At 65.6% G+C, this 90,863-nt stretch carries 75 protein-coding genes and 2 pseudogenes (1 of these 77 running past the window's edge); 28 read left to right on the forward strand and 49 right to left on the reverse strand.

The annotated features are described in order from the left end of the window. From ACWKV7_RS09575 to ACWKV7_RS09650, 16 genes are all read right to left on the reverse strand, one after another. On the reverse strand, positions 1–2,479 hold the 5' portion of the coding sequence (locus ACWKV7_RS09575) for a hybrid sensor histidine kinase/response regulator (protein ID WP_483857430.1). Its footprint begins 305 nt before the window's first position; 2,479 of the gene's 2,784 nt are visible here — the first part of the coding sequence; the start codon lies at positions 2,477–2,479; its stop codon lies beyond the left edge, outside the window. A gap of 106 nt (positions 2,480–2,585) precedes the next feature. Next, a complete protein-coding gene (gene purD / locus ACWKV7_RS09580) occupies positions 2,586–3,875 on the reverse strand; it encodes a phosphoribosylamine--glycine ligase (RefSeq protein WP_483857431.1) in 1,290 nt (429 codons plus the stop codon). 199 nt (positions 3,876–4,074) lie between these two features. Beyond that, entirely contained in the window at positions 4,075–5,682 is a 1,608-nt protein-coding gene (gene purH, locus ACWKV7_RS09585; protein ID WP_483857432.1) for a bifunctional phosphoribosylaminoimidazolecarboxamide formyltransferase/IMP cyclohydrolase, read from the reverse strand. 92 nt (positions 5,683–5,774) lie between these two features. Further along, positions 5,775–6,095, reverse strand: coding sequence for a DNA-binding transcriptional regulator Fis (gene fis, locus ACWKV7_RS09590; RefSeq protein ID WP_483857433.1), 321 nt, complete (start codon positions 6,093–6,095; stop codon positions 5,775–5,777). After that, the gene (gene dusB, locus ACWKV7_RS09595; protein ID WP_483857502.1) at positions 6,092–7,087 is read right to left on the reverse strand and encodes a tRNA dihydrouridine synthase DusB; all 996 of its coding nucleotides are present in this window, start codon (positions 7,085–7,087) and stop codon (positions 6,092–6,094) included. The genes fis and dusB overlap by 4 nt, the downstream gene beginning before the upstream one ends. 233 nt (positions 7,088–7,320) lie before the next feature. Beyond that, on the reverse strand, positions 7,321–8,613 hold the full coding sequence (locus ACWKV7_RS09600; protein WP_483857434.1) for a DUF3426 domain-containing protein: 1,293 nt from the start codon (positions 8,611–8,613) through the stop codon (positions 7,321–7,323). A gap of 126 nt (positions 8,614–8,739) precedes the next feature. Further along, positions 8,740–9,621: a 50S ribosomal protein L11 methyltransferase gene (gene prmA, locus ACWKV7_RS09605; protein ID WP_483857435.1), complete on the reverse strand. Its 882-nt coding sequence runs from the start codon at positions 9,619–9,621 to the stop codon at positions 8,740–8,742. Between the two features lie 82 nt (positions 9,622–9,703). Then, the gene (accC, locus tag ACWKV7_RS09610; protein ID WP_483857436.1) at positions 9,704–11,047 is read right to left on the reverse strand and encodes an acetyl-CoA carboxylase biotin carboxylase subunit; all 1,344 of its coding nucleotides are present in this window, start codon (positions 11,045–11,047) and stop codon (positions 9,704–9,706) included. A 17-nt stretch (positions 11,048–11,064) separates the two neighbouring features. Then, positions 11,065–11,523: an acetyl-CoA carboxylase biotin carboxyl carrier protein gene (gene accB / locus ACWKV7_RS09615; RefSeq protein ID WP_483857437.1), complete on the reverse strand. Its 459-nt coding sequence runs from the start codon at positions 11,521–11,523 to the stop codon at positions 11,065–11,067. Positions 11,524–11,550: 27 nt separating this feature from the next. Then, positions 11,551–11,994: a type II 3-dehydroquinate dehydratase gene (gene aroQ / locus ACWKV7_RS09620; RefSeq protein ID WP_483857438.1), complete on the reverse strand. Its 444-nt coding sequence runs from the start codon at positions 11,992–11,994 to the stop codon at positions 11,551–11,553. Between the two features lie 143 nt (positions 11,995–12,137). After that, positions 12,138–13,904: a protein-disulfide reductase DsbD gene (locus ACWKV7_RS09625; RefSeq protein WP_483857439.1), complete on the reverse strand. Its 1,767-nt coding sequence runs from the start codon at positions 13,902–13,904 to the stop codon at positions 12,138–12,140. Between the two features lie 116 nt (positions 13,905–14,020). Further along, positions 14,021–14,812 (reverse strand): substrate-binding periplasmic protein, encoded by a 792-nt coding sequence (locus ACWKV7_RS09630; RefSeq protein ID WP_483857440.1) that lies wholly within the window; start codon positions 14,810–14,812, stop codon positions 14,021–14,023. Between the two features lie 44 nt (positions 14,813–14,856). Further along, entirely contained in the window at positions 14,857–15,438 is a 582-nt protein-coding gene (locus tag ACWKV7_RS09635; protein ID WP_483857441.1) for a DUF4136 domain-containing protein, read from the reverse strand. A gap of 28 nt (positions 15,439–15,466) precedes the next feature. Beyond that, positions 15,467–16,219, reverse strand: coding sequence for a methyltransferase (locus ACWKV7_RS09640; RefSeq protein ID WP_483857442.1), 753 nt, complete (start codon positions 16,217–16,219; stop codon positions 15,467–15,469). Beyond that, positions 16,216–16,521 (reverse strand): nucleotide pyrophosphohydrolase, encoded by a 306-nt coding sequence (locus ACWKV7_RS09645; protein WP_483857443.1) that lies wholly within the window; start codon positions 16,519–16,521, stop codon positions 16,216–16,218. Before ACWKV7_RS09645 ends, ACWKV7_RS09640 begins: the two co-directional genes overlap by 4 nt. 132 nt (positions 16,522–16,653) lie before the next feature. Further along, a complete protein-coding gene (locus tag ACWKV7_RS09650) occupies positions 16,654–17,505 on the reverse strand; it encodes a MaoC family dehydratase (RefSeq protein WP_483857444.1) in 852 nt (283 codons plus the stop codon). A gap of 164 nt (positions 17,506–17,669) precedes the next feature. On the opposite strand from ACWKV7_RS09650, the gene ACWKV7_RS09655 reads away from it, so the two are divergent. Next, positions 17,670–18,680, forward strand: coding sequence for an AraC family transcriptional regulator (locus ACWKV7_RS09655; RefSeq protein ID WP_483857503.1), 1,011 nt, complete (start codon positions 17,670–17,672; stop codon positions 18,678–18,680). Between the two features lie 40 nt (positions 18,681–18,720). Here the strand turns inward: ACWKV7_RS09655 and ACWKV7_RS09660 are convergent, their stop codons facing one another. Beyond that, complete coding sequence (locus ACWKV7_RS09660) at positions 18,721–20,073, reverse strand: 3-oxoacyl-ACP reductase (protein ID WP_483857445.1); 1,353 nt, start codon at positions 20,071–20,073, stop codon at positions 18,721–18,723. A 159-nt stretch (positions 20,074–20,232) separates the two neighbouring features. Between ACWKV7_RS09660 and ACWKV7_RS09665 the strand changes: the two genes are divergently transcribed. Further along, the gene (locus tag ACWKV7_RS09665) at positions 20,233–21,510 is read left to right on the forward strand and encodes an acetyl-CoA C-acetyltransferase (RefSeq protein WP_483857446.1); all 1,278 of its coding nucleotides are present in this window, start codon (positions 20,233–20,235) and stop codon (positions 21,508–21,510) included. Between the two features lie 114 nt (positions 21,511–21,624). Here ACWKV7_RS09665 and ACWKV7_RS09670 read toward each other — a convergent pair whose 3' ends face one another. Together ACWKV7_RS09670 and ada are read right to left on the reverse strand one after the other, a co-directional pair. Beyond that, the gene (locus ACWKV7_RS09670) at positions 21,625–21,870 is read right to left on the reverse strand and encodes a hypothetical protein (RefSeq protein WP_483857447.1); all 246 of its coding nucleotides are present in this window, start codon (positions 21,868–21,870) and stop codon (positions 21,625–21,627) included. Between the two features lie 64 nt (positions 21,871–21,934). Continuing rightward, on the reverse strand, positions 21,935–22,957 hold the full coding sequence (gene ada, locus ACWKV7_RS09675; RefSeq protein WP_483857448.1) for a bifunctional DNA-binding transcriptional regulator/O6-methylguanine-DNA methyltransferase Ada: 1,023 nt from the start codon (positions 22,955–22,957) through the stop codon (positions 21,935–21,937). 134 nt (positions 22,958–23,091) lie between these two features. Between ada and ACWKV7_RS09680 the strand changes: the two genes are divergently transcribed. Both ACWKV7_RS09680 and ACWKV7_RS09685 read left to right on the forward strand, forming a co-directional pair. Beyond that, positions 23,092–26,607 (forward strand): response regulator, encoded by a 3,516-nt coding sequence (locus tag ACWKV7_RS09680; RefSeq protein WP_483857449.1) that lies wholly within the window; start codon positions 23,092–23,094, stop codon positions 26,605–26,607. Positions 26,608–26,738: 131 nt separating this feature from the next. Beyond that, positions 26,739–27,626 carry a PA4780 family RIO1-like protein kinase gene (locus ACWKV7_RS09685; RefSeq protein ID WP_483857450.1) on the forward strand — a complete coding sequence of 296 codons (888 nt, stop codon included), beginning with the start codon at positions 26,739–26,741 and terminating at the stop codon, positions 27,624–27,626. On the opposite strand, the gene ACWKV7_RS09690 is transcribed toward ACWKV7_RS09685, so the two are convergent. Continuing rightward, a complete protein-coding gene (locus ACWKV7_RS09690; RefSeq protein WP_483857451.1) occupies positions 27,623–28,522 on the reverse strand; it encodes a LysR family transcriptional regulator in 900 nt (299 codons plus the stop codon). The genes ACWKV7_RS09685 and ACWKV7_RS09690 overlap by 4 nt on opposite strands. Before the next feature lie 119 nt (positions 28,523–28,641). Here ACWKV7_RS09690 and ACWKV7_RS09695 point away from each other — a divergent pair, with 119 nt between their 5' ends. The 4 genes from ACWKV7_RS09695 (at position 28,642) to ACWKV7_RS09710 (ending at position 32,239) form a co-directional block, all read left to right on the forward strand. Then, positions 28,642–29,400 (forward strand): SDR family NAD(P)-dependent oxidoreductase, encoded by a 759-nt coding sequence (locus tag ACWKV7_RS09695; protein WP_483857452.1) that lies wholly within the window; start codon positions 28,642–28,644, stop codon positions 29,398–29,400. Between the two features lie 91 nt (positions 29,401–29,491). After that, on the forward strand, positions 29,492–29,956 hold the full coding sequence (gene bfr / locus ACWKV7_RS09700) for a bacterioferritin (protein ID WP_483857453.1): 465 nt from the start codon (positions 29,492–29,494) through the stop codon (positions 29,954–29,956). Between the two features lie 53 nt (positions 29,957–30,009). Further along, the gene (locus ACWKV7_RS09705; protein WP_483857504.1) at positions 30,010–30,273 is read left to right on the forward strand and encodes a GIY-YIG nuclease family protein; all 264 of its coding nucleotides are present in this window, start codon (positions 30,010–30,012) and stop codon (positions 30,271–30,273) included. Positions 30,274–31,336: 1,063 nt separating this feature from the next. Then, positions 31,337–32,239 carry an EamA family transporter gene (locus tag ACWKV7_RS09710; RefSeq protein WP_483857454.1) on the forward strand — a complete coding sequence of 301 codons (903 nt, stop codon included), beginning with the start codon at positions 31,337–31,339 and terminating at the stop codon, positions 32,237–32,239. Here the strand turns inward: ACWKV7_RS09710 and cueR are convergent. Together cueR and ACWKV7_RS09720 are read right to left on the reverse strand one after the other, a co-directional pair. Further along, positions 32,205–32,606 carry a Cu(I)-responsive transcriptional regulator gene (gene cueR, locus ACWKV7_RS09715; protein WP_483857455.1) on the reverse strand — a complete coding sequence of 134 codons (402 nt, stop codon included), beginning with the start codon at positions 32,604–32,606 and terminating at the stop codon, positions 32,205–32,207. The two genes, ACWKV7_RS09710 and cueR, sit on opposite strands and share 35 nt — an antisense overlap. 106 nt (positions 32,607–32,712) lie before the next feature. Next, entirely contained in the window at positions 32,713–35,088 is a 2,376-nt protein-coding gene (locus tag ACWKV7_RS09720; protein ID WP_483857456.1) for a heavy metal translocating P-type ATPase, read from the reverse strand. A gap of 147 nt (positions 35,089–35,235) precedes the next feature. Here ACWKV7_RS09720 and ACWKV7_RS09725 point away from each other — a divergent pair, with 147 nt between their 5' ends. Beyond that, complete coding sequence (locus ACWKV7_RS09725; RefSeq protein WP_483857457.1) at positions 35,236–35,433, forward strand: heavy-metal-associated domain-containing protein; 198 nt, start codon at positions 35,236–35,238, stop codon at positions 35,431–35,433. A 316-nt stretch (positions 35,434–35,749) separates the two neighbouring features. Continuing rightward, positions 35,750–36,940, forward strand: coding sequence for a Bcr/CflA family multidrug efflux MFS transporter (locus tag ACWKV7_RS09730; protein ID WP_483857458.1), 1,191 nt, complete (start codon positions 35,750–35,752; stop codon positions 36,938–36,940). A gap of 34 nt (positions 36,941–36,974) precedes the next feature. On the opposite strand, the gene ACWKV7_RS09735 is transcribed toward ACWKV7_RS09730, so the two are convergent. Genes ACWKV7_RS09735 through ACWKV7_RS09750 form a run of 4 tightly spaced genes read right to left on the reverse strand, consistent with a single transcriptional unit; the run spans position 36,975 to position 39,890 of the window. Further along, positions 36,975–38,225, reverse strand: coding sequence for an RNA polymerase sigma factor (locus ACWKV7_RS09735; protein WP_483857505.1), 1,251 nt, complete (start codon positions 38,223–38,225; stop codon positions 36,975–36,977). Positions 38,226–38,256: 31 nt separating this feature from the next. Then, complete coding sequence (locus tag ACWKV7_RS09740) at positions 38,257–38,709, reverse strand: YybH family protein (protein ID WP_483857459.1); 453 nt, start codon at positions 38,707–38,709, stop codon at positions 38,257–38,259. A 25-nt stretch (positions 38,710–38,734) separates the two neighbouring features. Continuing rightward, positions 38,735–39,478, reverse strand: coding sequence for a DUF899 domain-containing protein (locus ACWKV7_RS09745; protein ID WP_483857460.1), 744 nt, complete (start codon positions 39,476–39,478; stop codon positions 38,735–38,737). Between the two features lie 52 nt (positions 39,479–39,530). Then, positions 39,531–39,890 (reverse strand): YciI family protein, encoded by a 360-nt coding sequence (locus ACWKV7_RS09750; protein ID WP_483857461.1) that lies wholly within the window; start codon positions 39,888–39,890, stop codon positions 39,531–39,533. A 238-nt stretch (positions 39,891–40,128) separates the two neighbouring features. On the opposite strand from ACWKV7_RS09750, the gene ACWKV7_RS09755 reads away from it, so the two are divergent. Next, on the forward strand, positions 40,129–40,890 hold the full coding sequence (locus ACWKV7_RS09755; RefSeq protein WP_483857462.1) for a substrate-binding periplasmic protein: 762 nt from the start codon (positions 40,129–40,131) through the stop codon (positions 40,888–40,890). A 94-nt stretch (positions 40,891–40,984) separates the two neighbouring features. On the opposite strand, the gene ACWKV7_RS09760 is transcribed toward ACWKV7_RS09755, so the two are convergent. The 4 genes from ACWKV7_RS09760 to ACWKV7_RS09775 form a co-directional block, all read right to left on the reverse strand. Next, on the reverse strand, positions 40,985–41,164 hold the full coding sequence (locus ACWKV7_RS09760) for a hypothetical protein (RefSeq protein WP_483857463.1): 180 nt from the start codon (positions 41,162–41,164) through the stop codon (positions 40,985–40,987). Positions 41,165–41,230: 66 nt separating this feature from the next. Beyond that, positions 41,231–45,097 carry a PAS domain S-box protein gene (locus ACWKV7_RS09765; protein WP_483857464.1) on the reverse strand — a complete coding sequence of 1,289 codons (3,867 nt, stop codon included), beginning with the start codon at positions 45,095–45,097 and terminating at the stop codon, positions 41,231–41,233. A 92-nt stretch (positions 45,098–45,189) separates the two neighbouring features. Continuing rightward, entirely contained in the window at positions 45,190–45,534 is a 345-nt protein-coding gene (locus ACWKV7_RS09770) for an antibiotic biosynthesis monooxygenase family protein (RefSeq protein ID WP_483857465.1), read from the reverse strand. Next, entirely contained in the window at positions 45,531–46,670 is a 1,140-nt protein-coding gene (locus tag ACWKV7_RS09775) for a cytochrome P450 (protein WP_483857466.1), read from the reverse strand. The genes ACWKV7_RS09770 and ACWKV7_RS09775 overlap by 4 nt, the downstream gene beginning before the upstream one ends. Before the next feature lie 76 nt (positions 46,671–46,746). Here ACWKV7_RS09775 and ACWKV7_RS09780 point away from each other — a divergent pair, with 76 nt between their 5' ends. Continuing rightward, the gene (locus tag ACWKV7_RS09780) at positions 46,747–47,439 is read left to right on the forward strand and encodes an ArsR/SmtB family transcription factor (protein ID WP_483857467.1); all 693 of its coding nucleotides are present in this window, start codon (positions 46,747–46,749) and stop codon (positions 47,437–47,439) included. 15 nt (positions 47,440–47,454) lie between these two features. On the opposite strand, the gene ACWKV7_RS09785 is transcribed toward ACWKV7_RS09780, so the two are convergent. From ACWKV7_RS09785 to ACWKV7_RS09795, 3 genes are all read right to left on the reverse strand, one after another. Next, complete coding sequence (locus ACWKV7_RS09785) at positions 47,455–48,402, reverse strand: adenosine deaminase (RefSeq protein ID WP_483857468.1); 948 nt, start codon at positions 48,400–48,402, stop codon at positions 47,455–47,457. A gap of 398 nt (positions 48,403–48,800) precedes the next feature. After that, complete coding sequence (locus ACWKV7_RS09790) at positions 48,801–49,463, reverse strand: YciC family protein (protein ID WP_483857469.1); 663 nt, start codon at positions 49,461–49,463, stop codon at positions 48,801–48,803. Between the two features lie 794 nt (positions 49,464–50,257). Next, positions 50,258–50,821: a cysteine hydrolase family protein gene (locus ACWKV7_RS09795; RefSeq protein ID WP_483857470.1), complete on the reverse strand. Its 564-nt coding sequence runs from the start codon at positions 50,819–50,821 to the stop codon at positions 50,258–50,260. Positions 50,822–50,939: 118 nt separating this feature from the next. Between ACWKV7_RS09795 and ACWKV7_RS09800 the strand changes: the two genes are divergently transcribed. Continuing rightward, the gene (locus ACWKV7_RS09800) at positions 50,940–51,419 is read left to right on the forward strand and encodes an NYN domain-containing protein (RefSeq protein WP_483857471.1); all 480 of its coding nucleotides are present in this window, start codon (positions 50,940–50,942) and stop codon (positions 51,417–51,419) included. Positions 51,420–51,553: 134 nt separating this feature from the next. On the opposite strand, the gene ACWKV7_RS09805 is transcribed toward ACWKV7_RS09800, so the two are convergent. Beyond that, on the reverse strand, positions 51,554–52,027 hold the full coding sequence (locus tag ACWKV7_RS09805) for an Lrp/AsnC family transcriptional regulator (protein ID WP_483857472.1): 474 nt from the start codon (positions 52,025–52,027) through the stop codon (positions 51,554–51,556). A 163-nt stretch (positions 52,028–52,190) separates the two neighbouring features. On the opposite strand from ACWKV7_RS09805, the gene yedA reads away from it, so the two are divergent. Both yedA and rhlE1 read left to right on the forward strand, forming a co-directional pair. Continuing rightward, on the forward strand, positions 52,191–53,096 hold the full coding sequence (gene yedA / locus ACWKV7_RS09810) for a drug/metabolite exporter YedA (RefSeq protein WP_483857473.1): 906 nt from the start codon (positions 52,191–52,193) through the stop codon (positions 53,094–53,096). 236 nt (positions 53,097–53,332) lie between these two features. Next, positions 53,333–54,670 carry an RNA helicase RhlE1 gene (gene rhlE1, locus ACWKV7_RS09815; RefSeq protein ID WP_483857474.1) on the forward strand — a complete coding sequence of 446 codons (1,338 nt, stop codon included), beginning with the start codon at positions 53,333–53,335 and terminating at the stop codon, positions 54,668–54,670. Positions 54,671–54,703: 33 nt separating this feature from the next. Here rhlE1 and ACWKV7_RS09820 read toward each other — a convergent pair whose 3' ends face one another. From ACWKV7_RS09820 to ACWKV7_RS09870, 11 genes are all read right to left on the reverse strand, one after another. Next, the gene (locus ACWKV7_RS09820) at positions 54,704–56,056 is read right to left on the reverse strand and encodes a choice-of-anchor Q domain-containing protein (protein ID WP_483857475.1); all 1,353 of its coding nucleotides are present in this window, start codon (positions 56,054–56,056) and stop codon (positions 54,704–54,706) included. A gap of 46 nt (positions 56,057–56,102) precedes the next feature. Further along, on the reverse strand, positions 56,103–57,512 hold the full coding sequence (locus tag ACWKV7_RS09825; RefSeq protein ID WP_483857476.1) for a choice-of-anchor Q domain-containing protein: 1,410 nt from the start codon (positions 57,510–57,512) through the stop codon (positions 56,103–56,105). Between the two features lie 63 nt (positions 57,513–57,575). Then, a complete protein-coding gene (locus ACWKV7_RS09830; protein WP_483857477.1) occupies positions 57,576–58,970 on the reverse strand; it encodes a choice-of-anchor Q domain-containing protein in 1,395 nt (464 codons plus the stop codon). A 670-nt stretch (positions 58,971–59,640) separates the two neighbouring features. Continuing rightward, positions 59,641–61,014, reverse strand: coding sequence for a choice-of-anchor Q domain-containing protein (locus tag ACWKV7_RS09835; RefSeq protein WP_483857478.1), 1,374 nt, complete (start codon positions 61,012–61,014; stop codon positions 59,641–59,643). A gap of 93 nt (positions 61,015–61,107) precedes the next feature. After that, positions 61,108–62,397 carry a choice-of-anchor Q domain-containing protein gene (locus ACWKV7_RS09840; protein ID WP_483857479.1) on the reverse strand — a complete coding sequence of 430 codons (1,290 nt, stop codon included), beginning with the start codon at positions 62,395–62,397 and terminating at the stop codon, positions 61,108–61,110. 69 nt (positions 62,398–62,466) lie between these two features. Beyond that, positions 62,467–63,849 (reverse strand): choice-of-anchor Q domain-containing protein, encoded by a 1,383-nt coding sequence (locus tag ACWKV7_RS09845; protein ID WP_483857480.1) that lies wholly within the window; start codon positions 63,847–63,849, stop codon positions 62,467–62,469. A 168-nt stretch (positions 63,850–64,017) separates the two neighbouring features. After that, the gene (locus ACWKV7_RS09850) at positions 64,018–65,388 is read right to left on the reverse strand and encodes a choice-of-anchor Q domain-containing protein (protein ID WP_483857481.1); all 1,371 of its coding nucleotides are present in this window, start codon (positions 65,386–65,388) and stop codon (positions 64,018–64,020) included. Positions 65,389–65,556: 168 nt separating this feature from the next. Then, on the reverse strand, positions 65,557–66,018 hold the full coding sequence (locus tag ACWKV7_RS09855) for a PAS domain-containing protein (RefSeq protein WP_483857482.1): 462 nt from the start codon (positions 66,016–66,018) through the stop codon (positions 65,557–65,559). Between the two features lie 6 nt (positions 66,019–66,024). Next, a complete protein-coding gene (locus ACWKV7_RS09860) occupies positions 66,025–67,020 on the reverse strand; it encodes a response regulator (RefSeq protein ID WP_483857483.1) in 996 nt (331 codons plus the stop codon). A 113-nt stretch (positions 67,021–67,133) separates the two neighbouring features. Then, on the reverse strand, positions 67,134–68,075 hold the full coding sequence (locus tag ACWKV7_RS09865; protein WP_483857484.1) for a GGDEF domain-containing response regulator: 942 nt from the start codon (positions 68,073–68,075) through the stop codon (positions 67,134–67,136). After that, positions 68,053–72,585, reverse strand: coding sequence for a response regulator (locus ACWKV7_RS09870; protein ID WP_483857485.1), 4,533 nt, complete (start codon positions 72,583–72,585; stop codon positions 68,053–68,055). Before ACWKV7_RS09870 ends, ACWKV7_RS09865 begins: the two co-directional genes overlap by 23 nt. A 199-nt stretch (positions 72,586–72,784) precedes the next feature. On the opposite strand from ACWKV7_RS09870, the gene ACWKV7_RS09875 reads away from it, so the two are divergent. The 11 genes and pseudogenes from ACWKV7_RS09875 to ACWKV7_RS09925 all read left to right on the forward strand — a co-directional run bounded on the left by ACWKV7_RS09875 (position 72,785) and on the right by ACWKV7_RS09925 (position 84,186). Further along, complete coding sequence (locus ACWKV7_RS09875; protein ID WP_483857486.1) at positions 72,785–74,848, forward strand: type VI secretion system Vgr family protein; 2,064 nt, start codon at positions 72,785–72,787, stop codon at positions 74,846–74,848. Further along, positions 74,845–75,417, forward strand: a complete 573-nt coding sequence (locus ACWKV7_RS09880) for a DUF4123 domain-containing protein (RefSeq protein ID WP_483857487.1) — start codon at positions 74,845–74,847, stop codon at positions 75,415–75,417. The genes ACWKV7_RS09875 and ACWKV7_RS09880 overlap by 4 nt, the downstream gene beginning before the upstream one ends. Beyond that, positions 75,414–78,335, forward strand: coding sequence for a toxin VasX (locus ACWKV7_RS09885; RefSeq protein ID WP_483857488.1), 2,922 nt, complete (start codon positions 75,414–75,416; stop codon positions 78,333–78,335). Before ACWKV7_RS09880 ends, ACWKV7_RS09885 begins: the two co-directional genes overlap by 4 nt. 5 nt (positions 78,336–78,340) lie before the next feature. Beyond that, complete coding sequence (locus tag ACWKV7_RS09890) at positions 78,341–79,303, forward strand: hypothetical protein (protein WP_483857489.1); 963 nt, start codon at positions 78,341–78,343, stop codon at positions 79,301–79,303. 104 nt (positions 79,304–79,407) lie between these two features. Further along, a pseudogene (locus tag ACWKV7_RS09895) lies at positions 79,408–81,108 on the forward strand (RHS repeat domain-containing protein); the annotation flags it as partial. After that, positions 81,105–81,578, forward strand: coding sequence for a hypothetical protein (locus ACWKV7_RS09900; RefSeq protein ID WP_483857490.1), 474 nt, complete (start codon positions 81,105–81,107; stop codon positions 81,576–81,578). The pseudogene ACWKV7_RS09895 and the gene ACWKV7_RS09900, both read left to right, overlap by 4 nt. A gap of 83 nt (positions 81,579–81,661) precedes the next feature. Continuing rightward, positions 81,662–81,895, forward strand: a pseudogene (locus tag ACWKV7_RS09905) (RHS repeat-associated core domain-containing protein); the annotation flags it as partial. 359 nt (positions 81,896–82,254) lie between these two features. Next, a complete protein-coding gene (locus ACWKV7_RS09910; RefSeq protein WP_483857491.1) occupies positions 82,255–82,608 on the forward strand; it encodes a hypothetical protein in 354 nt (117 codons plus the stop codon). Positions 82,609–82,935: 327 nt separating this feature from the next. Continuing rightward, the gene (locus tag ACWKV7_RS09915; protein ID WP_483857492.1) at positions 82,936–83,322 is read left to right on the forward strand and encodes a hypothetical protein; all 387 of its coding nucleotides are present in this window, start codon (positions 82,936–82,938) and stop codon (positions 83,320–83,322) included. Between the two features lie 68 nt (positions 83,323–83,390). Beyond that, positions 83,391–83,720, forward strand: coding sequence for a hypothetical protein (locus ACWKV7_RS09920; protein ID WP_483857493.1), 330 nt, complete (start codon positions 83,391–83,393; stop codon positions 83,718–83,720). 112 nt (positions 83,721–83,832) lie between these two features. Next, positions 83,833–84,186, forward strand: a complete 354-nt coding sequence (locus ACWKV7_RS09925; RefSeq protein ID WP_483857494.1) for a hypothetical protein — start codon at positions 83,833–83,835, stop codon at positions 84,184–84,186. A gap of 121 nt (positions 84,187–84,307) precedes the next feature. On the opposite strand, the gene ACWKV7_RS09930 is transcribed toward ACWKV7_RS09925, so the two are convergent. From ACWKV7_RS09930 to ACWKV7_RS09940, 3 genes are all read right to left on the reverse strand, one after another. After that, entirely contained in the window at positions 84,308–85,552 is a 1,245-nt protein-coding gene (locus ACWKV7_RS09930; RefSeq protein WP_483857495.1) for a TIGR03862 family flavoprotein, read from the reverse strand. Positions 85,553–85,667: 115 nt separating this feature from the next. Further along, positions 85,668–85,817: a PSPA7_2676 family Cys-rich small protein gene (locus ACWKV7_RS09935; protein WP_483857496.1), complete on the reverse strand. Its 150-nt coding sequence runs from the start codon at positions 85,815–85,817 to the stop codon at positions 85,668–85,670. A gap of 114 nt (positions 85,818–85,931) precedes the next feature. Beyond that, positions 85,932–86,870 carry a histone deacetylase family protein gene (locus ACWKV7_RS09940; protein ID WP_483857497.1) on the reverse strand — a complete coding sequence of 313 codons (939 nt, stop codon included), beginning with the start codon at positions 86,868–86,870 and terminating at the stop codon, positions 85,932–85,934. 155 nt (positions 86,871–87,025) lie between these two features. Between ACWKV7_RS09940 and can the strand changes: the two genes are divergently transcribed. Both can and ACWKV7_RS09950 read left to right on the forward strand, forming a co-directional pair. After that, a complete protein-coding gene (gene can / locus ACWKV7_RS09945) occupies positions 87,026–87,658 on the forward strand; it encodes a carbonate dehydratase (protein WP_483857506.1) in 633 nt (210 codons plus the stop codon). A 610-nt stretch (positions 87,659–88,268) separates the two neighbouring features. Beyond that, the gene (locus tag ACWKV7_RS09950; RefSeq protein WP_483857498.1) at positions 88,269–89,855 is read left to right on the forward strand and encodes an alpha/beta hydrolase; all 1,587 of its coding nucleotides are present in this window, start codon (positions 88,269–88,271) and stop codon (positions 89,853–89,855) included. Between the two features lie 499 nt (positions 89,856–90,354). Here ACWKV7_RS09950 and ACWKV7_RS09955 read toward each other — a convergent pair whose 3' ends face one another. After that, positions 90,355–90,717 (reverse strand): hypothetical protein, encoded by a 363-nt coding sequence (locus tag ACWKV7_RS09955; RefSeq protein WP_483857499.1) that lies wholly within the window; start codon positions 90,715–90,717, stop codon positions 90,355–90,357. Positions 90,718–90,863: the final 146 nt, after the last annotated feature.

Genomic DNA, 90,863 nt, shown 5'->3' on the forward strand with positions numbered 1-90,863 from the left:
TGAGCGCTTCCTCGCCGTTGCTGGCGGTGTCCGGCTTGAGGTTGAGCTTGCTCAGCATGCCGCGGATGACCTTGGTGGAAATGCTGTTGTCTTCGGCCACCAGAATGCGGAAGTCGTTGGGCACGTTGAGCGGCATGCTGATCGGGCCTTGCTCCTGGCGCACGGTGCCGGTCTTGCGCTGGGCCAGTTCGTCGGCGAGCGTGGTCTTCAGCGTGTAACCGGCCACCGGCTTGGCCAGGATGCGCTTGATCCCGGCGTTGCGGGCGATGATCTTGCTCGGAGCATTGCTGATGCCGGTGAGCATGATCACCAGGATGTCGTGGCTGAGGCTGGGGTCTTCCTTGATCTTCGCGGCCAGTTGCATGCCGGTCATGCCGGGCATGTCCTGGTCGAGCAGTACCGCATCGAAGTACTCGCCCAGATGCGCCTTGGTGCGCAGCAGGGCCAGGGCCTCCTTGCCGGAGGGCACCGCGCTGACCTGCAGGCCCCATGCGGTGCACTGCTGCATCAGCACCTTGCGGCAGGTGTCATTGTCGTCCACCACCAGCAGGCGTGCGCCCTGCAGGGTGTTGTCCAGGTCGGCGGTGGGAGTTTCCAGGCGCTCGCTTTCCAGCGGCAGGGTCAGCCACAGGGTGCTTCCCTGGTTGCCGCCGCTCTGGATGCCGAATTCGCCGTGCATCAGGCGCACCAGCTGGCGGGCGATGATCAGGCCGAGACGGCCGCCGAGCTTGGTGGCGGCGAGGAAGTCCTTGCTGTGCAGTTCGGCGTTGAGCAGGGCGTCGCGCTCGCCGGCTTCCAGTGGGCGGCCACTATCCTGCACGGCGATGCGCAGGCGCGGCTTGTCGGCGCTGGTGTCGAGCGCCACCACCAGCAGGATCTCGCCTTCGTCGGTCTGCTTGAAGGCGTTGTCCAGCAGGCTCAGCAGGGTCTGGCGCAGGCGCGTCGGGTCGCCGCTGATGACCCGCGGGACCTGCGGCTGCATGAAACTGATCAGTTCGACCTTCTGCTGCTCGGCCTTGGCGCGGAAGATGTCCAGGCAGTCTTCGATCAGCGCATTGAGGTCGAACTGCACGTCGTCCAGCTCGATCTGCCCGGACTCCAGCTTGGAAATGTCGAGGATTTCGTTGATCAGTGTGAGCAACTCGTTGCCGGCGCTGTGGATGGTCTGCACGTAGTCGCGCTGTTTGGCCGACAGCGGGGTGCCCAGCAGCAGCTCGGTCATGCCCAGCACGCCGTTCATGGGGGTGCGGATCTCATGGCTGATCTTGGCGAGGAACTCGGCCTTGGCCTTGAGTTCCGCCGAGCTGGCGGCCAGCGCGCGGCTGGCGCTGAAGTCTTCATGCATGATGCGGCGCTGGCGCTCGCTCAAGGCCATGCTGAGCATCACCCCGCTGATGCCGGCGGCGGTCAGCAGGCCGTAGGTCAGCCATTCCGAACGCACCGGCCAGTAGCCGAACAGTGCCGGCAGGCCGGTGAGCACGGCCACGCAGAAGAGCACCAGGGCCAGGGTGAACAGGCGTGCCGGGTGATAGCCGTGCAGCCAGTGGTAGGCGGCGACGACGAACATGGTCAGGCCGGTGATCGCCGCCAGCAGATAGACCGTCTGGTTGAACTGGATGTCGGTGATCAGCAGCACCAGTGCGCAGGCCAGGCCGACCAGGACGATCTCGCCGATCAGGATCTTGGTCAGCGGTGTCGCCGGGCAGACCCGGTAGAAGAAGTGCGCGGTGAAGGACAGGCCGCAGAGCATCGCCACCAGCATCGACAGGTTGGTGACCTGTGCCTGGGTAATGTGCCAGCCACTCAGCCAGGGCGTGCTGATGCCGAGCAGGCTGACCGCGGTCACCAGCACCGCGCCCTGGGTGGCCGCCAGCCACAGGCTGCTGCGCGCCCGGGTGTAGGCGAAGCGCAGCAGGCTGTACAGCACGACCATCAGCAGGCCGCCGAGCAGCAGGCCGGAGAGCAGCGCCTGGGTGTCGTCGGCGGCCATCTCCGCCGAGGATTGCAGGGTGATGCTGGGGCGCAGCGACTGTTCCGAGGTCAGCCGCAGGTAAAGGTCCAGGGGGGCGTCGACTTGCGGCAGCGGCAGCAGGTAGTCGCGGCTGGGCAAGGGCCGGCTCGAATAGGGCAGGCGGTTGCCGGTGCGGGTGTGGGCGAGCAGTTCGTCGCCGCGCAGCACATAAAGATCGAGAAAGGACAGGTAGGGCGAGAACAGCCGCAGCAGTTGCTCATGGTCCTGGGGTGGCAGGCGATAGTGCAGCCAAAGCGCACTCTTGCCACCGGGGGTATACAGCTGGTTCAGCTGTACCGGGCTGAACTGGTTGAAATAGCGGGGCGAGGTGATGTCGGCCAGCTGCAGCGTGGCCTCATTGTCGATCAATGCCGTCCAGCGCGGCTCCGCCGCCTGTGCCGGAGACAGGCAGAGCAGGCTCAGCAGCAGGCTGAGGGTAAGACCGATGGCGATCCTGAGCCGATGCACTGGCGAAGTCCCTTCGAAAATGAGTGGCCGGATTATAGCCAAGCGCTTCGCTTGACGGTAATACGCGAGGGGCAGCCACCGGCTGCCCCTTGGTCGTATGGCGCGGTCAGCCCTGGTTGTGCTCGCGGGCAATGGCACGGTAGCCAATGTCCTTGCGGTAGAAGCAGCCATCCCAGTCGATCTTAGTGGCCAGTTCATACGCCTCCTGCTGGGCGGCGGAAACCGTCTCACCGAGGGCCGTGGCGCAGAGTACCCGGCCTCCTGCTGTGACCACCTCGCCGTGCTGAAGTGCAGTGCCGGCATGGAACACCTTGCCGGTGGCGCTTTGTGCCTGCTCCAGGCCCTTGATCGGGGCGCCCTTGGCATAGTCGCCGGGATAGCCGCCGGCGGCCAGCACCACGCCGAGGCTCGGTCGCGGGTCCCATTGCGCTTCGATCTTGTTCAGCGCCTCGGCCAGCGCGGCCTCGACCAACAGCACCAGGCTCGATTGCAGACGCAGCATGATCGGCTGGGTTTCCGGATCGCCGAAGCGGCAGTTGAACTCGATGACCTTGGGCGCGCCGCTCTTGTCGATCATCAGGCCGGCATAGAGAAAGCCGGTGTAGACGTTGCCTTCCTCGGCCATGCCCTTGACGGTCGGCCAGATCACCTCGTCCATCACCCGCTGGTGCACCTCGGCGGTGACCACCGGAGCCGGCGAGTAGGCGCCCATGCCGCCGGTGTTCGGCCCGCTGTCGCCATCGCCGACGCGCTTGTGGTCCTGGCTGGTGGCCATCGGCAGCACGTTGTGGCCGTCGACCATGACGATGAAGCTGGCTTCCTCGCCGTCGAGGAACTCCTCGATCACCACCCGCGATCCGGCGTCGCCGAAGGCATTGCCGGCGAGCATGTCGCGCACGGCCGCTTCGGCTTCTTCGAGCGTCATGGCGACGATCACGCCCTTGCCGGCGGCCAGGCCGTCGGCCTTGATCACGATGGGCGCACCTTTCTCGCGCAGATAGGCCAGGGCCGGCTCGACCTCGGTGAAGTTCTGGTAGGCGGCGGTGGGGATGCTGTGGCGGGCGAGGAAGTCCTTGGTGAAGGCCTTGGAGCCTTCAAGCTGGGCGGCGCCGGCGGTGGGGCCGAAGATCGCCAGGCCGCGGGCGCGGAACAGGTCGACCACACCCTTCACCAGCGGCGCTTCCGGACCGACGATGGTGAGCTGCACGTTCTTCTCGGCGAAGTCGGCCAGTTGCTCCAGGGCCAGCACGTCGATGGCGACGTTCTCGCACTTGGCTTCCAGCGCCGTGCCGGCATTGCCGGGGGCGACGAAGACTTTCGCCACGCGCGGGTCCTGGGCCACTTTCCAGGCCAGGGCATGTTCGCGACCGCCGCTGCCGATGATCAGTACGTTCATGACTCTCTCCCAATGGAGGCGGGTCTGTGACCCGCTCGGTGGATAAGCGAAGCGTTGTCCACCCAACAAATTTCGAGGTCGCGATGAAGCCGGTAGATGCTCGGCGCCACGGGTTTCGACAAGCGGAGTTGCCTATTGGCAATGAGCATTGGCGAAACCCGGGGCAACAACGCAGATGCCGGTTTCAGTGCGGCCGATTTTAGTGCCTGAAGTGGCGCATGCCGGTGAATACCATGGCGATGCCGGCCTCGTCGGCGGCGGCAATCACCTCGGCGTCGCGCATCGATCCACCCGGCTGGATCACCGCGGTGATGCCGGCCTTGGCCGCGTTGTCGATGCCGTCGCGGAACGGGAAGAAGGCGTCGCTGGCCATCACCGCGCCCTTGACCTCGAGGCCGGCGTGCTCGGCCTTGATCGCGGCGATGCGGGCGGAGTTGACGCGGCTCATCTGGCCGGCGCCGACGCCGACGGTCTGGCGGTTCTTGGCGTAGACGATGGCGTTGGACTTGACGAACTTGGCCACCTTCCAGGCGAACACCAGGTCGTGGATTTCCTGCTCGCTGGGTGCGCGCCGGGTCACCACCTTGAGGTCGCTGGCGGCGATCATGCCGATGTCGCGGCTCTGTACCAGCAGGCCGCCGTTGACGCGCTTGAAGTCCCAGCCCGGTGCACGCTCGGCCGGCCACTCGCCGCATTCGAGCAGGCGCACGTTGGCTTTGGCGGCGACCACGTCGCGGGCGGCCTGGGAGACTTTCGGCGCAATGATCACTTCGACGAACTGACGCTCGACGATGGCCTGGGCGGTCTCGCCATCCAGCTCGCGGTTGAAGGCGATGATGCCGCCGAAGGCCGACTCGGTGTCGGTGGCATAGGCCAGGTCGTAGGCCTTGCGGATGCCGCCTTCGTCTTCCGGCACTACGGCGACGCCGCAGGGGTTGGCGTGCTTGACGATGACGCAGGCCGGCTTGACGAAGCTCTTCACGCATTCCAGCGCGGCGTCGGTGTCGGCGACGTTGTTGAACGACAGCTCCTTGCCCTGCAGCTGCACGGCGGTGGAGACGCTGGCCTCGCCCTTGTCGGCCTCGACGTAGAAGGCCGCGCTCTGGTGCGGGTTCTCGCCGTAGCGCATTTCCTGGGCCTTGACGAACTGGCTGTTGAAGGTGCGCGGGAAGGCACTGCGCGCTTCGGTGGAGAGCGTCTCGGCGGTCTGGTCGATGGTGCCCAGGTAGTTGGCGATCATGCCGTCGTAGGCGGCAGTGTGCTCGAAGGCCTTGAGCGCCAGGTCGAACCGCTGGGCGTAGCTCAGGCCACCGGCCTTGAGGGCGTCGACGATACCGGCGTAGTCGCTGGCATTCACCACGATAGCGACGTCTTTATGGTTTTTCGCGGCGGAACGCACCATGGTCGGGCCGCCGATGTCGATGTTCTCGATGGCATCGGCCAGGTCGCAACCCGGCTTGGCCACGGTGGCGGCGAAGGGGTAGAGGTTGACCGCCACCAGGTCGATCGGCTTGATGCCGTGCGCTTCCATCACCGCGCCGTCGAGGGCTCGACGACCGAGAATGCCGCCATGAATCTTCGGGTGCAGGGTCTTGACGCGGCCATCCATCATCTCCGGGAAGCCGGTGTAGTCGGCCACTTCCACGGCAGCGATGCCGTTGTCCCTGAGCAGCTTGAACGTGCCGCCGGTGGACAGGATTTCCACGCCGAGGGCGACAAGCTCACGGGCGAACTCGAGGATTCCGGTTTTATCGGAGACGCTGATCAGCGCACGGCGGACGGGGAGGCGAGTGGTCTGGTCGGTCATAGCGATTCCATCAGGGTTTTAGCTGCAAGCTCCAAGCGGCAAGCTACAAGAGGAACGCCTCGACGCGAGGCTTGTAGCTTGCAACGTGAGGCTTAGAGAAGGTCGTACTGCTTGAGCTTCTTGCGCAGGGTGCCGCGGTTCAGGCCGAGCAACTCGGAGGCCTTGGTCTGGTTGCCCTTGACGTAGTTCATCACGGTTTCCAGCAGCGGGGCTTCGACTTCGGAGAGCACCAGGTTGTAGACATCCGTGACGGTGGCGCCTTCCAGGTGGGCAAAGTAATTGTGCAGCGCCTTTTCCACGCTGCCGCGCAAGGTCTGTCCTTCCTCGGTCGGCGTGTTCAGGTGCTGTTTCAGATTGGCGTTGTCGCTCACGGGTGCAATTCCACTCACTAAAGTCTCGGTCATCATCGTCATGCGGCCACCCCTTCTTCTTCGTTGTAACGTTCGGCGAAGAACTGCCGAACGTTGGCGCTCTGTGCGTCCGTGTTATCCAAACGATTGAAGTGGGCGCGAAACTCCCTGGCGCCCGGCAGAGTCGCGAGATACCAGCCGACATGCTTGCGGGCGATGCGAACGCCCATTTCGTCGCCATAGAAGGCATGCAGTGCGGACAGGTGCTCCAGCAGAATTCGTTCTACTTCGCCCAGGCTCGGCCCCGGCAGCAGTTCGCCGGTGGCCAGGTAATGCTCGATCTCGCGAAAGATCCACGGCCGGCCCTGGGCGGCGCGGCCGATCAGCAGGGCGTCGGCGCCGGTGGCGTCAAGCACGTGCTTGGCCTTTTGCGGCGAGTCGATGTCGCCATTGGCGAACACCGGGATCGACAGCGCCTGCTTGATCGCGGCGATGCTGTCGTACTCGGCCTCGCCGGTATAAAGGTCGGCACGGGTGCGGCCATGCACGGCGAGCGCGGCGATGCCGGCCTGTTCGGCGATCTTCGCCACCTGCAGGCCGTTCTTGTTCTGCCGGTCCCAGCCCGTGCGAATCTTCAGGGTCACCGGAACATCCACCGCCTCGACCACCGCGTGCAGGATCGCCTCGACCAGGGCTTCGTCTTTCATCAGGGCCGACCCGGCGGCCTTGTTGCAGACCTTCTTCGCCGGGCAGCCCATATTGATATCAATGATCTGCGCACCCAATTCGACATTCCGCCGAGCGGCTTCGGCCAGCATCTGCGGGTCGCCGCCGGCGATCTGCACCGAGCGCGGTTCGGCGTCTTCGGCGTGCAGCAGGCGCAGCTTCGACTTGCGGCTGTTCCACAGGCGCACATCGCTGGTCACCATCTCCGACACCACCATGCCGGCGCCCAGGCGGCGGCACAGCTGGCGAAACGGCCGGTCGGTGACACCCGCCATGGGCGCGAGTATCAGTCGGTTGGGCAGCGTATAGGGGCCGATGCGTACCGCCATAGGTCTTCCCTGCATGGGGGCCTGCTCTTAAGGTCGATCGGGGCTGAAAAGGGTGGGCATGATACCCGCTCTCGATGACCGGATAAAGGTTGTTTTGAACAAATTCTGAGCAGCCAGAATCTTATTGCCGAGAGTTAGCTTGACCCCGGGAAGCGGCGGATTTCCGGCGCTTGCAGGCCATCGTTAAAGAGTTTCTTGCTGCCCGGGCGGCGTCGAAACGGCGCCGCCGCCGATCACTCCGGAGAGTGGAAGCTAAGACTGTAGTTCACCGCCCTGGCGCCAGGGTCGAGAATTTCCAGTGAGACGCGGATCGGCGTCTGCGGGGGCATTTCCGCCTGTCCGGCCAGCTCGCCGGCGAGGTATTCGCCCGGTTTGAAGCGGCGACTGGCCAGCAGCTTGCCGTTGATGTCGGCAAAGCGCAGTTCGAGCAGGGGGAAGGGTTGGGCGAAAGGCGCGCGGTTGTAGAGGATCGCATCGACGATCAGCGCGCCGACGAAGTCCGGATGGCTGCGCACCACCAGGTTGCTGCTCTTGATCTGGTCGATGTCGACCTTGGACGGCAGGCTGCAGCCCAGCGCCGGGCAGACCGACTCGAACCAGGGACGGTACTGGTCCTGCCGTGCCAGTTCGTCGAAGTGGTACCACACGTACTGGCCGCCGAGGGCGGCGGCGGCCAGCAGGTTCAGCAGGCTCCAGCCGATCCAGCGGCCCCAGGGCTTCTGGCGCGGCTGCCAGTCGAGCTGCAGGGGTTCGTCGGCGAAGGCGTAGAGGTTGTCGTCGCTCAACGCCGGCTCCTGCCGTTCCGGTGGAGTCTCGACCTTGATCGGCTTCGGCTCGGCCTCCGGTTCGGGCCGCTTCTCCGTGGTCAGCGCCGGTTCGGCCCGGCGATCGCGTCGGTCGGCGGCGCTTGGCGGTCGTTCGCTTGGTTCCGGCTCGGGTTCAGCCGCAGGGGACGGGCGCGGCGGCTCGGGGTCGATGCGTGGAGGCTGCGCCGGCTTGGGCGGCGTCGAGCGCTCCTCGTGGAGCAGCGCTTCGGCCCAGCTTTCGTCGTGGGGGTCGTGACGCTCGGCAGGATGCTGCCGGAGCAGGCTTTCCGCCGGCCTGGGCGCGCGTTCCAGGGCCATGAACTCCTGCGACAGCAATTGCTGTTCCTGCTCCTCCAGCTTGGCCAGCTCTTCATCAAGATCGAGGCTGTCGAGGTCGAGATCGTCGTGGATCCACAGGGTGTCGTCGGACTTCTTTTCCACGGGCGGCGGGGTCGCCGGCTGCAGCGGTTTTGGCACCGCCGCGGGCGCCGGCTGGCTGGGCGCGGGTGGTGCGGTGCGCGGCGGCGCGCTGGGGGCCGGGGTCGCCTGCCCAGGACGGGGGGCGGCGGGCGGTTGTTCGCCAACCAGATGCTCGGCTGCGTTGAAGACATGCAGGCAGGCTCCGCATCGGACCGCGCCACGGGCGGCGCCGAGCTGGGCGCGACTGACGCGGAAGCTGGTGCGGCAATGGGGGCATTGGGTGACGAAGCTGTCGGTCATGCGGCGATCCGGCGGAACAAGGCGGCTAGTCTAACGCATGCCCCATCTGCCACGGCAAGGGCAGGTGGCTCGGCAAGGCACTGTCATGGGTTATGACCGGGCAGGCCGGTCAAGGTGCGCGCCGATTCAGGCGCGCCGTACCCCGCTGATGCGTACCCAGCCGTCCTTTTCCGCGGTGGGGTCGAGCTCGAAGGCTTCGGCATAGGCGGCGCGGACCTCTTGCGCCTGCTCGGCCAGGATGCCGGACAGCGCCAGGCGGCCGCCTGGCTTGATCAGCGAGGTCAGTTGCGGCGCGAGCGCTACCAGCGGGCCGGCGAGAATGTTGGCCACCAGCACATCGGCAGGTTCGGCCGGCAGGTCGGCAGGCAGGTACAGCGGGAAGTGCGCGGGGTCGATGCCATTGCGCCCGGCATTGTCCCGCGAGGCTTCCAGTGCCTGCGGATCGATATCGGTGCCGACCGCCCGTTGCGCGCCGAGCAGCAGCGCGGCGATGGCGAGGATGCCCGAGCCGCAGCCGAAATCCAGCACCTGCTGGCCGCTCAATTGCTGGCCATCGAGCCACTCCAGGCACAAGGCAGTGGTGGGGTGGGTGCCGGTGCCGAAGGCCAGGCCGGGGTCGAGCAGCAGGTTGACCGCATCCGGCTCGGGCGCGCTGTGCCAACTCGGCACGATCCACAGGCGGCGGCCGAAGCGCATTGGCTGGAAGTTGTCCATCCAGCTGCGCTCCCAGTCCTGGTCTTCGATGCGCTCGACCTGGTGTTCCGGCAGCGGTCCGCCGGTAAGCAGTTGCAGGTGGGCGAGCAGGTTGGCTTCGTCGGTGTCCGCGTCGAACAGCGCCAGCAGGTGGGTGTGCGACCACAGCGGCGTGGTGCCCAGGTCCGGCTCGAAGATCGGCTGGTCTTCGGCGTCCATGAAGGTCACCGACACGGCGCCGACGCCGAGCAGCGCGTCTTCGTAGGTTTCCGCCTGTTCCGGGGTGATGGCGAGACGGACTTGAAGCCAGGGCATGGCGAACCTCGTTGCAACGGAGAAAAGAAAACGGGCCGCGCATCTGGGATGGGCGGCCCGTCGAATCCACAGGTGCGCAAGCTTACTTGATGCCCAGCTTGTGCTCCAGATAGTGGATGTTCACGCCGCCCTTGCAGAAGCCCTTGTCCCGCACCAGGTCGCGGTGCAGCGGGATGTTGGTCTTGATGCCGTCGATGACGATCTCGTCCAGGGCATTGCGCATGCGTGCCATGGCCTCGTCGCGGGTGGCGCCGTAGGTGATCAGTTTGCCGATCAGCGAGTCGTAGTTCGGCGGTACCGCGTAGTCGCTGTACAGATGCGAGTCGACGCGCACACCGTTGCCGCCCGGGGCGTGGAAGTAGGTGACCTTGCCGGGGCTGGGCAGGAAGGTCGAGGGATCCTCTGCGTTGATCCGGCACTCCAGCGCATGACCGCGAATCACCACGTCGTCCTGCTTCACCGACAGCTTGTCGCCGCCGGCGATGCGCAGCATCTCCTTGACGATATCGACGCCGGTGACCATCTCGGTGACGGGGTGCTCCACCTGCACGCGGGTGTTCATCTCGATGAAGTAGAAACTGCCGTTCTCGTAGAGGAACTCGAAGGTGCCGGCGCCGCGATAGCCGATCTCGATGCAGGCGCGTACGCAGCGGTCGAGCACTTCGGCGCGGGCAGCTTCGTCGATGCCGGGCGCGGGGGCCTCTTCCAGCACCTTCTGATGGCGGCGCTGCAACGAGCAGTCGCGATCGCCCAGGTGGATGGCGTTGCCCTGGCCGTCGGAGAGCACCTGCACTTCCACGTGACGCGGGTTGGTGAGGAACTTCTCCAGGTAGACCATGCCGTTGCCGAAGGCGGCTTCCGCCTCGGTGCGGGTCAGGCGAGCCGACTTGATCAGGTCTGCCTCGTCATGCACCACGCGCATGCCGCGACCACCACCGCCACCGGCGGCCTTGATGATCACCGGGTAGCCGACTTCGCGGGCGATGGCCAGCGCAGTCTCTTCGTCTTCCGGCAGCGGGCCGTCGGAACCCGGCACGGTGGGTACCCCGGCGCGCTTCATGGCGTCCTTGGCGGAGACCTTGTCGCCCATCAGGCGGATCACGTCGGCGGTCGGGCCGATGAAAGTGAAGCCGGACTTTTCCACCTGTTCGGCGAAGTCGGCGTTTTCCGCGAGGAAGCCGTAGCCGGGGTGGATCGCCGTGGCGCCAGTGACTTCGGCAGCGGCGATGATGGCCGGGATGTGCAGGTAGGATTGCGCGGCGGAGGCCGGGCCGATGCACACCGATTCGTCGGCGAGGGCCAGGTGCATCAGCTCGCGGTCGGCGGTGGAGTGCACCGCCACGGTCTTGATGCCCAGTTCCTTGCAGGCGCGCAGGATGCGCAGGGCGATCTCGCCGCGGTTGGCGATCAGAACTTTTTCCAACATCGCAGGCTCCCCGCGCGTCAAACGATGGTGAACAGCGGCTGGTCGTATTCCACCGGCTGGCCGTTCTCGACCAGGATGGATTCGATCGTGCCGCTGGTTTCAGCCTCGATGTGGTTCATCATCTTCATGGCTTCGACGATGCAGAGGATGTCGCCCTTCTTCACGCTCTGGCCGATTTCGACGAAGGCCGGGGAGGTCGGGGCGGGGGTGCGGTAGAAGGTGCCGACCATCGGCGAGCGCACCACGTTGCCGTTCAGCTTGGGCGCGGCGGCCGGGGCTGCCTCGGCGGCCGGAGCGGCGGCGGGAGCCGGTTGCGGCGCGGCCATCTGCGCCGGTGCGGCGGTGTAGACCTGTTGGGGGGCGGCCTTGCCGTGGCGGCTGATGCGCACGGACTCTTCGCCTTCGCGGATTTCCAGTTCGTCGATACCGGATTCTTCCAGCAGTTCGATCAGTTTTTTGACTTTACGAATATCCATTAAGCATCCACTCCCAAAGTGTCGGAATCAGGGGCGTTCAAGTTGTTCGAGAGCGGCCTCCAGGGCTAGGCGATAGCCGCTGGCACCCAGGCCGCAGATCACTCCCACCGCAACGTCGGAAAAGTAGGAGTGATGCCGGAAAGGTTCGCGTTTGTGCACGTTGGACAGGTGCACTTCGATGAATGGGATGCTCACCGCCAGCAACGCGTCACGTAATGCGACGCTGGTATGGGTGAAAGCGGCGGGATTTATCAGGATAAAGTCGACACCTTCGCCTTTTGCGGCGTGGATTCGGTCGATCAGTTCGTATTCGGCGTTGCTCTGCAGATAGAGCAGGTGATGGCCGGCCTCTCGGGCGCGGCGCTCCAGATCCTGGTTGATCTGGTCGAGAGTGGCGGCGCCGTAGACACCCGGCTCGCGGGTGCCCAGCAGGTTGAGATTGGGTCCGTGCAGGACCAATAGCGTTGCCATGCGTTCTTATCCTTGGCCTGTGAATCGCCGTCGGCATGAGGGGAGCGGCTTGGTCGGGGACTATGCCGGAAACGCCGAATGACTGTCCAGTCGTGCCGGTTTCGCCGTAAATGACCGCATGATGGCCGGGGAATTCCTTCAGATCATCGCAAGCGCGTGGCCGCCTGATCGAGCCGTTCGCTGAACTCCGGCGCGGTAATCTCGCCGATGACCCGAAGATCGTCCCACTCCTCGCCATCGGCGGCGAAGAACAGCACCGCCGGCGGGCCGAACAGCCGGTAGCGATCGAGCAGTGCGCGCTGGGCCGGGGTGCTGTCGGTCATGTCGAAACGGATCAATCGATAGCCGGCCAGCCGCTCGGCCACCGCCGGTGCGGCGAAGACCTCGCGTTCGATGATCTTGCAGCTGATGCACCAGTCGGCATACCAGTCGAGCACGAGGGGCTGGTTGGCTGCGCGAGCCGAAGCCAGGGCTTCGGTCAGTTGCTCAGGGGTCTCGATGGTTTGCCATTGTCCCGCCGCGGCGCTGGTGTTTCCCGCCAGCAGCGCGCGGCCTAGGGGGCGTAGCGGGTCGGACTGGCCTTGCAGGGCTCCGACCCAACTTGCCAGGGCATAGACCAGCAGCGCCAGGCCGGCGAGCTGGGCGAGCTTCTGCCGGTGGGTCTTGGGCGTGAATTCCAAGGCGCCGAGCCACAGCGCCACGCCCCCCGCCAGCAGGCCCCACAATGCCAGCGCCAGCGGGCCGGGCAGCACGCGTTCGAGCATCCACACCGCGACCGCCAGCAGCAGCACGCCGAAGGCATTGCGCACGGCCAGCATCCAAGTACCGGATTTCGGCAGCAGCGCGCCGCCGCCGGTGGCGAACAGCACCAGGGGCGCACCCATGCCCAGGCCGAGGGCGAACAGCTTCAGGCCGCCGCCGAGGGCATCGCCGCTGGCGCTGATATAGAGCAGCGCGCCGGCCAGCGGCGCCGAGACGCAGGGGCTGACCAGCAGGCTGGAGAGCACGCCGAGCAGCGCCGCCCCCCACAGCGAGCCGCCGCGCGTATTGCCGGCCAGGCGGTCCAGCGGCGCGCTGATGAACTGCGGCAGGCGCAGTTCGTAGACGCCGAACATGGCCAGGGCGAAGAGGCTGAAGAACACCGCGAAGGGTACCAACACCCATGGCGATTGCAGGCGCGCCTGCAGGTTCAGCTCGGCGCCGAACAGGCCCATCAGCGCGCCGAGCAGGGCGAAGCAGGCCGCCATCGGCAGCACGTAGGCCAGCGACAGCGTCAGTCCGCGCAGCCCGCCGCTCTGGCCGCGCAGGACCACGCCGGAGAGGATCGGCAGCATCGGCAATACGCAGGGGGTGAAGGTCAGGCCGAGGCCGGCGAGGAAGAACAGGGCCAGCTCGTGCCAGCTCCAGCCCGCGTCTTCCTGCGGGGCCCCATTGGCGGGCGATGCCGGGGCGGCGACGGGCGCGCCATCGAGGCGGAGGGTTTCGGTCTCCGGCGGGTAGCACAGGCCCATGTCGGCGCAGCCCTGGTAGGTGACCTGCAGGCTGTCGGGGCGCGTATCCAGCGGTAGCTGGATATCGGTGACGCCGTAGTACACCTCGACCTCACCGAAGTAGTCGTCGGTCTTCGCCTTGCCCTGGGGAATCCGCGCTTCGCCGATGGCGCCCGATGGCAGGCTGTTGAACTTGAAGGCGTGGCGGTAGAGGTAGTAGCCCTCGGCGGCGACGAAACGCAGGGTCAGCGAGTCCTGGCCGCTGTCCACCAGGCTCAGGCGGAAGGCTTCGCGTACCGGCAGGAAGTCCGCACTGTTGTTCAGCGGAGCGCCGAGCACCGGGCTGGGGCGGTTGTCGAACAGGCCGGCGGCGGCCGGCAAGGCGATCAGCAGCAGGAGAAGAGGCAACAGGCGGCGCATGCAAATCTCGCAATCGGGTGACGCGGCATGATAACGGAAAGCCGTTCGAGCCGAGCGGCGGCGATCCGTTCAATGGAGACGCGTGGGCGACGATTTGTTACAGCGCTTGTGAGCCGTTAGCGGAATTCCTCCGGCTGCGGCACCAACTCGCCGATCTCGAAGCGCTCGGCCAGGGCGCGGTACTCGGGCTCCTGGCGAAATTGCCGGTAGGCCGCGGCGAAGGCCTCGGCCTGGCCGGGCGGCGCCTTTTGGGAAAAGGCCAGGTACATGCGCTTGCCGGGCAGCACGACGCCTTCCAGGCGCTGGACCTGCTGATCGAGCCCGGCGATTTCCGCCTGGGCGCGCGTGATGGCGCTGGTGGCACCGAAGATGGCGTCGAAGCGGTCGCTGATCAGCATGATGAACAGTTGCGACTGGGTGACCGTCGGCCGTTCGATGGGCACGCCGTTGGCGAGCATGGCCATCAGTTCGTCGCTCATGTAGTAGCCGCTGGGAATGGCCAGGCGCCAACGCTGCGCCATGCTCTCGATCGGTAGCTGGAAGTGGATGTCGTTGGCTCGCGAGCGTTTGATGTAGAGCGTAGTGCGCGAGACGTGCAGCAGGTTGTCCGGGTGGAAGGTGGCGAACGCCGCGCGCTCGTCCGAATAGGCGACGTAGCTGACCGCCTGCACCTCGCCCTTTTCCAGCGCGAGCATGGCGCGCTTCCAGGGATAGCGCTTGAAGCGCAGTGTCCAGCCGAGGCGCTGGGCTACGGCGCGGGTGATCTCGACATGGAAACCGGTGAGGCGGGTGTCCTCGTCGATGTATTCGAACGGGGCGTTGTTGGCTTCCTCCATGCCGACGACCAGGGTGGTCGCCGAGGCAGGCAGCGCCAACAGCAGGCACAACAGCAGCATGGCCGGGCGCATGGAAGGTCTCCCGCTGGGCTTTCCCTCAGTGTAGGCCAGCAGCTTCAGCCCGGCGGGTAGCCGGCCAGGGCACGACGAACGGCGCCGCGCAAGGCATCGCCGTAGTCGGGCTGCCGCTCGGGCAGCAGCGTTTCGCCGCGCCCGCTCCAGACCGGTTGGTCGCCATCGAACAGAACGATCTGCACCACCAGTACCGCTTCCTCGTAGGTGCGTACCAGCGGCACGCTGCCCCACAGGCCATGGGTGTGATGGCCGTAGTAGCTGCCGATCTCGTCCTGCACCTGGCGCAGGCGCCGCTCTTCATGCAGGTCCACGGCTGCCCGCAGGTCCGCCTGCCCGCCGGTACGGGCCGGACGCAGGCCCCGTTGATCGAGGGCGGTGCTGACGATTTCCTGCAGCAGTTCGGGGCTGGCCCAAGCGTTGCCCGCAGGCAGTCGATCGCCGCGCCAGGCCCAGTCGCGATAGCGGGTGTAGTCTCTCGGAGTGGCCGGGTAGGCGCTGAGATCCAGATGCCGCGCGGCCTCCGGCGGCGCCGGCGGCAGAGGCACGGAGCTGGCCTGGTACGGGTTGGGGGACTGGCAGGCAACGAGGGCGAGGCTGCCGGCGAGCATGAGCAGGCGGTTCATCGATCCTCCTCGGCAGGGTGGCGCCGGGCTAGCGGGCGGGTCGGCACAGCCAGTGCAGGTAGCGGCCAAGCCCGCCGAAGCCGGGGTGGCGCCGGTAGGCCAGTTCCATCTCCAGCAGGTCGAGCAGTTCGGCCTTGGCCTGGAATTCCGCCGGCATGTAGTCGTGGAACACGCGCACGCCGCTTTCCTGTTCGACCGTCCAGTGTCCGGCCAGTTGCTCGCGCAGCTCGCGTGGGTCCAGCGGCCGTTGCGGGGTAAGGCTCTGGCCCTCGCCGGCGAACTTCTCCCGGCGCAGCTTGCGGAAGTGGCCCTTGAGCAGGTTGCGGTAGATCAGCGCGTCCTTGTTGTAGAAGGCCAGCGAGAGCAGGCCGTCGGTGGCGGTGAGCTGGTGCAGCACCGGCAGGATGGCATGGGGCTCGGCCAGCCACTCCAGTACCGCATGGCAGAGCACCAGGTCGTAGGGCTGGTTGAGCTGACCGAGCAAATCCTGCCAGGGTGCCTGGATGAAGGTGGCGTGTTGCCCGGCGGCTGCGAAGCGCTCGCGGGCGCCGTTCAGCATGGGGTCGGCAGGTTCTGCGAGGGTCACGGCGTGGCCGCGTTCGGCCAGCCAGAGCGACATGTGGCCGAGCCCGGCGCCGATATCCAGGACACGCAGGGGCCGTTCCGGCAGCGCCTCGGCCAGGTCGGCCTGGAGTACCGCCAGGCGGATCGCTCCCTTGGCGCCGCCATAGATCTTTTCGGCGAAGCGCGTCGCCAGTTCGTCGAAGTGGCGGTCGCTCATCGGGCGAAGCGCCGTTCGCTGTCGGCCAGCTTGGCTCGCACCGCCTGCTCCATGTCGATGCCCAGCTCGGCGCAGAGCAGCAGCAGGTAGAGCACGATATCGCCGACTTCCTGGCCGGCGTGGTCGAGCTGCTCGGCGGAGAGCTGGCGCGACTGGTCTTCGCTCAGCCACTGGAAGATTTCCACCAGCTCGGCCATTTCCACGCTGGCGGCCATGGCCAGGTTCTTCGGGCTGTGGAAGCCGCGCCAGTCATTGGCGTCGCGAATGGCGTGCAGCCGTTGGGTGAGTTCGTCGAGGTTCATGCAAGGCTCCTGGGCAGGCGCAAAGCTTGCGGGGGAAGCCGGGGCGGCGCAAGCCTCGGGCGGCACGGTGCCCGTGCGACCGGGGACGCGTCGCTTTCCTGCGTCTTCGATGCCGGGCGAATGAATTCGCCCCTACAGCGCCTGCCAGCCGCCGCTCATGTGCGGGATGCCGTCGGCGCTGCGCAGCAGCAACCGACCGCTGGGTGCCGGGGCGCTGGCCAAGAGATGCAGCTCGGCTGGCAGCAGCACCGGTTTCTGGAAGCGCACGTCCACCGCATAGCCGGCCAGCGGCAGGCGATCGCCCAGGGCGGCCAGGCTGCGCGCCTTGTTCCACAGTCCATGGGCGATGGCGCGCGGAAAACCGAACAACCGGGCGCTGGCGGTGGACAGGTGGATCGGGTTGTAGTCGCCGGCGACCCGCGCGTAGCGCCGGCCGATATCCGCTGCCGCCCGCCAGTGGGCGATTTCGTCCAGCGGCAAGGCCGGCGGCTCCTGGCGCTCGGCTGGCGTACCGTCCACGCGCAGGGCGCGGCAGAGGAGGCGGCTGTCGCCCTCCCAGAGTAGCCCGAGCTGGTCTTCCAGGCGGGTGATCAGGCTGAACAGGGCGCCCTTGTCGTGCGGCTGCAGGTCCGCCACCTGCACGCTGACCCGATACGGGCCGAGGCCGCCCAACTGGCGCAGCACGCGGATGCGGTTTTCCAGATGCACCAGGCCGAGCAACGGAAAGGGGAAGCCCGGGTCGGTGAGCAGGCGCATCTGCAACGGGAAGGCGAGGATGTGCGGGTAGGTGGCCGGCAGTCGACCGTCGTCGACGAAGCCGCAGACAGCGCGGTAGCGGGCCAGGTGCTGCGGGTCGACGCTGACCGGGCAGCGCAGACCGAGGCTCGGCAAGCTGCGGCCACGCACGCCCCGGCGCAGTGCCGCGCGGGCGAACAGGCCGGGCAGCGCCGGCGGGGCGGGTAGATCGAGCCAGTCGGTGGTCATGGCGATTCCTTGGATGTTGTTGCCGGCAGCTTAGCCGGCCGGTTCGCGGGGGCATTGGCCGCCCGGCGGCGGTGCATGCCGAAACGGCCAATCTCCCGCCTTGAGCCATACGGGAAAAGCCGCCTAAGATGGCCGCGCCCCGGCTGACAAGAACTCGAACGATGCTGCGTGATCTGACCGACGATGCGGCGCTGATGCGCCCGGTAATCGACGCCCTGCGTGCCAGCGGCACCGATCCCGCCCGGGTACTGGCGCGGGTCGGCCTGCCGGCGGACCGGTTGCCCGCCGGGCGCTTTCCCCATTCGGCCCAGGCGTTGTTCTGGCGCGCCGCGGCCGAAGAATGCGGCGAGGAACACGTCGGCCTGCACCTGGCACGGCACCTGCCGGCTTTCCATGGCTTGCTGCTCGAATACCTGTTCCTCTCCAGCCCGACCTTTGGCGATGGCCTGCGCCATGCCCTGCGCTACGTGCGGTTGCTCTCCGACAGCCTGAGCGCGCGGCTGGAGATCGATGGCGACTGCGCGAGCCTGATCATCGGCATGGCGCCGGGCACGCCCCGGCATTTCCCGGAAATGCTTGCCGGAGCGGTGATCCGCCTATTCGATGCACTCACCGAGGGCGACTTCAGGCCTCGTGCCGTGGAGCTGAGCCACGCACAGGGGGCGCCGCTGGCCTACTACGAAGACGTTTACGGCTGTCCGGCCCGGCTCGATGCCGGGCGTAACGCCCTGCTGTTCGATGCCGCGGTGCTGGCCAAGGCCTCGCGCCATGCGGCGCCGGAGCTGCTGCGGGTGCATGAATCCCTGGCGCGCCGGCAACTGACCGAGGTGGAGCGGCTGGACCTGGTGCGCCAGGTGCGCGAGCTGATCGCCGAACTGCTGGTGGCCGACGGCGCGACCCTGGAGCAGGTCGCCGCGCGCCTGGAGATGCCGGCCCGGCGCCTGCGCGAGCGCCTGGCGGTCGCCGGAGTGCGCTTCAACGACCTGGTCACCGACTACCGCTGCCGGTTGGCCAAGGAACTGCTGCTGAAGACCGACGAGCGCATCGAGGTGATCGTCGAGCGCACCGGCTTTTCCGAGCCGAGTACCTTCTATCGCGCGTTCAAGCGCTGGGTCGGGGAGACGCCGGTGGAGTTCCGCAAACGCGGGCAACTGATCCGGGGGGAGGGCGGGTGAGCCCCGCCGTTCGCCAGTTGGCCCACGGCTGAAGCGGTCGTTATGCCCCCAGCAGGCTCTGTCCGCATACCCTGAGTACCTGGCCGCTGACCGCGCCCGAGCCGGGTTGGGCGAACCAGGCCACCGCCTCGGCGACATCCTGCGGCTGGCCGCCCTGGCTCATGGCGTTCATGCGCCGGCCGGCTTCGCGAATGGTGAAGGGAATGGTGGCGATCATTTGCGTTTCGATAAAACCCGGCGCCACTGCGTTGATGCTGATGCCGCGCTTGGCCAGCAGCGGTGCCCAGCCCTGGGCCAGGCCGATCAGCCCGGCCTTGCTCGCCGCGTAGTTGCTCTGCCCGAGGTTGCCGGCAATGCCGCTGATGGAAGCGAGCAGCACGATGCGCCCGTCGTCGTGCAGCTTGCCGGCGTCCAGCAGGGCCTGGGTCAGGCGCTGCGGGGCGTGCAGGTTGACGTCGATCACCGCGTCCCAGAACGCCTCGCTCATGTTCGCCAGGGTCTTGTCGCGGGTGATGCCGGCGTTGTGCACGAGGATATCCACCCCCTCCGGCACGGCGTCGAGCAACTGTTGCGGCGCCTCCTCGGCGCAGATGTCGAGGGCGACGGCACGACCGCCCAGGCGACCGGCGAGGGCCTCCAGCGCCTGGCCGGCCTGCGGCACGTCGAGCAGCACCACCTCGGCGCCGTCACGGGCCAGGGTTTCGGCGATGGCCGCGCCGATGCCGCGGGCCGCGCCGGTGACCAGCGCCTTGCGCCCCGCCAGCGGCCGGCTCCAGTCCTTCACCCGGGAGGCACACGGCGCCAGGCGCAGCACCTGGCCGGAGACGTAGGCGCTCTTCGGCGAGAGGAAGAAGCGCAGCGCGCCTTCGAGCTGGTCTTCCGCGCCCTCGCCAACATACAGCAACTGCGCGGTGCCGCCCCGGCGCAGCTCCTTGCCGAGGGAGCGGGTGAAACCCTCCAGGGCACGCTGGGCGCTGGCGGCGAACGGATCGTCGAGGGTTTCCGGCGGGCGCCCGAGCACCACCACATGGGGGCATTGCGCCAGACTGCGCATGGCCGGCTGGAAGAACTCGCGCAGCGAGCGCAACTGGTCTGCGCTGGCGATGCCGCTGGCATCGAAGACCAGCGCCTTGAGCTTCGGCCCGTGTTCGGCGGTCCAGCGTTCGAGGCCGCACATGCCCTCCTCGGCGGCGAAGGCTTGGTCGCACAGCCGCTGCAGGAAACTGCCGACCACCTCGGTCAAGGCGCCGCCGCCGAGCAGTAGCGCGCCGTCCACCGGGCGGCTGCGACCGCTGGCCCAGCGCTCCAACGGCACCGGCGAGGGCAGGCCGAGGGCTCCCACCAGGCGTTTGCCGAAGTAGGAGTTGGCGAGTTGCACATAGCGGTCGGACATGGGAACGGGCTCCTGGCCTTGAGTCTAAAGTGGGACCACTGTACCCGGCCGCCTGTTGCAAACATTGACCGGCCTGCTCTCGCGCACGGCGGAACGGCCAATGGCAAGTCCTGCGCAGCGACTAGGCTGGTAGCCATTCACGTCCCGCTAGGAGTTCCCATGAGCCAACTGCGTCGCGTCGCCATCGTCGGCGGTAACCGCATTCCCTTCGCCCGTTCCAACGGCGCCTACGCCTCGGCCAGCAACCAGGACATGCTCACCGCCGCACTCGAAGGCCTGGTGGAGCGCTTCAACCTGCACGGCCTGCGCCTGGGCGAGGTGGCGGCCGGCGCGGTGCTCAAGCACTCCCGCGACTTCAACCTGACCCGCGAATGCGTGCTCGGCTCGCGGCTGGCACCGGAAACCCCGGCCTACGACATCCAGCAGGCCTGCGGCACCGGCCTGGAGGCGGCGATCCTGGTGGCCAACAAGATCGCCCTCGGCCAGATCGACTGCGGCATCGCCGGCGGCGTCGACACCACCTCGGACGCGCCCATCGGCGTCAGCGAAGGGCTGCGGCAGATCCTGCTGGAGGCCAATCGCGGCAAGACCACCGGCGACAAGCTCAAGACCCTGCTGAAGCTCCGCCCGGGACACCTGAAACCGGAGATTCCGCGCAACGGTGAGCCACGCACCGGCTTGTCGATGGGCGAGCATTGCGAGCAGATGGCGAAGACCTGGGCGATTCCCCGCGACGAGCAGGACCGCCTGGCCTTCGACAGCCACCACAAGCTCGCCGCCGCCTACGCCGAGGGCTGGCACAACGACCTGCTGACCCCTTTCGGCAACCTCAGCCGCGACCAGAACCTGCGCGGCGATATCAGCCTGGACAAGCTCGCCAGCCTGAAGCCGGCGTTCGACAAGAGCGGCCAGGGTACGCTCACCGCCGGCAACTCCACCCCGCTGACCGACGGCGCCTCGGTGGTGCTGCTGGCCAGCGAGGAGTGGGCCAAGGCGCGGGGCTTGCCGGTGCTGGCCTACTTCCGGGACGGCGAGGCGGCGGCGGTGGACTTCGTCAAGGGCGAGGAGGGCCTGCTGATGGCGCCGGCCTATGCGGTGCCGCGGCTGCTGGCGCGCAACGGGCTGAGCCTGCAGGACTTCGACTACTACGAAATCCACGAGGCGTTCGCTGCCCAGGTGCTGTGCACGCTCAAGGCCTGGGAGGACGCCGACTACTGCCAGCGCCGCCTCGGCCTGGATGCACCGCTGGGCGTCATCGACCGGGCCAAGCTGAACGTCAAGGGCAGCTCCCTGGCCGCCGGGCACCCCTTCGCCGCCACGGGCGGGCGCATCGTCGCCAACCTGGCCAAGCTGCTGTCCGTGGCGGGCGAGGGGCGCGGGTTGATCTCCATCTGCGCCGCCGGCGGCCAGGGCGTGACGGCGATCCTCGAGCGGTAATCCAATAGGCGTGGCGGCTTGCCGCTACGCGATGCGACAACTCTGTGTTGGCGGCTCCGTTTCGGCGGAGCCGCTTTTTTATGGCCGTCAGGGCGGGCTGGCCGGCGCACCGCGTCAGGCGCTGCCCAGCCGCTGAACCCGAATGTCGCTGATGCCCAGTTCCTCGGCCCGGCGCTCCAGGCTGAAGCGCAGGTTGTCTTCCCAGGTCGCATCCTCCAGCACTTGCGGCTCGGTCAGGTGCTTGAGCAGCAGTTGCAGCCGCACCTGGTCCAGGGTCGGCTCGTCGAATTCGTCCAGGGTCAGCGAGTCGGCCTTGCCGTTGATGCGGTAGTCGATCAGGTAGCGCTGCAGTGTTTGCATGGTGGGCTCCCGTGGCGTGGCGGTCGCCTATTCGACCGGCGGGAGCCGCGAGGTTTCCTGGTCGTCAGGACTGCTCGCGGTCCAGCAGCGCACTCTTGCGCTGCACGCCCCAGCGATAGCCGCCGAGCGCGCCGCTGGCGCCGACCACCCGGTGGCAGGGCACCAGCAGGCCGACCGGGTTGCTGGCGCAGGCGCGAGCGATGGCCCGCGGGTGGCTGTCGAGTTCGGCCGCCAGCTCGCCATAGCGACGGGTCTGGCCGGCCGGGATTTGCGCCAGCGCGCGCCAGACCCGTTGCTGGAACACGCTGCCGCGCAGGTCCAGCGGCAGGTGGGCGGCGCGCTCGGGTTCGTCGATCTGTGCGAGCACGGCACGCAACCAGTCGCCGAGGCCCGCATCGTCGCGGCTCAGCTCGGCGGCGGCGAAGCGCTGGCGCAGTTCGGCTTCCAGGCTGCCGGCGTCGTCGCCGAACAGCAGCGCGCAGACGCCCTGGGCGCTGGCCGCCAGTAACAGCAGGCCGAGCGGGCAGGGGGCGATGGCGTAGCGCAGGTGCTCGCCGGCGCCCAGCTTGCGGCGCTTGGCCGGGCTCAGTGCCGCGGGTTGCTGATAAAGCGCGCGGGTGCCGGAGTAGCCGGCCGCCAGTGCCGCCTCGAGCACCGAGTCGGCCTGCGGCAGGTTGGCTTCCAGGCGCGCCTGGCGGCGGGCGTCGGCCCAGGCCTTGGGCGTCAGCCCGGTGCGCGCCTTGAAGGCGCGGGCCAGGTGCGACGGCGACAGGCCGATGCGTGCCGCCAGTTGGGTCAGGTTCGGCGGGGTTTCCTCGTCAAGCAGGCGACAGGCGGCAGCGACCAGGGCGTCGAGCTGCTCGGCCGGGCTCGGCCCGTTGGGCGCGCACCGCCGGCAGGGGCGAAAACCGGCGGCTTCGGCGTCGGCCGGTGCCGGATGGAAGGCCACGTTGTCGCGCTGCGGTCGCCGCGCCGGGCAGCTCGGTCGGCAGTAGATGCCCGTGGAGCGCACGGCGAAGACGAAGCGGCCGTCGAAGCCGGCGTCGCGGTCGCAGACGGCTTGCCAGTAGCGGTCGTAGTCGAGCATGGCGGGACTCTCCAAAGGCGATGGGGCCATTGTCGGCCGCGCATCGGCGCCTGCCAATGCGAATCCCGCTTTCAAACCGTGCTCGCCGAGTGGCGGCTACGCTTAAGGCAAAACGTTTTTCACCCGAGGCGTCTATGGGGTTTCGCGTGCTGCTGTTCTGCGGACTGTGCTGGTGCGCCGGCTTGTCCTGGGCCGCCGGGTCCCAGCAGGCGGAGCCGATGGCCTTGTCGGTGGGCGAACGGGCCTGGGTGGCGGAGCACCCCACACTGCGCCTGGGCATCTACCGCAGCGGCTGGCCGCCGTTCGATATCGTCAGCGAGACGGGCGGATACAGCGGGCTCAGCGCCGACTATCTGAAAGCGTTGACCCAGCGCCTGGGCGTGCAGGTGGAAACGGTGCTGTTCGACGACTGGGGCGCGGCCCAGCGCGCCCTGCGCCGCAAGCAGGTCGACCTGTTGCCCTCGGTGGCGCAGACCCCGGAGCGCCAGGCCTACATGGCCTTCACCGAACCCTATCTGGTCAGCAGCAGCCTGATCTTCACCCGCCCGGAGGTGCCGCTGCAGGGGCTGAGCGACCTGGCCGGCAAGCGCGTCGCCATCGAGCGCGATTATGCCCTGCAGGAGTTGCTCGGCTCACGGGTGCCGGAAGCGGTGCTGGTGGAGACGCCGGATACCGAGGCGGCGCTGCGGGCGGTGTCCTCGGGGCGCGCCGATGCCTATGTCGGCAACATGATCGTCGCCAGCTACCTGATCCGCCTGCATAACCTGACCAACCTGGAGCTGCGTGGCGAGACAGGGCTGGCCGGCAGTGAGATCCGCTTCGCCGTGCGGCGCGACTGGCCGGTGCTGGTGACCCTGCTCAACACGGCGCTCGACCAGCTCGACAGCGGCGAGCGGCAGGCGATCAACGAACGCTGGTTGCCGCCGCTGACCCAGTTCGACTGGGCCAAGGCGGTGCGCCTGTCCTGGCCGTTCGGCCTGGCCCTGCTGGCACTGGTGGTGTTCGTACTGGTGTGGAACCGCCGCCTGGCAGTACAGATCGCCGAGCGCCAGCGCGTCGAAGCCGAGGCGCAGCGGCAACGCAGCACGCTGCTGACGCTGGTCAACGCGATTCCCGATCCGATCTGGTTCAAGGACGCCGACGGCCGTTACCTGGGCGCCAACCAGGCATTCGCCGACCTGCTCGGGCGCTCGCCGGACAGCCTGCAGGGGCGCCGCGACGAGGAACTGCTGCCTGCCGCCTGGGCCGAGGCGCGCAAGCAGCACGACCAGGCGGCTTTCGCCGCTGGCCAGCCGTTCGAGAGCGAGGGCTGGTCGGTCTACCCGGATGGCCGTCGGGTGCTGTTCGACACCCTGCGTGCCACCTTCACCGACGACCAGGGCCGCCTGCTCGGGCTGGTCGGGGTCAGCCGCGACATCACCGCGCGCAAGGAGGCGGAGGACGCCCTGGCACGAGCCAAGGAGCTGGCCGAGGAGGCGGCGCGGTTGAAGTCGGACTTCCTCGCCAACATGAGCCATGAAATCCGTACGCCGATGAACGCCATCATCGGCCTGTCCCACCTGGCCTTGAAGCGGGTCCAGGACGCGCAGCAGCGTGACTACCTGAGCAAGGTGCAGCAGGCCGGGCAGCATCTGCTCGGCATCATCAACGACATTCTCGACTTCTCGAAGATCGAGGCCGGGCGGCTGAGCATCGAGCGCATCGAGTTCGACCTGCAGCAGGTGCTGGAGAACCTCGCCGGCCTGCTCGGCGAGAAGGCCGCCGACAAGGGGTTGGAACTGGTGTTCAACCTCGATCCGCGGGTGCCGCTGGACCTGCTGGGCGACCCGCTGCGCATCGGCCAGATCCTGATCAACTTCGCCAACAACGCGGTCAAGTTCACCCAGCGCGGCGAGGTCGAGGTGCTGGTGCGGGTCGAGGAACAGAGTGCCGATAGCGTGTTGCTGTACTTCGGCGTGCGCGACACCGGCATCGGCCTCAGCGCCGAGCAGCAGGAACGCCTGTTCCAGCCGTTCCAGCAGGCCGACGGCTCGACCACTCGCCAGTACGGCGGCACCGGCCTCGGCCTGGCGATCTGCGCGAGCCTGGCCGAGGCCATGGGCGGCCGGGTCGGGGTGGAGAGCGTGCCCGGTCGCGGCAGCCTGTTCTGGTGCCGCTTGCGCCTGGGGATCGCCACCCAGCGCCGGCGCGAACTGCTGCCCCAGGCCAACCTGCGCGGGCGCCGGGTACTGGTGGTGGACGACAACGATGTCGCCCGGCAGATGCTCGTCGAAATGCTCCAGGGCATGACCTTGCGCGTCGACGGCGTGGCCTCCGGGCTGGAGGCGCTCTCGGAGGTGCAGCGCGCCGCGGCGGACCGGGAACCCTACGAACTGCTGTTGCTGGACTGGCAGATGCCGGGCATGGACGGCCTGGAGACCGCGCGGCATATCGCCGGCTTCGACCTGCGTCCGCCGCCGGTGGTGCTGATCATCACCGCCTACGGTCGCCAGGAAGTGCTGCAGAGCGCGCACAAGGCCGGCGCCCAGGACGTGCTGCTCAAGCCCGTCAGCGCCACCGTGCTGCTGGAGGCGGTGAGCCACAGCCTCGGTGGGCAGCGGCCGCGCCTGGCTCTGGTGGAAACGCATGTCCCGCCGCAGTTTTCCGGCCAGCGCGTGCTGTTGGTGGAGGACAACCTGCTCAACCAGGACGTCGCCCGCGGCCTGCTCGACGAAGTCGGCCTGCAAGCCGAGGTGGCGGAAAACGGCGAGATTGCCCTGCAGCGCCTGCAGGACAGCCCGGATGGCTACTTTGCGCTGGTGCTGATGGACATGCAGATGCCGGTGCTCGACGGCCTGGAGGCGACCCGCCGGTTGCGTCGCCAGCCGCGCTTCGCCGGCCTGCCGATCATTGCCATGACCGCCAACGTGCAGCAGGCCGCTCGCCAGCGCTGCCTGGATGCGGGCATGAACGACCACCTGGCCAAGCCGCTGGAGCCGGCGGCGCTCTGGAACATGCTCAGCCATTGGCTGCAATTGCCGCAGCGGCCGGCCGCCGTCGCGCCCCAGGTGGTGCCGAGTTGGCGGCTGCCGGGGGTGAACACCGAGGCCGGCCTGCGCCGGGTCCTGGGCAAGCCCGCGCTGTACCAGGCGCTGCTGGACAAGTTCGTCGCCAGCCAGCGCAGCGTTCCCGCGCAGCTTCGGGCGGCGCTGGAGAACGGCACGCCGGAAGCCGCCGAACGGCTGGCCCACAGCCTCAGGGACCAGGCGGCCAACCTCGGCGCCGAAGACTTGGCGGCCCAGGCTGGCGCGCTGGAAACCGCGCTCAAGGATGGCGCCGACCTGGCCGAGCTACAGGGGGCACTGGGCGAGCTGGAGGCCAGCCTGCGGACGTTGGTCGAGGCCATCGAGGCGCAGATGCCGGCGCCCAGCAGCCGTCAGCAGGGGCAGGTCGACCCGCAGGCCCTGGGCGGCCTCTGCGAGCACCTGGCGCGCCTGTTCGCCAACAACGACCCGCGTGCCGGCAAGCTGTTCGCCGAGCGCGAAGAACTGCTGCGCCGCGCGTTCGACGAGCGCTATGCCGAGATCGAGACGGCGGTGCGCGGCTATGATTTCGAAACCGCGCTGGTGGCCCTGCGCGATGCGGCCCGGCAATGGCGCATCAGCATCTGAGCGGCCGCCGGTGTGGCGGGCGCCGCTGTGGCCGCGCCGGGAACTTTCCGTGCCGGGTGGATAGAACCCACGCGGCGATTGCCGTAACCTGCGCGCCTTGACCGCCACCGACAGGAACCGCGTACCCGCCGATGAAAACGCCGAAACGACTGGAGCCGCTGCTCGAGGATGGCCTGATCGATGAAGTGCTGCGCCCGCTGATGAGCGGCAAGGAAGCGGCCGTCTACGTGGTGCGCTGCGGTTCCGAGTTGCGCTGCGCCAAGGTCTACAAGGAAGCTGCCAAGCGCAGCTTCAAGCACGCCGCCGAGTATCAGGAAGGCCGCAAGGTACGTAACAGCCGCGACGCTCGAGCCATGGCGCGGGGCTCCAAGTACGGTAAGCGCGAGCAGGAAGAGGCCTGGCAGAACGCCGAGGTCACCGCGCTGTTCCGCCTCGCCAGCGCCGGCGTGCGCGTGCCCGAGCCGTTCGACTATGTCGATGGCGTGCTGCTGATGGAGATGATCGACGACGGCTACGGCGATGCGGCACCGCGCCTGAACGACGTGGTGCTGGAGCCGGAAGACGCCCGCGAGTTCCATGCGTTCATGATCCGCGAGATCGTCAAGATGCTCTGCGCTGGCCTGGTGCATGGCGACCTGTCGGAATTCAATGTGCTACTCGACCCCGAGGGGCCGGTGATCATCGACCTGCCGCAGGCGGTGGACGCTGCGGCCAATAACCATGCCTTCAGCATGCTCGAACGCGATGTCGGCAACATGGCCGCCTATTTCGGCCAGTTCGCTCCGGAGTTGAAGTTCACCCGTTACGCCAAGGAAATGTGGGCGCTGTTCGAAGACGGCAAACTGACGCCGGATACCCCGCTGACCGGCGAGTTCGCCGATCCCGAGGATGCCGCCGACGTCGAGGCGGTGATGCGCGAGATCAAGGCAACCCTGGCCGAACAGGCGCGCCGCGAGGCCCTGCGCAACGCCGAGGACGAGCCGAAGGACGCCGAGCCGCCGCCACCCTGGCTGCGCTAGCGCACGTAGTCGCGCATCGCCGCGCTCAACCAGTCCATGAACACCTGCACGCGGCGGGACAGGTTGCGTCGGTGCGGGTAGAGCAGCGATACCGGCATCGGCGCGGCCCGGTACTGCGGCAGCACTTCCACCAGGCGCCCGGCTTGCAGATGCGGCCAGGCGCCGCTGAGCGGCACCTGAATCAGGCCGAGCCCGGCCAGGCAGGCATGGGTATAGGCATCGGTGCTGTTCACCGTGATCGCGCCGGCCATCTCCAGGCAGCGCACCTCTTCGCCAGCGACGTACTCCCAGCCGAGCGGTTTGCTGCCCAGGGTCGTCACGTAGTGCACCAGGCGGTGCGTGGCCAGGTCCTCCAGCGACTGCGGCACGCCGTGGGCGGCGAGATAGGCCGGGCTGGCGCAGTTCACCTGGGTCAGCTCGCCCAGGGGCCGGGCGATGATGCCCGAGTCGCTCAGGCTGCCGACCCGCACCACGCAGTCGAAGCCCTCCCGCACCAGGTCGACCCGGTGGTCGCTGCAGCTCAGTTCCAGCTGCAACTGCGGATACTGCGCGAGGAACGCCGGTAGCCGCGGTAGCAGCAGTTCCCGCGCCAGGGCGTGGCTCATGTCCACCCGCAGGCGTCCGCTGAGCTGGCCGGCGCCGTATTGGAACATCGACTCGAGTTCATCCATCTCCGCCAGCAGGTCCTTGCAGCGCTCGTAGCAGGCGAGGCCGTCCTGGGTCAGCTGCACGCGACGCGTGGTGCGTTGCAGCAGGCGCGTGCCCAGGTGGCTCTCCAGCTGCTGCACGGCGCTGGACACACTGGCCTTGGGCAGGCCGAGGCTGTCCGCTGCCTTGGTGAAACTGGCCAGTTCGGCAACCCGCACGAACAGGCGCATGCCGTTCAATCGGTCCATGGTGCGCTCTTATTGTCTGCGTGAGCTGAACAGTCTATCCGGTTTCTGGTGGTTTATTCGGGTATTGAAGGGCAATAGCCTGGCGTGGTCCTTCCCTGCCATCGACGAGGAACCCTTCCATGAACCGCAAGATCGCCATCGTGACTGGAGCCAGCCGTGGGCTGGGCAAGAGTGCCGCGCTGCACCTGGCCCGTCAGGGCCATGACCTGATCGTCACCTACCGCAGCGGCGCGGCCGAGGCGGCCGGCGTGGTCGCGCAGGTCGAAGCGCTGGGCGGCCGCGCCGTTGCCCTGCAACTGGACGTGGCCGACAGCGCCAGCTTCATCGGCTTTGCCCAGCAAGTGCGCGGGGCGTTGCACGGCATCTGGCAGCGCGAGCGTTTCGATGCGCTGGTGAACAACGCCGGAATCGGTATTCATGCCGCCTTCACCGAGACCAGCGAGGTGCAGTTCGACCAACTGATGAATATCCACCTCAAGGGCACCTTCTTTCTGACCCAGCGCCTGCTGCCACTGCTGGCCGACGGCGGTGCCATCCTCAACGTCTCCAGCGGCCTGACCCGCTTCAGCCTGCCGGGCTATGCCGCCTATGCGGCGATGAAAGGCGCGGTGGAGGTGCTCAGCCGCTACCTGGCCAAGGAACTTGGCCCGCGGGGCATTCGCGTCAACGTCATCGCGCCCGGGGCGATCGAGACCGACTTCGGCGATGGGCAGGTGCGCGACGACCCGCAGATCAACGCCTTCATCGCCGGGCAGACCGCCCTGGGCCGGGTCGGCCTGCCGGAGGACATCGGCCGCGCGGTGGCCCTGCTGTTGTCGGATGACGGCCGCTGGATCAACGCCCAGCGCATCGAGGCGTCCGGCGGCATGTTCGTCTGAGCACCCGCCGCGGCGCCACCGAACTTGACCCTTCGCGCCTGGCCGCCGATCCTTGGCGGATCTTCAGCAGTCCCGAGACGGAGTGAATGCCATGAAAGGCCAGGCGCAGGTCGTCGAATACCTCAAAGAGTTGCTGCGCGGCGAGTTGGCGGCGCGTGACCAGTACTTCCTGCATTCGCGCATGTATGCCGATTGGGGGTTCGCCAAGCTCTACGAGCGCATCAACCACGAGATGGAGGAGGAGACCGAGCACGCCGATGCGCTGCTGCGGCGCCTGCTCTTCCTCGAAGCCACGCCGGACATGACCCCCGATGCGATCCATCCCGGGCAGACCGTGCCGGACATGCTGCGCAGCGACCTGGCGCTGGAGTACAAGGTGCGCGCCGCCCTGGCCAAAGGCATCGCCCTGTGCGAACAGCACGGCGACTACCCGACCCGCGACATCCTCCAGGCCCAGCTCAAGGACACCGAGGAAGACCACGCCTACTGGCTGGAACAGCAACTCGGCCTGATCGACCGGGTCGGCCTGCAGAACTACCTGCAATCTCAGGCCTGACTTCATCCCCTTTCTGAGCAAGGACGCTCATCGATGCACCCGCCACCTACCTGCTGGCCAGTCAGCGCAACGGCACACTCTACGTGGGGGTGACCTCGTCCCTTGTGCAACGCATCTGGCAGCACCGCGAAGGACTGGTCGAGGGCTTCACCCGTCGCCATGGGGTGAAGCTGCTGGTCTGGTACGAACTGCACGAGAGCATGGCGGCGGCCATTACCCGTGAGAAGCAAATCAAGGAATGGAAACGCGCCTGGAAGATTCGCCTGATCGAAGAGAGGAATCCGCGCTGGCGGGATTTGTATCCGGAGATTCTTTAGCGGTCGGGAGTGAAGCGGAGACGCTGGAGACTGCGCACTGCCTGTCCTGGATACCGGCCTTCGCCGGTATGGCGGAACTGGAGGGGTGCACGGTGGCAGGAAGCCCAGTGCGGCTTGCAGGCTGCTCGGACGCCTTTTTCGGCAAGCACTCGCAAGCCCGTCTCCCCGGCGTAGGCCGGGGCCCAGGGGCAGGCGGGTTTGGTGCTTCAGGTATTCGCGCCGCTGTCGGTTTTAAATGGTGAAGATGGCACCGAGTTGCCTGTCTCCTGGATACCGGCCTTCGCCGGTATGACGGGCTGGGAGCACGTAGCATCGGGAAGTGTCGCGTTGCTTGAGCATGCCTATAGGCTGCATCGGAATTCATTTTTTCTTCGGACCCCGCCAACCCGTCTCCCCGGCGCAGGCCGGGGTCCAGGGCGGGCGGGTTTGGTGCTTCAGGTATTCGCGCTGCTGTCGGTCTTGAATGGTGAAGATGGCACCGAGTTACCTGCCCTCTGGGTACCGGCCTTCGCCGGTATGACGGGCTGGAGGGTGTGCGGTGGCAGGAAGCCCAGTGCGGCTTGCAGGCCCCGTGGAGACCTTTCTCGGCAAGTACTCACAGGCCCGTCTCCCCGGCGAAGGCCGGGGTCCAGGGCAGGCTGGTTTGATGTTTCAGGTATTCGGGGCCCAGGGCGGGTTTGGTGCTTCAGGTATTCGCGCCGCTGTCGGTCTTGAGCGGTGGAGATGGTACCGAGCTGCCTGCCCTCTGGGTACCGGCCTTCGCCGGCATGACAGGGCTGAGGGACACGTAGCAGTGGGAGACCTCGCAATGCTTGAACGTGCCGACAAGCTGCTCGGTAAGTCGTTTGTTTCCTCGGACCCGCCGGCCCGTTACCCCGGCGAAGGCCGGAGGCGGGTGGGCGTTTCCTGCATTTGCCGGGCTTCAATGAGCCGACCGATCCAAATAACGCCGGGCATGCCGGCGCACCAGGTGCCCGCCGTTCAATCTGTTACTCCGCGACTGTACCCATACATCCGTCGTGCGAGCTGCTAGCGTGCAGCCACCGTTGTTGGAGCGCTTGCCATGTCCCCCTCGCACGTCCTGTTGGCGTTGCTGGTTACCCTGGTCTGGGGTGTCAATTTCGTGGTCATCAAGGTCGGCCTGGAGGACTTTCCGCCGCTGCTGTTCTGCGCCTTGCGTTTCGCCCTGGCGGCCACGCCGTTGTTGATTCTGCGTGGGCCGCTGCCGGCGCCCTGGTGGCGCATCGTGCAGATCGGGTTGCTGCTGGGAGTGATCAAGTTCGGCCTTGTGTTCGTCGGCATGAAGGTCGGCATGCCGGCCGGACTGACGTCGCTGGTACTGCAGAGCCAGGTGTTCTTCACCCTGCTGATCGCCGCGCTGTTGCTTGGCGAGCGTCCCGGCCGGCGCAGCCTCCTGGGCTTGCTGCTGGCGGCCTCGGGGCTGGTATTGATCGGCCTGGAGCGGCCGCTGGGCGACAGCCTGCTGGCCTTCCTGCTGGTGATCGGCGCGGCGCTGGCCTGGGCGTTTTCCAATATCGCCACCAAGCGCGCCGGGGCCAGCGACATGCTGCGGCTGATCTGTTGGGTCAGCCTGGTGCCGCCTTTGCCGCTGCTTGGCCTGTCGCTGGTCTTCGAAGGGCCGCAGGCGATCGGCGTGGCCTTTGCCCAGGCCACACTGGGCGGATATGCCGCGCTGCTGTTCGTCGCGTTCGGCGCCACTACTGTCGGCTACGGCATCTGGAGCTTTCTGCTGGGCCGCTATCCGGCCAGCGTGGTGACCCCGTTCGCCCTGGCGGTGCCGATTTCCGGCCTGCTGTCCGGCTGGCTGCTGCTCGGCGAGCAGTTGAGCCCGGCCAGCCTGCTGGCCTGCGGGATCGTCTTCGTCGGGCTGGCCATCACGATCCTGCCCAAAGGGTTGCTGGCGCGGGTCTTCAGTGGCAGCCGCCGCCCGTTTCCAAGTCCTTGAGGATCGGGCAGTCGGGGCGATGATCGCCCTGGCAGTGGTCGACCAGCACCTGCAGGGTGTCGCGCAGGCTGGCGAGCTCGGCGATCTTGCGGTTGAGGTCGTCGATATGGGCGCCGGCCAGGGCCTTGACGTCGGCGCTGGCGCGTTCCCGGTCCTGCCAGAGCGTGAGCAGCTTGCCGACCTCCTCCAGGGAGAAGCCCAGGTCCCGCGAGCGCTTGATGAAGGCCAGCCGATGCAGATCGTCGTCGCTGTAGCGGCGATAGCCGTTGTCGCTGCGCAAGGCCGGCGTCAGCAGCCCGATGGACTCGTAGTAGCGGATCATCTTCGCGCTGAGGCCGCTGCGCTGGGCGGCTTGGCCGATATTCATGGATACCTCCGTTCTATAACCGCCTATTTGGGTGCTCTGCCTCTGTAGGGGCGAATTTGTTCGCCTGGCTGAGCCCCGGTTAGGCGAATGATTTCGCCCCTACATGTCATGGTTTCCAGCGCTTGAGCAGCAGGGCGTTGCTCACCACGCTGACGCTGGATGCCGCCATGGCGGCGCCGGCGATCACCGGGTTGAGCAGGCCGAAGGCCGCCAGCGGAATACCCACCAGGTTGTAGATGAAGGCCCAGAACAGGTTCTGGCGGATCTTCGCATAGGTACGCCGGCTGATTTCCAGAGCCGCCGGTACCAGGCGCGGGTCGCCGCGCATCAGGGTGATGCCGGCGGCGTGCATGGCAACGTCGGTACCGCCGCCCATGGCGATGCCGACGTCCGCCGCGGCCAGCGCCGGGGCGTCGTTGATGCCGTCGCCGACCATCGCCACCAGTGCGCCGTCGCGCTTCAGCGCCGCCACCACCGCTGCCTTGTCGGCCGGCAGCACTTCCGCGTGCACGTCGTCGATGCCCAGCGCCTTGGCCACCACCCGCGCGCTGCCGCGGTTGTCGCCGGTGATCAGGTGGCTGCGGATGTGCCGCTGGCGCAACGCGTTGACCGCCTGCTCGGCCCCTTCCTTGAGGCTGTCGCCAAAGGCGAACAGGCCGAGTACCCGCGGCTGTGGCTGGCGTTCGATCAGCCAGGACAGGGTGCGGCCCTCTGCTTCCCAGGCGTGCGCCTGTTCGGCCAGCTCGCCCGGTTGCAGGCCGCTGTCCTCCAGCAGCCGGCGATTGCCCAGCGCCAGGTCGCGGCCGTCCAGCATGCCGGCGATGCCGCGCCCGCTCAGGGCCTGGCTGCGCTGCACCTCTGGCACGCGCAGCGCGCGCGCCTCGCAGGCGTCCAGCACCGCCTTGGCCAAGGGGTGTTCACTGCCGCGTTGCAGGCCGCCAGCCAGGCGCAACAGTTCGCCTTCGTCGCCAGTGGCGGCCTGCAGGTGCACGATGCGCGGCGTGCCGGAGGTGAGGGTGCCGGTCTTGTCGAAGGCCACTGCGGTCACTCCGTGGGCGATCTCCAGGGCTTCGGCATCCTTGATCAGGATGCCGTGGCGCGCTGCTACACCGGTGCCGGCCATGATCGCCGTCGGCGTGGCCAGGCCGAGGGCGCAGGGGCAGGCGATCACCAGCACGGCGACGGCATTGATCAGCGCGACCTCCACCGTCGCGCCTGCCAGCAGCCAGCCGCCAAGGGCCGCGAGGGCGATCAGCAGCACCGCGGGCACGAATACCTGACTGACCCGGTCCACCAGCTTTTGGATCGGCGCCTTGGCCGCCTGGGCGTCTTCCACCAGGCGAATGATGCGCGCCAGCACGGTTTCTCCTCCCAGCGCGGTGACGCGTACCAACAGCCGGCCTTCGCCGTTGATGGCGCCGCCGGTGACCGCATCGCCGGGCTGCTTGGGCACCGGCAGGCTTTCCCCGCTGATCAGCGCCTCGTCGGCCTGGCTTTCGCCGTCGAGCACCTCGCCGTCCACCGGGAAGCGCTCGCCGGGGCGCACGACGACCTCGTCGCCCAGGTGCAGGTCGGCGATGGCGACCTCTTCCTCGCGGCCGTCCACCCGTCGCCGGGCGCGGTCCGGGCGCAGCGCTTCGAGGGCGCGGATCGCCTCGCTGGTTTTGCGCTTGGCGCTGCTCTCCAGGTACTTGCCGAGCAGCACCAGGGCGATGACCACCGCCGAGGCTTCGAAGTACAGGTGCGGCATTTGCCCGGCCGGTGCGGCCCACCACTGGTACAGGCTCAGGCCGTAGCTGGCGCTGGTGCCGAGGGCGACCAGCAGGTCCATGTTGCCGCTGCCGGCGCGTAGCGCCTTCCAGGCGGCGACGTAGAAGCGTGCGCCGAGCAGGAACTGCACCGGGGTGGCGATGACGAACTGCAGCCAGGGCGGCAGCATCCAGTGCTGGCCGAGCAGGTCGGCCAGCATCGGCACCACCAGCGGCAGCGCCAGCAGCAGGCCGGCGATCACGGCCAGGCGTTCGCGGCGCAGGCGCCGCTCGGCATCGTCGCCGCTGCGGGAGGCGTCCAGCAGGCGGGCTTGATAGCCGGCGGCCTCGACCGCCGCGATCAATCGGCGGCTGTCGACCTCGCCGAGCACCTGCAAATGGGCACGTTCGCTGGCCAGGTTGACGCTGACAGTCTGCACGCCGGGGACCTTGAGCAGGGCCCGTTCGATGCGCCCGGCGCAGCTGGCGCAGGTCATGCCGCCGAGGGCCAGCTCCAGGCGTCGGCTGGGCACGCGGTAACCGGCGCCTTCGATGGTTTCGATCAGGGTGGAGAGCGGAACGTCCCGGCTCTCGATGCGGGCCTGTTCGCGGGCCAGGTTGACCTGCGCCTGGCTGACGCCCGGAACCTGGAGCAGGGCGCGTTCGATGCGTCCGGCGCAGGAGGCACAGGTCATGCCCTCGATGGGCAGGTCGATGGGGGCGGTGTCCGGCATGGATGTCTCCTCTCGGTTTTGCGCCATGATCAACCTTTACCTTATGGCAAGGTCAAGCCGGTGCGGCGATCGCTCCGAAGGACTTGACCTTGCCACGATGGCAAGCTCGAAGCTGGCATCGGCATTCGAATTTGGAGGAGTGAAGCCATGCAGATTCTGAAGGTGAACGGCATGTCCTGCGGGCATTGCGTACGGGCCATCACCCGCGCCGTGCAGGCCCGCGACCAGGCGGCGGAGGTGCAGGTCGACCTCGGCGCCGGCGAGGTGCGGGTAGCCAGTCGGCTGTCGCTGGAGCAGTTGCTGGAGGCGGTGCGCGAGGAGGGCTACCAGGCCAGTGCGGCGTGAGGGCAGTTTCTCGTCGCTTCGTCTACCTGCTCTGCTACTGGTCGCGTAGCGCTGGATTGCGCGGGCTTCCTGCGGGCTCGGCGCCGCCCTCTCCCCAGAAGGGAGAGGGGGCTGTTCGAGCTACCGATAGCGCTAGTCTTCGGCCAGGGCACGATGGGGTTGCCCTTTGGGGAAATTCGCCGGCGCGTCCTGCGCATCGTGGGCATCATCGCCACGGCATCGAGCAATTGCAGAATGCGTCATTCATGGCCGAGGGGCGCCGTCGGGGCGTGGCGCGAGCGTGTAGACTGCGGCTTTGACCGGCTGCGAGTGATTCATGAGTCTGCGCATTCTGCTGATCCTCGGCGCGCTCTGCGCCTTCGGGCCCCTGGCCGTCGATTTTTACCTACCGAGCTTCCCTACCTTGGCCAGGGTGTTCGCCACCGATGTCGAGCATGTGCAGCTGTCCCTGGCGTCGTACTTCGCCGGACTGGCCATCGGCCAACTGGCCTACGGGCCGCTGGCCGACCGCTTCGGCCGGCGTGGTCCCTTGTTGTTCGGTGTCTGCCTGTTCGTCCTGGCCTCCTTTGCCTGCGCCGTCGCGCCGAGCCTGGAATGGCTGATCGGTGCGCGCTTCGTCCAGGCCCTCGGCGGCTGCGCCGGCATGGTGGTGACCCGTGCGGTGGTGCGTGACCTGTGCCAGCCGGTGGATGCGGCCAGGGTGTTTTCGCAACTGATGCTGGTGATGGGCGTGGCGCCGATACTCGCGCCGCTGGGCGGTGGCTGGCTGCTGGCCGCCTTCGGCTGGCAGTCGATCTTCTACGGCCTGGCGCTGTTCGGCACGCTGGCGGTGTTGGGCGTCGCCCTGTGGCTGCCGGAGACTCTCGATGCCAGCGCCCCGCGCGCGCCGTTGCGTGGCACCGGCAGGCGCTATCTGGGTCTGCTGGGTGACCGTGAGTTTCTTGCTTTTGGCCTGTCCGGCGGAGTGGCGATGGCCGGCATGTTCGCCTACATCGCTGGTTCGCCGTTCGTCTTCATCGAGCTGTATGGCGTGCCGGCGGAGCACTACGGCTGGCTGTTCGGCAGCAATGCGGCGGGTTTCATCCTGGCCGGGCAGCTCAATGCGCGGTTGCTGCGCTTTCGCGGCCCGGCGTTCTGGCTGCGGCGCATGGTCTGGTTGTACCTGGCCAGCGCGCTGGTTCTGCTGGCATTGGCCGCGCTGCGTCCGGCCTCTCTCTGGCCGCTTTTGATTCCGCTATTCCTGTGCATCTCCAGCCTCGGTTGCATCATCCCCAATGCCACCGCCTGCGCCATGGCCAAGCAGGGCCACCAGGCCGGCAGTGCCTCGGCGTTGATGGGCAGCCTGCAATTCTGCGTGGCCGCCGGCGCCTCGGCCCTGGTCGGCGCCCTGCACGACGGCAGTGCGGTGCCGATGGCACTGGTGATCGGCCTGTGCGGCCTGGCCTCTGCGCTGCTGGCCTGGTACAGCGGTCAGTTGGAAGCACGCAGCGCGGCGGGGCAATCCTAGGCGGTGGCATCGTTGGGCTTCGTCGCTGTGCTCCTCAACCGCAACCTACCTGTGTGTCCCGGTCCAGTTCCGCCAGACGGCCTTCGATAAAGCGTCGCTCCGGCTCCTGCCGGGTCAGGCCGAGGGCGGTCTGGTAGGCGGCGCGGGCTTGGGGGGCGTCACCCAGGCGCCGGTAGAGGTCGGCTCGGGCGGCGTGGGCCAGGTGGTAGTCGCGCAGTTCGCCACGGGCGAGGATGGCATCGATCAGTGCCAGGCCGGCTGCGGGGCCGTCGTGCATGGCCACAGCCACGGCACGGTTGAGCTCGACGACCGGCGAGGGGGCGACCCGGCCTAGCACGTCGTAGAGACCGGCGATCTGTGCCCAGTCGGTCGCGGCGGCGTCGCGCGCCTCGGCATGCACGGCAGCGATCGCCGCTTGCAGGGTGTAGGGGCCGATGCGTCGCGAGGCCAGGGCGCGCTCGACCAGGTCGATGCCGTCGGCGATCAGGGCCGGGTTCCATTGCGAGCGGTCCTGCGCGTCCAGCAGGATCAACTGGCCATCGGCGCCCGTGCGCGCGTGGCGGCGCGACTCGTGCAGCAGCATCAGCGCCAGCAGGCCCATGGCTTCCGGTTCCGGCAGTAGCTCGACCAGCAGACGGCCGAGACGGATCGCCTCGCCGCAGAGTTCGGCGCGGGTCAGGCTGTCGCCGGAGGAGGCCGAGTAGCCTTCGTTGAACACCAGGTAGATGACCCGCAGCACGCTGTCCAGCCGATCCGGCAGCTCCGCCCGCGAGGGCACCTGATAGGGAATGCGGGCGTCGCGGATCTTCGCCTTGGCGCGCACGATGCGCTGGGCGATGGTGCTCGGTGTGGCAAGGAAGGCGCGGGCGATTTCCTCGGTCTTCAGGTCGCAGACCTCGCGCAGGGTCAGCGGTACCTGGGCATCCGCGGCGAGGGCCGGGTGGCAGCAGGTGAAGATCAGCCGCAGGCGATCGTCCTCCACGTCGTCATCCTCGCCAACGGCGACCGCCTCGCTGTCGATCTCCAACTGCTGGGCGATGGAGGCCAGGGAGGCGTCGAAACGCGCCCGGCGGCGCAGGCTGTCGATGGCCTTGAAACGCCCGGCCGACACCAGCCAGGCCCGCGGATTGGCCGGCAGACCGTCGCGCGGCCACTGCTCGACCGCGGCGATGAAGGCGTCGTGCAGCGCTTCCTCGGCGCGGTCGAAATCGCCCAGCAGGCGGATCAGGGTGGCGAGCACGCGGCGCGACTCTGCGCGATAGATCGCCTCAACCGTGCTGTGAATACCCGCCGCGCTCATCGATCATCCTTTGCCGTCATGGTTGCAGTTCGAGCGCCTTCATCGTCTCGATATCGAACGGTGCCGAGAAGTGCTCGTGCACCACCTGCCAGCTGCCGCCGCTCTTACGATAGCCGATGGTCACCCGCATCCAGTGCGATTGCATCGCACCGTCCGGCCCAGGGCCGCCGCAGTTGACCAGTCCATGGCCGAAGGCCACGTCGTTGCTGGCGGAAATCTGGAACTCGTGAAAATCGAAGGCCATCGGGCCGGTGCCGGCCGGGCACATCTCGAAGCAGGCCTGCCAGTGCTTGCGGTAGGCCTCCTTGCCCTTGAATTGCAGCGCGAGGATGGCGTCGAAGGCGACGATGTCCGGGGCGTAGGGGGCGACGATGCCGTCGATATCCTTGGCCAGCACGGCCTTCCTCCAGCGTTCCAGCAGCTCGCGGATTTCGGCTTCGGCGCTGGCTTTGGCGGTATCGATGTTCATGCTGTTTTCTCCTCTTCCGTGGTATTCAGCCGCAGCAGGCGGCTTTGGCGGGGGCGTCTGCATAGCGGTCGTGGTGGCGCACCCAGTTCATGATTTCGGTCTCGTTGCGGCCCTTGGGCGTCAGGTCGAGGACGTTGTAGGCGCCGACCAGCAGGTCGAGGCCGCGGGCGTAGGTCGAGTAGGTGTGGAAGATCTCGCCGGCCGGGTTCTTGTAGAACACGCTGAGGCCGGGCATGTCCTCGCCGGGATTGGCGCTGGCCTCGTAGTTGTACACCGCGCTGCCGGCGGCGATTTCCTCCGGGGAGGCGGCGACCTGGAAGTCGTGGTTGAAGTCGCTGCCGTGGGACGATACCCACGCGAAGTGCCAGCCCATGCGCTCCTTGAAGGCGGCGAACTCGCGCCAGGGCGCGCGGGACACGGCGACCAGGGAAATGTCGTGGTGGGCCAGGTGCAGGTTGGCGCCGTCGAAGTGGTCGGCGAGGAACGAGCAGCCGGAGCAACCTTCCTGCCAGCCGGGGCCGAACATGAAGTGGTAGACGACCAGTTGGCTGCAACCGCCGAACAGCTCGGCGAGGGTCTGGCGGCCGTCGGGGCCGTCGAAGCTGTAGGCCTGGTCGATGCGGACCCAGGGCAGGGCGCGGCGTTCGGCGCTGAGCTGGTCGCGCTGGCGGGTGAAGGCTTTCTCCCGCAGCAGGTGCTGGCGGCGCTCGGCCAGCCATTCCTGCCGCGAGACGACGCGGGGTTGGGGGCGTTCGATGTTGTCGGTCATGACGACTGTCCTCGGTTGGGGCAATGCTTCGCCCGGCTGCGAAAGTGCGGCGCTAGGCTTGGCCGTACCGCTCGTACAGCGGGCGGACTTCGACACAGCCCAGGCGCCCTGGAGGAATCTTCGCGGCGATCTGGATCGCCTCGTTGAGGTCCCGGGCATCGATCAGATAGAAGCCGGCGAGCTGTTCCTTGGTTTCGGCGAACGGGCCGTCGGTAATCGACAATCGGCCGTTCTGCAGGCGCAGGGTGGTGGCGGTGTCGGTGCCCTGCAGGCGTTCGGCGGCGAGGCACTGGCCGTGCTGGCGCAGGCTGTGTTCGTAGCTGTCGCACTCGTCCGCCACCGCCGCCAGTTGCTCGGCAGGCACGGTCGCCAGCTTGTTTTCCTCGATGTAGATCAGGCACAGGTACTTCATGGCGGTCTCCCTTGCGTTGGTTTCATCCCTAGTCGTTCGGCGATTTGCCAGATCGACAGATTGCGGTGGTCAGAGGTGCAAAGTAGACGAACGGTAGGAAAGATAAAGCGAGGCGCCGCTGGCGGGGCTCGCCGGGCAGAGTGCGACGGGCTGCACGGATCGCTGCGGTCGTCTCGACGGTTGCCGACTTGCCGCTGTCTATACTGGCTTCATTGTCGAACCGATGAGTTCCGCTCCCATGCTGTTGCGCTTTCTGCTGCTCTTGCTGTTATCCGGCCTGGTCCAGGCGCAAGATGAATCGCGGCGACTCACGCTGAGCACCCTGGAATGGCCGCCCTATGTCGGCAGCGAGTTGCCTGGCGGCGGCTATGTGGAAAAGGTGGTCACCGCGGCCCTGCAGCAGGTCGGTTGGCAGGTGCAGATCGGCAGTTATCCCTGGGCGCGAACCCTCAAGCTGGCTCGCGAAGGCCGCGTCGATGGGCTTTTTCCCGAATACTACGCGCCAGCGCGGCGTGAGGATTTCCTGTTCTCCGACCCGATCCCCGGCGGTCCGGCGGGGTTGATGCAGCTCAGCGACAGTGACTTCGCCTTCGCCGCCGATCCGCAGGCAGATCCGGGTTCGGCTTTCGCTCCGCTGCGCGGGCTGCGGGTCGGGCTGGTGCGGGACTACCTGAACCATCCGCTGCTGGACGAGGGTGAGCTGGTTCGCCGCTCCTACAGCGTGACCGATCTGCAGAATATCAAGCGGCTGCTGGCCGGCCGGGTCGACCTGATCTACATCGACTACAAGGTTGCCGAGTACCTCATCGAGCGCCATCTGCCGCAAGCCAAGGGCCAGCTGCAGCCTGTGCTGCCGCCTCTGTACCGCAAGGATCTGCACGTGATCATCTCCCGTTCGGCGCCGAACGCCGAGGCCAAGCTGGCGGCCTTCAACGAAGGGCTGCGCAAGCTGCGGGAAAGCGGGGAGCTGCAGAGGCTGATGAATGAATTCGGCCTTTGAGCCGGCGCGCCGAACCGAGGTGGGCATGAACACCGGCGCCAGGAAGCGCCTACCCACCTACCCTGGACCCCGGCCTTTGCCGGGGCACCAGGTTCTAGCTGCCGGTAGAGCGCTCCCTGGCCGGCAGCCGGTGCGGTGCTTGCAGGCGCGCTTGCAGCGTGGCGACGAAGCGCTGTGCCTCGGGTTCGCTGCGAAAACTGACGCTGTGCTGGTCCAGGCGAACCTGCCAGCGGGTGCCCTGGGTGTCGGCGATCGGTTGAATGGCGATGTCCATGTGGCGTCCTCCCCTGCTGCGGAAATCGCAGTGTAGGTTGCCCGGGGGCGCCGTCATTGACCTGGGTCAGCCGACCGACTGACGGTCGCGTGAGTACCAGGCCTGGAACTGGTCGACGCTCAGCGGTCGACTGAACAGGTAGCCCTGGCATTGCTCGCAGCCCAGTTGGCGCAGGGCGCCAAGCTGCGCGGCGTTTTCCACGCCCTCGGCCAGTACGCTGAGTTTCAGGCTGCGCGCCAGGGTGACGATGGTGCCGACGATTTCCAGGTTGGCCCGGTCTTCCGGTACCCCGCGCATGAAGCTCTGGTCGATCTTCAGCTTGTCCAGCGGGAAGCGCCGCAGGTAGGCGAGGGACGAGTAGCCGGTGCCGAAGTCGTCCACCGCCAGGCGCACGCCCAGTTCCTTGAGGCCGGCCAGGGTGGCCTGGGCCTGCTCGACGTCCTCCATCAAGGCGCCTTCGGTGATTTCCAGTTCCAGGCGCTGCGGCGCCAGGCCGCTGGCGCTGAGGGCCGTGCGGACCTGGCTGAGCAGATCGGCCTGGCGGAATTGCCGCGGCGACAGGTTGACCGCCAGGGTTTCCAGCGGCAGGCCCTGGGCGAGCCAGCCCTGCGCCTGCTGGCAGGCCCGGCGCAGCACCCAGTTGCCGATGGGCACGATCAGACCGGTGTCCTCGGCCAGGCTGATGAAATCACCGGGCATCACCGTGCCCAGCTCGCTCTGCCAGCGCAGCAGCGCCTCCACGCCACGGCAGACGCCGCTGCGGGTGTCCATCAGCGGCTGGTAGTGCAGCACGAACTCGTCGTTCAGCAGTGCCCGGCGCAGCTGGCTTTCCAGGGTCAGGCGGCTGTGCGCGCGGGCGGTCAGTGCCTCGGTATAGAAGCGGAAGGCGTGGCGGCCCTCGGCCTTGGCCTGGTAGAGCGCGGCGTCCGCGTTGCGGATCAGCTCGTCGCCGGTTTCCCCGTCTTCCGGGTAGAAGCTGATGCCGATGCTGGCGCCGACGTAGGCTTCGCGGCCTTCGATCAGCGGCAACGGACGCTCGAACAGCTCCAGCAGTGCGGTAGCGATATGGGCGGCCTCGTCGGCGTTCTGCAGGTTTTCCAGCACGATGAGGAACTCGTCGCCGCCGAGCCGCGCCAGGGTGTCCTCGTTGCGCAGGCGCTGTTGCAGGCGGCGCGCCACCGCGATCAGCAGGGCATCGCCGATCGGATGGCCGAGGCTGTCGTTGATGGTCTTGAAGTGGTCGAGGTCGAGGAACATAACCGCCACCCGCTCGCCGTGCCGGTTGGCGTGCTGCAGGGCGTGGTCGAGCCGCTCATGGGCATAGTGGCGGTTGGGCAGGTCGGTGAGCGGGTCGAAGTTGGCCAGGTGGGCCAGGCGCTCCTGGTTGTCCTTGAACTGGCTGAGGTCGGTGAACACCAGCACGAACTGCGGGTGCTGCGGGTCGCAACCGCGCACCAGGCTGGCGGTGAGCCACAGCGGAAAGACCGAACCGTCCTGCCGCCGGCTGCTCAGCTCACCCTGCCAGTGGCCCTGGCGCTGTACGGTACGCCACATCTCGCGGTAACGGCTGCGCTCCAGGCTGCTGCCCAGGCGCAGCGGCAGGCGGTGGGCAAGGGCCTGTTCCTGGCTCAGACCGGTGATCTCGCTGAAGGCCGGATTGCTGGTGAGGATGCGCCGCTCGGCATCCATCACCACCACCGCTTCATGGGTGCTCTCGAAGACCGTCGCAGCCTGCTGCAATGCCTGTTCCTGGCGCTTGCGCAGGCCGATGTCCTCCACCAGCGAGATGAAATAGTGGGGCGTGCCGTCGTCGCGCCGCCGCAGGGTGGCGCTGAGCTGGGCCCAGAGCAGGCTGCCGTCGCGCCGGCGGTAGCGCTTCTCCAGGCTGTACTGGCTGATTTCCCCGGCCAACAGCTGGCTTACCAGTTCCAGGTCGGCATCCAGGTCCTCCGGCTCGGTGATGTCCTGGAAGGTCAGTTGCAAAAGCTCCTCGCGGGAATAGCCGAGCATCTGGCAGAGCAGTTCATTGACCCGTAGCCAGCGGCCGTCCGGCGCCAGGTGGGCGACGCCGACGGCGGCGTGTTCGAAGGTGGCGCGGAAGCGCTCTTCGCTCTCCTGGCGCTGTGCTTCGCGGCGCTGCTGCTGCACCGCCAGCCCGGCCAGGCGGGTGAAGTCGGCGACCAGGGCGATATCCTCGGCACTCGGCCGGGTCAGCGTGCGGTAGCAGATGAGGAAGGTTCCCAGGGCCTGTCCGGCATCGTCGGTGAAAGGCAGCGACCAGCTGGCACGCACCTCGGCGCTGGCGTCCAGCGGCCGGGCCTCCAGCCAGCGTGGTTCTGCCTGGCCGGGATGAGGGCACTCGGCGAAGCCGGCGGCGCCCAGCGGCAGGCCATCCAGCGCTTGGCTGTAATGCGCCGGCAGGCTGGGGGCGGCGAGCAGCCGCAGGCATTCGTTGGCGTCCAGCAGCAGGATGGCGACGCGCACGTCCGGGCTCAGCAGCTCCAGGCGCCGAGCGATACTGTCGAGGGTTTCGCTCAGCGAGCGTTGGGCCAGCAACTGGTCGAGCACGGCGTTGCGCGCGGCCTGCAGTTGCTGGGCCTGGCGCTGTGCATGAATGTCGCCGAGGCTGCCATGCAGGCCGCCGACCGGAGTTTCCCCGGCCGCCAGTTGCAGCGAGGCCCAGCGCAGTTGTCCCGAGGCGTTGCGCACCCGGCATTCGCCCTGCCAGCGGGCGCGCAGGCCACCCAGGATTTCGGCGATGCGCTCGCCGATCTCCTGCTGGTCTTCGCTGGCGAAGAAGTCCCTCAGCGGCTGGCGCAGGCTGCTGGCCGCGGTATGCCCGGTGAGCACCTGCCAGGCCGGGTTGACGAAGCTCAGGCAGGCGTTGCCGTCGGTGAGGAAGATCGCCTCGGCCAGTTGGTCGACCAGGTCGCGGTAGCGGGCCTCGCTGGCCTCCAGTTCGAAGTGGGCGTGCTTTTGCCCGCTGAGGTCGATGTCGATGCAGTACAGCTCCTGCTGGTCGAGCCGGTTGCGCAGCAGCAGATGGCTGGAATAGACCCAGACGCGGCTGCCGCCCTTGCGCTGCAATTGCAGCTCGGCGGGAGGGATCGGCGGGCCGCCCGCCAGCCAGCGGGCGATGTCGTCGATCACCGCCTGGCGTTGTGGCGGCGGCACGATCAGTTCCTCCAGCCGCTGGCCCATGGCCTCGTGCACCTGGTAGCCATAGAGCTGCACGCTGGCCGCGTTCCAGTAGATCACCCGGCGTTCGCGGTCGTAGCCCTGCACGGCGATGCGCGGGGTCTGTTCGAACAACTGGCGGAAGCGTTGTTCGCTCTCGCGCAGGATTTCCTCGTCGCGCTTCTGCTGGCTGATGTCCTGCACGGTGCCGAACACATGGCCGGTGTCGTCGGCTTCGCCGCGCAGCATCAGCCAGGTGCTCCTGCCCTCGCTCGCCACCTGGGGGCGAACGCCCAGCGCGAGCGGCCTGCCTTCGTCGAGCAGGGCCGTGAGGGCGCGCTGCACCGCCGGGCGATCCGCCGGGTGCAGCCAGTTGAGCAGGGTGTCGCGATTGCAGGGCGAGGCGGGGCCCTGGCGGCCGAACAGGCGCAGGGCCTGGTCGGACCAGTGGAACTGGCCGTCGTGCTCCCAGTTGCCCAACGCCGCGGTGCGCTGCGCCTCGTGCAGTTGCCGGGCCTGGTGGCGCAGGGACTGCACCAGGGCGCGCTGGGCCCGGCGATCCAGGTGGGCGACATAGAAGATCAGCAGTGTGCTGATGGCCACGAACAACAGGCTCTTGACCGTGTGCAGCTGCCCGAGGCGCTGGGCATCCATGGCCAGCGCCTGCAACAGGCTGTCGCTGAGCAATACCCAGCCGGTGCCGAACAGGATGAAGATGGCGGCCAGCCTGAGGGGCTGCGCAATATCGGGTCGCATCCTTACCCCCGACGGGTAGTGTGCAAGAGTGGGCCCGTGCCGGAAGGCACAGACCTTTTGCAGTCTAGCCGCTCGTGGGCAGACTGCCCGGCTCAGGCGTGGCGGGTGCGGTTGTCGGCCGGCGCCTGCTCGCGTTCGTGCAGGCCATAGTCGCGCAAGACCGCCGCCACCCGCAGGCGATAGTCGGCAAAGAGGCCGGCGCGTCCGGCTGACTGGGCGTGGCGGTGGGCCTCCAGCTGCCGCCAGCCGCGCACCGCCTGCTCGTCGCGCCAGAACGACAGGGACAGCAGCTTGCCGGGCGTGCTCAGGCTCTCGAAGCGCTCGACGGAGATAAAGCCATCCATGCGCTGCAGTTGTTCGCGCAGGTCCGCCGCCAGGTCCAGGTACTGCTGGCGGCAGCCCGCGGCGGGCAGGACCTCGAAAATCACGGCGATCATTGCGGTTCTCCCGGCAGGAATGACGGAATGCGGGCGTTCAGCGAACGGCGGTAGCGCGGGTTGGCCAGCGTTGGCCAGTGGCTGTCGGGCCAGAGGGCCAGGCATTGGCCGATGGCGGCGCTGGCGATGCCCTCGGCCAGGCGGGCGCCTGGGCAGGCGTGGACGCCGCTGCCGAATGTCCAGCAGCGTCGCGTGGGGCGTGCCAGCTGGAACTGCCCGGCCTGCTCGTTGGCAGCGGGGTCGAGATTCGCCGCGCCCAGCAGCACCAGCACGCAGGCGCCGGCGGGCAGGCGTACCCCAGCGACCTGCGCCTCTTGGGCCAGGAAGCGCCGGGTGTTCTGGATCGGCGCATCGAAGCGCGCGACCTCGGCAGACAGCTCGGCCAGGCTGGCCCGGCCGTTGCGCAGGTGCTGGCGCAGCGCGGGGCGCCGCGCCAGTTGCACCAGGCTGTTGCCGATCAACCCGGCACAGGCGTCGAAGCTCTGCCAGAACAGGCCGATGGTGTTGTCCAGCAGCACCTCGGCCGGCAGATCGGCGGTGGCCAGCACGCCAGTCCACGGCCGTTGCCGGGCTTCGGCGAACGTGCCTCGCAATGCCTCGACCGCGCGGCCGGCAGCCGCCTGCTGGCCCTCATTGGCCAGCGGTGACAGTCCGGCGACCAGCGCGGCGATGTTGCGCAGCAGGTCCGGTTGCGGCGCCAGCGGCACGCCGAGCAGTGTGGCCAGGCTGTAGATCGGCATTGCAGTGAGAAAGTCGTCCAGCTCGGCCGGCCCTGGCACGCCGCTCCAATGGCCGCTCAGGCGCTGCGCCACCTGTCGCGCGTGCCCTTGCAGACCCGCGGCATGTGCCAGCGCCTCGGCGAGCACCGCCTTGACGGCAGCATGGGACGGGCCATCGGTCATCCGCGCCAGGCGGCCGAACAGGCTGCCCGCTTGGCTCTGCGACAGCGCTGGCGGAACCGGCTCGGCGGGTGGCCGCACCCGGCAGGCAGGATGCTGCAGCACGGCCTCGACCTCCATCGCGCGCGCGGCCAGCCACAGGCCGGACGCCTCGTCGAAATGCAGCGGCCGGTTCAGCAGATCGGTGTAGCAGGGGTGTGGATCATGGGCGGTGACGGCGCGGAGGGCATCATGCATGGCGGGCTTGGCCTTCGGTGGATTCGCCGCCAGTATGGCGAGCACCCGCCATGGATGTTTCAACCTGGAGTGAACTATGGAATACGCCCCTGCCATCAGCCTGATTGCCGCCTTGCTGGCCGATCCGGGACGCGCCGCCATGGTCTGGTCGCTGATGGACGGCCGCGCCCGGCCGGCGGGCGAACTGGCCTTGCTGGCCGGTCTCTCGCCCTCCGCGGCCAGCGCCCACCTGGCACGCTTGAGCGAGGGCGGCGTGCTGAGCGTGGAGCCGCGCGGTCGTGCGCGCTACTACCGGCTGGCCAGCGCCGAGATCGGTATCGCCCTGGAGGCGATGGCCGGCGCCACCCTGGTCAGCCCGGCACAGCGCCCGCTGCCGGCCGGGCGGGGAGCGCCGTTGCCGTTGCGACACGCGCGCACCTGCTATGACCACCTGGCTGGCGAGCTGGCCGTCGGCCTGTTCGAGCGCATGCGCGAGGCGGGCTGGATCGACCAGCAGCAACGGCAGGTGCAGTTGACCGCCGCCGGGGCCAGCGGGCTGGCCGAACTGGGCATCGACCTGGCCGGCGTGCGCCGGGCGCGGCGGCAATTCGCCTGTGCCTGCCCGGACTGGAGCGAGCGCAAACCGCACCTGGGCGGCGCCCTGGGCGCGGCATTGCTCACGCATTGCCTGGAGGCGCGCTGGCTGCGGCGGCTGCCGGACTCCCGTGCCCTGCATGTGTCGCCGGAGGGCGCCCGGGCCATTCCCCGGATCGCTGCGTCGCCGGGCTGAGGTCCCGGCGCGCGATCATGCCAGGCGGGCGTCCAGGCTGTTCTGCGCCAGGCGCATGGCCTGCTCCCGGGTCATGCCCAGGCTGTCGTGCAGGGCCATGAAGTTCTCCGTGACATAGCCGCCGAAGTAGGCCGGGTCATCGGAGTTGACCGTGACCTTCACGCCCTTTTCCAGCAGCTCGAGAATGTTGTGCTCGCTCATGTCGTTGAACACGCAGAGCTTGGTGTTGGATAGCGGGCAGACGGTCAGCGGGATCTGCTCATCGATCAGCCGCTCGATCAGCCTCGGGTCCTCGGCGGCGCGCACGCCGTGATCGATACGACTGACCTTGAGCAGGTCCAGGGCTTCCCAGATGTATTCCGGCGGGCCTTCCTCGCCGGCATGGGCGACGGTGAGAAAGCCCTCGGCGCGGGCGCGGTCGAACACCCGCTGGAACTTGCTCGGCGGGTGGCCCATCTCCGAACTGTCGAGGCCGACGGCGATGAAGGCGCTGCGATAGGCCAGGGCCTGGTCGAGGGTCTGCTGTGCCTGCTCCTCGGGAAGGTGACGCAGGAAACTGAGGATCAGGCCGCTGCTGATGCCCAGCTTGTCGCGGCCGTCCTTGAGCGCCGTGGCGATGCCGTTGAGCACCACGTCGAAGGGAATGCCGCGGTCGGTGTGGGTTTGCGGGTCGAAGAAGGGCTCGGTGTGCACGACGTTCTGCGCCTTGCACTTCTCCAGGTAGGCCCAGGTCAGGTCATAGAAGTCCTGCTCGCTGCGCAGCACGTCCGCGCCCTGGTAGTACAGGTCGAGGAATTCCTGCAGGTTGTTGAAGGCATAGGCCTTGCGCAGGCTGTCCACATCCGCCCAGGGCAGGGCGATCTTGTTGCGCTCGGCCAGGGCGAACAGCAGCTCAGGCTCCAGCGAACCTTCCAGGTGCAGGTGGAGTTCGGCCTTGGGCAGCGCGTTGAGCCAGTCGTACATGGGCGGCTTCCTGTCGAAGGGAGGGGAGCCCAGTCTAACCTGACCCACGGGACAATATCTTCCGTGCAAGGCTGGCGAAAAAAGCGCCAGCCTGCTTGAAGGCCGCAGGCATCGCCCGCTGCCGCGCTCATCCCCTGCTTATCCACAGTGTTGTCCACTGCTGCGGTGGACAACTTCCCGGAGCCGGCGTCCGGCTCTGCGCTCGCGCGCCGGATAGCTGCCGCGAAGTAGAAAAAAACTAATAAATCAGTTGCTTATTGCTGGATTTGATCGGTGCGCGGGGGCTGGGCAAAAACCGAGCAGATGCCTGGAGGCCAGGCGTCGTCGCCGCCGTGGACAGGCATCCCATGCTTATCCACAGGTTGCTCCACAGCTTCTGTGGGCAACTGGCGCCGCTGTCAGGCTTCGCTCGGTTGGCTGATCACTAGCATGTACAGGCGGAACAGCACGACGACGACGAACAGCTGCAGCAGCCCCTGGAGCCCGCCGAAGAGCAGCGACGGGACCAGCTCCGGCTGCTCGCCGAGGGCGCGCTGGCTCCAGTCGCTGAAGAGCCAGAGCGGCAGGATCACGCTCAGCGAACAGCCAGCGACGGTCCAGAAATGCCCCTTGGTGAGTTCGAAGCTTTCGCGCAGCGCCGCCAGCGGCGGGCGGCCCTGCAGGACCAGCAGGTACTCGGCGAAGGCGATCTTCACCATCACCCAGATGCCCGGCAGGATGTACAAGGCGGCACCGAGCATGATCAGCAACGTGCTCAACGCCGCCAGCAGCGCCAGGCTCGGCCAGATGCGCAAGGCCTCGGCCAGTAGCGGCAACGGGCCCGGCCGCTGGCCGCGACTGCGCGCATCCAGGTAGAGAATCAGGGCCCCGCCATAGAGGGGGTAGAACAGCAGGTTGGCCAGCATCTCGCGAACCTGCAGCGGCGGCGCCTCGCTCATCAGGCCGAGGGCCTGTACCGCGAGGCATTCGAGCAGCACCAGGGGCAGGCAGAGGCGGGCGATGGTTGGCAGGTTGTGGCTGAAGAAGAACCAGGCGTCGCGTAATACCAGAAGCGGATTCATCGGCAGTCTTCGAAGCAAACAACGGGCTGCCACTGTAGCCGATGGCCGAGGCGCTTCCAAATGGTCTGCCTGACCAGCCCTCCCGCCCGGAATGGGGCAACTCGGCGCATGCCGGCGCTTGGTTGCCTTCAGCCTCGCCGTGGCCAATTTCCTCTTTGTTGCCTGTTCTGGATACCGACCTGCGTCGGCATGACGGGCTGGGGAGGTAGTGGGTTGGGCTGGGGTCTTTGCGGCCTTGGCTTCTTCAGGGCTTGCGGGTAGGTTGCCGTTCGCCCCTAGCCAAGTTGGAAGCGAGTGCGCGGCATGATGCAGGGCAACACTGGGTTGCCTTCAGCCTCGCCGTGGCCAATCACCTTTTTGTCGCTTGTCCTGGATACCGACCTGCGTCGGTATGACGGGCTGGGGGATGGTGGGGTGGGTCGGAGGCTGGTGCCGCCTGGGTTTCTCTAGGGCTTGCGCCGTTTACCCGGTGTTAGCCGCCCCCAACTAAGTTGGAAGCGGATACGCGGCATGATGCAGGGCAACACTGGGTTGCCTTCAGCCTCGCGGTGGCCAATCACCTTTTTGTCGCTTGTCCTGGATACCGACCTGCGTCGGCATGACGGGCTTGGGGGGATGGTGGGGTGGGCTGGGGGCCAGGGCTGCCTGGATCTCCCCGAGGTTCTTGCAGGCAGGCGCCGCGGAGATTCCCTCTTGTCTGGCCTACCCAGCCCGTCGCCCCTGCGAAGGCAGGAGCCCAGGGGCAGGCGGCTCGGTGCTTTACCGCGCAGGCAGTGTGGTAAGCCCCACGGGCGCTAGCCCAGGCTCGGCAATCGCATCAGCAGGGTCCGGCTATCGAGCACTTCGGCGTATTCGCCCTGCAGGTTGGCCAGCGCCATGTCGTGCACCTCGTCGGCACTGCGCAGGCGGCCGGAATAGTCGGGCTTGGCGAAGGTGAAGCAGGCATCGGCGACGACCTGGGTGACGAAGCCGAGGTTGCCTGCCGAGCGTGCGGTGGCCTCCACCGAGTTTTCGGTGATGACGCCGACGATGGCCAGCCGGACCAGGCCGCGCACCCGTAGCCAGCGCTCCAGGCCGCTGTGGGTGAAGGCGTCGGGCACGTTCTTTTCGAACACCTGCTCCTCGGCGCGTGGCTCCAACGCCGGTTGGAACAGCACACCGGCCTGGCCGGGAGCGAATACCGAACCGGCCTGACGGGAGATATGGCGCACGTGCACCACTGGCCAGCCGACCCGGCGCCAGCGTTCGAGCAGTTCGGCGATACGCACCTCGGCCTCGGGGTTGTTGCGCGGGCCCAGCTTGGGGGCGCGCATACCTTGCTGCATGTCGATGATCACGAGTGCGATGGGACTGTCCATGTATCCTCCTTGCGGCACATCGCCGGGCGCTTTTACCGCGGCGGGCTTACACTGGCGCCTTTGCGGCGCGAAGGTTCGGACTCTAGCGCGCCGCCCGGCTGTTTCGCGAGGTCCCCGCTTGAAGAAGATCGCCCTGTTCGCCGATGTGCAGAACCTCTACTACACGGTGCGTCAGGCCTATGGCTGCCACTTCAACTACACCGCGCTATGGAAGGACGTGTCCACCCACGGACAGATCGTCGAGGCCTATGCCTATGCCATCGACCGGGGCGACGCCAAGCAGCAGCAGTTCCAGCAGATCCTGCGCAACCTCGGCTTCATCGTGAAGCTCAAGCCCTACATCCAGCGCAGCGACGGCTCGGCCAAGGGCGACTGGGACGTGGGCATCTGCATCGATGTGCTGGACGCGGCGCCACGGGTCGACGAGGTGGTGCTGGCTTCCGGCGACGGCGACTTCGACTTGCTGCTGGACAAGCTGCGCGGCGCCCATGGCGTCGAGTCGCGGGTCTATGGCGTGCCGGGGCTGACCGCGCAATCGCTGATCCGCGCAGCCAGCCACTACCAGCCGATCGAAGGGGGGCTGCTGCTGCGTAGCTGATCACTCTATCGCGGGCATGGCCCGCTCCTACGGGGCGGTGCGGGAATCCATGTTTCGTAGCCTGTAGGTTGCGGCGGGGCGCGTAGCCTGAGGAGCGCAGCGACGAAGCCCAACGGGACCGAGCCAACCCTGGCTCAGCGCTGCTTGCCCGTCTCGGCCTTGCCATTGGCTGGCAGCAGGGTCGCCGGCAGGCGCCGCTGGAAGGGGGTGGACAGCACCAGCGAGGTCTTGCTGGCGCCGTACTGGCTGAGACGGTCGATCAGCTCCTGCAGTTCTGCCATCGACGCCACCGCCGCCTTGATCAGCACGCAGGCATCGCCGGTGATGCGATGGCAGAGCGAGAGCTGGGGGATTTTCGCCAAGGCGGCGAGGGCGCGCTTGGAGTCATGGTCGGCCAGGCGCAGTTCGATCAGGCACTCGATGGGCAGGCCGACCTTGGCCAGGTCGACGTTGGCGTGATAGCCGGTGATCACCCCGGCGGCTTCCAGCTTGGCCACCCGGTCGGCCACCGCCGGCGGCGACAGGTTGACCCGGCGGGCCAATTCGGCGAAGGAGGCGCGGCCGTTTTCCAGCAGCGCGGTGAGCAACAGGCGGTCGTATCTGTCCATGGCGGGCTCGCAAAAATCGACGACTTTCGATTCTACGGAAGAGCGCTTCGATTTCCTTCCTTTCGATGACTGTACGGCCTTTAAAGGCGTTTTCTGTCCTTATTTTTCTCCTGGGGCCTTGCCTAGAATATTCGCCTCATTCCCTCCTGTTTCGAGCTCTCTCATGTCTGCGCGTCGCTTTCCGTTGGCTCTGCTTGGCGCTTTCCTGGCCCTCTACCTGATCTGGGGTTCCACCTATCTGGTGATTCGCATCGGCGTCGAATCCTGGCCGCCGATGCTGATGGCCGGCCTGCGCTTCGTCATCGCCGGCAGCCTGATGTTCGCCTGGCTGCGCTGGCGCGGCGTGCCGGCGCCGACCTGGCGCGAGTGGAAGGCTGCCGGGGTGATCGGCGTGCTGCTGCTGAGCTGCGGTAACGGCGGGGTGACGGTGGCCGAGCACCTGGGCGTCGCCTCCGGCGTGGCGGCGCTGGCGGTGGCGACGGTGCCGCTGTTCGCGCTGCTGTTCGGGCTGATCTGGGGCCAGCGCACCACGACCCTGGAATGGGCCGGCATTGTGCTCGGGCTGGTCGGCATCGGCCTGCTCAATCTCGGCTCCAACCTGCAATCCAGCCCGCTGGGCGCCGGCCTGATCGTGTTCGCCGCGGCGTCCTGGGCCTTCGGCTCGATGTGGAGCAAGCACCTGCCGCTGCCCCAGGGCCCCATGGCCAGTGCCGCGGAGATGCTGGTGGGCGGCTGCGCCCTGCTGTTCGGCAGCCTGCTCAGCGGCGAACGCATGACCGCCATGCCAACCCTGGCCGGCTGGGGCGCGCTGGCCTACCTAGTGGTGTTCGGTTCGATCATTGCCTTCAGTTCCTACCTCTACCTGCTCAAGCATGTACGCCCGGCGGCGGCCACCAGCTATGCCTACGTCAACCCGATGGTGGCGGTGATGCTCGGCATCCTCTTCGCCGGCGAGCATATCGGCGTCGAGGAATGGCTGGCGATGACCGTGATCATCAGCGCGGTGGTGCTGATCGGCCTGCCGCAGTGGCGGCAGCAGAAGCGACAGGCGCTGGAGGCGGCGGGCTGATGGGGCCTCCCGGATTGCGCTGCGCTTATCCGGGTTACGGATACATCCACGTAGGGGCGAATTTATTCGCCTGCCCGGGCCCCTGCTGGCGAATGAATTCGCCACTACAACGTTGTTCCTACCGTAGTCCCGGGCCACCGTCTGCGCTTTCCGGATCGTGCTGCGCCTATCCGGGCTCCCTTCGTCCCGCTTACAGGTAAACTGGCGCCCTGTCCTGTCCCTGCCGGTTACCCCTTATGACCTTCGTCTCCCTCGGCCTTATCGATCCGCTGTTGCGGACTCTGGAATCCCTCGACTACCGCACGCCCACGCCGGTACAGGCCGAGTCCATTCCTGCCGTGCTCAAGGGCCGCGACCTGCTGGCGGCGGCGCAGACGGGTACCGGCAAGACCGCCGGTTTCGCCCTGCCGTTGCTGCAACGGTTGACCCTCGAAGGCCCGCAGGTGGCGAGCAATGCGGTACGCGCACTGGTGCTGGTGCCGACCCGCGAGCTGGCCGAGCAGGTGCACGAGAGTTTTCGTGCCTATGGCCAGCACCTGCCGCTGCGCAGCTACGCGGTATACGGCGGGGTAAGCATCAACCCGCAGATGATGAAGCTGCGCAAGGGCATCGACGTACTGGTGGCCACCCCCGGCCGGCTGCTCGATTTGTACCGGCAGAACGCCGTGCGTTTCGAGCAGTTGCAGGCCCTGGTGCTCGACGAAGCCGACCGCATGCTCGACCTGGGCTTTTCCCGCGAGCTGGACGAGCTGTTCTGCGCGCTGCCGAAAAAGCGCCAGACGCTGCTGTTCTCCGCCACGTTCTCCGACGCCATCCGGCAGATGGCCAGGGAACTGTTGCGCGACCCGCTGTCCATCGAGGTCAGCCCGCGCAACGCGGCGGCGAAGAACGTCAAGCAGTGGCTGATCCCGGTGGACAAGAAGCGCAAGGCCGAGCTGTTCCTGCACCTGTACCGTAGCCGCCGGTGGAACCAGGTGCTGGTGTTCGCCAAGACCCGTAAGGGCGTCGACGAGCTGGAGAAGCTGCTGCTGCAGGAGGGCATCGCCGCCGACTCGATCCACGGTGACAAGCCCCAACCGTCGCGCCTGCGTGCGCTGGAGCGGTTCAAGGCCGGTGAGGTGCGGGTACTGGTGGCCACCGACGTGGCGGCCCGCGGGCTGGATATCGACGATCTGCCGCTGGTGGTCAATGTCGATCTGCCGATCGTCGCGGAAGACTACGTGCACCGCATCGGCCGGACCGGCCGGGCCGGCGCCAGCGGCGAGGCGGTGTCGCTGGTCTGCGCCGATGAGGTGCAACTGCTCGCCGCCATCGAGGTGCTGATCAAGCAGGTGCTGCCGCGCCGCGACGAGCCGGAGTTCGTGCCCGATCACCGGGTGCCGCAGACCACCCTCGATGGCCAGGTGCTGAAGAAGCCGAAGAAACCGAAGAAGCCCAAGGAGTCGCCAGGCAAGGGGCGCATCCATCTGGGCAACTGGTTCGAGGAAGACGAGGGCAAGCCAGCCGCCAAGGCGGTGCGCAAGGTGCCGAGCTTCGGCGGCAAGCCGGCCGGAAAAGGCGGCAAGAAGCGCTGAGCAGGGCCGGCGCCAGGCGGTGCCGGCCTGCCTTCAAGGCTTGGCGCGCTCGTACGCGCCCAGGTCGCAGACCGCCACGCCATCGCCGTTGCCATCGCGCGGGCGGGTGAGGCCGCGCTGGTCGTGGCGGGTGCAGGAGCCGACGCCGGCATCCACCGCCGGGCTGCCCTTGCGCAGGGCATGGGTGGGCAGGGGGGAGCGGTTGTCCGCCAGCGGGTAGAGCACGCGGGTGAAGGTGGTGGCGTCGTCCACGTAAAGGTCGGCGCCACAGCCGTTCGGGTCGCTGCCGAGCAGCAGGCCACGGGCCTGGTAGGTATAGGCGCCGCCGTTCAGGCAGTTCTGGGCGCCGATGTCCTCGTTGCCGTTACCGGCGATCAGGCTGTTGCGAATGACCAGGTCGCCGTGGTTGAGCAGCCCGGGAAACGGATTGCCGGCGATGGTGACATTGATCATCAGCATGTTCGGCGTACCGGGATATAGGGAGTAGTAGGAGCCGTTGGCAACCACCGAATCGTCCTCCCGCTCGCCGGAGCGGTTTTCCCCGGAGACGGTGACGTTGGTCAGCTTGAGCGCGCCGTTGCCGTCGTTGCGGATGACGATGCCAGGGCCGTCGGCGCGATGGCCGCCGAGGAACGCGCTGCGCGCCACGTCTGCCGTGCCGATGTTGAACAGCGCCCCGCCATAGGCGACCACGTCGTCGCCGTTGGTGACGTTGTCCCGGAACAGACTGTCGCGCACCAGCAGGCTGCCGGCGTTGAACAGCGCGCCTCCGAGGGCACGGCCGGAGTCGCCGAAGTCGGCGCTGTTATGGTCGAACTGCGAGCGGTACACCTCCAGGATTCCGAGGTTGGACACGGCTCCGCCATTGCCGCCGTTGAAGGCGGCGTAGGCGCGGTTGTCGTGCATGCGCACCTGGTTCAGATGCAGGTAGCCGCGGTTCTCGATGCCGGCGCCAGCGAAGGAGGTCGCACCTCCCTGCAGGCTGAGCCGACGCAGAGTCAGGCGGGCGCCGCTCATCACCTCGAATAAGCGGTCGTTGCGCGTGCCGTCGATGTGCGTCAGCTCGCTGCCGGCGCCGATGATCTCCAGCTCGGCAGTCAGGTCCAGGTCGCCATCGAGGTTGGCGTCTTCGTCGAGGATGACGCCTTCCTCGCCGCGCGGGGTCGGCAGGGTCAGTTGGTAGGTAGCGGCGGCGAGGCGGATGCGGTGGGCGCCGGGCGTCGCGTTGGCCAGGGCGACGGCCTCGCGCAGCGAACAGTCGGCGTCGCAGTTGCCGTCCAGGCTGTCACTGGTCTTGGTGACCACGATATCCAGGGCATGGGCCGCCGTTGAGCCGAGCAGCAGGCTCAGCAGCAAGGTCCGGGAACTGATGCGAATAGGGTTCATAGGACGCTCCTTGGCCGCTCGGCGGCCGTTGTCGTTTCGCACGGAGTCAGGGCGAGGATTGCTCCAGCGCACCGAGGTCGCAGACCGCGAGGCCATCGCCGTTGCCGTCCTGTGGCCGGGGGTAGCCACGCTGGTCCTGGCTCGGGCAACTGCCGATGGCAGCGTCGATGGCCAGGCTGCCGGGGCGCAGGGCGAAGGTTTCGGTGAGACCACCGTTTTCATCCAGCGGTTCGAGCAGGTCGGTGAAGGTCTGTTCGTAGGGCAGGACGAAGTCGGCGTTGCAGTTGCTCGGCTCGCTGTTCAGCACCAGGCCGCGAGCCTCGAAGCGGTAAGCGTTGCCATCGTTGGTGCAATTGGTCACCTCGTCGCCGAAGAAGCCCAGGTTGCCGGCGATCACGCTGTTGCGAATGAGCAACTGGCCGCTGTTGCGAACCCCGTAGCCGACGTTGTCGGCGATGGTGACGTGGCTCAGCAGCGCCTGCGGAGTGCCTGGCGGATCGCGGTCGAAACGGTCGCCGTTGGTGATGGCGCCGTTGGTGCCGATCTGCCCGCTCAGGGTGCTGTTGCTGAGCAACAGCCGGCCGTTGATGACGTTGGCAATGGCCAGGCCGCGGGTGCCCTCGGCGCCGGAGTTGCGGATGAAGGCGCTGCGGGCGATGTCCGCCAGGCCATCGTTGTAGATGGCGGAGCCGGCACCCAGCTCCGACTCGTCCGACGCCGAGTTGCCGCGGAACAGGGTGTCCCGCACGCGCAGGCGACCGCGATTGAAGATCGCCCCGCCGCGCCCCTCGTTGTCGTCGAAGTCGCCGCGCGAGCGGTTGCCGATGAAGTACGAGGCCTGGATGTCCAGCTCCCCGTAGTTGGCGATCCCGCCGCCCTGGCCCTGGCGATACCCTTCCTCGCCCACGATGGGGGTGTAGTCCGGGTTGGCGGTCGCGGCGCGGTTGCCGAACAGCTGGGTCTGCAACAGGCGCAGCGTGCCGTGGTTTTCCACCGCTCCGCCGTTGTAGGCGGTCTTGCCGTTTTCCAGGGTCAGCCGGACCAGGGTCACTCTGGTGCCTGGCAGTACCTCCAGCAGTCGGTCGTAGGAGGCCGGGCTGGAGGCGTTGCGGCCGATGAAAGTTTCTTCATGGCTGATGCCCTGGATGATCAGCTCGTCGCTGACATCGAGATCGCCGTTGAGGTTGGCGTCCTCGTCGTAGGGCACGCCCCGTTGGTCGATGGGCGGCGCGAGGCTCAGCGCATAGGTGCCGGCGGCCAGGCGGATGCGATCGAGGCCGGGCCGGAGGTTGGCGGCGGTCACCGCATCGCGCAGGGAACAGTGGGCATCGCAGATGCCGTCGTATTCGTCGGCGTCGGTGGTTACGCGCAGATCGGCCGCCGTCGCCAGGGCCGGCAGGCTGAGCAGGGTCCACAGCAGGGTTCGCGACAAACAGTTGGGTTCGAATGGCTGCATGGTTCAACTCCTGTACGAGAATCCGTGGGGCCGCCTGCCGCAAGGGCGGCAGGCGGCAGGACGTCATGGTTGTGGGGCGAACTCGAAGGCACCCAGGTCGCATGCCGCCACGCCATCGCCATCGCCATCCAGCGGCCGGGCGAAGCCGCGCTGGTCGTGGTTATGGCAGGCGCCGATGGCTGCATCGATCGCGGGGCTGCCACGCAGCAGGGCATAGGTCTTGGTCGGACCGCCGTTGTCGCCGTTGAAGAACAGCGAATCCATCAGCCGGGTATAGGTTTCGTCGTAGGGCACGAACAGGTCGCCGGTGCAGTTGCTCGGCTCGTCGTTGAGCAGCAGGCCGATGGCCTGGTAGCGGTAGTCGGCGCCGAGGTTTTCGCAGTTGAAGGCGGCGCCGGTGTCCCAGTCGAAGTTGCCGGCGATCAGGCTGTTGCGAATGCGCAGGTCGCCCCAGTTGTGCACGCCGCCGGCGTTGCCGGCGATGGTCACGCTGATCAGTTTGGCCACCGGCAGGGCGCCTTTCGCATTGCCTGGATAGCCATTGCTCAGGCCGCCACGAATGTGGCCGCTGAGGGTGCTGTTGGCCATCTGCAGGGTGCCGCCCTCGTTGGCGATGGCGCCGCCGACGGTGCTGCGCAATCCGTAGTTTTCGAGGAAGGCGCTGAGGCCGATGTCGGCCTGGCCGAGGTTGTAGAGGCCGCCGCCGGCGCCCTTCAGTAATTGGTCGGCGACCCGGTTGCGGCGGATGGTGCTGGTGCGCAGGGTCAGCGAACCCTGGTTGAAAATGGCCCCGCCGCGCCCGAGGTTTTCGCCGTTGGAGCCTTCGGCGCGGTTGTCCTGGATGATCAGGTCGCGGATGACCAGGTTGCCGTAGTTGGCGATGGCGCCGCCCTGGCCACGACTGTAGCGGTCGGCAGCGGCGACCGGCACGTGGCGGGCGTCGGTGACCGCCTGGTTGTCCTCCAGCAGCACGCGGCGCAGCGTCAGGTCGCCGTGGTTCTCCAGCGCGCCGCCGTTGTAGGCGGTCGTGCCGCCGTCCATCACCAGCCGGTCGAGGCTCAGTTTGGCCCCTGCCAGTACCTCGATCAGGCGGTCGTTGCTCTGGCCGTGGATGCGGCTGTGGTTGCTGCCGCTGACACCCAGGATGGTGAGGTCGCCACTGACGTCGAGGTCGCCGTCGAGGTTGTCGTCTTCGTCCGTCGGCACGCCCTTGGCGTCTGCGGCCGGCTGGCGGTCGAGCACGTAGGTTTGCGCTTGCAGCAGGATCCGGTTGGCCCCCGGCGTGCCATTGGCGGCGCTCACGGCATCGCGAAGCGAGCAGTGGGCGTCACAGATACCGTCGTACTGATCGGCGTTGGTGGTAACGGTGAAGTCGGTTGCGCCGGCGAGGGCGGGCAGCACGGTCAGGCTGGCGCAGATCAGCAGGCTGGGCATGGGTTTGGCGTATGAGTGGAACATGGAGATACCTTCGGTTGCTGCGGTTCTGGGGTTGGCAGGTTCAGGCTTGCGCCTGTGGCGAACCGCTCGACTACGGCTTCATGCCGGGCGGGAAGCGAGCTTCACAGCAAGGTCTGCTCGGGAGTGGCCTAGGCCACCGGGCACGTTTCGACATCGCCATCACGCGGATGGGCGACGCCGTAATGAGTCGGGTGAGCCAGGCCTGGAGTTCCGTTCGTCATGCGCCGGCCGCGGAGGCAGGACACAGGACGTCGGAGCTTCATAACCGGGATACGCGGGGGAGGGAGGGGCGATAGTCGACGACCCGGCGGGATGAGCGCGAGGAACATTCCAGCATCGAACCGGCCGGTGCGCAGGGCGGGGTACACCATGATCGCGAGTTCCTTTCGGCCGCAGCCGACGCAATGGGTCAAACGGAGACGGCTATCGCTGTCCGGGTCACATCCTGAAGAGGAATGGGGCGGTCGTATAGAGGGAGTTCCGTGACGCTCGTCGCCAAAAGCGCCGGGCGCGACGGACGGCTCGCCAAAGTGGCATAAAGCCCCGTCGTGCCTGGGCTGCAGCGAGATAAGAGGTGTCAGGATGGCATCGCCATGGCTCCAAATGGCCACCGTCTTTCGAGGTGAACGGCCCGTTCGGAGCCTGGCTGGCGTGGCCCCCGGATATCGCTTCAAGGATGCAACTCGTACGCACCCAGGTCGCACACCGCCACGCCATCGCCGTTGCCATCCTGCGGGCGGGCGGTGCCGCGCTGGTCCTGGGCGATGCAGTCGCCGACGCCGGCGTCTATCGCAGGACTGCCAGGGAGCAGGGCGTGGAAGTACGTCTTCCCATCGCTATCGAGGTCGGGGGAAAGCACCTGGATGAAGGTCTGCTCGAACGGCACGAACAGGTCGGCTGCGCAGTTGCTCGGCTCGTCGTTGCGCAGCAGGCCGCTGGCCTGGTAGCTGAACGAGTCGCCGAAGTTGCGGCAGTTGGCCGGCGTGTCGGAGTCGCCCCAGAAGTCGTACTCGTAGTTGCCGGCGATCAGGCTGTTGCGGATGCGCAACTGGCCCCAGTTCGTGACCGCATGCGGCAGGGAGTAGTTGCCGTAGTTGTCGACAATGGTGACGTTGGTCAGGTTGGCCCTGGAGCTTGGAGCGGTGCGACCGTTGCTCAACGCCCCCTGGTAGTTGCCGCTCAGGGTGCTGTTGGTCAATGTCAGGACACCTCCACCGTCGTTGGTGATGGCACCGCCTTCTGCGTATTCGTTTGCACTGTTGTCCACGAATGAGCAGGCTTCGATTCTGGCCAGGTTGCTCGTGTAGAGGGCGCCGCCAGCGCCATCGAGGGGCAGTCCGCCTACCTCGTTTTTACTGAAGTCGCTGCTGCGCACCCACAGGCTGCCACTGTTGTAGATGGCTCCTCCCAGCGGCATGGTTTCTTCCTTGATGGCGCTGTTGTCTTCGAACTGCGAATCGAGCACCAGCAGCTCGCCGTGGCTTGCGATGGCGCCGCCGTAGCCGCCATTCGAGAAAACCGTTTCGCGGGTGATGTTTCTCAGCGCCTGTACGCGTTGCACCAGCAGGCGACCGTGGTTCTCCACCGCGCCACCGTTTTCCCCGGAGCGGCCATCGGTCAGGGTCATCTGCTTGAGCGCCAGGGTTGCGTCGGGATGGACCTCGAACAGGCGATGCTCGACGGCAAACAGATGACTGTTCGGCCCCGCAATGGTGGTCTTGCCGATGCCGGCTCCCTGGATCACCAGGTCGCCCTTGACGTCCAGGTCGCCCAGCAGATTGTCGTCTTCGTCGAAGGGATCGTTCTCCGCGTCCCTCGGGTTCAGTCGCGACAGCACGTAGTTGCCGGAGCGCAGCAGGATGACGTCGGCTTCCGTCGTCTGGTTGGCCGCGGCCACGGCATCGCGCAGCGAACAGTGCAGGTTGCAGGTGCCGTCGTAGTCGTCGGCAGTGGTGGTGACCAGCAGAACGGCGGCCTGGCTGGCCGCGGGGCCGCCCAGCAGCAGGGTGGACAGCAGGGTTTGGGTCAGTCTGGGGGTACGCATGAGCATCTCCTTTCCGTGAGCTGCGGACTGACGCAATTCCCGCGGTGGGTGAAAGACCGACCGGCTGCATCGGCGGCCGGTCGGGGTACTGCATCAGGGTGTCAGTTCGTAGGCGCCCAGGTCGCACGCCGCCACGCCGTCGCCATTGCCGTCCTGCGGGCGGGCCGCGCCGCGCTGGTCCTGCGCGGGGCAGCCGCCGGTGCCGGCATCCACGGCGATGCTGCCGGGGCGCAGGGGGTAGAACGCGGTGGGGCCTTCTTCGTTGAGGGGCATCAGTAGGGTGGTCTCGACCTGCTCAGCCGGCACGACGAAGTCGGCCCCACAGTTCGAGTTCGGGTCGCTCAGCAGCAGCCCCTGGGCCTGCATGTCCTCCAAGGGGAAGCTCGAGTTCCAGCAGTCGCCGCCGACGTTGCCCCACATGAGCTTGGTGCCGACCACCACGCTGTCGCGGGCCTGCAGCTTGCCCATGTTTTTCAGGCCGGTGCCGACCGTGTCGGCGATGGTGACGTTGCCAACGTTCATCTCGGCGTTGACGTAGTTGAACACCGACGAACCTTCGTTGCGGCTGAAGGTGCTGTTTCTCAGGGTGAGCGTGCCCTCGTTGAAGATCGCACTGCCCCCGCCGAAATCGCTGATGGCGGAGTTGCCGACGAAGGAGCTGCGTTCGATGACCGCAACCCCCGTGTTGTAGAGCACGGCACCGAAGCCGCCCAGGAAGACGCGAAGGCTGTTGCCATCGAAGGAGCTGTCGCGGATGAACAGCTCGCCCTGGTTGAACAGGGCCCCGCCGTCGCCCGACGTCCCGCTTACCGAGTTGCCGGAAAAGTGGCTGGCGTAGATGCGCAGCTTGCCGTAGTTGGCGATTGCCCCGCCTTGCGGATGATCTTCCTGTGCCTGGTTGTTGGCGACGATGACCTGGTGCAGCACCAGTTCCCCCTCGTTATTGACGGCGCCGCCGGCCTTGTAGGCGCTGCCGCCCTTCAGAGTGAGCTTCTCCAATCGCACGCGGGCGTTGGGATGCACGCGCAGCAGGCCGCCGCTGGACAATCCCTGGATAATGCTGCGTTCGGCATCCACGCCGACAATCCTGAGCGTGCCGGTGATGTCCAGGTCGCCCCAGCTGGGGTCCTCGAGCGGCGCCGGCGCCGTGTCCTGCACGCCGGGGCTGGTCAGCACGTAGGTGCCGGCGGCGAGCACGATGGTATCCAGCTCGGGCGTCTGGTTCGCGGCTTTCACCGCATCGCGCAGCGAGCAGTGGGCGTCGCAGGTGCCGTCGTAGATGTCCTGGGTGGTGGTGACGGTGAGGGTGGCGGCCTGGGCCATGGCGATGCCGGCCGTGAACAGCGCGCCGGTCAGGGTTCGAGAGAGCAGGGAGTGAGGCATTGGCGTTCCTTTCGCTTCGTTGGGATTCCATCGGTGGGGACGCCCGGCGCGGGGCCGGGCGAGGTGTGGCTAGGGCATGAGTTCATAAGCACCGAGGTCGCACAGGGCGACGCCGTCGCCATTGCCGTCTACGGGCCTGGCCGCGCCGCGCTGGTCGCGATCCGGGCAGGGGCCTACGGCGGCATCCACGGCCGGGCTGCCGGCTGGCAGTTCGTGCAGCCAGAGCGTTTCGCTGTACGGGCTGATGGGGAAGCGCAGCACGCGGGTGAAGGTGTCCGGGAAGGGCACGTAGTAGTCGGCGCTGCAGCTGTTCCAGCCCTGGCCCGGCTGGCTGTCGGTGAGCATGCCGAACGCCTGGTAGCTGTAGTTCTCGCCCCGGTTGTAGCAGTTCGAGGGATCGCCGATGTCGTCGATATTGCCGGCGACGATGCTGTTGCGGATCACCAGGTCGCCCCAATTGATCAGGCCGACACCCCAGGTATCGGTGAGGGTGACCTGGTCCAGTTCCGCGCGACCGTCCAGCCAGTTCAGCAGGCCCCCGCTGACGTTGCCGCTCAGCGTGCTGTTGCTCATCTGCAGGTCGCCGGCATCGTTGACGATGGCGTAGCTGAAGTCTTCCGAGATGCCGTTGTGCACCAGGCTGCTGCGCTCCAGGCGCACGCTGCCGAAGCGGTTGTACAGCGCCGTGCCCGAAACCGGCCCCCAGGCACCGTTGTCGTTCACGTCGGCGTTCTGGTAGAGCAGGCTGTCGCGCATCAGCAGGTTGCCGCGATTGAACAGCGCCGCGCCACGCCCGGGATAGCTGGAAGTGACCTCGTAGGGGGCGCCCTTGGCCCGGTTCCCCTCGAAGCGCGAGGCCAGCACCACCAGTGTGCCGTGGTTGGCGATGGCGCCGCCCTGGCCATGGTCGAAGGTGTGTGCCGGGTTTGGCGGAATCGCGCTGCCGGGCGGCAAGTAGGCCTGGTTGTGCCGCAGCAGCAGATTGCGGAGCAACAGCCGGCCGCGGTTCATCACCGCACCGCCGTTATGGGCGCTATAGCCGCCTTCGAGGACGAGGTTGTCCAGTACCAGCTGTGCGCCCGGATGGACCTCCAGCAGCCGGTCGTTGAATTGTGCGTGCAGGGTGCTGCGGTCGTTGCCCAGGCCCCTGATCACCAGCTCGCCGGTCACGTCGAGGTCACCGATCTGGTTGTCCTGGGCATCGATGGGAATGCCATCGCTGCCCACTGCGGCGGGGCGAACCAGGCTGTATTGGCCCGGCGGCAACAGGATCACATCCGCATCGGGGGCCTGGTTGGCGACTGCCACGGCGTCGCGCAGCGAACAGTGCCGATTGCAGACGCCATCGTAGCTGTCGGCGGTGGTGTTGACCCGCAGCAGGGCGGCCTGCGAGGTGGCGGTGAACGAAAGCAAGAGCAGGGCCACGGCACGTGGCGAACATGAGCGGAACATAGTTAGCTCCTTCCGGCATTCCGGTTCCATCGGTTGGCGGACAGGCATGAATCCCGCGGGGTGTGAGCCCGCCCGGCACCAGGCCGGAGCGGGCGGGTGCTGCCATACGTCATCCTGGTTGGCAGCTACTGCGGTGCCGGCCCTCGCGCGGGCCGGTGAGCGGGTCGACTACCGCGCGCCGAGTTCGTAGGCGCCGATATCGCAGATCGCCACGCCATCGCCATTGCCATCCTGCGGGCGCGGCATGCCGTTCTGGTCGTGGTTGGGGCAATCGCCGACGGCGGCGTCCACCGCCAGGCTGCCGGGGCGCAGGGCATGGAACCAGGTACGGTTGCCCTGGCTGGTCAGCGGATAGAGCAGGCTGGTGAAGGTCTGCGCATAGGGTACGTAGAGGTCGGCGCTGCAGTTGCTCTGCTCGTCGTTGAGCAGCAGGCCCACCGCGCGATAGCGGAAGTTGTTCCCGAGGTTGCGGCAGTTGGCCGGTTGCTCGCCGTCGGAGTCGTAGTTGCCGACCACCATGCTGTTGCCCAGGCGCAGGTCGCCCCAGTTCAGCACTGCATAGCCGCCATTGCCGGCGATGGTCACGTTGCGCAGGGCGGCCTTGGGCAGCGCATCCGCCGGGTTGGCCGGGAAGCCGTTGCTGAGTGCGCCGCCGTTGCCGCTCATCGTGCTGTTGGTAACCCGCAACTCGCCGCCTTCGTTGGCGATGGCGCCGCCGCGACCCAGTTCGGCGGTCTGGTTGCCGACGAAGGCCGCGCGTTCGATGCTGGTGTTGCCGGCGCTGTACAGCGCGCCGCCAATGCCGCGGTCGAGCTGGTCGTCGACCCGGTTGTTGAGGAAATTGGTGTCGCGCAGGGCCAGCGTGCCGGTGCTGTAGATGGCCCCGCCGCGGCCGAGGTTGTTGTCCCAGAAGCCGGTGGCGGCGTTGTCCTGGAAGCGTGAGGCGAGCACCGCGGCCTCGCCATAGTTGGCGATGGCCCCGCCCTGGCCGTGGGCGTAGCTTTCGCTGTCCGGAATCGGCCCGACAGCCGGGTTCCGCGTCATGGCGTGGTTGTGCTGCAGCAGCGCGTGGTTAATCAGCAACTGCCCGTGGTTCTCCACGGCGCCGCCGTTGTCCGCAGTGTTGCCGCCCTCCAGGGTCAGCCGCTCCAGCACCAGGTGCGCGCCAGGCAGTACCTCGAACAGGCGATCCTGGGTCTGCCCGCTGATGCTGGTGCCGACGATGCCGACACCCTGGATGACCAGGTCGTCGGTGACATCCAGGTCGCCGTTGAGATTGTCGTCTTCCTCGACGGGCACGCCGCGGTCATCGAATGCTGGCGGCAGGCTGAGCAGATAGACGCCGGCGGCCAGTTGGATGCGGTCCTGGCCCAGCGACTGGTTGGCCGCGGTCACCGCGTCGCGCAGGGAGCAGTGGCTGTCACAGACCCCGTCGAAGCTGTCGGCGGTGGTGGTGACCTGGAGGGTGGCGGCGTTGGCGCTCGCAGCGCTGCCGAGCAGCAGGGCGCCGAGAAGGCGAGCGTGTACAGAGAAGTCCATGTGAGGTGTTTCCTTACGGCGCGAGCCGACTCATTTTCGGTTATGAGCGGACACTGCACGGCTTCCGCGTGCGGATGAAGAAGGTTCCATCCCTGATGGGGACTGACCGGGCGGTCTGAGGGAGGTTCCATGGCGCGCCGCGGCTAAAGGCCCGGCACTGACGGACGGTCAAGCGCCGGGCGGCAGGTCCCGCTCGGCGGCCAGCAGTTTGTAGCGGGCGATGGCGGTCACGTCGTAGATCACCAGGCACAGGTGCTCGATCGTGCCGGTGGGGCTGGCCAGCGGCAGCAGGGTGAGGTTCTGGTACATGAATTCCTCCTCCCCGGTGATCGGCTGGTAATTCTTGAAGCGCATCAGGTAGGGCCGCTGCTCCCACAGGCTGAAGGCCCGCGTGCCGAGTTGCACCACCGTCTCCACCTTGCGTCGGAGCCACGGCTCGTCGATTTCGGCGAACAGCTCGAACAGGCGCTGGCCGTGCACCTCGTCCGGGCCGAGACCGGAATGGTTCTGCATGAAGCTGTTCCACACCTCGACGCGGTAGTCGCGGTCCAGCACCACCACGCCGACATCCAGGCACTGGACGATATCCAGCAGCCAGTGCACTTCGTCGATCTCGATCTGTCCGGACATGGCGGGTTACTCCATCAGGTACTGGATCTTCTTGTTCAGGCGCGGAATCGAGTCCTCGGTGAACAGCAACAGCAGATCGAAATGAATGTCATGGCCTTCCAGGCTGTAGCTGATCTCCACCGCCAGGGTCTTGCGCCAGCGCTGGCGGTTGAGCTGGATCAGCCGCTCGATGGACGAGTGCTGCCCGAGCAGCTGCGGGTGCCCCTGGGAGAAGCGCACGTCGATCTGCTTGGCGATGCCGCCCAGGCAGGCACCGATCAGGATGCTCGCCAGGTCCAGCAGCATTTCCGACACCTCGTTGTCGTCCTGCGGCTGCCACCCCAGCAACCGCGCCATATCGGCGATCTCCGAGTCGTGGAACAACAGCAAGGCCTCGCCGGCGATGGCATCGCCGATGAACCCCTGGCACAGCGCGCTGAGCCGCTCGCCGCGCTGGGCATCGTTCAAGGCCATGTGCAGTTCGCTGACCTCGAAGATGTTGACGTTGGGAATCGGCAACTGCACGAACACCCCGAGCACCTTGGCCAGCAGCGCGGCGGCCTGGCCCATGGCGATATTGCTGATCTCCCGCAGCGCGTCGCGAAAATTGACCTTCAGCTGCAACGCGTCGCGCTCGGCCGCGGGCGCGCTGCCGGCGGCCTGCAGCAGGCCATGGCCCTCCAGCGTGCGGCGCAACTCGTCGGGGTCGGCTGGCTTGCGCAGGAAGGCCAGCGCGCCCAGTTCCTCGACCCGTCGCAGCGCCTCCTCCTGCACATCCCCGGACACCACCACGACCTGGCTCGGCAACCCCTCGGCCCGCAGCGCGGCGAGCACTGCGTAGCCGTCCATCACCGGCATGGTCAGGTCGAGCAGCACCACCTGGCCCAGCCCGGCGCGAATCGCCGCCATCGCCTCCTCGCCATGGCTGGCCTGGGTGATGCTCACCGGCCAGTCGGGCGGCAGGGCGCGGATCAACTGCTTGCGCGCCATGGCGGAATCGTCGCAGACCAGAAGCGGGATCATTCGGGCAGGCCTTCGGTTCGGCTGGTACCAAGGCAAGCATAGTCGCTGCAGGCCGTGCGCCGGCGAGTGACCGGTAAAAGCAGTGGAAACTCGCGGCAGGTCCGGGGCCGGGGTCAGCAGGCGTCGGTGGCCACGCGATTCCGCCCTTGCCGCTTGGCCTGGTAGAGGTTGGCATCGGCGGCGGCGATCAACGCCTCGGGGGCATACAGTGGCACGTCCTGCTGCACCGCCAGACCGATGCTGACGGTGACCTGCTGCTCCACGGGCGAGTCGAGGTGCTCGATGCCCAGCGCGTACACCGCAGCCACCAGACGTTCCGCGACCACTAGCGCGCTGCCCTGGTCGGTGTTGGGCAGCAGGCAGGCGAACTCTTCGCCGCCGTAGCGCCCAACGAGATCGCCGGAGCGGTTCATATGTTGGGCGAGCACGTTCGCTACCTGGCGCAGGCAATCGTCGCCAGCCTGATGGCCATAGCGGTCGTTGTAGCGCTTGAAATGGTCCACGTCGATCATCAGCAGTGCCAGCGGGCTGCGCTGGCGCTGGCCGCGGCGGCACTCTAGCTCCAGTTGCTCGATGAGTCGGCGACGGTTGGCGATGCCGGTGAGCCCGTCGGAAAAGGCCATTTCGCGCAGGCGGTCGGTCTGGAATTTGAGCGCCAGGTGCACGTTCACCCGGTTGCGCAAGGTCTGTGGGTTGAACGGCTTATTGATGAAGTCGGTGCCGCCGGCCTCCCAGCAGGCGGCTTCCTGGTCGATCGACTCATGGGCGGTGACGAAGATCACCGGCGTTTCCCGCGAGTGCTCATGCTGGCGCAGGGCGCGGCACACCGTCAGCCCATCCATGCCCGGCATCACCACGTCCAGCAGGACAAGGTCCGGCAATAGCTGCTGGCAGAGCACCAGGCCCTGCTCACCGCCGGTGGCCATGAACACCTCATGCTCCTGGGCGAACAGCTGGTGGGCGACGCGGATGTTGATCGGTTCGTCGTCGATCACCAGCAGGCGCGCGCGGCGGCCGCCCAGATCGTATTGCTTAAGGGGCAGAGGCGTTTTCATCGGCGATACCCCGTTCGTCAGCGAGCAGTGCGCGACAATGCTCGGCGGCGGTGGTGAAATCCAGGCGGTCGATGGCGTGGCCGAGGGCAATGAAGTCCGTTGGCGGTTGCCGTTGGGCGTAACGTTCCTGCAATTGCTCGAAGACGTACAGGGCGTCCATGTTTTGCTTGATCAGCAGTTGCAGCAGGGCCTCCAGCGAGCCCTTGTTCTCCCGGCGTGACGGAGGCGGTGGCCCGCCGGGTTCGGCCAGGTACTCGGCGATTCGTGCCACGCTATCGCGGCCGAGCTGCTGCAACCGGGCGTGCCACGCTTGCCAGCGCTCCGGGTCGCAGCCTTCCTGCATCTGCTGGTGGGCCTGTCGGGCCAGTTGCGCCAGGCTGTCGGCGCCGAGGGTGCCGGCCAGCCCCTTGAGCGTGTGCAACGTACGCAACGCCTGCTCACGGTCGCCTTGCGCGGCATCCGCCAGCCCGTTGAGCTGCGCCGTCACTTCGTTGGCGAAACGTTCCAGCGCCGTGCGGTACACCGCGTGGTGGCCGCCGAAGCGCTCCAGGGCCGGTTGCGGATTGAAGATGGCCACGCTGGCGGTAGTTGTCGTTGCTGCCGTCACCGACACTTCGGTACGCCCGGCATGGCGGCAGATCACCTTGACCAGGTTATCCAGGTCGAACGGTTTGCTGACATGCTCGTTCATTCCCGCCGCGAGCGCGGCGGCGCGGTCCGCCGGCAGTGCGTTGGCGGTCATGGCGATAATCGGCAAGCGCTCCGCAGGGTGACGGCGGCGGATCTCCTCGGTGGCCTGGTAGCCGTCCAGTTCCGGCATCTGGATATCCATCAGCACCAGGTCGAAGGGCGGCTGCTGGCTATCCACCGCGGCGATGCCGGCGCGCCCGTCGTCGGCGACCGTCACGTCGGCGCCTTCGTTGCTCAGCAGGTCGCGGGCCACCTGCTGGTTGGTCGGATTGTCCTCCACCAGCAGAATGCGCAGGCCCTGCAGGCGGCCCTGGCTGGGCGGCTGGGCCGGCGGGGCCGACCGCTCGGCTGGCAACAGCACTTCCGCCACCGCGTCGAACACCATCGACGGTGTTACCGGCTTGATCAGCAGCCCGTCCATCACCGCTGCGGCTTGCGCCTGGCGCCGGGCGATCAGCTCGCGGCCATAGGCGGTGACCATGATGATCAGCGGCGCACGCTGCGGCGGCAGTAGCTGGCGCAGGCGTTCGCTGGTTTCCCAGCCGTCCAGCCCCGGCATGCGCCAGTCGACGAAGATGGCGTCGAATGGCAATTCGTCGAGCGCCGCCTCCACCCTGGCGATGGCCTGTTCGCCGCTGCCGGCCAACTCGGTGGTCCAGCCGAACGACTGCAGCATCTCCGCCATGACCTGGCGGGCGTTGGCGTTATCGTCCACCACCAGACAGTGCAGGTTGCGCAGTTTGTCGCTGACCACGGCTGGGCGTTCGGTCGGCGGGGCGGCGTCGGCGCAGACGATGCAGAAGCGGAAGGTACTGCCCTGGTCCGGCTTGCTTTTGACCGTCAACCGACCTCCCATCAGGCGAACCAGGCGCTGGCTGATGGCCAGGCCCAGGCCGGTACCGCCGTAGCGCCGCGCAGTACTGGTTTCCGCCTGGGTGAAGCCTTCGAAGATGTGCGCGCATTGCTCCTCGGAGATACCGATGCCGGTATCGCGCACGGCGAATTCGATGGTCACGCGCTGGTCTCGGCGAGCGATCTGGCGTGCGCTGACCACCACTTCGCCGTGCTTGGTGAACTTCACCGCGTTGCCGGCCAGGTTGATCAGGATCTGCTTCAGGCGCATGGCATCGCCTTCGACCCAAGCGGGTAGTGTCGGATCGAGGGCGAACAGGATCTCCACGTCCTTGTCGCCGACGTTGGCCGAGAGAATCACGGCGATATCGCGTAGCACTGTGTCGAGGCAGAACGGCTGCGGATCCAGGCTCAGCTTGCCGGCCTCGATCTTGGAGAAGTCGAGGATGTCGTTGAGGATGCCGAGCAGGGCCCGGCTGGCCGCTTCCGCCTTGCAGGCATAGTCCGCCTGGCGATGGTCGAGGCCGCTTTGCTGCAACAGTTGCAGCATGCCGAGAATGGCATTCATCGGCGTGCGTATCTCATGGCTCATGTTCGCCAGGAAGGCCGACTTGGCCGCATTGGCGGCGTCGGCCTGCTCCTTGGCAGCGCGCAACTTCGCTTCGAATTCGCGGCGGGTGGTGATGTCCAGGTTGATGCCGGTGACCCGCAGGGCCTTGCCCAGCTCGTCGCGCTCGACATAGGCCCCGGCCTGAATGTGCCGAACGCGCCCGTCCGGCAGTTCGATGCGGAACACCGGGTCGTAGGTGCCGGTACCCTCCACCGCGGCGAGCAGCTTGACCTCCGTTGCCTCCACGTCGTCCGAATGCACCCGCGAACGCCAGTGGCTGTAGTCGAGGCCGTTGTCGCGCAGGGACAGCGGCCACTCATAGATCTCGAACATGCGGTCGTTCCAGATCAGCGAGTTGTCCTCCAGCACCCAGGTCCAGATGCCCAGTTCGGCGACCTCCGCGGCTTTCGCCAACTGGTCGCGGGCTGCTATCAGCTCGCGCCGGATGTACTGTTGCTGGGAGATGTCCGTGGCCATGCCGATGTAGCCGCGCAGGGTGCCGTCCTCGTCGCGCAGGGCGCTGACCGCCAGGTGGATGGGCAGGCGCGAGCCATCCTGGCGGATGGCCGTCCACTCGCGTTGCTCCAGTTCGCCGCGCCGCGCCTTAGCGACGAATACTTCGAAGCCGGGCGCGATATTCTCCTGCAGTTCGGTGGACAGCTCCTGTGCGCGCAGTTGCAGTTCCTCCGGGTCGTGGAAACGGGCGGGCGTGCAGTGGCCGATTACCTCCTCGGCGCGATAGTCCAGCATGCGCTCAGCAGCCGGATTGAACAGGGTGATGGTGCCTTCCAGGTCGGTGGCGACTATGGCGTGGCTGGCGTTTTCCAGAATCGCCCGCTGCAGCGAGGCGTATTGGCGGATCTGCGCGGTACGTTCGCGTACCTGGTGCTCCAGCGAGGCATTCATCGCGCGGATTTGCCGCTCCGCTTCGCGCGCGGCGCTGATGTCCCGCAGGGTATCGGCCAGGCCGATGACCCCGTTGTCCCGCACGCTGACGGCGGTGACCGCCAGTGACACCGGCAGCTCTCGACCGTCCTTGGTGCGTCGCTGGGTTTCCAGCGGCGCGACGGTTTCGCCGCTGGCGGCCCGGCGGTGTAGCGCCTCGTCGGCCTCGCGCAGCGCCGGTGGCACGATCAGCTCATGCAGCGAGCGTCCCAGCGCCTCCTCGGCGCGGTAGCCGAACATGGCCTGTGCCGCCGGGTTCCAGCTACTGACGGTGCCGTCCAGACGTCGGCCGACGATGGCATCCTGGGACGTGCCGACGATGGCCGCCAGTTCCGCTTGCTGGGCGAGGCGCCGGCGGCTTTGCCACTGGTAGACGATGGCCAGTCCCAATGTCAGCAGGCCGCCGGCCAGCATGGCCAGCAGGGCTACGCTACGTGCCGCTGCGGCGGCCCCCTTCACCAGAGTCGCTGGCGCTGCCAGGGCAATCACGATGGTGCGCCCGTCGTCCAGCCCCGGATTCAGCGCCAGGCGACGGCTGACCACGTAGTGTTCGTCAATCAGACTCATGCCGTGCTCGCTCGGCAGCGGAGTCCCGGGATGCTCGTCGCGCCAGCGCCAGGGCTGTCCGCGGTCGAAGCCGAGGGACTTCTCCGGGTTCGGATGCAGGAAGAATTCGCCCTGTTGGTTGAGCACATAGGCTGCCACCTGGCGCTCATCCTGAGTAGCCTGCATGGTCGACAGTAGCTCGCGGGCGTTGAGGTTCAGCAGCATGATCGCGAACGGCTTGCCGTCCCGCCCGAAGGTTGGTGTGGCGATGCGCAGCGTCGGAATCGCCGGGCTTTCCACCTGGCCGGTCTGCCGGTACAGATCAAAATCGGAAACGAACACCTCGCCGGCTTGCAGGTGGGCTGCTGCCTCCACGTAAGGCAGGGCGTCCTGCTCGCCCAACCTTTGCGCCGGCACCACTTCGATGCCATTGCCCATCCGCTTGACGCTAACCAGCTCCCGTGCATTGTCGGCGAAGCCGACCAGGCGCAGTTGCAGAATGTCCGGGTTGCTCTGGCAAAAGGCCTGGAAGATGGTTTCCAGGCGGCGGGTCCAGAGCGCCATGGAACTCTGTTCCTGGGCATCGAAGCCGGCGTTCAGGCTGGCCCTGGCTATGCCCTGCACCGGCGGAGTGCCGGCGAGAAATAGCACGTCCTGCCGGCGTCGCTGGACCTGCCGGTCCAGGGCTTCCAGGCGCAACTGGGCAAGGGACTCGAGCTTGGCCTGCAGGGTTTCAAAGGCGTGCTTGCGCTCTATGTGCCCGGCGATCAGGCTGACCGCAATCGTTAACAGTCCCCATAGCAGTACCGCGCCAAGGACGCTGCGCCAGTTCGTCAGCTGCCAGGCCCGCCTTCTGCTGAGTTGCACCGGAAGTCTCTCCTCGATGTTCGGGGACGTCGCGCTCCGCTAAAGATAGTCCACGTCCGCCATCAAGAAGCCCGGCAGCGGGCAAAAAGCGCCGCGCCGCAGGCGCGTGGCCTGTTTCACATTCCCGTGTCCTGGTCCTTCTACCGTGTCAGTCGCTATGGCACCCTGCCCACCTTTGGGATCACAAGGAGAGGACCGCATGTTCTTGGACGCTAATGCCACCCAGATTTCCCTCGCTATCGAAGGCATCGGCACCGACCTGCAGGTGCTCGAATTCACCGGCCGCGAAGCGCTCAACCAGCCCTTTTGCTTCGACGTCGAATTGGTCAGCGCGAGCGCCAACCTCGACCTCGACAGCCTGATCAACCAGGCCGCCTACCTCTGCTTCGGCCCTGCCCAGGGCGGCATCCACGGCATCATCGACCGCATCGAGCAGGGCGACTCCGGCCACCGCCTGACCCGCTACAGCCTGACCCTGCGTCCACGCCTGGACTACCTGCGACATCGCTACAACCAGCGCATCTTCCAGCATCTCACCGTGGCGCAGATTATCGCCCTGGTGCTCGAAGAGCACGGCATCCTCGCCGACGACTATCGCTTCCAGCTCAGCTATGTGTATCCCGAGCGCGACTACTGCGTGCAGTACGACGAGAGCGACCTGCACTTCGTCCAGCGCCTGTGCGAGGAAGAGGGCATCTCCTATCACTTCCAGCACAGCGCGGATGGCCACGTGCTGGTGTTCGGCGACGACCAGACCGTGTTTCCCAAGCTGCCGCCGCTGGCCTACCAGCAGGACAGCGGGCTGTCCGCCGACCACGAAGTGGTACGCGCCTTCGGCGTGCGCATGGAAACCCGCAGCACCCAGGCCAGCTACCGCGACTACGACTTCCAGAAGCCGCGCATCACGATGGAAGGCGAGTACACCAGCGAGTTCCACCCGGCGCTGGAGGTCTACGACTACCCCGGCCGCTTCACCGAGCGCCCGCGCGGCAAGCACCTGGCCAAGCGCGCCCTGGAGCGCCTGCGCAGCGACTACGAACTGGCCGAGGGCAAGAGCGACGCCAACCTCTACAGCGGCCACTTCCTCGCCCTGAGCGAACACCCGCGCGCGCAGTGGAACGACCTCTGGCTGATCCACGAAGTCCACCACCAAGGCAAGCAGCCGCAAGTACTGGAAGAGTCGGTCACCAGCGATGTGAAGAGCGAAGATGGCTTCCAGCAGGGCTACCGCAACCGCTTCCTCGCCACCCCCTGGGACATTCCCTACCGCCCGCCGCTGCAACACCCCAAGCCCAAGGTGCTCGGCAGCCAGACCGCCGTCGTAACCGGCCCGCGCGGCGAAGAAATCCACTGCGACGAATACGGCCGGGTCAAGGTGCAGTTCCACTGGGACCGCGACGGCCAGGGCGACGACCGCACCTCCTGCTGGCTGCGCGTCGCCTCCAACTGGGCCGGCGACCGCTACGGCGGCATCGCCATCCCGCGGGTCGGCATGGAAGTGCTGGTCACCTTCCTCGAAGGCGACCCCGATCAGCCGCTGGTCACCGGCTGCCTGTACCACGCCGAACACGTGGTGCCCTACGAGCTGCCGGCGAACAAGACCCGCACCGTGTTCAAGACCCTCAGCAGCCCCGGCGGCGAGGGCTACAACGAACTGCGCATCGAAGATCGCAAGGGCCAGGAACAGATATACGTGCACGCCCAGCGCGACTGGGACGAAAACATCGAGCACGACCAGAAGATCCGCGTCGGCCACGAACGCCACGACACCGTCGAAGCCAACAGCTACACCGAATACCAGGCCGAGGAACACCGCACCACCCACGGCGACCGCAAGACCGAAGTCCGCGCCAACGACCACCTTACCGTCGGCACCACCCTGCACACCAAGGTCGGCACCGCCCAGTTCATCGAGACCGGCGAAGAACTCCACTACTACGCCGGCAGCAAAGTGGTCATCGACGCCGGCATGGAGCTCACCGCCGCCGGCGGCGGCAGCTGGTTCAAACTCGACCCCAGCGGCGTCACCTTCAGCGGAGCGCAGATCAAGCTCAACTCGGGTGGAGCGGCGGGCAAGGGATCGGGGATCAAGATCCAGCCGCCGGTGATTCCATGGGCGGCGGATAAGGATAAGGCGGGGCAAGTCTTGCGCCCTGTGGAGCCGGAAGCGTTGATCAAGCAACTCGTCGTTTTTCGCACCGCCAAGACGGGTGTCTGTGAAGTCTGTGAGGCGGCTAAGAAAGCCAAGGAAGGCAGCGTATGAGTCTCTCCATAGGGGGTGGCGTGTTACTAGTCGACGGTGCTCGACTCGACCAACCGCTGCGTTGGCTCTATCAAAACTATCCCGAACATGAGCCCCGGCCGCTGCTATCCGATACCGCCTATGCCGATATCCAGGAGTTCGGGCCGATCATGGTGCCGGCCGAAGACGGCAGCGCCATTCACCGCGATTGGTGGCAGGGGCATGACCAATTGCGCCATTCAGTATGGTTGGAGACCGCCATTCAATCCGCGCGGTTATTCGAAGTATTGCGTCGCCGCTTGCGCGTGTACTCACCCGATGGGCGTGAATTCTGGCTGCGTCTGGCTGATGCGAATCCGCTCCGGCAGGCTTGGCTGGTCGGAGCCCAGTGGCCTGCAGGTTTCTGGCACGGCGTGGATGGTGTGTGGCTGCATCACGAAGCAGAGCCCGTCTGCGCCTGGCGCAACGATAACCCTGCGCTCGACTGCACCGACGAGGCTGCTGGCATGGCCGCTCAACTGACCCTGGATTGGCCGCTGCTAGAAGCACTGACCCTGGACATGGATAGCGAGGAGGACGCTCAGGTATGAATAAGGCCGTTACAGCCCCCCAGAATTTTCAACCGGCGCTTTGCCCGCTGCTCACCGCTGTATTGCCGCTGCGTTATGCTGTGGGGCCGCTGGATTCAGACGGCAACGGATCTGCGATAGACCCTTCCCTTGGCTTGCCCTCGCTGACAGGCAATTTCCCCGACCTTGGCGCACGACATCCGCAGTTGAGTGACCGTCAACTGGGTTATCTGCCGCGTATGCTGCGCGATGGCTGGTTATATCTGTGGCAGGCTGATCTCAAGCAACTGACCGAATACCAGGTGAGTGATTCCAAGTTGGAGCAATCCGACAGAGGTGGTCCGGTCACGGTAAAAGACTCATTACCCTATTTGCTCCTGCCTGCCGGCTGCAGCGCCATGATTGCATGGTCACCATGCCGCTGGAGCGATACTCGGTTCGCTTCGGCGAAGGGAGATGAGGCTGTTCGACAACAGGTCATGCGCGAATTTACCCCAGGCGTTTCTCCTTCCAGTGGACAGCTCACAAGCATTCAGGACCGGATCGGTGATATGCACCAGGGCCACTATTTGTGGAGCTGTGCGCCCCAAGCGCAATGCTGGCTGCCGGATAGCCCTGCTCTACGCCGCATGAAGCGTTGCGAACAGCAGCACTACGCGCTGGTCGATGATTCATGGGGTGTGCTGATGGATTTGGCCGGGCTCTTGCGCGCCCGTAAAGAAAGCTTCGATCAGTGTCGTATGGCTCGAAGCGAGGATTGGGCTATCGCGGGCGTTATTCGTGAATTGTGTGAGGGAGATAGTGCTCTAGAGGAGCAGCTTCCCAAGGCTACGCGTTACGATGAGCTGAAATACACTTGGAATGAGCAAGACAAGGAAGAGGAAGCTCATAGGTCCGACATTCGGCGCCTTGCTACGCATTGGGCAGAATGGTTCGCCACACTGAATGAGCGTCAGCCCGCTAGTCTCGATACTGCTTGCAGTCATTTCGATATCACCGATCCCGATGCGCGCGATGCGCTGGAAACCCATTTCGCCTTGGCTCTCCTTGGGCCGGCTGGCACTGGGCCAGGGGCTGGCGCGGTTGAAAAAGCCTTGGACCCGGAAAGCAGTTCATCCGGCGAGCCTTGGCTGGTCTGGGCAGTGCTCGGCGTTTCCCAACGGTTAAGCGCTGGTGACATCAAACAACTTCTGCAGTCGGTCGACGCGCTCAAACAAGAACAGATTCTCAAACAGGCGGGTATGGCCCTTAAACACGGCCAGCAAGTGGTGCGTGCCATGGCGCTCAGCGCTGCGCTCAACCTGGGCGCCGATAGCTTGGAAGCCCTCAATCCGGGCAAAGCAAGCGAGCCGATATTTATCGCGCTTTCCCAGATCCTGGGCGGACGCATGCGCGATCTCACTCAACACATCAACGATGCTTCCAAGATTCTGCTCATCGCCTCTCTGGCCCGTAGTGCTCAGCGCCTACAAGTGCTTGAAATGACGCCGAAGCAGCATATGCAGCGGCTCAGTGAGCTGATGGGTACCAGCCATAACAGGGCTCAGCGACGACGCTACAAATCTGAATTAGAGAGGCTTGAGCAGGCAGAAGCGCGAGCGAGCCGCCAGGCTGCCGGCAAGTCGCAACCGCCGGTGCCGGGAGAGCTGGCTGGGGGCGTGCGGCAAGGAATCGCTCATCTGGAATTGGTGCCAAAGCCTCAACCACCTGCACCGCCGCATCCCCAGCCCGGTTACGGCAGCAACGTGCCGCACCCCTCGGCGCCGAAATCACCGGCCGCTGGCGCGGGTATTGCTGATCTGCCGCCTCTTAGAACCATACCGGACGATTTCAAATGGCCAAGCTTGGATGATGCTTTTGAGAAGGCTCCGCTTAAGTCGCTAATTGGATTGTTCTGTGCGTGGAACCTTATGCAGAGCATCGTGGGAGAGGGGGCACTTAAGGAAAATCAGTCCGGTAAGAACTGGGCTGGTGCTGCTAGTGCCTTATTCGCCGGAGGTGCAGCATTTGCCGCTATCCAGCAGCAGGTTGCAGAGGTTAATTGGCAAAAGCTTGCAAAGTCGGCCGGAAGGCGCAATCCGATGGCGCAAAGACTCTTGGTAGTTGCATTGGGGGCCGGTTCGAGGGCTGCTTTAGCTCAGGTCGCATCTGCTGCTGTCGATGCGGTGTACTTTGGCTGGGAGTCATTTGATGCTTTTCAAGCAGGCGACTTAGACAGCGCAGCTGTCTATGCAGGGTTGAGTTCGGCGAGTGTAGCTTTGGCGGTTGTCTCTAGGCAGGCCATGCAGGCGATGCGTGTAGCACGGATACTGGCGATTAGGGGCGTAGGGGTTGTCGTAGCGGAAGGGGTGGCGGCTCTGCCTTTTCCCATCGTGGCCCAGGCTGCAGCCTTGACAATTCTTATACTCGTCGGGCTGGTTACCCTGTTCTACACCAAGGACTCGCCAGCGGAGAAGTGGATCAAGCAGACCCGCTTCGGCATCCGCCCTGCCGAGTGGTCAAAGAGCTATGCGGAGTCGATGGTCGCCTACTACCAGATGTTAATGCCGGCCAGCATGGAATTGCGTCGCTGGACGGAACAAAACCCTTATAGCGGTTTCGTGGATGAAATCCGTTTGGTGGTATTGCTACCAGGGCAGAAAACCTACCGTCAAGGGATGATTAGTTTCGATGGTGTTGAAGAATGGGCATTGAGCCGTGGCTTGCTTGACTTCAGAGATAACACCACTTACGTACCGCTGGTTTGGGGCGAGAGCGATCCTATTCCTCTCTATGAGGAAACTGGCAGCCGGGTCACCCCCGAACCCGACGGGTCGCTGCGCCTTAGCTGTGCCTACCATGAGCGCGACGGCAAGAAACTGAAGCGCATCCAGGGCACACTGATCTATCAACCGATAGAGGGGCTGTATATGCCGCCTCTAGAAATAGACCTGAGTTGAATGCCATGAGTGTGGAGAATTTAATTTCGGCGCTAGGAGAGAAGCTCTCGGCCAAGACCCCACATGCCATTCTGTCGGCCAATAAGCTGACGGGACGGGAACTGATGAACTTGGGTGATGTTGATGAACAGACCGAATATTATTTGAGTCTTCAGGTTGGGGAGCGGAAAACTCGCGGAATGCTGAGTGGTTTACTCGGTGGGTTCGGTGGAGTGTTTATGCTACTAGTGGCAGGAATGTTCGCCTTTGAGGGTAACTGGGATGCCGCTCTTACGGGACTTATGTTGAGTACTGCTTTTTTTGTTATTCCCTTTTCTTGGGAAGCTTTCCGGCCGCTGCCTTTACCCGTTCTCTTCAATCGCCGTACTCGTGAAGTATATTTCGAGCAGGATGGTGTGCTTTATCACTGCCCCTGGGATGAAATCGCTGCTATAGCTTATGAGCTTCATATAGTGGGTCCTTATACTGGTGCGATGGGCGGCGCGGCTCTGGAGGTGCTAATGCATGAGTTCCAGCGACCGGATCGGCAGGTGCTGGTTAGTCTGGGAGTGCCGATTGGCAAGGATCTGGAAATGCAGTTGAGCTTCTGGGAATACCTGCGTGCCTATATGGATAACGGCCCCTGGTTCGATGAGCACGGTAACCGCAGTGAATCCGATTCCTTTGTCAAAAGCCTATTGGAAATTAAATACAAGGGTAGTGAGCTGCTTAGCGACCACTGGAAGGATTTGAAAAAGCGCTATAAGGAGTCAGGTGGGCATAATTATCTGCAATTATCGGATGTGTTCCAGCTCTTTTACGGGTTGCTTTCCTATCCCAGCGGATTGATAGAAGATCTTACCTATAAAGTGGCCGAGCGACGCAGTTATGCCAACTGGCCTAAGGTGGTTCGAGAGCGGCTCGATTCAAATGGACCAGCCGAGCGGTTGATTGATCTAGAGCGCAATAGCGGTACGCTGGGAATGTAAAACATACTTTGTTGAAAAATGTCGGAACTTTAAGTTTCCCTCCGTTCTTTAAAATCCCAGAAAACAGGATAGGTGAGCGCCGTTTGGCGCTTCATCTCACCGGCTATCAGTGCGGCGGCTCCGGTCTCCTGGTCAGCGTCGACGACGGCCAATGGCCCCTGGCCTACCGCTACGACCTGCAGGACCGCCTGATCGAGGAACACCAGGGCTGGGCCACGTTGCGTTACGAGTACGACGCCCTGGGCCAGCTCAGCCATTGCCGCCTGCCCGACGGCAGCCGCCTGGACTATCGCCACCAGCCGGGCGGCAGCCTCGCTGCCATCGACCTTAACGGACAACCGCTGACCGCCCACCAATTCGGCCCTGGCGGTCGCGAACAGTATCGCCAGCAGGGCGCCTTGCTGAGCGAATACCAGTACGACGAACAAGGCCGCCTGCTTGCCCACAGCGTGCGCCAGGAGCAGCAGCGGGTACTGCAGCGCCGCTATAGCTACGACGCCAGCGGCAACCTGGCGGGCATCGAGGACTCGCGCAAGGGCAGCAGGAGCTTCCACTACGACCCGCTCGACCGCCTGACCGCCGTGCGCGGCGATACCCCGGAAACCTTCGCCCACGATCCCGCCGGTACCCTGCTCGGGCAGAACAGCCAGGCCGCCAAGTTGGCCAACGTCAAGGGCAATCGCCTGCTCATGCAAGGCGACAGCCACTTCGACTACGACGCCTACGGCAACCTGATCCGCGAACGCCGTGGCGCCGGGCAAAAGCTGGTGACCGAATACCGCTACGACAGCCAGCATCGCCTGGTCGGCGCCAGCCTGCCCAACGGCAGCCAGGTGGAATACCGCTACGACGCCTTCGGCCGGCGTATCGCCAAAGTGGTCGATGGCAAGACCACCGAATTCCTCTGGCAAGGCGAACGCCTGATCGCCGAAAGCGCGCCGGGGCACTATCGCAGCTACCTCTACGAACCCGGCACCTTCCGTCCCCTGGCCATGCTCAAAGGCCAGGGCGCAGCAGCCGAACCCTACTACTACCAGCTCGACCACCTCGGCACCCCGCAGGAACTCACCAGCACTGCGGGGGACATTCTCTGGTCGGTGAAATACCGCGCCTACGGCAACGTCGCCAAACTGGAAATCGCCGAAGTCGACAACCCCCTGCGCTTCCAGGGCCAGTACTTCGACGCGGAAACCGGCCTGCACTACAACCGCCACCGTTACTACAATCCCAACACCGGCTGCTTCCTCACCCCTGACCCGATCAAGCTGGCGGGAGGCTTGAACAACTACCAGTACGTGCCGAATCCGACGGGGTGGGTGGATCCGTTGGGGTTGAATGGCAACTGTCCCGGCGCAGAAAGTAATGAGTCAACAAATAGTCCGCCGGATAGCGTCGATAAAGCGAGTGTGGGTGAGGTTGAGCCTAAAGCCCCACGTCCTGCGGGCCGTACTACAGCCAATCCCAAAGATATTAACTTTACCCAGCCGGGAGTTAATAAAAATGTCGAGAAATATGAGGAGGACATGAGAGCAGGGAGGTGGGATTGGGAAAAGTCGGGTCCTATCCGTGTGATGGAGGTCGATGGTCAGTTGGTTTCATACGATAATCGAAGGTTGCGCGCAGCTCGATTGGCGGGGCTTGAGAGTATTCCAATAGAAATAGTAAATGCGAATGACATTATGCCTGGGTCGAAAAAGACTTGGCAGAAGGCGTTCGATCAGCGGCGACATGATCCAAGAAATAGGGTCAATGGTCAGCCTGTTCCACCGACAGGCTTAAGCGAAGTGCCGAGGATAAACGAATGAGTATGTTGGAAAAGGTTGACTTGTTTTGTGAGGATAAAGCGTTCATTCAAGATCTTTGGCGCCAGGAGTTATATCCGTCGGAAAATATGCTGGTGCTAAACAACGGTTTTTATTGCTATTTCGATTTGATGAGCGGTGAGCGGGGGGCTAGAAACCTATCTTGGGTACCCGCGCTCTCATCTGGGTGTATCAAAAAAAATATGCGCGAAGGTATGGCGATAATGAGTGAGGTCCGCGGGGGCGGGCTCCATGTTGTCGGGGGAGAGTGCTTCTCTGCCGGGGATGATGGATTTATTGCTTTATTGAATGAACGGCAAGGTTCGCTAATTTGGCTGCTAATCTTTATGGGTACTAATCCTTTTGCAGAAATTTCTTTGGATGACCATAGTGTTTTTGCTAGGTCGACAATGGGGGTTGGTATTGAGGTGCCCTTGACGAGGCCGCATGATTTTGTGGTTGTTTGGCCGTAGGATCGGCTTTCAATATTCTAAGTTTGGTTTATTCCGAGATACTTTAAGGGGCTGAAGTAGGCACCGGAATTATTCTGAGATAGGTATGCTGGGTGGGCAAGTACAGCGCTGTCGCCGAACTGGAAATCGCCTAAGTCGACAACCCTCTGCACTTCTAGCGTCAGTACTTCGATGCCGAAACCGGCCTGCACTACAACCGCCACCGTTACTACAATCCCAACACTGGCTGCGTCCTCTCCCCCCGACCCGATCCACTGGCGGGCGGCTTGAACAACTGTCAGTACGTACCGAATCCTACAGGGTGGGTGGATCTTTTGGTATGCGGTGAGGCTTCTAATGGTTCTGACTTCTAAAGAGTGCTCTATTGTACATAATTGTTTGTTGGATTTCTTGGGGTTGACTTCAGCTGATCGGGATCGTTAATTATTGAATGGTGTAAAAAAACGCCAGCGAACATGCTGGTGTTGATTGGGATAAGTTGATTTCTACTTGTGGTAAGCTTGAGGCGGTATATGAGATATAGGTGGCGGCCTCAATAGCTGAGTGAAGCGCCTGGCCTTTACGGTGCGGTGTTCCCCTTGCGTCTTATATCGAACTCGGTGTTGAAGAGCGCGCCATCCTTCAAATTGGACATGCCTAAGGCTTCAGATACCCGCTCTAATATAGATGAGGGCCAATGAAGAAGATATTTGTCCCTCTTTCCTTTGGCGCCATGGAACGCTTGGACACCGATGGGTGTTTGCCTGGCGATTTGCTCGAGTTAATTTTTGATGAGAGAGAGTTCGAGAAACTCTACAGTTCTGGGGTGGTGAAGGAGATAAATAGACTTCTTGGAAAGATGATTGATGATTATGAAGATGAAAGCGTGCAGGGGGGGATCTGGCTGTTATGCGGAAGATCATTGAGTCTCGTATTTCTGAGGTTAATATTCCAGTCTTACGGAAAGTTCTTGATGCCACCAAAGAAGCTATTTCAAGAGGTACAGGAGTTTATTTTTACTTTTAGGACCTTATGGGGTGAGTTGAACTAAGTAGGAGTCGTTGTCAGGGGAGAGCGTTTTTAGTGGAATGGTAAAGTTAAAAAATTTGCTTTTGTGTGCTTGTCAACGTTAAGACCTACGGAATTCCTAAGGTGAGTGCCTGATCGCCGAGCGTGCGCCAGGGCACAATCGCAGCTACCTCTACGAGCCCTGCTCCTTCCGCCCCCCTGGCCATGCTCGAGGGTCAAGGGGTAGCGCTACTACTACCAACTCGACCACCTCGGCACCTCCCTGGGAACTCAGCAGCGCCGCCGGGAAAATCCTCTGGTCGGTGAAATGAATTGTCATTGCTGAAATGAATGTTCCGCTGGGGGGCAAGTGAAGATTCTTATTAAGAGCGTCGACGACTTTGGCGGAGAGCAGATAGTTGGCTTCGCCACTTCATCTGGAAGCGGCAAGGCTGCATGGGTTCATGATGCTCCTGAGGTGGGAAAAGAGTACGAGGTTGAGGTGGGTGCGGATGGTGTATTGGTATGGGGCGAAACTATATGTATTTCAGATGGCTCTTCTGTGTCTATATCCTGGAGTGGTGGAGATAACTTTCTAAATGCTAAGGTGGTTTCTATTGAGAATGATGGAACTCTTGCGCTGGATTTTCTGGGTGGGCTGCTTCTAGTTGAAACGTGCGGAGCTTCAGGTTGTTCATCCGGTGATCTTTTATGCTTGCGTATCAGTAAATTATTGCTTTATCCCGTTGCTTTGTAGACATTACAGGGCCCAGTTTGATCCTGGCCGGCCCTGTGTTAGATTGATCTCTGAAGGTAAAGGAATCAATGTATAAACTTGCTAATTTTTTAATTGGTGCCCTCGCGATACTTTTGGGGCTGATGGCGTTGTTGTTTCTTGTGGGTGGGGGAATTATATCGAGTTTTCTCTCCCCAGAGCTGGTGGCCCTAGCAGTGATCATTCCTTTTGCCTTGCTGGCTATCGCTGGGTTGGGTGTCTGGTCGTTGGTGGCTCGCAACCACGCTGGCAAACTGGCATTTGCTCTCATCATGCTGATGTTCTGGTACATCGGAACCTGTTTGGCGGCGGTCGTTTTATTTTGCTTGTTGCTGGGTGAACAGGAGCCTGCCGCCAGGCAGCCTGTATCAGCGGATTAAGTCGAACATACGGTGGTCATTTTGCTCCGTCCTCTTCATGCTGAGGACGTGCGGTTACCCTTTTCTGCCGCCATCCTTCTAGCAGTGTTGAGCTTCTAAAGCTGGATCGAGAATGAGCATCGCCTCCCTCTGGGCACTTTTTAAAAACAAACTGCAAGAACTAAAACAGCGCTACCGCAAATGGTTGGCGACTCAAAGTGGGCCGGTAAGAACAAGTGGGCGGTCAGGTCGTTATGTGAGTAATTTCAACGACGATTCGTATGATTCGATTCATCGTGACTCGGACGGCATACCGCTGGGCGCGCTGTTCGCTGGTGGGGCTGATGCGGAGTCGCATGAGGCGGTGCCTGACGATGACTGTAGCCGGCGCTCCCCGGCGCAGTTCGATGTGGAGGCGCCCGGTGAGAGCTATAGCTGTTCCGACAGTAGCAGCGACAGTGACAGCGGTGGGGATAGCGGGGATTGAGCGCGAAGCACCCCCTCTCTCGGCAAGGCCACCCTGGTTCCGCCGGGGCGGAGGTCTTCCTGCATGGGTTGAAGTCGTAGCTTCGCGGTGCGCTTCATCTATACGCTGAATTTTGGGGGCGCTATTCCGGGCTGCCAGCGTTTTCCTGCAACCACCGCAGCATGCCCAGCCCCGCTGCCCGGCCCGTTGCGAAGCAGGCGGTGAGCAGGTAGCCGCCGGTGGGGGCTTCCCAGTCGAGCATTTCTCCGGCGCAGAACACGCCAGGCAACTGCTGGAGCATCAGGTTCTGGTCGAGTGCCGAAAAGGGCACGCCGCCAGCGGTGCTGATGGCTTCGTCCAGCGGGCGAGGGCGTAAGAGCGAGAGCGGGAGGGCCTTGATGGCTACGGCCAGGCGCTCGTTGTCGGTGAAGGCGTCGGCGGCCAGCTCTCGCAGCAGGGCGGCCTTGACGCCGTCGAGGCCGAGCTGGCTGTGCAGGTGTTTGGCCATGGAGCGCGACCCGCGCGGCTTGTTCAAGGCGGCCAGCACCTTGGCCGGGCTGTGCTGGGGCAGTAGATCGAGGTAGAGCGTGGCGCTGCCGTGGCTGCCGATGCGTTGGCGAATGGCAGCGGAGAGGGCATAGATCAGGCTGCCCTCGATGCCAGTGGCGGTCAGCACGCATTCACCCTGGCGCGGTTCGTCATCGCCCAGGCCGATGGCCAGGTTCTTCAGTGGCGCGCCGGCGAACTTCTCCAGCAGATAGGGGCTCCAGCCGGCCACCTCGAAGCCGCAATTGGTCGGTTGCAGCGGTGTGATGGCTATGCCGCGTGCCTGCAGTAGCGTCACCCAGGCGCCATCGGAGCCGAGCCGCGCCCAGCTGGCGCCGCCCAGGGCCAGCAGCGTCGTGTCACTGGCGACCGCACGCTCGCCATCGACGGTGGCGATGCGCAAGTTGCCGTCTGCGCTCCAGCCCAGCCAGCGGCTGCGGGTATGGATGGCCACGCCGCTTTCGCGCAGGCGCTTGAGCCAGGCGCGCAGCAGGGGAGCGGCCTTCATCTCGCGGGGGAACACACGGCCGGAGGTGCCGACGAAGGTTTCGATACCCAGCTCATGAATCCAGGCCCGCAAATCGTCGGCGCTGAATGGCGCCAACAGCGGCTCCAATGACTCGCGTGCACTGCCGTAGCGTGACAGGAAAGGCTCGCGCGGCTCGGAATGGGTAATATTGAGTCCGCCGACCCCAGCCAGCAGGAACTTGCGTCCCACCGAGGGCATGGCGTCGTAGAGATCGACGTGCACGCCTGCCCGAGCCAATTGTTCGGCGGCCATCAGGCCGGCGGGGCCGCCGCCGATAATGGTGGCGCGGGGAGTGGAACAGGGTCGAGGCATGGGCAAGGGGCGCGTGCGACTTTAGGGGCACGCATTCTAACCCGTGCCAGGCGAGGTTGCCGTGCCACGGCCCCGGCGCATAGCCGGAAGGGCCCGCGCCGGAGCAAGGCGCCGGTCAGGAATGAGCCAGGGCGTGACCGAGTGCTTGCAGATAGCGCAACGTGCCACAGCGTAGACAGTGCTGTTCGATCAGCTCCTCCGTACCGAGTTTGCAGGGGGTTCCTTCGCTCCACTGACAATCTGAAATAAGGCAACGAAGTGTCATACATGCCTCCCATCGCAGTCTGGCTGCACGACGTTACATAGCTCCCCTTTCGGAGCCTGCCTGGCGGAAATGAAAGGGCCTTCAAATGTTCTGACTATCCGCCCATTCGCCGGTTCAGTGAGCGGGTGCCTGCCTGCCCAGCCCCTGCCGGTGCCATTGTCGAACGGCGCTGTGGTGGAGAATGCCGTGGCGGCGGGCCAGCGCGGCGCGGTCGATGTCGTAGCCGCCGCCGATCAGGCCGACCACGGGAATGTCCCGGCCCAGGCAGTGGTCGATCACCGCCTCGTCGCGCGCCGCCAGGCCGGCGTCGGTCAGCTTCAGGTAGCCCAGGGCGTCGTTCTGGTGCACATCGACGCCGGCGTCGTACAGCACGACATCCGGGCGGTACAGCGGCAGCAGGTAATTGAGTGCGTCGTCGACCACCCGGAGATAGTCGGCGTCGCCCATGCCCATCGGCAGCGGGATGTCCCAGTCGCTCTCGGCCTTGCGCGCCGGGAAGTTCTTCTCGCAGTGCAGGGATACGGTGATCGCCTCCGGCGTGTCCGCCAGGATGCGCGCGGTGCCGTCGCCCTGGTGCACGTCGCAATCGAAGATCAGCACGCGACCGGCGTGTCCGCTCTCCAGCAGATAGCGGGCGATTACCGCCAGGTCATTGAAGATGCAAAAGCCCGCTCCGTGGTCGAAGTGCGCATGGTGGGTGCCGCCGGCCAGGTGACAGGCCAGCCCGTGACGCAGCGCCTGCTCGGCAGCCAGCAGCGAGCCGCCCACCGCGCGCACCGTGCGACGGGCCAGGGCCTCGCTCCAGGGCAGGCCGAGGCGCCGCAGCTCTTCGCGGCTCAGGGCGCCGCTGCAATAGCGCTCGATATAGGCCTTGTCGTGGGCCAGGGCGAGGATATCCGGCGGGCAGGGCTCCGGGCGTAGCAGCGCTTCGTCTGTGGTCAGACGGCTGTCCACCAGGTGGTCGCGCAGCAGGCGGAACTTCTCCATGGGGAAGCGATGGCCGGCCGGCAGCGCGGGGCTGTAATCGTCGTGGTAGATGAAGGGAGGATGCATAGGCCGGCAGTATCGTTGCATCGCAGGGCGTGACTCAAGGCGCGTCGCCAGCTACCGTTTCGACTTTCGACTTTCGACAGGCCTGCAAGGCCCTTGCCGTGCTCATCCGGCGTCCCGGACGAGCAGGGGAACGGGCCGCAAAACCGAGGAGATAGCTGATGGACATCAAACAGTTGCTGGAGCAGAACCGACGCTGGTCAGAGGCCATGCGAGCACGGGACCCGGATTTCTTCGCGCGCCTGGCGGCGCAGCAGAAGCCGGAGTTCCTCTGGGTCGGCTGTTCCGACAGTCGTGTTCCGGCCAACGACATCGTCGGCATGTTGCCTGGCGAACTGTTCGTGCACCGCAACGTGGCCAATATGGTGGTGGCCACCGACATGAACTTTCTCTCGGTGCTGCAGTTCGCGGTCGACGTGCTCAAGGTCAAACAGATCATCGTCTGCGGCCACTACGGCTGCGGCGGTGTGCGCGCCGCCATCGGCCACCAGGAGCTGGGCCTGATCGACAACTGGCTGCGTGCCCTCAAGGCGCTCTATCACCAGCACCTGCCGCAGTTCGAAGGGCTCGGCGAGGAGGCCCGGGTCGACCTGCTCTGCGAACTGAACGTGCGCCGCCAGGTGCGCAACGTCTGTCACACCACCATCGTGCAGAACGCCTGGAAGCGCGGCCAGGAACTGATCGTGCACGGCTGGATCTACGGCCTCGACAACGGCCTGGTGAAGGACCTGGACACCAGCATCCACAGCTCCGAGCAGCTGGATGCCACCTTCTTGTATTCGGGGGATTGAGCAAAGCGGTTGGCCGGCCTGACCGACCGGACGTACCGGCGCAGGCTGGCAACCAGAATCGACCGCCTCAAGGTGCGGGCGGGGTGGGCAACGAAATCCGCGCCCGGCATTGGTGGGCATGCTCCGCGTCATCCACCCTTGCTAGCTGAACCTGCGCAGGCTGGAAAACCCGCAGGGCGGTTTTCCAGCAAACGCCCTGGCTGATCGGGAAGGCGGGATGGGAAAGCGAATCGATCTCCCGGGAGCGCGCCGACCCGGCGATGTGCTCGCGCAGCCTGCCGACCCTCGCGGACCCAGGCCGGCGGCGGGTAGACGGGGATGCAGATTCGTGCCGGAATCGATTCCGAGCCGCGCGAATATCTGCATCGATGGCCGCTCCTCACCGATGCTCCCCTCGTCATACCGGCGTCAGCAGCGCCGAGGCTTGGGTAAGGCGAAATCCTTGCGCGGCAAGGGTGGATAAGCTTCGCGTTGCCCACACATTTCAAGTTGCTAGCTGGCGGACTGCCGCCAGATCAAAGGCAGGGAACCATTGTTGACAATAGATTTCAAATAATGTAAAGGCCCATCCCGGGCCGTATCGAAGCCCTTCACTCAGGAGCAATTACCCATGGCTGCTCCTGTACGTGCTACCCAGGTAATTCGAGCGCTAACCCTAGGCTTGTTGTTAAGTTCGCCAGATGCATCGGCATTCGATCCAGGCGCCAAAGGCTTCGGTGCTAGCCAGGGGCATGCGCAGCCTGACAAGCGGGGCGGGGGCCAAGGTTCTCTTGTCGTCGTCAAGGATGCGAGTCAGAGCGAACGCAGCGTCTTCAACATCAGCTACCCCAGTGGGCTCGCACAGGATCGCCAGCAGCACGTCTGCGTAGGGGCGGCACCGGTTCAGGTGTGCGATCAAGCCAGTATTCGCGCCAGCAATGTGTTGATGCCCGGGCAGACAGTCGAGATCAGCCCGATCGGTGTTGCCGGTCACGTGCCGCCGCGGACTCCCTTTGACATCGGCTACACCATCCTCGAACCGACGGTATCGGACCAGCTTTACTACGTCGATGGCGTGTTGCGTGGTCGGCGAACGGCCTCCAGCCCGCAATCCGGTCCCCAGACGATCAGGTATCCAGGCGGCCTTAGGGATGGGGAAATGCACCTGTTGCGCATCTGCGTCGATGACGATTCAGCCACCTGTGGATTCGCAAAGGTGGTGGGCGGACAACCCCCTAATGGCGTCGATGTGCCTGGGCCATTCTCGGCAGAGACCTTGCCCAACCACTACCGGGCCGTCGCGGGCTGCAACCCCGTCTGTGGCTATTACTCGAATGTCTACTACGGCGATCCTGGCGTTAGCTGGACTCCTGAGCGTAGCGATGGACTGCCGGATGGGCTGCGCATGGATCTCTACTATTCGGAAGCAGATGGCCAGCTCGACCCGAATGCCGCACCGAGCACGCTTGTCGTTTATGCGCATTCGGCCGGTTCGAATAAAGAGTCGCTACTCACAAAAAATCGCGCACTGCTCAGCTATCTACTGGAGATTGCCGATTCCGGCGCGGGCGTGATCGTTGCTTCGGCAGACTTCAGGCACCCTCTCAAGCAAATTGAGAACGACCTTACACCGGTCTCGGTCGCGGACCTCAGCTACCTCGTACAATTCGCTCGCCATTACGCCGCCGCACTGAATATCGATCCTGATGACATCTTCCTGGTGGGCACTTCCCTGGGTGGGGGAGTAGCCGTTCACGCCGCCGTCCGTGAAATCGCCAATCCTTCGGACCTGTCGCCCGTGAGGCGAAGCTCTTCCGCCGTGCGCGGCGTCATCACACGCGATGCGCAGACTTCGTTTTCGCCGCACTGGTTTCGTAGCCATTTCCTCGAGGCGCCAGCCGCGGCAATTCATCAGGCCGGCCTGCTTGATGACGAGTCTCGCTTGATTTACGGCCATGCAATTGCGGGAGTCCGCAGCAACTCACCGCTGATGGAGTTTCTATATACCGATCACTTCATCGACCACAAAATTACGTTAACGGAATATCTCGGCAGAACAGTCGATCCTCTTCATCTACCGAACTACGGCTTGGTGATGGAGGCGCAGTACCGTTTGTATGGCATAGGTGAGCGCGTTCATGTGAGGGAAGGCTACGCCGGAAACTTCAGTCGTGACGTAGCACGATTTGTAGCGCAGAGCCGGCTTGATCGGCATTGATCAAGCAGCAGAGCTTCGCTAACGCCGCACGCCCGTCAGAAGGGCGAAGGCCAGTATCCAGAATTGGCAGTGGTGAGGCTCGGGTATGGTGGGGTCCGGGGCCGGCAATGGCGGACAAGCTTCGCGTTGTCCACCCTACTGATACATGAACCTGCGTAGGGTGGAAAACCACAAAGGGTTCTTCGCTGAGCTTCCAGGCTACTTGCTAAATTGTGGTCTGTACCCCTGTCCCCTGACGACGGGATAATCAGTAAGGCGTCGTGTTTTATCTGGTGGTTGTGGTGAACAGCGAGACTGTCGGAACAGGCGAGTCCTGCAGCGGAGCAAGGCCGATAACAATGATGATCTTCGCGATCGCTTGAACGCTTGGCCCCCGCTGCGCGAACTACAGAATGGCCAGGGCAATGCCCGGTGACAGGCCGGATATACGAATGCAACCGCGCTGACGACAGGATCGAAAAAAGCTGTCCTCACTGCTTGTGGGGAGAGTCCATATACACTAGTTAGGTGCTGCACTACGGTTCTTCTTTCGAACGTACAGGTAAGACGCAACAACCATGAGCAGCGGAATTAGTGAGGTGATATAGCTTTGTGGAAAATATAGGCTGCCTTGCTCTGCGATGATTGCTTTGGCAAGACTTTGATCCGATGCTAAATCAGTTGTTGCGCTTAAATAAAGTGCTGAAAATGCCACGCCCAAGAGTAGAAACCACTTTTTCCAAAGTGTTAGAGCACTTGCCACTAGCCCGGAAAGTAGCGCCACAGTCCACATATTTGATACGGACGCGATTTTGTCAGATACCTCGGCGTTGGCGCTGCATGCGAAGAACATAAGAAAGAGTGGGATGTTGCGACGATCCATGTGGCACCTAACGTTTGGTTAAGGGGCCGGCTTTAGCCGGTCCCGAGTGAGCGAAGCGAGCGACTTGAAGGCTGTAATGGACTCTCCCCGCACCACCTTTCTTCTATAAATCCGAGGTGCCTGTTCAACTGGGAGAGCTTCGATGA

The sequence above is a fragment of the Zestomonas ipomoeae genome, assembly GCF_057128665.1.

Coding starts and splice junctions, on each gene's coding strand:
- purD (WP_483857431.1), bottom strand. CDS start 3,875: ATGAACGTACTGATCATCGGCAGCGGCGGTCGCGAACATGCCCTGGCC.
- purH (WP_483857432.1), bottom strand. CDS start 5,682: ATGACCGACCAGACCACTCGCCTCCCCGTCCGCCGTGCGCTGATCAGC.
- fis (WP_483857433.1), bottom strand. CDS start 6,095: ATGACGATGATGACCGAGACTTTAGTGAGTGGAATTGCACCCGTGAGC.
- dusB (WP_483857502.1), bottom strand. CDS start 7,087: ATGGCGGTACGCATCGGCCCCTATACGCTGCCCAACCGACTGATACTC.
- ACWKV7_RS09600 (WP_483857434.1), bottom strand. CDS start 8,613: ATGACCGACAGCTTCGTCACCCAATGCCCCCATTGCCGCACCAGCTTC.
- prmA (WP_483857435.1), bottom strand. CDS start 9,621: ATGCCCTGGCTTCAAGTCCGTCTCGCCATCACCCCGGAACAGGCGGAA.
- accC (WP_483857436.1), bottom strand. CDS start 11,047: ATGTTGGAAAAAGTTCTGATCGCCAACCGCGGCGAGATCGCCCTGCGC.
- accB (WP_483857437.1), bottom strand. CDS start 11,523: ATGGATATTCGTAAAGTCAAAAAACTGATCGAACTGCTGGAAGAATCC.
- aroQ (WP_483857438.1), bottom strand. CDS start 11,994: ATGGCAACGCTATTGGTCCTGCACGGACCCAATCTCAACCTGCTGGGC.
- ACWKV7_RS09625 (WP_483857439.1), bottom strand. CDS start 13,904: ATGCGCCGCCTGTTGCCTCTTCTCCTGCTGCTGATCGCCTTGCCGGCC.
- ACWKV7_RS09630 (WP_483857440.1), bottom strand. CDS start 14,812: ATGCGCCCGGCCATGCTGCTGTTGTGCCTGCTGTTGGCGCTGCCTGCC.
- ACWKV7_RS09635 (WP_483857441.1), bottom strand. CDS start 15,438: ATGAACCGCCTGCTCATGCTCGCCGGCAGCCTCGCCCTCGTTGCCTGC.
- ACWKV7_RS09640 (WP_483857442.1), bottom strand. CDS start 16,219: ATGAGCGACCGCCACTTCGACGAACTGGCGACGCGCTTCGCCGAAAAG.
- ACWKV7_RS09645 (WP_483857443.1), bottom strand. CDS start 16,521: ATGAACCTCGACGAACTCACCCAACGGCTGCACGCCATTCGCGACGCC.
- ACWKV7_RS09650 (WP_483857444.1), bottom strand. CDS start 17,505: ATGACCACCGACTGGCTCGATCTACCCGCCCCGCCGGCGCTGCCCGGC.
- ACWKV7_RS09660 (WP_483857445.1), bottom strand. CDS start 20,073: ATGTCCGACCGCTATGTGCAACTCGCCAACTCCTACTTCGGCAAACGC.
- ACWKV7_RS09665 (WP_483857446.1), top strand. CDS start 20,233: ATGAGCCAACTGCGTCGCGTCGCCATCGTCGGCGGTAACCGCATTCCC.
- ACWKV7_RS09670 (WP_483857447.1), bottom strand. CDS start 21,870: ATGCAAACACTGCAGCGCTACCTGATCGACTACCGCATCAACGGCAAG.
- ada (WP_483857448.1), bottom strand. CDS start 22,957: ATGCTCGACTACGACCGCTACTGGCAAGCCGTCTGCGACCGCGACGCC.
- ACWKV7_RS09680 (WP_483857449.1), top strand. CDS start 23,092: ATGGGGTTTCGCGTGCTGCTGTTCTGCGGACTGTGCTGGTGCGCCGGC.
- ACWKV7_RS09685 (WP_483857450.1), top strand. CDS start 26,739: ATGAAAACGCCGAAACGACTGGAGCCGCTGCTCGAGGATGGCCTGATC.
- ACWKV7_RS09690 (WP_483857451.1), bottom strand. CDS start 28,522: ATGGACCGATTGAACGGCATGCGCCTGTTCGTGCGGGTTGCCGAACTG.
- ACWKV7_RS09695 (WP_483857452.1), top strand. CDS start 28,642: ATGAACCGCAAGATCGCCATCGTGACTGGAGCCAGCCGTGGGCTGGGC.
- bfr (WP_483857453.1), top strand. CDS start 29,492: ATGAAAGGCCAGGCGCAGGTCGTCGAATACCTCAAAGAGTTGCTGCGC.
- ACWKV7_RS09710 (WP_483857454.1), top strand. CDS start 31,337: ATGTCCCCCTCGCACGTCCTGTTGGCGTTGCTGGTTACCCTGGTCTGG.
- cueR (WP_483857455.1), bottom strand. CDS start 32,606: ATGAATATCGGCCAAGCCGCCCAGCGCAGCGGCCTCAGCGCGAAGATG.
- ACWKV7_RS09720 (WP_483857456.1), bottom strand. CDS start 35,088: ATGCCGGACACCGCCCCCATCGACCTGCCCATCGAGGGCATGACCTGT.
- ACWKV7_RS09725 (WP_483857457.1), top strand. CDS start 35,236: ATGCAGATTCTGAAGGTGAACGGCATGTCCTGCGGGCATTGCGTACGG.
- ACWKV7_RS09730 (WP_483857458.1), top strand. CDS start 35,750: ATGAGTCTGCGCATTCTGCTGATCCTCGGCGCGCTCTGCGCCTTCGGG.
- ACWKV7_RS09740 (WP_483857459.1), bottom strand. CDS start 38,709: ATGAACATCGATACCGCCAAAGCCAGCGCCGAAGCCGAAATCCGCGAG.
- ACWKV7_RS09745 (WP_483857460.1), bottom strand. CDS start 39,478: ATGACCGACAACATCGAACGCCCCCAACCCCGCGTCGTCTCGCGGCAG.
- ACWKV7_RS09750 (WP_483857461.1), bottom strand. CDS start 39,890: ATGAAGTACCTGTGCCTGATCTACATCGAGGAAAACAAGCTGGCGACC.
- ACWKV7_RS09755 (WP_483857462.1), top strand. CDS start 40,129: ATGCTGTTGCGCTTTCTGCTGCTCTTGCTGTTATCCGGCCTGGTCCAG.
- ACWKV7_RS09760 (WP_483857463.1), bottom strand. CDS start 41,164: ATGGACATCGCCATTCAACCGATCGCCGACACCCAGGGCACCCGCTGG.
- ACWKV7_RS09765 (WP_483857464.1), bottom strand. CDS start 45,097: ATGCGACCCGATATTGCGCAGCCCCTCAGGCTGGCCGCCATCTTCATC.
- ACWKV7_RS09770 (WP_483857465.1), bottom strand. CDS start 45,534: ATGATCGCCGTGATTTTCGAGGTCCTGCCCGCCGCGGGCTGCCGCCAG.
- ACWKV7_RS09775 (WP_483857466.1), bottom strand. CDS start 46,670: ATGCATGATGCCCTCCGCGCCGTCACCGCCCATGATCCACACCCCTGC.
- ACWKV7_RS09780 (WP_483857467.1), top strand. CDS start 46,747: ATGGAATACGCCCCTGCCATCAGCCTGATTGCCGCCTTGCTGGCCGAT.
- ACWKV7_RS09785 (WP_483857468.1), bottom strand. CDS start 48,402: ATGTACGACTGGCTCAACGCGCTGCCCAAGGCCGAACTCCACCTGCAC.
- ACWKV7_RS09790 (WP_483857469.1), bottom strand. CDS start 49,463: ATGAATCCGCTTCTGGTATTACGCGACGCCTGGTTCTTCTTCAGCCAC.
- ACWKV7_RS09795 (WP_483857470.1), bottom strand. CDS start 50,821: ATGGACAGTCCCATCGCACTCGTGATCATCGACATGCAGCAAGGTATG.
- ACWKV7_RS09805 (WP_483857472.1), bottom strand. CDS start 52,027: ATGGACAGATACGACCGCCTGTTGCTCACCGCGCTGCTGGAAAACGGC.
- yedA (WP_483857473.1), top strand. CDS start 52,191: ATGTCTGCGCGTCGCTTTCCGTTGGCTCTGCTTGGCGCTTTCCTGGCC.
- rhlE1 (WP_483857474.1), top strand. CDS start 53,333: ATGACCTTCGTCTCCCTCGGCCTTATCGATCCGCTGTTGCGGACTCTG.
- ACWKV7_RS09820 (WP_483857475.1), bottom strand. CDS start 56,056: ATGAACCCTATTCGCATCAGTTCCCGGACCTTGCTGCTGAGCCTGCTG.
- ACWKV7_RS09825 (WP_483857476.1), bottom strand. CDS start 57,512: ATGCAGCCATTCGAACCCAACTGTTTGTCGCGAACCCTGCTGTGGACC.
- ACWKV7_RS09830 (WP_483857477.1), bottom strand. CDS start 58,970: ATGTTCCACTCATACGCCAAACCCATGCCCAGCCTGCTGATCTGCGCC.
- ACWKV7_RS09835 (WP_483857478.1), bottom strand. CDS start 61,014: ATGCGTACCCCCAGACTGACCCAAACCCTGCTGTCCACCCTGCTGCTG.
- ACWKV7_RS09840 (WP_483857479.1), bottom strand. CDS start 62,397: ATGCCTCACTCCCTGCTCTCTCGAACCCTGACCGGCGCGCTGTTCACG.
- ACWKV7_RS09845 (WP_483857480.1), bottom strand. CDS start 63,849: ATGTTCCGCTCATGTTCGCCACGTGCCGTGGCCCTGCTCTTGCTTTCG.
- ACWKV7_RS09850 (WP_483857481.1), bottom strand. CDS start 65,388: ATGGACTTCTCTGTACACGCTCGCCTTCTCGGCGCCCTGCTGCTCGGC.
- ACWKV7_RS09855 (WP_483857482.1), bottom strand. CDS start 66,018: ATGTCCGGACAGATCGAGATCGACGAAGTGCACTGGCTGCTGGATATC.
- ACWKV7_RS09860 (WP_483857483.1), bottom strand. CDS start 67,020: ATGATCCCGCTTCTGGTCTGCGACGATTCCGCCATGGCGCGCAAGCAG.
- ACWKV7_RS09865 (WP_483857484.1), bottom strand. CDS start 68,075: ATGAAAACGCCTCTGCCCCTTAAGCAATACGATCTGGGCGGCCGCCGC.
- ACWKV7_RS09875 (WP_483857486.1), top strand. CDS start 72,785: ATGTTCTTGGACGCTAATGCCACCCAGATTTCCCTCGCTATCGAAGGC.
- ACWKV7_RS09880 (WP_483857487.1), top strand. CDS start 74,845: ATGAGTCTCTCCATAGGGGGTGGCGTGTTACTAGTCGACGGTGCTCGA.
- ACWKV7_RS09885 (WP_483857488.1), top strand. CDS start 75,414: ATGAATAAGGCCGTTACAGCCCCCCAGAATTTTCAACCGGCGCTTTGC.
- ACWKV7_RS09890 (WP_483857489.1), top strand. CDS start 78,341: ATGAGTGTGGAGAATTTAATTTCGGCGCTAGGAGAGAAGCTCTCGGCC.
- ACWKV7_RS09900 (WP_483857490.1), top strand. CDS start 81,105: ATGAGTATGTTGGAAAAGGTTGACTTGTTTTGTGAGGATAAAGCGTTC.
- ACWKV7_RS09910 (WP_483857491.1), top strand. CDS start 82,255: ATGAAGAAGATATTTGTCCCTCTTTCCTTTGGCGCCATGGAACGCTTG.
- ACWKV7_RS09920 (WP_483857493.1), top strand. CDS start 83,391: ATGTATAAACTTGCTAATTTTTTAATTGGTGCCCTCGCGATACTTTTG.
- ACWKV7_RS09925 (WP_483857494.1), top strand. CDS start 83,833: ATGAGCATCGCCTCCCTCTGGGCACTTTTTAAAAACAAACTGCAAGAA.
- ACWKV7_RS09930 (WP_483857495.1), bottom strand. CDS start 85,552: ATGCCTCGACCCTGTTCCACTCCCCGCGCCACCATTATCGGCGGCGGC.
- ACWKV7_RS09935 (WP_483857496.1), bottom strand. CDS start 85,817: ATGACACTTCGTTGCCTTATTTCAGATTGTCAGTGGAGCGAAGGAACC.
- ACWKV7_RS09940 (WP_483857497.1), bottom strand. CDS start 86,870: ATGCATCCTCCCTTCATCTACCACGACGATTACAGCCCCGCGCTGCCG.
- ACWKV7_RS09950 (WP_483857498.1), top strand. CDS start 88,269: ATGGCTGCTCCTGTACGTGCTACCCAGGTAATTCGAGCGCTAACCCTA.
- ACWKV7_RS09955 (WP_483857499.1), bottom strand. CDS start 90,717: ATGGATCGTCGCAACATCCCACTCTTTCTTATGTTCTTCGCATGCAGC.